This is a genomic window from Mycobacterium sp. 050134, assembly GCF_036409085.1.
Lineage (GTDB): Bacteria > Actinomycetota > Actinomycetes > Mycobacteriales > Mycobacteriaceae > Mycobacterium.
Genome location: NZ_JAZGLV010000005.1, coordinates 55,026 through 168,304 on the forward strand (window position 1 = coordinate 55,026; position 113,279 = coordinate 168,304).

General features: G+C 69.5%; 110 protein-coding genes (2 of these 110 cut by a window edge). 37 read left to right on the forward strand and 73 right to left on the reverse strand.

Annotated features, from left to right (window positions below; genetic code table 11):
• Positions 1-556, forward strand: partial view of an alpha/beta fold hydrolase gene (locus tag SKC42_RS07420; protein ID WP_330963664.1) — the 3' portion only. Its footprint begins 476 nt before the window's first position; 556 of the gene's 1,032 nt are visible here — the last part of the coding sequence; the start codon falls outside the window, past its left edge; the stop codon is at positions 554-556.
• Between the two features lie 33 nt (positions 557-589).
• Here SKC42_RS07420 and SKC42_RS07425 read toward each other — a convergent pair whose 3' ends face one another.
• The 3 genes from SKC42_RS07425 to SKC42_RS07435 all read right to left on the reverse strand — a co-directional run bounded on the left by SKC42_RS07425 (position 590) and on the right by SKC42_RS07435 (position 2,241).
• Positions 590-1,075, reverse strand: a complete 486-nt coding sequence (locus SKC42_RS07425) for a peroxynitrite isomerase (RefSeq protein ID WP_330963665.1) — start codon at positions 1,073-1,075, stop codon at positions 590-592.
• Positions 1,076-1,110: 35 nt separating this feature from the next.
• Positions 1,111-1,575, reverse strand: coding sequence for a transcriptional regulator NrdR (gene nrdR / locus SKC42_RS07430; protein ID WP_330963666.1), 465 nt, complete (start codon positions 1,573-1,575; stop codon positions 1,111-1,113).
• Between the two features lie 171 nt (positions 1,576-1,746).
• Positions 1,747-2,241, reverse strand: a complete 495-nt coding sequence (locus SKC42_RS07435) for a LysM peptidoglycan-binding domain-containing protein (RefSeq protein ID WP_330963667.1) — start codon at positions 2,239-2,241, stop codon at positions 1,747-1,749.
• 293 nt (positions 2,242-2,534) lie between these two features.
• On the opposite strand from SKC42_RS07435, the gene lexA reads away from it, so the two are divergent.
• Positions 2,535-3,230 carry a transcriptional repressor LexA gene (gene lexA / locus SKC42_RS07440; protein ID WP_330963668.1) on the forward strand — a complete coding sequence of 232 codons (696 nt, stop codon included), beginning with the start codon at positions 2,535-2,537 and terminating at the stop codon, positions 3,228-3,230.
• Positions 3,231-3,260: 30 nt separating this feature from the next.
• Here lexA and SKC42_RS07445 read toward each other — a convergent pair whose 3' ends face one another.
• The 7 genes from SKC42_RS07445 to SKC42_RS07475 all read right to left on the reverse strand — a co-directional run bounded on the left by SKC42_RS07445 (position 3,261) and on the right by SKC42_RS07475 (position 12,181).
• Positions 3,261-5,489, reverse strand: a complete 2,229-nt coding sequence (locus SKC42_RS07445) for an LGFP repeat-containing protein (RefSeq protein ID WP_330963669.1) — start codon at positions 5,487-5,489, stop codon at positions 3,261-3,263.
• A gap of 489 nt (positions 5,490-5,978) precedes the next feature.
• On the reverse strand, positions 5,979-7,139 hold the full coding sequence (locus tag SKC42_RS07450) for an acyl-CoA dehydrogenase family protein (RefSeq protein ID WP_330963670.1): 1,161 nt from the start codon (positions 7,137-7,139) through the stop codon (positions 5,979-5,981).
• Positions 7,140-7,222: 83 nt separating this feature from the next.
• Entirely contained in the window at positions 7,223-8,638 is a 1,416-nt protein-coding gene (hflX, locus tag SKC42_RS07455; protein ID WP_330963671.1) for a GTPase HflX, read from the reverse strand.
• Between the two features lie 46 nt (positions 8,639-8,684).
• Positions 8,685-9,569, reverse strand: a complete 885-nt coding sequence (gene dapF / locus SKC42_RS07460) for a diaminopimelate epimerase (RefSeq protein ID WP_330963672.1) — start codon at positions 9,567-9,569, stop codon at positions 8,685-8,687.
• Between the two features lie 4 nt (positions 9,570-9,573).
• The gene (gene miaA / locus SKC42_RS07465) at positions 9,574-10,491 is read right to left on the reverse strand and encodes a tRNA (adenosine(37)-N6)-dimethylallyltransferase MiaA (protein ID WP_330963673.1); all 918 of its coding nucleotides are present in this window, start codon (positions 10,489-10,491) and stop codon (positions 9,574-9,576) included.
• A complete protein-coding gene (locus SKC42_RS07470) occupies positions 10,488-11,171 on the reverse strand; it encodes a hypothetical protein (protein ID WP_330963674.1) in 684 nt (227 codons plus the stop codon). Before SKC42_RS07470 ends, miaA begins: the two co-directional genes overlap by 4 nt.
• A gap of 35 nt (positions 11,172-11,206) precedes the next feature.
• The gene (locus SKC42_RS07475; RefSeq protein ID WP_330963675.1) at positions 11,207-12,181 is read right to left on the reverse strand and encodes a DMT family transporter; all 975 of its coding nucleotides are present in this window, start codon (positions 12,179-12,181) and stop codon (positions 11,207-11,209) included.
• 419 nt (positions 12,182-12,600) lie between these two features.
• On the opposite strand from SKC42_RS07475, the gene SKC42_RS07480 reads away from it, so the two are divergent.
• Positions 12,601-13,965 (forward strand): DUF349 domain-containing protein, encoded by a 1,365-nt coding sequence (locus tag SKC42_RS07480; protein WP_330963676.1) that lies wholly within the window; start codon positions 12,601-12,603, stop codon positions 13,963-13,965.
• Here SKC42_RS07480 and SKC42_RS07485 read toward each other — a convergent pair.
• From SKC42_RS07485 to recA, 4 genes are read right to left on the reverse strand one after another with little or no spacing between them, the layout of a single operon-like run.
• Positions 13,962-14,555, reverse strand: a complete 594-nt coding sequence (locus tag SKC42_RS07485; protein WP_330963677.1) for an Rv2732c family membrane protein — start codon at positions 14,553-14,555, stop codon at positions 13,962-13,964. The two genes, SKC42_RS07480 and SKC42_RS07485, sit on opposite strands and share 4 nt — an antisense overlap.
• On the reverse strand, positions 14,552-16,051 hold the full coding sequence (gene miaB / locus SKC42_RS07490) for a tRNA (N6-isopentenyl adenosine(37)-C2)-methylthiotransferase MiaB (RefSeq protein WP_330963882.1): 1,500 nt from the start codon (positions 16,049-16,051) through the stop codon (positions 14,552-14,554). Before miaB ends, SKC42_RS07485 begins: the two co-directional genes overlap by 4 nt.
• A gap of 60 nt (positions 16,052-16,111) precedes the next feature.
• On the reverse strand, positions 16,112-16,645 hold the full coding sequence (recX, locus tag SKC42_RS07495; protein ID WP_330963678.1) for a recombination regulator RecX: 534 nt from the start codon (positions 16,643-16,645) through the stop codon (positions 16,112-16,114).
• On the reverse strand, positions 16,611-17,651 hold the full coding sequence (gene recA, locus SKC42_RS07500) for a recombinase RecA (RefSeq protein WP_330963679.1): 1,041 nt from the start codon (positions 17,649-17,651) through the stop codon (positions 16,611-16,613). Before recA ends, recX begins: the two co-directional genes overlap by 35 nt.
• 163 nt (positions 17,652-17,814) lie before the next feature.
• On the opposite strand from recA, the gene SKC42_RS07505 reads away from it, so the two are divergent.
• Positions 17,815-18,462, forward strand: coding sequence for a (2Fe-2S)-binding protein (locus SKC42_RS07505; RefSeq protein ID WP_330963680.1), 648 nt, complete (start codon positions 17,815-17,817; stop codon positions 18,460-18,462).
• A 31-nt stretch (positions 18,463-18,493) separates the two neighbouring features.
• Here SKC42_RS07505 and SKC42_RS07510 read toward each other — a convergent pair whose 3' ends face one another.
• Both SKC42_RS07510 and SKC42_RS07515 read right to left on the reverse strand, forming a co-directional pair.
• Entirely contained in the window at positions 18,494-18,688 is a 195-nt protein-coding gene (locus SKC42_RS07510; RefSeq protein ID WP_085257675.1) for a DUF3046 domain-containing protein, read from the reverse strand.
• Between the two features lie 22 nt (positions 18,689-18,710).
• Positions 18,711-19,877, reverse strand: coding sequence for a glycosyltransferase (locus SKC42_RS07515; RefSeq protein ID WP_330963681.1), 1,167 nt, complete (start codon positions 19,875-19,877; stop codon positions 18,711-18,713).
• A gap of 63 nt (positions 19,878-19,940) precedes the next feature.
• On the opposite strand from SKC42_RS07515, the gene SKC42_RS07520 reads away from it, so the two are divergent.
• On the forward strand, positions 19,941-20,372 hold the full coding sequence (locus SKC42_RS07520; protein WP_330963682.1) for a limonene-1,2-epoxide hydrolase family protein: 432 nt from the start codon (positions 19,941-19,943) through the stop codon (positions 20,370-20,372).
• A gap of 13 nt (positions 20,373-20,385) precedes the next feature.
• On the opposite strand, the gene pspM is transcribed toward SKC42_RS07520, so the two are convergent.
• From pspM to pgsA, 4 genes are all read right to left on the reverse strand, one after another.
• Positions 20,386-21,198, reverse strand: a complete 813-nt coding sequence (gene pspM, locus SKC42_RS07525; RefSeq protein WP_330963683.1) for a phage shock envelope stress response protein PspM — start codon at positions 21,196-21,198, stop codon at positions 20,386-20,388.
• A gap of 18 nt (positions 21,199-21,216) precedes the next feature.
• On the reverse strand, positions 21,217-22,035 hold the full coding sequence (gene pspA, locus SKC42_RS07530; RefSeq protein ID WP_330963684.1) for a phage shock protein PspA: 819 nt from the start codon (positions 22,033-22,035) through the stop codon (positions 21,217-21,219).
• Positions 22,036-22,158: 123 nt separating this feature from the next.
• Positions 22,159-22,497, reverse strand: a complete 339-nt coding sequence (clgR, locus tag SKC42_RS07535) for a transcriptional regulator ClgR (protein WP_330963685.1) — start codon at positions 22,495-22,497, stop codon at positions 22,159-22,161.
• Positions 22,498-22,627: 130 nt separating this feature from the next.
• Positions 22,628-23,221, reverse strand: a complete 594-nt coding sequence (gene pgsA, locus SKC42_RS07540; RefSeq protein WP_330963686.1) for a CDP-diacylglycerol--glycerol-3-phosphate 3-phosphatidyltransferase — start codon at positions 23,219-23,221, stop codon at positions 22,628-22,630.
• 56 nt (positions 23,222-23,277) lie between these two features.
• On the opposite strand from pgsA, the gene SKC42_RS07545 reads away from it, so the two are divergent.
• Positions 23,278-23,793 carry an amino-acid N-acetyltransferase gene (locus SKC42_RS07545; protein ID WP_330963687.1) on the forward strand — a complete coding sequence of 172 codons (516 nt, stop codon included), beginning with the start codon at positions 23,278-23,280 and terminating at the stop codon, positions 23,791-23,793.
• Between the two features lie 64 nt (positions 23,794-23,857).
• On the opposite strand, the gene SKC42_RS07550 is transcribed toward SKC42_RS07545, so the two are convergent.
• Entirely contained in the window at positions 23,858-26,383 is a 2,526-nt protein-coding gene (locus tag SKC42_RS07550) for an FtsK/SpoIIIE family DNA translocase (protein WP_330963688.1), read from the reverse strand.
• Between the two features lie 168 nt (positions 26,384-26,551).
• On the opposite strand from SKC42_RS07550, the gene SKC42_RS07555 reads away from it, so the two are divergent.
• Genes SKC42_RS07555 through SKC42_RS07565 form a run of 3 tightly spaced genes read left to right on the forward strand, consistent with a single transcriptional unit; the run spans position 26,552 to position 28,566 of the window.
• Positions 26,552-26,866 (forward strand): putative quinol monooxygenase, encoded by a 315-nt coding sequence (locus SKC42_RS07555; RefSeq protein ID WP_330963689.1) that lies wholly within the window; start codon positions 26,552-26,554, stop codon positions 26,864-26,866.
• Positions 26,866-27,699 (forward strand): mycofactocin-coupled SDR family oxidoreductase, encoded by an 834-nt coding sequence (locus SKC42_RS07560; RefSeq protein ID WP_330963690.1) that lies wholly within the window; start codon positions 26,866-26,868, stop codon positions 27,697-27,699. Before SKC42_RS07555 ends, SKC42_RS07560 begins: the two co-directional genes overlap by 1 nt.
• A gap of 3 nt (positions 27,700-27,702) precedes the next feature.
• Entirely contained in the window at positions 27,703-28,566 is an 864-nt protein-coding gene (locus SKC42_RS07565; protein ID WP_330963691.1) for an SAM-dependent methyltransferase, read from the forward strand.
• 204 nt (positions 28,567-28,770) lie between these two features.
• Here the strand turns inward: SKC42_RS07565 and SKC42_RS07570 are convergent, their stop codons facing one another.
• The 9 genes from SKC42_RS07570 to SKC42_RS07610 all read right to left on the reverse strand — a co-directional run bounded on the left by SKC42_RS07570 (position 28,771) and on the right by SKC42_RS07610 (position 38,110).
• The gene (locus SKC42_RS07570; protein WP_330963692.1) at positions 28,771-30,447 is read right to left on the reverse strand and encodes a ribonuclease J; all 1,677 of its coding nucleotides are present in this window, start codon (positions 30,445-30,447) and stop codon (positions 28,771-28,773) included.
• A gap of 30 nt (positions 30,448-30,477) precedes the next feature.
• On the reverse strand, positions 30,478-31,380 hold the full coding sequence (gene dapA, locus SKC42_RS07575) for a 4-hydroxy-tetrahydrodipicolinate synthase (RefSeq protein ID WP_330963693.1): 903 nt from the start codon (positions 31,378-31,380) through the stop codon (positions 30,478-30,480).
• A 125-nt stretch (positions 31,381-31,505) separates the two neighbouring features.
• Complete coding sequence (gene thyX, locus SKC42_RS07580; protein ID WP_330963694.1) at positions 31,506-32,258, reverse strand: FAD-dependent thymidylate synthase; 753 nt, start codon at positions 32,256-32,258, stop codon at positions 31,506-31,508.
• Positions 32,259-32,268: 10 nt separating this feature from the next.
• Positions 32,269-33,345, reverse strand: a complete 1,077-nt coding sequence (locus SKC42_RS07585; protein ID WP_442932034.1) for a restriction endonuclease subunit S — start codon at positions 33,343-33,345, stop codon at positions 32,269-32,271.
• A complete protein-coding gene (locus tag SKC42_RS07590) occupies positions 33,342-34,745 on the reverse strand; it encodes a class I SAM-dependent DNA methyltransferase (protein WP_330963695.1) in 1,404 nt (467 codons plus the stop codon). Before SKC42_RS07590 ends, SKC42_RS07585 begins: the two co-directional genes overlap by 4 nt.
• The gene (locus tag SKC42_RS07595) at positions 34,745-35,971 is read right to left on the reverse strand and encodes a winged helix-turn-helix domain-containing protein (protein ID WP_330963696.1); all 1,227 of its coding nucleotides are present in this window, start codon (positions 35,969-35,971) and stop codon (positions 34,745-34,747) included. Before SKC42_RS07595 ends, SKC42_RS07590 begins: the two co-directional genes overlap by 1 nt.
• 37 nt (positions 35,972-36,008) lie before the next feature.
• A complete protein-coding gene (locus SKC42_RS07600; RefSeq protein ID WP_330963884.1) occupies positions 36,009-36,755 on the reverse strand; it encodes an ATP synthase F0 subunit B in 747 nt (248 codons plus the stop codon).
• Between the two features lie 99 nt (positions 36,756-36,854).
• Positions 36,855-37,349: a dihydrofolate reductase gene (locus SKC42_RS07605; protein WP_330963697.1), complete on the reverse strand. Its 495-nt coding sequence runs from the start codon at positions 37,347-37,349 to the stop codon at positions 36,855-36,857.
• Positions 37,346-38,110, reverse strand: a complete 765-nt coding sequence (locus SKC42_RS07610; protein WP_330963885.1) for a thymidylate synthase — start codon at positions 38,108-38,110, stop codon at positions 37,346-37,348. The genes SKC42_RS07605 and SKC42_RS07610 overlap by 4 nt, the downstream gene beginning before the upstream one ends.
• A 249-nt stretch (positions 38,111-38,359) precedes the next feature.
• Between SKC42_RS07610 and SKC42_RS07615 the strand changes: the two genes are divergently transcribed.
• Positions 38,360-39,100, forward strand: coding sequence for a dienelactone hydrolase family protein (locus SKC42_RS07615; RefSeq protein ID WP_330963698.1), 741 nt, complete (start codon positions 38,360-38,362; stop codon positions 39,098-39,100).
• On the opposite strand, the gene SKC42_RS07620 is transcribed toward SKC42_RS07615, so the two are convergent.
• From SKC42_RS07620 to SKC42_RS07635, 4 genes are read right to left on the reverse strand one after another with little or no spacing between them, the layout of a single operon-like run.
• Positions 39,089-40,318 (reverse strand): glycosyltransferase, encoded by a 1,230-nt coding sequence (locus SKC42_RS07620; RefSeq protein WP_330963886.1) that lies wholly within the window; start codon positions 40,316-40,318, stop codon positions 39,089-39,091. The two genes, SKC42_RS07615 and SKC42_RS07620, sit on opposite strands and share 12 nt — an antisense overlap.
• Before the next feature lie 15 nt (positions 40,319-40,333).
• Complete coding sequence (locus tag SKC42_RS07625; RefSeq protein ID WP_330963699.1) at positions 40,334-41,428, reverse strand: acyl-CoA dehydrogenase family protein; 1,095 nt, start codon at positions 41,426-41,428, stop codon at positions 40,334-40,336.
• On the reverse strand, positions 41,425-42,606 hold the full coding sequence (locus SKC42_RS07630; protein ID WP_330963700.1) for an acyl-CoA dehydrogenase family protein: 1,182 nt from the start codon (positions 42,604-42,606) through the stop codon (positions 41,425-41,427). Before SKC42_RS07630 ends, SKC42_RS07625 begins: the two co-directional genes overlap by 4 nt.
• Positions 42,603-43,385 (reverse strand): SDR family oxidoreductase, encoded by a 783-nt coding sequence (locus SKC42_RS07635; protein ID WP_330963701.1) that lies wholly within the window; start codon positions 43,383-43,385, stop codon positions 42,603-42,605. The genes SKC42_RS07630 and SKC42_RS07635 overlap by 4 nt, the downstream gene beginning before the upstream one ends.
• 99 nt (positions 43,386-43,484) lie before the next feature.
• On the opposite strand from SKC42_RS07635, the gene SKC42_RS07640 reads away from it, so the two are divergent.
• The gene (locus SKC42_RS07640; protein WP_330963887.1) at positions 43,485-43,811 is read left to right on the forward strand and encodes a PE-PGRS family protein; all 327 of its coding nucleotides are present in this window, start codon (positions 43,485-43,487) and stop codon (positions 43,809-43,811) included.
• On the opposite strand, the gene SKC42_RS07645 is transcribed toward SKC42_RS07640, so the two are convergent.
• The 3 genes from SKC42_RS07645 to SKC42_RS07655 all read right to left on the reverse strand — a co-directional run bounded on the left by SKC42_RS07645 (position 43,812) and on the right by SKC42_RS07655 (position 48,879).
• Entirely contained in the window at positions 43,812-47,051 is a 3,240-nt protein-coding gene (locus SKC42_RS07645) for an acetyl-CoA carboxylase family protein (protein ID WP_330963702.1), read from the reverse strand. It lies immediately after the preceding gene.
• Complete coding sequence (locus tag SKC42_RS07650; RefSeq protein WP_330963888.1) at positions 47,048-48,571, reverse strand: class I adenylate-forming enzyme family protein; 1,524 nt, start codon at positions 48,569-48,571, stop codon at positions 47,048-47,050. The genes SKC42_RS07645 and SKC42_RS07650 overlap by 4 nt, the downstream gene beginning before the upstream one ends.
• Positions 48,572-48,678: 107 nt before the next feature.
• The gene (locus tag SKC42_RS07655; RefSeq protein WP_330963703.1) at positions 48,679-48,879 is read right to left on the reverse strand and encodes a hypothetical protein; all 201 of its coding nucleotides are present in this window, start codon (positions 48,877-48,879) and stop codon (positions 48,679-48,681) included.
• A 183-nt stretch (positions 48,880-49,062) separates the two neighbouring features.
• Between SKC42_RS07655 and SKC42_RS07660 the strand changes: the two genes are divergently transcribed.
• Both SKC42_RS07660 and SKC42_RS07665 read left to right on the forward strand, forming a co-directional pair.
• Positions 49,063-49,707: a response regulator transcription factor gene (locus SKC42_RS07660; RefSeq protein WP_330963889.1), complete on the forward strand. Its 645-nt coding sequence runs from the start codon at positions 49,063-49,065 to the stop codon at positions 49,705-49,707.
• Between the two features lie 3 nt (positions 49,708-49,710).
• Positions 49,711-51,267, forward strand: coding sequence for a sensor histidine kinase (locus SKC42_RS07665; protein WP_330963704.1), 1,557 nt, complete (start codon positions 49,711-49,713; stop codon positions 51,265-51,267).
• An 18-nt stretch (positions 51,268-51,285) separates the two neighbouring features.
• Here SKC42_RS07665 and SKC42_RS07670 read toward each other — a convergent pair whose 3' ends face one another.
• The 3 genes from SKC42_RS07670 to dapB are packed head-to-tail and all read right to left on the reverse strand — an operon-like array spanning position 51,286 to position 52,927.
• A complete protein-coding gene (locus SKC42_RS07670) occupies positions 51,286-51,741 on the reverse strand; it encodes a flavodoxin family protein (protein ID WP_330963705.1) in 456 nt (151 codons plus the stop codon).
• Positions 51,738-52,193 carry a hypothetical protein gene (locus tag SKC42_RS07675; RefSeq protein ID WP_330963706.1) on the reverse strand — a complete coding sequence of 152 codons (456 nt, stop codon included), beginning with the start codon at positions 52,191-52,193 and terminating at the stop codon, positions 51,738-51,740. The genes SKC42_RS07670 and SKC42_RS07675 overlap by 4 nt, the downstream gene beginning before the upstream one ends.
• Positions 52,190-52,927 (reverse strand): 4-hydroxy-tetrahydrodipicolinate reductase, encoded by a 738-nt coding sequence (gene dapB, locus SKC42_RS07680; RefSeq protein ID WP_330963707.1) that lies wholly within the window; start codon positions 52,925-52,927, stop codon positions 52,190-52,192. Before dapB ends, SKC42_RS07675 begins: the two co-directional genes overlap by 4 nt.
• Positions 52,928-53,173: 246 nt before the next feature.
• Between dapB and SKC42_RS07685 the strand changes: the two genes are divergently transcribed.
• From SKC42_RS07685 to SKC42_RS07695, 3 genes are all read left to right on the forward strand, one after another.
• Entirely contained in the window at positions 53,174-53,398 is a 225-nt protein-coding gene (locus SKC42_RS07685) for a DUF732 domain-containing protein (protein WP_442932035.1), read from the forward strand.
• Between the two features lie 136 nt (positions 53,399-53,534).
• Positions 53,535-54,824 carry an EAL domain-containing protein gene (locus SKC42_RS07690; protein ID WP_330963708.1) on the forward strand — a complete coding sequence of 430 codons (1,290 nt, stop codon included), beginning with the start codon at positions 53,535-53,537 and terminating at the stop codon, positions 54,822-54,824.
• Between the two features lie 118 nt (positions 54,825-54,942).
• Positions 54,943-56,304 carry an HNH endonuclease signature motif containing protein gene (locus SKC42_RS07695; RefSeq protein WP_330963709.1) on the forward strand — a complete coding sequence of 454 codons (1,362 nt, stop codon included), beginning with the start codon at positions 54,943-54,945 and terminating at the stop codon, positions 56,302-56,304.
• A 7-nt stretch (positions 56,305-56,311) separates the two neighbouring features.
• Here SKC42_RS07695 and SKC42_RS07700 read toward each other — a convergent pair whose 3' ends face one another.
• Positions 56,312-57,400, reverse strand: coding sequence for an NAD(P)H-dependent amine dehydrogenase family protein (locus tag SKC42_RS07700; RefSeq protein ID WP_330963710.1), 1,089 nt, complete (start codon positions 57,398-57,400; stop codon positions 56,312-56,314).
• Entirely contained in the window at positions 57,397-58,389 is a 993-nt protein-coding gene (locus tag SKC42_RS07705; RefSeq protein WP_330963711.1) for a Rieske 2Fe-2S domain-containing protein, read from the reverse strand. Before SKC42_RS07705 ends, SKC42_RS07700 begins: the two co-directional genes overlap by 4 nt.
• Positions 58,390-58,536: 147 nt before the next feature.
• Here SKC42_RS07705 and SKC42_RS07710 point away from each other — a divergent pair, with 147 nt between their 5' ends.
• Positions 58,537-59,121 carry a TetR/AcrR family transcriptional regulator gene (locus tag SKC42_RS07710; protein WP_330963890.1) on the forward strand — a complete coding sequence of 195 codons (585 nt, stop codon included), beginning with the start codon at positions 58,537-58,539 and terminating at the stop codon, positions 59,119-59,121.
• A 20-nt stretch (positions 59,122-59,141) separates the two neighbouring features.
• Positions 59,142-59,672: a GNAT family N-acetyltransferase gene (locus SKC42_RS07715; RefSeq protein ID WP_442932036.1), complete on the forward strand. Its 531-nt coding sequence runs from the start codon at positions 59,142-59,144 to the stop codon at positions 59,670-59,672.
• Here the strand turns inward: SKC42_RS07715 and SKC42_RS07720 are convergent.
• On the reverse strand, positions 59,667-61,457 hold the full coding sequence (locus tag SKC42_RS07720) for an SDR family oxidoreductase (RefSeq protein WP_330963712.1): 1,791 nt from the start codon (positions 61,455-61,457) through the stop codon (positions 59,667-59,669). The genes SKC42_RS07715 and SKC42_RS07720 overlap by 6 nt on opposite strands.
• Before the next feature lie 45 nt (positions 61,458-61,502).
• Positions 61,503-61,964, reverse strand: coding sequence for an SRPBCC family protein (locus tag SKC42_RS07725; protein ID WP_330963713.1), 462 nt, complete (start codon positions 61,962-61,964; stop codon positions 61,503-61,505).
• A 113-nt stretch (positions 61,965-62,077) separates the two neighbouring features.
• Between SKC42_RS07725 and ald the strand changes: the two genes are divergently transcribed.
• Positions 62,078-63,193 carry an alanine dehydrogenase gene (gene ald / locus SKC42_RS07730; RefSeq protein ID WP_330963714.1) on the forward strand — a complete coding sequence of 372 codons (1,116 nt, stop codon included), beginning with the start codon at positions 62,078-62,080 and terminating at the stop codon, positions 63,191-63,193.
• Between the two features lie 4 nt (positions 63,194-63,197).
• On the opposite strand, the gene bla is transcribed toward ald, so the two are convergent.
• The 6 genes from bla to SKC42_RS07760 form a co-directional block, all read right to left on the reverse strand.
• On the reverse strand, positions 63,198-64,091 hold the full coding sequence (gene bla / locus SKC42_RS07735; protein ID WP_330963715.1) for a class A beta-lactamase: 894 nt from the start codon (positions 64,089-64,091) through the stop codon (positions 63,198-63,200).
• Between the two features lie 6 nt (positions 64,092-64,097).
• Complete coding sequence (locus tag SKC42_RS07740) at positions 64,098-65,120, reverse strand: nitronate monooxygenase (protein WP_330963716.1); 1,023 nt, start codon at positions 65,118-65,120, stop codon at positions 64,098-64,100.
• 4 nt (positions 65,121-65,124) lie between these two features.
• Complete coding sequence (locus tag SKC42_RS07745; protein ID WP_330963717.1) at positions 65,125-66,507, reverse strand: M16 family metallopeptidase; 1,383 nt, start codon at positions 66,505-66,507, stop codon at positions 65,125-65,127.
• Entirely contained in the window at positions 66,485-68,758 is a 2,274-nt protein-coding gene (locus tag SKC42_RS07750; protein WP_330963718.1) for a polyribonucleotide nucleotidyltransferase, read from the reverse strand. Before SKC42_RS07750 ends, SKC42_RS07745 begins: the two co-directional genes overlap by 23 nt.
• 364 nt (positions 68,759-69,122) lie before the next feature.
• Positions 69,123-69,392, reverse strand: a complete 270-nt coding sequence (gene rpsO, locus SKC42_RS07755; protein ID WP_085256423.1) for a 30S ribosomal protein S15 — start codon at positions 69,390-69,392, stop codon at positions 69,123-69,125.
• A gap of 140 nt (positions 69,393-69,532) precedes the next feature.
• On the reverse strand, positions 69,533-70,507 hold the full coding sequence (locus SKC42_RS07760; RefSeq protein WP_330963719.1) for a bifunctional riboflavin kinase/FAD synthetase: 975 nt from the start codon (positions 70,505-70,507) through the stop codon (positions 69,533-69,535).
• A gap of 90 nt (positions 70,508-70,597) precedes the next feature.
• On the opposite strand from SKC42_RS07760, the gene mntR reads away from it, so the two are divergent.
• Positions 70,598-71,302, forward strand: coding sequence for a manganese-binding transcriptional regulator MntR (gene mntR / locus SKC42_RS07765; RefSeq protein WP_330963720.1), 705 nt, complete (start codon positions 70,598-70,600; stop codon positions 71,300-71,302).
• 70 nt (positions 71,303-71,372) lie between these two features.
• On the opposite strand, the gene SKC42_RS07770 is transcribed toward mntR, so the two are convergent.
• Entirely contained in the window at positions 71,373-72,605 is a 1,233-nt protein-coding gene (locus SKC42_RS07770) for an acyl-CoA dehydrogenase family protein (protein ID WP_330963721.1), read from the reverse strand.
• A gap of 7 nt (positions 72,606-72,612) precedes the next feature.
• A complete protein-coding gene (locus SKC42_RS07775; protein WP_330963722.1) occupies positions 72,613-73,803 on the reverse strand; it encodes a lipid-transfer protein in 1,191 nt (396 codons plus the stop codon).
• 202 nt (positions 73,804-74,005) lie between these two features.
• On the opposite strand from SKC42_RS07775, the gene SKC42_RS07780 reads away from it, so the two are divergent.
• On the forward strand, positions 74,006-74,806 hold the full coding sequence (locus SKC42_RS07780) for an SHOCT domain-containing protein (protein WP_330963723.1): 801 nt from the start codon (positions 74,006-74,008) through the stop codon (positions 74,804-74,806).
• A gap of 87 nt (positions 74,807-74,893) precedes the next feature.
• Here SKC42_RS07780 and truB read toward each other — a convergent pair whose 3' ends face one another.
• From truB to SKC42_RS07795, 3 genes are read right to left on the reverse strand one after another with little or no spacing between them, the layout of a single operon-like run.
• On the reverse strand, positions 74,894-75,790 hold the full coding sequence (gene truB, locus SKC42_RS07785) for a tRNA pseudouridine(55) synthase TruB (protein ID WP_330963724.1): 897 nt from the start codon (positions 75,788-75,790) through the stop codon (positions 74,894-74,896).
• Complete coding sequence (gene pptT, locus SKC42_RS07790) at positions 75,787-76,485, reverse strand: 4'-phosphopantetheinyl transferase PptT (protein WP_330963725.1); 699 nt, start codon at positions 76,483-76,485, stop codon at positions 75,787-75,789. Before pptT ends, truB begins: the two co-directional genes overlap by 4 nt.
• Entirely contained in the window at positions 76,482-77,447 is a 966-nt protein-coding gene (locus SKC42_RS07795; protein WP_330963726.1) for a metallophosphoesterase family protein, read from the reverse strand. The genes pptT and SKC42_RS07795 overlap by 4 nt, the downstream gene beginning before the upstream one ends.
• A 172-nt stretch (positions 77,448-77,619) precedes the next feature.
• On the opposite strand from SKC42_RS07795, the gene SKC42_RS07800 reads away from it, so the two are divergent.
• Positions 77,620-78,204: a DUF3558 domain-containing protein gene (locus SKC42_RS07800; RefSeq protein ID WP_330963727.1), complete on the forward strand. Its 585-nt coding sequence runs from the start codon at positions 77,620-77,622 to the stop codon at positions 78,202-78,204.
• 28 nt (positions 78,205-78,232) lie between these two features.
• Positions 78,233-79,936 (forward strand): CocE/NonD family hydrolase, encoded by a 1,704-nt coding sequence (locus SKC42_RS07805; protein WP_330963728.1) that lies wholly within the window; start codon positions 78,233-78,235, stop codon positions 79,934-79,936.
• Here the strand turns inward: SKC42_RS07805 and SKC42_RS07810 are convergent.
• Positions 79,895-80,455: a DUF1802 family protein gene (locus tag SKC42_RS07810; RefSeq protein ID WP_330963729.1), complete on the reverse strand. Its 561-nt coding sequence runs from the start codon at positions 80,453-80,455 to the stop codon at positions 79,895-79,897. The genes SKC42_RS07805 and SKC42_RS07810 overlap by 42 nt on opposite strands.
• Positions 80,452-80,724 (reverse strand): DUF2277 domain-containing protein, encoded by a 273-nt coding sequence (locus SKC42_RS07815; RefSeq protein WP_330963730.1) that lies wholly within the window; start codon positions 80,722-80,724, stop codon positions 80,452-80,454. The genes SKC42_RS07810 and SKC42_RS07815 overlap by 4 nt, the downstream gene beginning before the upstream one ends.
• A 217-nt stretch (positions 80,725-80,941) precedes the next feature.
• Between SKC42_RS07815 and SKC42_RS07820 the strand changes: the two genes are divergently transcribed.
• Together SKC42_RS07820 and SKC42_RS07825 are read left to right on the forward strand one after the other, a co-directional pair.
• Positions 80,942-82,237: a PPE family protein gene (locus SKC42_RS07820; RefSeq protein WP_330963731.1), complete on the forward strand. Its 1,296-nt coding sequence runs from the start codon at positions 80,942-80,944 to the stop codon at positions 82,235-82,237.
• A gap of 251 nt (positions 82,238-82,488) precedes the next feature.
• Entirely contained in the window at positions 82,489-82,851 is a 363-nt protein-coding gene (locus tag SKC42_RS07825) for a hypothetical protein (protein WP_330963732.1), read from the forward strand.
• Positions 82,852-83,004: 153 nt separating this feature from the next.
• On the opposite strand, the gene SKC42_RS07830 is transcribed toward SKC42_RS07825, so the two are convergent.
• The 3 genes from SKC42_RS07830 to SKC42_RS07840 all read right to left on the reverse strand — a co-directional run bounded on the left by SKC42_RS07830 (position 83,005) and on the right by SKC42_RS07840 (position 86,318).
• Positions 83,005-83,934, reverse strand: coding sequence for a histone deacetylase family protein (locus SKC42_RS07830; RefSeq protein WP_330963733.1), 930 nt, complete (start codon positions 83,932-83,934; stop codon positions 83,005-83,007).
• A gap of 80 nt (positions 83,935-84,014) precedes the next feature.
• Positions 84,015-85,250, reverse strand: coding sequence for a pyruvate kinase (gene pyk, locus SKC42_RS07835; protein ID WP_330963734.1), 1,236 nt, complete (start codon positions 85,248-85,250; stop codon positions 84,015-84,017).
• A 42-nt stretch (positions 85,251-85,292) separates the two neighbouring features.
• The gene (locus SKC42_RS07840) at positions 85,293-86,318 is read right to left on the reverse strand and encodes a 2-dehydropantoate 2-reductase (RefSeq protein WP_330963735.1); all 1,026 of its coding nucleotides are present in this window, start codon (positions 86,316-86,318) and stop codon (positions 85,293-85,295) included.
• A 180-nt stretch (positions 86,319-86,498) separates the two neighbouring features.
• Here SKC42_RS07840 and SKC42_RS07845 point away from each other — a divergent pair, with 180 nt between their 5' ends.
• The 5 genes from SKC42_RS07845 (at position 86,499) to SKC42_RS07865 (ending at position 91,522) form a co-directional block, all read left to right on the forward strand.
• Complete coding sequence (locus SKC42_RS07845) at positions 86,499-87,590, forward strand: Re/Si-specific NAD(P)(+) transhydrogenase subunit alpha (protein ID WP_330963736.1); 1,092 nt, start codon at positions 86,499-86,501, stop codon at positions 87,588-87,590.
• The gene (locus SKC42_RS07850; protein ID WP_330963737.1) at positions 87,587-87,904 is read left to right on the forward strand and encodes an NAD(P) transhydrogenase subunit alpha; all 318 of its coding nucleotides are present in this window, start codon (positions 87,587-87,589) and stop codon (positions 87,902-87,904) included. The genes SKC42_RS07845 and SKC42_RS07850 overlap by 4 nt, the downstream gene beginning before the upstream one ends.
• Positions 87,897-89,285 carry an NAD(P)(+) transhydrogenase (Re/Si-specific) subunit beta gene (locus SKC42_RS07855; protein ID WP_330963738.1) on the forward strand — a complete coding sequence of 463 codons (1,389 nt, stop codon included), beginning with the start codon at positions 87,897-87,899 and terminating at the stop codon, positions 89,283-89,285. Before SKC42_RS07850 ends, SKC42_RS07855 begins: the two co-directional genes overlap by 8 nt.
• A gap of 115 nt (positions 89,286-89,400) precedes the next feature.
• Positions 89,401-90,576 (forward strand): NAD-dependent formate dehydrogenase, encoded by a 1,176-nt coding sequence (locus tag SKC42_RS07860; RefSeq protein ID WP_330963739.1) that lies wholly within the window; start codon positions 89,401-89,403, stop codon positions 90,574-90,576.
• 235 nt (positions 90,577-90,811) lie between these two features.
• Complete coding sequence (locus tag SKC42_RS07865; RefSeq protein WP_330963740.1) at positions 90,812-91,522, forward strand: GntR family transcriptional regulator; 711 nt, start codon at positions 90,812-90,814, stop codon at positions 91,520-91,522.
• Here SKC42_RS07865 and SKC42_RS07870 read toward each other — a convergent pair.
• Together SKC42_RS07870 and frc (SKC42_RS07875) are read right to left on the reverse strand one after the other, a co-directional pair.
• Positions 91,486-92,769 (reverse strand): OFA family MFS transporter, encoded by a 1,284-nt coding sequence (locus tag SKC42_RS07870; RefSeq protein ID WP_330963741.1) that lies wholly within the window; start codon positions 92,767-92,769, stop codon positions 91,486-91,488. The genes SKC42_RS07865 and SKC42_RS07870 overlap by 37 nt on opposite strands.
• 409 nt (positions 92,770-93,178) lie before the next feature.
• Positions 93,179-94,408: a formyl-CoA transferase gene (frc, locus tag SKC42_RS07875; RefSeq protein WP_330963742.1), complete on the reverse strand. Its 1,230-nt coding sequence runs from the start codon at positions 94,406-94,408 to the stop codon at positions 93,179-93,181.
• 475 nt (positions 94,409-94,883) lie between these two features.
• Here frc (SKC42_RS07875) and SKC42_RS07880 point away from each other — a divergent pair, with 475 nt between their 5' ends.
• Complete coding sequence (locus tag SKC42_RS07880) at positions 94,884-96,230, forward strand: OFA family MFS transporter (RefSeq protein WP_330963743.1); 1,347 nt, start codon at positions 94,884-94,886, stop codon at positions 96,228-96,230.
• Between the two features lie 218 nt (positions 96,231-96,448).
• Here SKC42_RS07880 and frc (SKC42_RS07885) read toward each other — a convergent pair whose 3' ends face one another.
• From frc (SKC42_RS07885) to SKC42_RS07895, 3 genes are all read right to left on the reverse strand, one after another.
• The gene (gene frc, locus SKC42_RS07885) at positions 96,449-97,705 is read right to left on the reverse strand and encodes a formyl-CoA transferase (RefSeq protein WP_330963744.1); all 1,257 of its coding nucleotides are present in this window, start codon (positions 97,703-97,705) and stop codon (positions 96,449-96,451) included.
• Positions 97,706-97,768: 63 nt separating this feature from the next.
• On the reverse strand, positions 97,769-99,493 hold the full coding sequence (gene oxc, locus SKC42_RS07890) for an oxalyl-CoA decarboxylase (protein ID WP_330963745.1): 1,725 nt from the start codon (positions 99,491-99,493) through the stop codon (positions 97,769-97,771).
• A 168-nt stretch (positions 99,494-99,661) separates the two neighbouring features.
• Positions 99,662-100,642: a LysR family transcriptional regulator gene (locus tag SKC42_RS07895; protein ID WP_330963746.1), complete on the reverse strand. Its 981-nt coding sequence runs from the start codon at positions 100,640-100,642 to the stop codon at positions 99,662-99,664.
• Between the two features lie 161 nt (positions 100,643-100,803).
• Here SKC42_RS07895 and SKC42_RS07900 point away from each other — a divergent pair, with 161 nt between their 5' ends.
• From SKC42_RS07900 to SKC42_RS07915, 4 genes are all read left to right on the forward strand, one after another.
• Positions 100,804-101,316, forward strand: a complete 513-nt coding sequence (locus tag SKC42_RS07900; RefSeq protein ID WP_330963747.1) for a PAS domain-containing protein — start codon at positions 100,804-100,806, stop codon at positions 101,314-101,316.
• A 69-nt stretch (positions 101,317-101,385) separates the two neighbouring features.
• Complete coding sequence (locus SKC42_RS07905) at positions 101,386-102,135, forward strand: enoyl-CoA hydratase (protein ID WP_330963748.1); 750 nt, start codon at positions 101,386-101,388, stop codon at positions 102,133-102,135.
• 15 nt (positions 102,136-102,150) lie between these two features.
• Positions 102,151-102,543, forward strand: coding sequence for a hypothetical protein (locus SKC42_RS07910; protein ID WP_330963749.1), 393 nt, complete (start codon positions 102,151-102,153; stop codon positions 102,541-102,543).
• 82 nt (positions 102,544-102,625) lie between these two features.
• Positions 102,626-103,198, forward strand: coding sequence for a hypothetical protein (locus SKC42_RS07915; protein ID WP_330963750.1), 573 nt, complete (start codon positions 102,626-102,628; stop codon positions 103,196-103,198).
• 33 nt (positions 103,199-103,231) lie between these two features.
• Here the strand turns inward: SKC42_RS07915 and SKC42_RS07920 are convergent, their stop codons facing one another.
• The 6 genes from SKC42_RS07920 to rimP form a co-directional block, all read right to left on the reverse strand.
• Positions 103,232-104,242, reverse strand: a complete 1,011-nt coding sequence (locus SKC42_RS07920; protein ID WP_330963751.1) for a DHH family phosphoesterase — start codon at positions 104,240-104,242, stop codon at positions 103,232-103,234.
• Positions 104,217-104,690, reverse strand: a complete 474-nt coding sequence (gene rbfA / locus SKC42_RS07925) for a 30S ribosome-binding factor RbfA (protein WP_330963752.1) — start codon at positions 104,688-104,690, stop codon at positions 104,217-104,219. The genes SKC42_RS07920 and rbfA overlap by 26 nt, the downstream gene beginning before the upstream one ends.
• A 102-nt stretch (positions 104,691-104,792) precedes the next feature.
• Positions 104,793-107,591, reverse strand: a complete 2,799-nt coding sequence (gene infB / locus SKC42_RS07930; protein WP_330963753.1) for a translation initiation factor IF-2 — start codon at positions 107,589-107,591, stop codon at positions 104,793-104,795.
• Between the two features lie 87 nt (positions 107,592-107,678).
• A complete protein-coding gene (locus tag SKC42_RS07935) occupies positions 107,679-108,050 on the reverse strand; it encodes a YlxR family protein (protein ID WP_330963754.1) in 372 nt (123 codons plus the stop codon).
• Positions 108,051-108,131: 81 nt separating this feature from the next.
• Complete coding sequence (gene nusA, locus SKC42_RS07940; RefSeq protein ID WP_330963755.1) at positions 108,132-109,172, reverse strand: transcription termination factor NusA; 1,041 nt, start codon at positions 109,170-109,172, stop codon at positions 108,132-108,134.
• A gap of 79 nt (positions 109,173-109,251) precedes the next feature.
• Positions 109,252-109,794, reverse strand: a complete 543-nt coding sequence (gene rimP, locus SKC42_RS07945; RefSeq protein WP_330963756.1) for a ribosome maturation factor RimP — start codon at positions 109,792-109,794, stop codon at positions 109,252-109,254.
• Positions 109,795-109,986: 192 nt separating this feature from the next.
• Here rimP and SKC42_RS07950 point away from each other — a divergent pair, with 192 nt between their 5' ends.
• Complete coding sequence (locus tag SKC42_RS07950; protein WP_330963892.1) at positions 109,987-110,532, forward strand: hypothetical protein; 546 nt, start codon at positions 109,987-109,989, stop codon at positions 110,530-110,532.
• Positions 110,529-110,975 carry a ferritin-like domain-containing protein gene (locus tag SKC42_RS07955; protein ID WP_330963757.1) on the forward strand — a complete coding sequence of 149 codons (447 nt, stop codon included), beginning with the start codon at positions 110,529-110,531 and terminating at the stop codon, positions 110,973-110,975. The genes SKC42_RS07950 and SKC42_RS07955 overlap by 4 nt, the downstream gene beginning before the upstream one ends.
• 112 nt (positions 110,976-111,087) lie before the next feature.
• Here SKC42_RS07955 and SKC42_RS07960 read toward each other — a convergent pair whose 3' ends face one another.
• Together SKC42_RS07960 and SKC42_RS07965 are read right to left on the reverse strand one after the other, a co-directional pair.
• Positions 111,088-112,848, reverse strand: coding sequence for a proline--tRNA ligase (locus SKC42_RS07960; RefSeq protein WP_330963758.1), 1,761 nt, complete (start codon positions 112,846-112,848; stop codon positions 111,088-111,090).
• A gap of 117 nt (positions 112,849-112,965) precedes the next feature.
• Positions 112,966-113,279: the 3' end of an MFS transporter gene (locus SKC42_RS07965; RefSeq protein WP_330963759.1), read on the reverse strand. It continues 1,279 nt past the right edge of the window; the window shows 314 of its 1,593 coding nt (coding positions 1,280-1,593); its start codon lies beyond the right edge, outside the window; the stop codon is at positions 112,966-112,968.

A 113,279-nucleotide genomic window follows, 5' to 3' on the forward strand; every position in this document is an offset into this window, starting at 1 on the left:
GGCCCTCGCGCTGTTGCGCCTGCCCCTGGTGCTACCGGCTGTTCAGGCCTTCGGGCGGGTGCTGGGCACCATGTTGGGCAGCTCCGGGCTGGGCCGCGACCTGCCCAACATGCTCCGCATCCTCGACGACCTGCCCGAACCGACGGCCTCGGCGGCCTTCAGCCGGACGTTACGGGCAGTGGTGGACTGGCGCGGGCAAATCGTCACGATGCTGGACCGCTGCTACCTGACCGAGGCCATCCCGGTGCAGATCGTCTGGGGCGCCAAAGACTCGGTGGTCCCGGTCCAGCACGCCTGGATGGCGCACGCCGCGATGCCGGGCTCCCGGCTCGAAATCTTCGAGGGCTCCGGCCATTTCCCGTTCCACGACGATCCCGCCCGATTCATCGACGTCGTGCAGCGTTTCATCGACACCACCCAGCCCGCCGAATACAACCAGGGCGCCCTGCGCGAACTGCTGCGCACCGGGGGCGGCGAGCAGACCGTAACCGGACCGGCCCCCACCCGCGTCGCCGTCCTGAACGCCATGGGGTCCGACGAGCGCAGCGCCACCTGAGGTTCGGCACCGGAGCCGCCAGTCGATCGGCGGTCAGTCCCGTCGGTGCAGCACCGCGGCGAGGTGGTCCTGCAACGGTTTGCCGACGGCTGCCATCCGGACGGTATACGACAGCTCGTCGCCGTCGACGCGGAAGGAACGGCTCAGCGCGGTCACCTCTTTGGCGGTGGGAGTCAGCCCGATCGAGGTGGTCGACAGCTCCATGTCGACGCGGCCGCCGGTGGCGGAACACGTGCCGACCTCGATCTCGGTGATGCCGCTCGGGTGGGCCAGGACCAGTTCGACGTGGCCGGGCCGCGGTACGCGGAGGTACCCGGTCTCGGCGTGCAATGGCTTGCCGTCGCCCGGCGCCCGGGTCTTTTGTCCGTACGCCAGGAACGGCTTCCCGACGTGGGAGAACGCGACTTCCTCGAGATAGTCGAACGGCTGGATCGTCGGATACTTGCCTGTCCCCCGACCGGTCCAGGTGCCCAGCAGGGGCGCCAGCGGCACGAGGTCCGGATGCAAGTCCATGGGCATGCAGAAAACCCTAGCCGTGACGGTGTCGGGCCCGGTCAGCTCGGGGTGGCTACCTTGCGGTGCGCGCGGAGCGCCTCGATCTCGCGCTCGAAGTCTTCGGCGGACGAGAAGGAGCGGTATACCGACGCGAACCGCAGGTACGCCACCTCGTCCAGATCGCGCAGCGGCCCGAGGATCGCCAGGCCGACCTCGTGGCTGGGGATCTCCGGCGACCCGGCGGCACGCACGGTGTCCTCGACCTGCTGGGCCAGCAGGTTCAGGGCGTCGTCGTCGACCTGCCGGCCTTGGCACGCCCGTCGCACGCCTCTGATGACCTTCTCCCTGCTGAAGGGCTCGGTGACTCCGCTGCGCTTGACTACGGCCAGCACGGCGGTCTCAACGGTGGTGAAACGGCGCCCGCACTCGGGGCACGACCGGCGGCGCCGGATGGCCTGGCCCTCATCGGTTTCGCGCGAGTCGATGACCCGGGAATCGGGGTGGCGGCAGAAGGGACAGTGCATCACCGCTCCTTCGCCGCGCTGTCAACCGGATATCGCAGTTCCCGAGCGTACCCGCGCCCGGCCATGGACGGCCATGCATGGCCAACGCAACCGCACACCGGGTGCACCCGCCAGGACGAGGACCGAGGCGCGTTGGCGCGAGCCGGTTTTCACCGCGCGGGCGCGATGCCGTCAACCGACCGGCGCGATCAGGGTCTGGCCCGCGACCAGCGTCGGCGAGCCCAAATCATTGAGTTCCCGGATGCGCTGCACCACCTGGCGTGCCGGCGCGTCCGGCGCCACCCGGTGAGCGAGGTCCTCGAGCGACTCCCCGCCCTCGACCCGCACGACGGCGAGCCGGTCGGGTACGGGGGCCGCCGCGGCCGGGGAGCTGCCGTTCAGGGCCTCCCCCACGTTGGCGACCAAACCCAGCCACAGCGTGATCAGCCCGGCCACCACCGCCAGCCCGACGGTGGTCGCCAGCGTGACGGGCCGCCTGCGGTGCGGCGCGGCCGATACCCGAACACCCGTGCCGTAGTAGCGCGGCGCCGCGGCGGCGGGCCTCGATGGGCCGGGCCGGCGGGAGTGAGCCAACCCCTCCCGGCCGTAACGCGCGCCCTCCACCGGCCCGTTGACCGGGCGCCGCATGCTGCTGGTGCGCGGCGAGAGTGTGTGGGTGATGGTCATCTCAGGTCCTCCGGTCAACTAATTCTCGCTCGTGTGTTCGACACTATATCGCTCGTGTGTTCGATAGCCGAACATGTGAGCGAAGTGTGTCGGACGAGCAGAACGCTAGATCACTCCACCGACAAGTTCGTCGGTCACTATCACTGGCATGGAGTTGAAGTACCCGGTATGCCGAAGAGTTACACCGTTGTGATTCCGGTGCGTGCGGGTCGTTTTTTGCGGAGGGATCGGCCACGACACGCCAGTCGAACACATGTTTGATTCTTCGTGGCCGGGCGGTTAACCTCAGTCCCATGAGCGACAGCAACGACACCTCGTCCGCGGCGGGCGGCCGTGCGCCGTCTCACGATTCCTCGCTGACCGAACGTCAGCGCACCATTCTGAATGTCATTCGCGCGTCGGTGACCAGCCGCGGCTACCCGCCGAGCATCCGGGAGATCGGCGACGCGGTCGGCCTCACTTCCACCTCGTCGGTGGCCCACCAGCTGCGGACGCTGGAGCGGAAGGGCTATTTACGCCGCGACCCGAACCGGCCGCGGGCCGTCGACGTCCGCGGCGCCGACGACGAGGTGGCGGCGCCGGCCACCGAGGTCGCCGGTTCGGACGCACTGCCGGAACCGACGTTCGTCCCCGTCCTCGGGCGCATCGCGGCGGGTGGCCCGATTCTCGCCGAGGAGGCCGTCGAAGACGTCTTCCCGCTGCCGCGTGAGTTGGTTGGCGAGGGCACGCTGTTCCTACTCAGGGTGGTCGGCGACTCGATGGTGGAGGCCGCGATCTGCGACGGCGACTGGGTGGTCGTGCGACAGCAGAACGTCGCCGACAACGGCGATATCGTCGCGGCCATGCTCGACGGCGAGGCCACCGTGAAGACGTTCAGGCGCGCGGGCGGCCAGGTGTGGCTGATGCCGCACAATCCGGCGTTCGATCCGATTCCGGGCAACGACGCGACCGTGCTCGGCAAGGTCGTGACGGTCATTCGCAAGATCTGACGCCGGGGCCGCTGCCCAGCGCACCATCCGTCAGTCGGCCTTAATGAACCCGTTGGCCCGCGCGACGTCCTCGTTGGCCAACCAAATCTCGGCGAGGGTGTCGTGGTAGAGGGCGCTACCGGGCGTGTAGTACAGCCCGACGCTGGCGTTGGCCTTGATCGGATACCCGTCCGGCGGCTGGTAGGGGTCGTCCAACGGCAGATGGATCGCCGGCCGACCGGCTGGGGCCAGATTGGCGCCGACGGGCCAGGCGGCCACGCCGTCGGCGTCGTCGGGCTCGATGGCGGCGTGCCGTCCGGTGGTCGGCTCGCCGCCCGCCCCGGCGGAAAGGTTTATTGCGTCTTCCGGGGTGACGTCACCGAACATCCCGGCGACGGACGCGGCCGCCTCGGGCGCGGCCGCCTCGGGCGTCACTACCTCGGCGTCGGCGTGTATGCCGGCGGCGTCCGGGTACACCCAGTCGCCCGCCTCGTCCACCCCAGCCGCGTGATCGTCCGGCGCGGTCTCCAGGGCGACGCCGGCGTATACGGCGGGCGGGTAGCCGCCCTCGGCGGTGTCGGCCTCGACGTGGTCCCGGTCGTCGACCTGGAGGTAGCCGGCCTCGGGGTAGGCCTGGGCCAGGTCGGCGTCCGAGACGATCGGGATGGAGTCGGTGTCGGGTTCCTCGGCGCCCGCGCCGAATCCGTCCCCGAAGCGGTCATATCCCGCCGCGTCCGGGACGGCACCCGCGACCGCGACGGCACCGCCGCGGCGCCAGCTGACTCGTGACGCGGGCCCCGCCGGTTCGTGCATTTCCGCCGGGTGAACGTCGACGGGCGGGTAGTGCTCGCCGGAGACGTCGGCGTCCTCGTACCCCCAGTGCTGGTCGGGGGCGGTGTCATAGCCCACGTCCTCGGGCCGCTGCTCGTAGGGCGCGACGCCCTGGGCGGCGCGGCGACGGCGCCACCCGAACGCGACGAGCCCCGACAACACGATCAGCACCAGCACCGGGACCGCCGCCAGCAGCCACCACCAATGCCAGGTGAACTTCTTGGCGTGGGCCGGCGGGGCGGCCGCCCCACTCGGCTGGTTCTGCCCGGGCACCTGCAGACCGGTCAGCAGCGGCGCCAGGTTGGCCGGATCGGTGCTGAAGGTGTTTTTCGACCGGTTCCACGAGATCTTGCCGCCGGCGAACTGCTGCGAGATCACGTCGCCGTCGAGCGACTGGTCGCCGACCGGCGCGCCCAGTTTGCCGGCCGCGCCGCGCAGCTTGTCCCACGCGACCTTCATCGCCCCGCGGACGACGAACGCACCGTGGTCGGAGGTCCAGAAGATCACCGGCTTGTCAGCCGCCGAAAACGTGCAGACGCGACTGGCGGGTCCGATGCCGCCGTCGGACTCGTTGCCCACCGGGAAACCCAGGTCGCTGCCTACCGGCCCGCCCAGGGACTCGTACTTGGCCAGGATGTCGCTCTCGACGGCGTTGGCGCCGGTCGCTGGACTGAAGAACACCTTGCCGCCGGCGAAGTTCTGAGCGATTCCGTCGCCCCCGATGGGGTAATGCCCGCCCTGCTTCGCGCCCAGCGGACCGGTGGTTCCGCCCGCCGCGCGCCAAGCCATGTTGATGGCCGCCGTCGGATCGATCGGGACCTGCAGGCCTTTGAGCTGGTCACCCAGGCTCGCCGGCTCTGTGGTGAACTGCTTGGTCTGCCGGTTCCACGAGACCTGCCCGCCGCTGAACTTCTGCGAGGTGACCTCGCCGCCATAGGTCTCGTCGCCGACCGGAGCGCCGAGCACCCCACCGGAGCTGCCGAGCTTGTCCCAGGCGGCGTTCATCGCGCCGCGCACAACGAAGGCGCCGTGGTCGGAGGTCCAGAAGATCACCGGCTTGTCGCTCGCCGAAAAGGTCGCGACCCGGCTGTCCGGGCCCGCGAGGCCAGGCACTTCGTTGATGGTCGGGAACCCCAGATCGCTGCCGGCCGGGCCGCCGAGCGACTCGTACTTGTCCAGGATCGGCCCGAAGACGAACTTCGCGCCGGTGTCTGTGGTGTAGAACATCTTGCCGCCGTCGAAGTCCAGCGCGAAGCCGTCTGCGACCGGGTAGACGTCGCCCTTCCGCGCGCCGAGCGGTGAGGTGTCGCCGCCGGCCTTCTCCCAGGCGGCCATGATGGCGGCCTCGGCGTCACCGATCGGCGATGCCAGAGCCACGGGCGCCAGCAATCCGGCGGCGAGCGCCGTGGTCACCAAACCGACCAGCGCGCTCCCGACCAGCCTGCGCATGTGCCCTCTATGCCCTTTCACCAAGCCTCCCAGCCGACGGATGCGGCCTTCCGATGCGGCCGTGCCCGTTCCGTGCAGACCCGGCGAGCGGGTCGTCTCCCCCAACGGAAATCGATCCCTACACGACCCGCATCGCCGCCGGGCTCGCATAACTTTGCCTTTGACGACGAGAAATGCGAAGTCAAATGACAAATAGTACAAAAACGGATACCGCGCCGATGTCGAAATGATGCACGGTCGCGCCCGAATCGCGGCCGACCGTGTGCGCGCCGATTCGATTCGGTTATCGCGCCGGCAGCCGACAACGGCGGTTTCCGCCTCACCGCCGGGCCGCCGGCAGACCAGTGGGCGGTGCGAATGTTCGCGCGACAATGCTCGAGCACGCGATCGGCGTGCGCAAACCACATGCGCAGACGGTACGTGAATACTCTTACCGGGCAGGCGACAACCCGGCCCAAGGGTGTTGAATGCGGCGCAAAGCTCGCCGGATCAGACGCCCAGACTGCGGCCGATGATCTCCTTCATGATCTCGGTCGTGCCGCCATAGATGGTCTGCACACGCGCATCCAGATACGCCCTAGCAACAGGGTATTCGCGCATGTAGCCGTATCCGCCGTGCAGCTGCAGACACCGGTCGATCAGGTACACCTGCTTTTCGGTGCTGTACCACTTGGCCATCGCGGCCTGCTCGGCCGTCAGCTTCTCGTCCAAGTGCAACCGGATGAATTCGTCGACCATCATGCGGACCACGGTGGCCTCGGTCGCCAACTCGGCGAGCACGAAGCGACTGTTCTGAAAACTCCCGATCGGCTTGCGAAACGCCTTGCGTTCCTTGGCGTATTGCAAGGTCGCCTCGAGCACGTGCTCCATGGCCGCGGCCGCCATGATGGCGATCGAGATGCGCTCCTGCGGCAGGTTCTGCATGAGGTAGATGAACCCCATGCCCTCCTGGCCGAGCAGGTTCTCGGCCGGAACCTTGACATCGGTGAACGAGAGTTCGGCCGTGTCCTGGGCATCGAGGCCGATCTTGTCCAGATGGCGCCCGCGTTCAAAGCCTTCCATGCCGCGCTCGACCGCGAGCAGCGAAAACCCTTGCGCCCCTTTGTCCGGATCGGTCTGCGCGACGACGATCACGAGGTCGGCGTTGATCCCATTGGTAATGAACGTCTTTGCTCCGTTGAGCACGTAATGGTCACCCTGCTTGACCGCGCGCGTCTTGATGCCCTGCAGGTCGCTACCGGTTCCAGGCTCGGTCATGGCAATCGCGGTGATCAGCTCGCCGGTGCAGAACTTGGGCAGCCAGCGCTGCTTCTGCTCCTCGGTGGCCAGGGCCAGCAGGTAGGGCGCCACGATGTCATTGTGCAAGCTGAAACCGATTCCGCTGTAACGCCCGGCGGTGGTTTCCTCGGTGATGATCGCGTTGTACCGGAAGTCGGGGTTGCCCCCGCCGCCGTATTCATCCGGCACCGCCATGCCGAGGAAGCCCTGCTTACCGGCCTCGAGCCACACGCCGCGGTCGACAATCTTCGCCTTCTCCCATTCGTCGTGGTACGGCGCGACGTGGCGATCGAGGAACGCCCGGTACGACTCACGGAAGAGTTCGTGCTCGGGCTCGAAAAGAGTGCGCTGGTACTTGACGGCACTGCTCATGGCTGACCTCCGGCGGAAGTGGACTCTGCGGCCCAACATATACCAACCGGGCGGTTGGTCGGCGGGCAGCGGGCCCGCGCGCGTCAGTGTGCGGAGAACTGCTGCAAGTTCACGGCCAGCGCCACCGGAACCAGCGCCTTGATCCGCGTGCCGGCGGCGCTGTGCTCCTCCTGCTGCACGCGCCCGTCGGCGTGCAGGCGTGCCACCAAGTCCCCCCGGTCGTACGGAATCATGACGTCCACGGCGGCGTCGCCGGGGACCACGAGCTCGGACATCCGCCGGCGCAGCATCTCGATCCCGTCGCCGGTGCGCGCGGAGACGAACACCGCGTCCGGCAGCGCGTGCCGAAGCTTGGCCAGCGCCAGATCACTCGCGGCATCGACCTTGTTGACCACGAGCAGTTCGGGCGGCGGGTCCCCCTTGTGGTCCGCGATGACGTCGGAGATCACCTGGCGCACCGCGTTGATCTGGGCCAGCGGGTTCGTGTCCGACCCGTCGACCACGTGCACCAGCAGATCGGCGTCGACGACCTCCTCCAGCGTGGAGCGGAACGCCTCGACCAGCTGAGTCGGCAGGTGGCGGACGAAACCGACGGTGTCGGTGAGCACGCAGGGCCGGCCGTCACAGAATTCCGCGCGCCGGGTCGTGGGTTCCAGGGTGGCGAACAGGGCATCCTGGACCAGCACCCCGGCGCCCGTCAGCGCGTTGAGCAGGCTGGACTTGCCGGCGTTGGTGTAACCGACGATCGCGACCGACGGCGCGTCGCTGTTCAGCCGACGGCTGCGCTGGGTGTCGCGGACCTGCTTCATATCCCTGATGTCGCGGCGCAGCTTGGACATCCGCTCGCGGATGCGGCGGCGGTCCGTCTCGATCTTCGTCTCACCGGGACCGCGCAGGCCCACTCCCCCGCCGCTGCCACCGGCGCGACCGCCGGCCTGCCGTGACATGGACTCACCCCAACCGCGCAGCCGCGGCAGCATGTACTCCATCTGCGCCAGCGATACCTGCGCCTTGCCCTCGCGGCTGGTGGCGTGCTGGGCGAAGATGTCGAGGATCAGCGCGGTGCGGTCGATGACCTTGACCTTGACCGCCTTTTCCAGCGCGGTGAGCTGCGCCGGCGAGAGCTCACCGTCGCAGATCACGGTGTCGGCGCCGGTGGCCAGCACCACTTCGCGCAGCTCCTGGGCTTTGCCGGAACCGATGTAGGTCGAAGGGTCCGGCTTGTCGCGGCGCTGGATCAACGCGTCGAGCACCTGGGACCCGGCGGTCTCGGCCAGGGCCGCCAGCTCGGCCATGCTGGCCTCGCTGTCGGAGGCGGTGCCGTCGGTCCACACGCCCACCAGGACGACGCGCTCCAGCCGCAGCTGGCGGTACTCGACCTCGGATACGTCGGTGAGCTCGGTCGACAGGCCGGCGACACGGCGCAGGGCCGACCGATCCTCGAGGGCGAGTTCGCCGGTGCTCGGCTCGGGTTGATTAGAGAATTCAGGATTTGTCATAGGCAATACACGATGATGCACGCCAACTCGGTGACGTGCACCTGAATTAACGTTGTTGGGCCCGCCACCATTCCCCGCTGAGCTCCCCGTGCGCCACCAGTACCGACGGTCCCCGCAGGTAGCTGGTCGCCTCGGTAACCGTGACGACGACGTCGCCGCCGGGCACCCGCACGGCCAGCGTCCCGGTGTCCGCGCCGGCGGCGGCCAGCGCCGCCACCGCCGCCGCGACCGTCCCGGTGCCGCAGGACCGGGTTTCCCCGACGCCGCGCTCGTGGACCCGCATCCGGACCACCCCGTCGGTCGGAGCCGTGACCACCTCGACGTTGACGCCATCCGGGAACTGAGCGCGGTCGAAGCGCACGGGCGCCGCCACATCCAGAGCCGCCAACTCGTCGGCGGTCAGGCCGGGGTCGACGCAGGCCAGGTGCGGATTACCGACGTCCACGCCGAAACCGGCGAACCGGCGGCCGCCCACGATCGCGTCGAATGCCGGCCCCCCGCTGCCCAGCATGTTGGCCTTGCCCATGTCGACGGTGACGTCGGCGTTCGTCGCATCGGCCCGGTGCACGGTGACGGGCCGGGGTCCGGCCAGGGAACCGACCACGAACTCGTCCCGGCCCTCCAGGCCGCTGGCGCGTAGGTAGTGCGCGAACACCCGAACGCCGTTGCCACACATCTGGGCCGTCGACCCGTCGGCGTTGCGGTAATCCATGTACCAGTCACCCGCGCCCAGCCCCTCGGGCAGGCGGTCCAGCACGCCGGCGGCCCGGGCGGCCCCGGCGGTGGTGACCCGCAGTACCCCGTCGGCCCCCAGGCCGCGGCGCCGGTCGCACAGCGCGGCCACCCGGCCGGCGTCGAGCGTCAGCGCAGCGTCGATGTCGGGCAGCAGGACGAAGTCGTTCTCCGTACCGTGGCCCTTGGCGAACAACACCTGCTCAGAATACGTGCCGCCAGACCCGGACCGCGTCGTCGGCGAGGCCCGCGGGATCGGCCGCGTCCAGCCAGTGCACGCGATGGTCACGGCGAAACCACGAGCGCTGCCGCCGCACGTAGCGTCGCGTGCCCACGTAGGTCAGTTCCCGGGCCTCGCGCATCTGCTCGGTCGTACCCCCGGCGTCGAGCGCCGCGATGACCTGGGCATAGCCCAGGGCGCGCGAGGCGGTGACACCGCCGCGCAGGCCCCCGCGGAGCAGCGCGGCCACCTCGTCGACCAGGCCCTGGTCGAACATGGCGTCGGTGCGGCGGGCTAGCCGTTCGTCCAGAACCGTTGTCTCGGTGTCCAGTCCGACGATGACCGTGTCCCAGCGCGGGGCGCCGATGCGCGGCGCCGACGCCGCGAACGGCCGCCCGGTGAGCTCGACGACCTCGAGCGCCCGTACGGTGCGCCGGGCGTCGGTGGGCAGGATCGCCGCGGCCGCCGCGGGATCGCGGCGGGCGAGCTCGGCGTGCAACTGACCGACACCCACCTCGGCGAGCCGTTCCTCCCAGCGCGCCCGCACGGCGGGGTCGGTGGCGGGAAACGCCCAGTCGTCGAGCAACGATTGGACGTAGAGCATCGAACCGCCGACCACCACCGGGACCGCGCCCCGGGCGGCGATCGCCTCGACGTCCGCGGCCGCGGCCTGCTGATACCGGGCGACGGTGGCGGTCTCGGTGACGGTCAGGACGTCGAGCTGGTGATGCGGGATGCCGCGCCGCTGTCCGACCGGCAGCTTCGCGGTGCCGATGTCCATGCCGCGGTAGAGCTGCATCGCGTCGGCGTTGACGACCTCGCCGCCGAGGCGCTCGGCGACGTCGAGGGCGAGCTGCGACTTGCCGGTGCCCGTGGGGCCGATGATCGCCAGCGGCCTCATGGCAGCCAGGCGCCGGCGAAGTAGCCCACGCCGTAGGGCGCCCCCCGGTAGAACTCCTTGGCCGAGCGCGGCCCCGGCTCGGCCAGCCCGGCCAGCACCTGGAACGCGACCCGGCCGCAGATCTCGCGCGGTAAACGGGCCAGGGCCGCGACGTCGCCGGCGGCCAGCGCGTCGTCCAAGGCGAGCTGCGCGGCGGCGTCGCCGGGCCGGTGTCCGCCGGGCGCGGACGGTGTGAGGGTGTTCGCGCCGTCGGCCACGACCAGCACGCCGACCGGATCGGACGTCTCGCCGAGTTCGGCGCGCAACCGCCTGCCGCGGGCCAGGGCGGTGTCGACGTCGTGGTCGCCGCGGTAGACGCGGACCTGCGCGGTGGCGTCCGGGCGGGTTTGGCCGCGCGTCCACGCGGCGAGCAGTGCGCACACCGGGAAGGCGGCCGGGCGATCGGCGCTCGGGGACAGCCGAACCGCCACGTCGACGCCAAATCCAGCGAAGGTGCCGACGGACTCGGGATCCAGCACGGCGTCGGCCTCGCCCGTGCCGATGGCCACCCAGCGGGACGGCAGGAAGGCGGCCGAGCCCGCCACCGCGGCGGTCAGATCGGCCAGCTCTTCGGCGGCCACCCCCGCCAGCTCGGGGACGAGAACCGGCGCCGAGGGAATGATCGCAATGGCGCTCAGCACGCCACCAAACTAATGCCTCCCGGCCGACGCCGGCCCTAGCTGGTCCGGGCGCCCTTCGTCGCGGCCGGGGCGTCAGCCGCGAAGCCGTCGGCCGGGTCGTCGCCGGGCAGACTCTCGTGCGAGCCGGTGAGCGCCGGCTCGTGGGCCTCGGCCGCCATCGAGGCGGCCTCGCCGTGCGCCAGGGCGACGGTCGCAACGATGACCACCCCGACCGCGACGAGTCCGACGATCGCCGCGGGGCCCCGGGCCCCAAGCGTCTCGCCGAGGACGGTTACCCCCAGCACGCCGGCCACCACGGGCTTGGCGACGGTCATCGTGGGTAGCGACGCGGTGAGCGCGCCCGCCCGGAACGCCGACTGCTGGAAGATCATCCCGCAGAGCGCGATGAACAGCCACGGGTAGAACTCGGGGGCCCGCAGGACGGCCGCCGGGCCTTCCTCGGCCACCTCAACAACGCCCTTGGTCACCACGGCGAACAGCGCCAGGGAGGAACCCGCGACCAGGGCGAGTAGGATCGCCGCGACCGGGCGGCCGCGCCAGACGCGCGCCCCGAGCACGCACAGCACCAGCGTCGGGCCCATGACCACGGCCACGACGAGCCAGGTGGACAGCGGCGCCCGCTGGTGGCCGGATGCCGGGTCGCCGACGATGATGACCACCGCCAGCGCGCCAGCGAGCACTAGCGCCCAGAGCCACTCCCAGCGGGTCACGCGGTGTTTGCTCAGCCGCGCGTAGATGGGCAGGGCGAACAGCAGCGCCGCGACCTGCAGCGCCGTCACCAGCACCACAGACCCCCACGCCAGGGCCGCGGCCTGCAGGCTGTAGTTCACCACCGCCGCCATTCCGCCCAGCCACCACCGCTTGTCGTGCAGCGACATGCGGAACAGCTCGAGGTGGCCCACTTCCTGGTCGGTGATCTCCTGGGCGGAGCGCTGCCGGATCACGTCGCCCACCGCGGAGGCCAGCGCCGCGAACAACGCGATCAGCGCCGCGACGTCGACTTTCGTCATGGGAACCCCCTCATCAGCGTTCGGACCAGCGTTCCCGGCAAAGATCGTGCGTACACGTGATGTTCGCTACCAGTTCACGAACACTGTAGTGCTGCGGAGCGACGGTCTCGACCCGGCGGAATTGGCGCCGGATCTTTCATCGTGACTCCCGGAGCTATGCCGCGGCTGTGTGCGCCTTTGTACAGTCTGCCGCCCTGCCGCGCCAGTCACGCTCGCGGCGACCACACGGTCCGGTTTCGATTCCGTCACGATCGCGTCGCCGGGCCCACGACGGAGGTGGCGGCGCGCCGCCGCGTGGGCTGCTTCAATATTTGGGGATACGGTTACGGGGCGACGGTGGCGGCGCCACCGGCCGCACGGGTGCCGCTTTGCGCGGCAGGTGCGCGGGCATTGACCGCGCGAAAGGTGGTGACGTTTCCATGACGGCTGAGGAGCCGCGCAGCGACGAGCCGACGGGCACCGTTGGCGGCCCCCCGGTACCACGCCCGGGGCCACGTCCCGGACCGCGTCCGGCGAGCCCGGGCCCGCGACCGAATGTCCACGCCGCGGTCCAGCCGGTGGTGATGGCCCCGCGCAGCGACCCGCACAAGTTCGGGCGGGTCGACGACGACGGCACGGTCTGGCTGATCACCGCCGCCGGTGAGCGTGTGGTCGGTTCGTGGCAGGCCGGCAACCCGGAGGCGGCGTTCGCCCACTTCGGCAGGCGGTTTGACGACCTGGCCACCGAGGTCACCCTCCTCGAGGAGCGCCTGGCGTCCGGAAGCGGCGACGCCCGCAAGATCAAGACCAACGCCAAGGCGCTGGCCGAGACCGTTCCGGCGGCGTCGGTCCTGGGCGATGTCGACGCGCTCGCCGCCCGGCTGACCGCACTGATCGAGCACGCCGAGGCGACCGTCGCAGCGGAGCGGTCGCGGCGCGACGAGCATCGGGCCGCCCAGACCGCCCACAAGGAGGCGCTGGCCGCCGAGGCCGAGGACCTGGCCGCCAACTCGACTCAGTGGAAGATCGCCGGCGATCGGATGCGCGCCATCCTCGACGAGTGGAAGGGCATCAGCGGGCTGGACAGGAAGGTCGACGACGCGCTCTGGAAGCGGTACTCCGCGGCGCGCGACGCCTTCAATCGGCGCCGGGGGTCGCACTTCGCCGAGCTCGACCGGGAACGGTCCGGCATCCGGCAGGCCAAGGAGCGGCTCTGCGAGCGGGCCGAAGAGTTGTCCGGTTCGACCGATTGGGCCGCCACCAGCGCCGAGTTCCGCAAGTTGCTGACCGATTGGAAAGCGGCGGGGCGTGCGAGCCGGGAGCTCGACGACGCGCTGTGGCGCCGCTTCAAGGCGGCCCAGGACGTCTTCTTCGCGGCGCGCAACGCGGTGACCGCTGAGAAGGACGCGGAGCTGCAGGCCAACGCCACCGCGAAAGAAGCGCTGCTGGCGGAGGCGGAGCGGCTGGACACCAGTAACCACGACGCCGCCCGGGCGGCCCTGCGTTCGATCGCGGACAAATGGGACGCGATCGGCAAGGTGCCGCGGGACCGCTCCGCCGAGCTGGAGCGGCGGCTGCGCGCGGTGGAGAAGAAGGTCCGCGACGCCGGTGACGCCGGCTGGGCCGACCCGCAGGCGCAGGCCAGGGCCGAGCAGTTCCGCGTCCGCGCCGAGCAGTACGAACAGCAGGCGCAGAAGGCTGCGGCGGCGGGACGCACCAAGGAGGCCGAGCAGGCCAAGGCGAATGCCGAACAGTGGCGGCAGTGGGCCGACGCGGCCGCCGAGGCGCTGACCCGCCGGAGCTAGGTTTCGGGCGGCGCGTCGGGCTTGGCCGGGTCGCCGAGCGTGTCCAGCAGCGTCTTCGACTGGTGCTCCGCGGCGAGGCGGCGCCGCTGCTCCTCGGCCGCCAGCTGCACGATGGTGCGCGACCACACCACCCGGGCCCATTGAAACGTCAGGGTGAGCACGGTGATCCACGCGACGATCAGCCCGATGCCGGGGCCCGGATGCCCGGCCGCCACGGTCTGGCGCGACCAGACGGCCAGGAGGCCGGCCGCCCCGGCGACCGCCGAACCCGCCAGCGCGATCCAGGCCAGCGCCCAGCGCCGCGTCGTCAGCGCCAGCATCGAGAAGCCGACGCCGAACACCAGCGCCAGCCAGGCGAACACGCGATGCGGCAGGGCCACCCCGGCGGCGCCGGCGCCGTGGCTGCTGAACAGCACGTCCCAGCCACGTACGTCGCCGGTGTGCGGCAGGATGAAGGATCCCAGCAACGCGAACACCAGGATCGCTACCACGAAACCCCTTGGCCCGGGGTCGATCTCGCTGGCCACCCGCCGTTCGGCCGCCTCGATCTCGGTCCGCAGGGCGTCTAAGTCGGCGTGTTCTTTCGTCATCGCGCACATCCCAGGGGTTCGATGGGTTCGGTGGGTGCCGCGGGGCCGACGGACGGCATGCCCAGGCCGACGGCCTTCGGGCGCAGGCCCGCGGCAAACGCGTCGCCGGCCCGCGTGCCGCGGTGGGTGAGGACGCCGGCGTCCGCGATGAGGTGGTGGGGCGCGGCGTCGGTGATCGCGACCGTGACGACGTCGCCCGGCCGCACCGGCCGGTCGCCGGATTGATCCGAGGCGAAGTGCACCAGCCGCCCGTCGCGCGCGCGCCCGGTCATGCGGGCGGTGCGGCTGTCCTTGCGTCCCTCACCGGCGGCGACCAGCAACTCGACGGTCTGACCGACCAACGCCCGGTTGCCCTCCAGCGAGATCTGCTCCTGCAGCTCGATGAGCCGCTCATAGCGCTCCTGCACAACGGCTTTGGGAAGCTGCCCGTCGAGTTCGGCGGCGGGCGTGCCCGGCCGCTTGGAGTACTGGAAGGTGAACGCCGCGGCGAACCGCGCCCGCCGCACGACATCCAGCGTGGCCGCGAAGTCCTCCTCGGTCTCGCCCGGGAAGCCGACGATCAGGTCGGTCGTGATCGCCGCGTGCGGCATGGCCGAGCGGACCCGGTCGATGATGCCGAGGTAGCGGTCGGCGCGGTAAGACCGGCGCATGGCCCGCAGCACGCGGTCGGACCCGGATTGCAGCGGCATGTGCAGGGCGGGGCAGACGTTGGGTGTCTCGGCCATCGCCTCGATGACGTCGTCGGTGAACTCGGCGGGATGCGGCGACGTGAACCGCACCCGTTCGAGCCCGTCGATGCACCCGCAGGCCCGCAGCAGCTTGGCGAACGCGCCGCGGTCCCGGGGTTGCGCGGGGTCGGCGAACGACACCCCGTAGGCGTTCACGTTCTGGCCCAGCAGGGTGACCTCGAGCACGCCGTCGTCGACCAGCGACCGCACCTCGGCGAGGACGTCCGCCGGGTTGCGATCGACCTCCTTGCCCCGCAGCGACGGGACGATGCAGAAAGTGCAGGTGTTGTTACACCCGACCGAGATGGAAACCCATGCCGCGTAAGCGGATTCACGCGCGCTAGGCAGCGCCGACGGAAACTCCTGCAACGCCTCGGCGATCTCGACCTGGGCGACCCTGTTGTGCCGGGCCCGGTCCAGCAGCGCCGGCAGCGACCCGAGGTTGTGGGTACCGAACACGACGTCCACCCACGGCGCCTTGCGCAGCAAAGCCTCCCGGTCCTTCTGGGCCAGGCAACCGCCGACCGCGATCTGCATGTCGGGATTGCCGCGTTTGCGTGGGGCGAGGTGGCTGAGGTTGCCGTACAGCTTGTTGTCGGCGTTCTCCCGCACCGCGCAGGTGTTGAAGACCACCACGTCCGCGTCGGCACCGTCGGCGGCCCGCCGGTAGCCGGCCGCCTCCAGCAGCCCCGCCAACCGCTCCGAATCGTGGACATTCATCTGGCAGCCGTACGTGCGGACCTGATACGTCCGCGCCGAAACCACCATCGAAGTCACGGAGCCATGGTACGGCGACCCGACGGCACGCGAGAAAGCGCACGTCACCAGCTAGACGCGCCGACGCTCCCGTTCGGCGGCCAGCTCGGCGAGGACGACCTCGCACGCGAGGTTCTGGCTGTACCCGCGCCGCGACAGCATCGCCACCAGCCGGCGGGTCACCCGCGCCTCTTCTTTACCGTCTTCTTTGCCGTCGCCATCCAGCGTCTCCCGCCGCAGCTTGGACCGCACCAGCTGCTCGGCGCGATCGCGTTCGGCCCCGGCGTCGAGCCCGGCCAACGCGGCGGTGATGACCTCTTTGTCGACACCCTTGGTGTGCAATTCGGCGGCCAGCGCCCGCCTGCTCTTGGCCCGGCGGGTCTGCACCCACTGCTCGGCGAAGTCGCTGTCGTCGATCAGGCCGACGGCGGCGAGCCGGTCGAGCACGGAAGCGCTGACGTCGTCGGGGTAGCCGCGTTTGGCCAACTGACCGGACAACTCGGCACGGGTGCGCGCTCTCGCGGTGAGCAGGCGCAGGCACAGCGCCCGAGCCTGCTCCTCGCGGGAGAGCTCAGAAGTCGACGGGGGCGGGCAGGATGTCGTCATCGGTCACGACCGCGCCAATGCCGAGCTTTTCCTTGATCTTCTTCTCGATCTCGTTGGCCACGTCGGCGTTCTCCATCAGGAAAGTGCGGGCGTTCTCCTTGCCCTGGCCGAGCTGCTCGCCCTCGTAGGTGAACCAGGAACCCGACTTGCGGATGAAGCCCTGGTCCACCCCCATGTCGATCAGCGAACCCTCCCTGCTGATCCCCCTGCCGTAGAGGATGTCGAACTCGGCCTGCTTGAAGGGCGGGGACACCTTGTTCTTGACGACCTTGACCCGGGTGCGGTTGCCGACCGCGTTGGTGCCGTCCTTGAGCGTCTCGATCCGGCGCACGTCCATGCGCACCGACGCGTAGAACTTCAAGGCCTTTCCACCCGTGGTGGTCTCGGGGCTGCCGAACATCACCCCGATCTTCTCCCGGAGCTGGTTGATGAAGATCGCCGTGGTGCCCGAATTGTTCAGCGCGCCAGTCATCTTCCGCAGCGCCTGACTCATCAGCCGGGCCTGCAGCCCGACGTGGCTGTCCCCCATCTCGCCTTCCAGTTCGGCACGCGGCACCAGGGCCGCCACCGAGTCGATGACCAGGATGTCCAGCGCGCCGGAACGGATCAGCATGTCGGCGATCTCCAGGGCCTGCTCACCCGTGTCGGGCTGGCTGACCAGCAGGGAATCGGTGTCCACCCCGAGTTTCTTGGCGTAGTCCGGGTCCAGGGCGTGCTCGGCGTCGATGAACGCCGCCACGCCGCCGGCGGCCTGGGCGTTGGCCACCGCGTGCAGCGCGACGGTGGTCTTACCCGAGGACTCCGGACCGTAGATCTCCACGACCCGCCCGCGGGGCAGGCCGCCGATGCCCAAGGCCACATCCAATGCGATGGATCCGGTCGGGATGACCGAGATCGGCTGACGCATCTCGTCGCCGAGACGCATCACCGAACCTTTGCCGTAGCTCTTCTCGATCTGGGCCATCGCCAGCTCGAGGGCCTTCTCGCGGTCGGGGGCTTGCGCCATGGTGCCTCTCCTATAGTCGGTGTGTTCTCATGACCGGTATCGGTCGGTTGGCCGTGACACTAGAGAAGGCCACCGACAAGTCGACTTCTCGAACACCCACCACAGTAGCCGAACACCTGTTCGATTCAAGCCTGACACGCCGGCTACCGAACGAAAAACGACCATGAACATCTCCGCGGAACTGGCCGAGATCTCCTCCTATGGAGGGTTTTTCGCGCTGGTCGTGGGCGGCGACGACGCCGGATGGCGCCCGGTGACCCGGTGCTATGCCGACGGTTTCACGGATCTGGTGCAGACCACCGCCGACCGTTACGGCACCGCGGAGCCGCGGGTCGCGGCCTCGCTGGTCCAGCTGGGCCACGCCGCGCGGCTGTGGTCACCGGTGCTGGCGTGCGCGGTCTGCCACGGCGTCCTGCCCGACCTGACACGGCTGCAGCGGGCCGCCGACGGCACGGGGCTGCGGCTGCCCGAGCCCGTCGGCCGGCCCGCCGCGCCGTCGGCGCAATTGTTGTACCGCGTCGTCGTCCGCGACCACCTGGAACCGCTCGCGGCCGGGCTCCGGGTCCGGCTCGCGCCCGGCCTGCTGTACGGCAACATCGCATCCGCGCTGGTGGGGACGTCGCGGCTGCTCCTCGCGGCCCGGCCCGACCTGCGCGGGCCGATCACCGAGATCACCGGCGCCCTGCTGCGCATCGGCAAGCTGGCCGGAACGGGGACGATCACGGGTCCGAACCTGGCCTTCCGGCGTACCAGCTGCTGCCTGTTCTACCGCGTGCCAGGTGGCTCGACGTGCGGGGACTGCCCTCTGTAGCCCGCCCGCGCGGCCTGGGTCCGCGCGCAGCTCACCACTGATCGCGGGGCACGTCGAAGTCGACGCACAGGGCCCGCCAGACGTCGCGGGGCTCGACGCCGTCCTCGATCGCCTGGGCGGCGGTCCGGCCGTCGAGGCCGGTCAGCACGTGATCCACCAGCACCGATGCGCCGTAGGCGGCGCCGAATCGCAGGACGACCCGCTCGTTGAACTCCGTCAGCCGCACGTCAGCCAAGATACCCAGCGGATCACTGCGCCAAAGCAAGCGCTTCGCGGCACACCCGGACCGGATCGGCGACGCCCGCGACGCTGGCGCCGGCGGCGCGCGCCGCCTCCCGGTACCCGGGCGTCGAGAGCACCTCACCCACCGCGGCCACCAGCGCGTCGGCGGTCAGCGGCCGGATCAGGCGCGCGCTGCCCTGCCGCACCACCCGGTTGGCCATCTCCCACTGGTCACCGCCACCGGGCACCACCACCAGCGGAACCCCCGCCAGCAGCGTCTTGGCCACCATCCCGTGGCCACCGCCGCAGATCACCAGGTCGGCGTGGGTCAACAGGTCGGCCTGGCGTCCCAGCCCCACGACCGCCCACGGGGGCACGGCGAGGTCCGGCCCGCCGAGGCGCGACACCACCAGGCGCGCACCCGCCGGCAGCGTCTCCCCCGGGATCAGGCACCCAAGCGCGACCTCTGCCAGCCCCTCGGTACCGGTGGTTGCGGTCGAGGGCGCGACGACCACCACCGGTCCGGGACCCGCCGGGACCTCGAGCACGCGGTCCGTGGGCTCGAAATGCAACGGCCCCACCACCACGGCCTCAGCGGGCCAGTCCGGTCGCGGGACCTCCAGAGCCGGCAGGGTCGCGATGAGCCGCCGCAGCGGCCCGGGGTCGTCGGCGGGCAGCCCGATCTCGGTCCGGACCACCGCACGCTGGCGCAGGCCGGCCCGCCAGGACCGCGCGGTGAGCGCCCGCATGACAGAGTCGCGCAGCCGGCCGCGCAGGCCGGTACCGGGCGCCAGACCGCTGCCTATCGGCGGCAACCCCTTCGACGGCAGGTACAGCGGGTGCGGATCGAGCTCGATCCACGGGATCCCGAGCAGCTCGGCCGCCATTCCGCCGCCGGCGGTGATGACGTCGGACACCACCAGGTCGGGCTCCAGGTCGCGCAGCGCCGGGACGTTCAGCACGGCCATCCGCGCCGCGCGCCGGTGGATGCGCGCGCCGGCGTCGAGGTCGTCGTCGGTGGCGGCGAGGCCGTCGAGCTCCACGGCGTCGATGCCCGCGGCGCGCGCGGTCTCAAGCCACTCCGCACCGGTGAACAGCGTGGGCTCGTCGCCCGCCGCGGCGAACCGTTGGCACAGCGCGATCGCGGGGAACGAGTGGCCGGGATCCGGCCCGGCGACCACTGCGACGCGCATCGGCCCTACACTGCCACAGCCCTGCCTACCGGGCCTCCCAGCGCGCTGCCTACGCTGGCAGCCATGACCGAGGTGACTGGGACGGCGGTGACGAACACGCGCGTCGTCGAAGGCTTTCTGAACGCCCTGCAGGACGCGGATTACGACGCCGCCGACGCCGCACTGGACGACAACCTCGTCTACGAGAACGTCGGCCTGCCGACGATCCACGGGCGCGCCAGAGCCATGAAGCTGTTCCGACAGATGGACGGGCGCGCCGCCTTCGAGGTGAAGATCCACCGGGCCGCCGCCGACGGCGCCGCGGTGCTCACCGAACGGACGGACGCGCTGATCTTCGGACCGCTGCGGATTCAGTTCTGGGTGTGCGGCGTGTTCGAGGTGCACGACGGGCGAATCACGCTGTGGCGCGATTACTTCGACTTCTTCGACATGCTGAAGGCGACCGCGCGGGGCTTCGCCGGTCTGGTGGTGCCGTCGCTCAGGGCGTCGTTCTAGGCGCCGGCGCTCTTCAGGCGCCCTGCGGCAACCCGCCGAGTTCGTCGAACGCCTGCGCCCACCCGAGCAGCCGATCCGTCGCACCCGCCAGCTCGGCGCGGTAGTGCTGCTGCGGCGCGGCCGGGCCGCCGCCGTTGGCCGAGGACACCAGATGCGCTGCCGCGGTGACCATCTCGTTGTATTGACGCACCCCGGAGCTCAATTGGGCGGTGAACGCGTTGATGGTGGGCACCAGGTAGGCGCGCGCCGAGTCGGAGTCCTGCACCGCCCGTTCCATCGACACCACCTCGGCGGCGGTGGCCGCCATCGCCGCCGACGTCCGGGTGGCCGCCGCGCTCAGGTCGCGGATCTCATCCGCCGGCAGCATCGAGCCCCGCTCCAGCACGCCCAGCAGCGAGACAAAGCCCCGCTCGGACGCGCCCAGCGCGTACATCGCGGGCCGCGCCGCCGACCCGGGCGGAGGCAGCCGGCGGGTGGTTGTGGCCCGCGGGACCGGCAGGGGCTCGGAGCGCAGCCAGCGGTAGCGGATCAGCAGCAGCGTCGCCGGGACGGCCATCACGACGGCGACGGCGCCGGTGATCTCCAGCAGCAGCGCGAACCAGCCCCAAGCAGCCAGCAGGATCGTCACCGCCGCCCAGAACACGCACCCGACGGCGAAGACCAGCCCCCACCGCAGCGCCCGGCGGCGACGGCGGAGCAGCCGCGCCCGCGGGTCGGTCGCCGCGTTCAGCTTCTGGGCGGCCAGGGTGAAAACGTCGGCCGCGCTGTCCAAGCTCCAGCGCACTAGGGAGCGCCAGGGCCCACGCTGCGCCGAGTTGACCGCCATGAGAAACAGTCTGCCGTACTACTGCCCAAACGGCTTCTCGTTGACCGCTCCGCCGGCGGGCTCGGCGGGCGCCGGGGCGGGCGGCGCGGCGGCCGAGCCGCCGGCCGGCAGCGCCTCACCGCGCATCGAGGCGCGGATCTGCTCGAGACGGGAATGGCCGGCCATCTGGACGCTGGCCTGCTGCACCTCCAGCATGCGGCCCTGCACCGACCCCTGGGCCAGCTCCGCCGCGCCCACGGCGTTGGCGTAGCGCCGCTCGATCTTGTCGCGGACCTCGTCGAGGCTCGGGGTGTTCCCCGGAGCGGCGATCTCGCTCATCGACCGCAGCGACGCGCTGACCTGCTCCTGCATCTTCGCCTGCTCGAGCTGGCTGAGCAGCTTGGTCCGCTCGGCGATCTTCTGCTGCAGCACCATCGCGTTCTGCTCGACCGCCCGCTTGGCCTGGGCGGCGGCCTGCAACGCCTGGTCGTGCAGCGTCTTGAGGTCTTCCACGCCCTGCTCCGCCGTCACCAGCTGGGCGGCGAACGCTTCGGCGGCGTTGTTGTACTCGGTGGCCTTGGCGGCGTCCCCGGCGGAGGTGGCCTGGTCGGCGAGCGTCAGCGCCTGCCGCACGTTGACCTGCAGCTTCTCGATGTCGGCCAGCTGGCGGTTGAGACGCATCTCGAGTTGCCGCTGGTTGCCGATCACCTGCGCCGCCTGCTGGGTGAGGGCCTGGTGGGTGCGCTGGGCCTCCTCGATGGCCTGCTGGATCTGGACCTTGGGGTCGGCGTACTCGTCAATCCTGGAATTGAACAGCGCCATCAGGTACTTCCACGCCTTGACGAACGGATTGGCCATGGGTCAGGTCCACCTTCGCTTGTCTGTAGGGCCGGTACGCCCGGGTGTTGCGCCGGTTCTGTCGCTCAATTTATCGGGTCGGCGACCATCGCCCCACCCCTTGCCCGGGATCGTGTCGCGCGCTCAGGCCACCGCGAGCGGCGCGACCGGCGGGATGACCACCTTGGTGCTGACGTCGATGCTCGCACCGCGGGCGCCGCCGGACTGCGCGCTGAACGCGGCGCGTTCCTCGTCGGCCATCCGCTCGCCCGCGTGGGTGAGGACCGACGACAGCGGGACCTCCAGCGCATCGCAGATCGCGTTGAGCAACTCGCTCGAGGGCTCCTTGCGACCGCGCTCCACCTCCGACAGATAGCCGAGACTCACCCGCGCCGAATCGGACACCTCACGCAGCGTTCGGCCTTGCGACATCCGCGCCCGGCGCAGCACGTCACCGATCACCTCGCGCACCAATGGCGGCATCCTGCTCTCCTTCGTCCTATCAGCCCTGCTCAGCACGGGGAATCAGCAGGCGCTAATACGTTGAACGCCGACGGCCGTGGGGTTGGTTCCCGTTCCGCGCCGGCACTTAGTTCGAAATTTGCCGGACGGCTCAGCCGCCCGTCGGCGGCCGGACCTGCCGGACACTCCTGAACGTCTGGGCCACGTAGTCGATGCCGGTGACGACCGTCAGGAGGATCGCGGCCGCCATCACCACCGACGCCACCACCCGAACCGGCCCGGACAGCGGCAGGATGAACAAGCCGATCGCAAGGGACTGCACCACCGTCTTGAGCTTGCCGCCCCAGCTGGCGGGAATCACCCCGCGGCGGATGACGGCAAGACGCAGCAGCGTCACCCCGACCTCGCGGCTCATGATCAGCACCGTGATCCACCAGGGCAGTTCACCGAGCATCGAGAGCCCGACCAGGGCCGACCCGATCAGGGTCTTGTCCGCGATGGGATCGACGAAGGCGCCGAATTCGGTGGCCATGCCGTAGTTGCGGGCCAGCAACCCGTCCAGCCGGTCGGTGATGGCGGCCACCGCGAAGATCAGGAACGCCAGGATGCGGAAGGCGATCTGGTGGCCGTCCGCGGCGAACAGCGCGAGCAGGAAGATCGGAACGAGCACCAGGCGCAACAGAGTCAGGACGTTGGCAAGGTTGGCGATGCGGGCGTGGCCTGGTGTTTCCGGCTGCCCCGACACCGCAACAGAATAACGGGTGACCAGCGTGACCGTCCCCGATGCCGATACTGTTATCCGTGACCGAAAGCCCTGGGGATCATCGGCCGGTCGTCCGGCGCGCGAGAGCGTCCGACGTGCCGGCGATCAAGCACCTCGTCGACACGTACGCGGGGAAGATCCTGCTGGAGAAGAACCTCGTGACGCTGTACGAGGCCGTGCAGGAATTCTGGGTGGCCGAGAGTGACGGCAAGGTGGTCGGCTGCGGGGCGCTGCACGTGTTGTGGTCCGACCTCGGCGAGATTCGCACGGTGGCCGTCGACCCGGCGATGACGGGCCGAGGTGTCGGCCACGCGATCGTCAGCCGGCTCCTCGAGGTCGCCCGCGAGCTGCAGCTGGAGCGGTTGTTCGTGCTGACCTTCGAGACCGAGTTCTTCGGCAAACACGGGTTCACCGAGATCGAGGGCACCCCCGTCACCGCCGAGGTGTTCGAGGAGATGTGCCGGTCCTACGACATCGGCGTCGCCGAGTTCCTCGACCTCAGCTACGTCAAGCCGAACATCCTCGGCAACTCCCGGATGCTGCTGGTGCTCTAAGCGCGAGCAGACGCAAAAGCCGGCGACACGCCGGGCAAATATGGAGTTTTGCGTCTGCTCGGCGCTACTCGGAGTCGCTCCCGACGGCGTCGCTGCCGCCGCGGATCAGCGCCAGCGTGCCCGCCAGCTCGTCGGGCTTGACCAGCACCTCGCGCGCCTTCGAGCCCTCGCTGGGCCCGACGATGCCGCGGGTCTCCATGAGGTCCATCAGCCGGCCGGCCTTGGCGAAGCCGACGCGCAGCTTGCGCTGCAGCATCGAGGTGGAGCCGAACTGGCTCGACACCACCAGCTCGACGGCCTGCAGGAAGACGTCCATGTCGTCGCCGATGTCGGGGTCGACGTCGGCGCGTTCGCCGGTGGGCTTGGCGGTGGTGACGCCATCGGTGTACTCGGGCTCGGCCTGGTCCTTGCACGCGGCGACGACGGCCTGGATCTCCTCGTCGGTGATGTAGGCGCCCTGCAGCCGGATCGGCTTGCCCGCGCCCATCGGGAGGAACAGGCCGTCGCCCATCCCGATCAGCTTCTCCGCGCCCGCCTGATCGAGGATCACGCGGCTGTCGGTGAGCGACGACGTCGCGAACGCCAGCCGGGACGGCACGTTGGTCTTGATCAGCCCGGTGACGACGTCCACCGAGGGCCGCTGGGTGGCCAGCACCAGGTGGATGCCGGCCGCGCGGGCCTTCTGGGTGATCCGCACGATGGCGTCCTCGACGTCGCGCGGGGCGGTCATCATGAGGTCGGCCAGCTCGTCGACGATCGCCACGACGTAGGGGTACGGCCGGTATTCGCGCTGGCTGCCCAGCGGCGCGGTGATGGCACCCGAACGCACCTTCTCGTTGAAGTCGTCGATGTGGCGCACCCGCGACGCCTGCATGTCCTGGTAGCGCTGCTCCATCTCCTCGACCAGCCACGCCAGCGCGGCCGCCGCCTTCTTCGGCTGGGTGATGATGGGCGTGATCAGGTGCGGAATGCCTTCGTAGGGTGTGAGTTCCACCATCTTCGGGTCGATCAGGATCATCCTGACCTCCTCCGGGGTGGCCCGGGTCAGCAGCGACACCAGCATGGAGTTGACGAAGCTGGACTTGCCGGATCCGGTGGAGCCGGCAACCAGCAGGTGCGGCATCTTGGCCAGATTCGCCGAGATGAAGTCCCCTTCAATGTTTTTACCCAGCCCGATCACCAGCGGGTGGTGGTCGCGGCGGGTCGACGGGGCGGTGAGCACGTCGGCCAGCCGCACCGTTTCCCGATCGGTGTTGGGTACCTCGATGCCGACGGCGGACTTGCCGGGGATCGGGGCCAGCATCCGGACGCTCTCGGTGGCCACCGCGTAGGCGATGTTCTTCTGCAGGGCGGTGATCTTCTCGACCTTGACGCCGGGGCCCAGCTCGACCTCGTACCGGGTGACGGTGGGGCCGCGGGTGCAGCCGGTGACGGCGGCGTCGACCTTGAACTGGGTGAGCACCTCGCTGATGGCGTCGGACATGACGGTGTTGGCGGCGCTGCGCTTCTTGGGCGGGTCGCCGGCGACCAGGAGGTTCAGCGACGGCAGGGTGTACGGGCCCTCGACGACGCGGTCGAGCGGCGGTGTCTCCTTGGCCTCCTCCTTCCGCGACGCGCGACGGCGCTTGGCAGGAGGCTCGGGGACGGTGGGGAGGTCGTCGACCAGCGCCTCGTCGAGCGGGTCGGGCCCGGCCGACGGCCAGGCCGCCGGCGGGTCGTCGACGGGCGCGTCGTAGTACCCGTCGGAAAAGTCCTGCCCCGCCTCGGAGGCCACGACCTCCTCGGTGTCCGCCTCGTCGCCCTCGAAGTAGTCGTCGTAGCCGTCTTCGTCGTCCCTGCGGAACGGCCGGGTTTCGAACATGGCGCGCACCGCGTCGGGCACCTCGCGGATCGTGGTCCCGGTGAGGAGCAGCAGCCCGAACATGAAGCCGATGAACAGTAGGGGCGCGGCGATCCAGGGTGTCAGCCCGTCGGACAGCGGACCGCCGATGGCGAAGCCGATGAACCCGGCGGCGCGGCGCCGGGCCTCCGGGTCCTCCGGCGATCCGGACCACAGGTGACGCAGCCCCAGGGCCGAGCACGCGATCAGGCTGGCGCCCAGGATCAGCCGCGGCCGCGCCTCGGGATTGGGTTCGGTCCGCATCAGTGCGACCGCGACGGCGGCGGTGGCCAGCGGGAGCACCAGCACGCCCGCGCCGATGAATGTCCGCAGCACGGTGTCGACCCAGGCGCCGATCGGCCGGGCGGCCTGGAACCACGAGCTTGCGGCGACGATCACCGACACCCCGAGCAGCGCCAGCGCGATCCCGTCCCGGCGATGTCCGGGCTCGATGTCGTGGGCCCGCCCGATCGACCGGGCGGCGCCGCCCGTGCCCTTGGCCGCCATCAGCCAGGTGGCGCGCAGGGCGCGCCCGCAGGTCACTCCGGTGGCGACCAGAAGCGACCGGTTGCGGCGCTTGGCGGGTCGGCCCGGCTTCCTGCGGGGCGGCGCCGGCCGCGCGCCGCGGGACCCGCCGCGCGGGGCGGCCTTGGAAGTGGCCTTTGACCTGCTCGTTCGGGTCGCGGAGCGGGCGGCGGTCTTGTTAGCCATGTCGGCAAGGGTAGTCGCATCGACATCATCAGCACCACACGCCACACTGGTAACCGTTGCCTCAACGTGACCCACGTCACCGGGCGGTCGAAACGCCGTGAGTAGGGTGGCACCCGGTGCGAGAAGTGCTGCCGTCACCCACCCCCGGAGCCACCAGGAGGCCCTAGCATGCCCGTCGTCGTCGTCGCCACCCTGACCGTCAAGCCCGAATCGGTCGACACCGTCCGCGACATCCTCACCCGCGCGGTGGAAGAGGTGCACGACGAGCCCGGGTGCCAGCTGTATTCGCTGCACCAGACGGGCGACACCTTTGTGTTCGTGGAACAGTGGGCCGACCCCGAAGCGCTCAAGACGCACAGTGGCGCGCCCGCGGTCACCAAGATGTTCACCGCGGCCGGCGAGCACCTCGCAGGGGCGCCCGACATCAAGATGCTGGAGCCCATCCCGGCGGGCGACCCGGACAAGGGACAGCTGCGGCGCTGATGGGTCGGCCGGCGGAAGGCCCGCTCAGCGGCCGGGTCGCCTTCATCACTGGGGCGGCGCGCGGCCAGGGCCGCGCACACGCCGTGCGGTTGGCCGCCGACGGGGCCGACATCATCGCGATCGACCTCTGCGACCGGATCGCCAGCGTGCCCTACCCGCCGGCCACGCCCGAGGACCTGGCGGCCACGGTCAAGCTGGTCGAGGACACCGGCGCGCGGATCGTCGCCGCGCGCGCCGACGTCCGCGATGCCGCCTCGCTGGCGTCCGCGCTGCGGGCGGGCCTCGACCAGTTCGGCCGCCTGGACATCGTCGTCGCCAACGCCGGCATTGCCCCCATGCAGTCGGGATCCGAGGGCTGGCGCGACGTCATCGACGTGAACCTCAGCGGCGTCCATTACACCGTGGAGGCCGCCATCCCGACCCTGGTCTCGCAGGGCACTGGCGGGTCGATCGTGCTCACCAGTTCGGCGGCGGGGCTGTCCGGCATCGGCAGCGCCGATGCCGGCTCCATCGGCTACGTCGCCGCGAAGCACGGCGTGGTCGGGCTGATGCGGGTCTACGCCAATCTGCTTGCCCAGCACAATATTCGGGTCAATTCGATACATCCGTCGGGTGTCGACACGCCGATGATCAACAACGAGTTCACCCGCCAGTGGCTCGCCGGGCTGATCGCCGAGTCCGAGTCGCCGCCGGACATGGGCAACGCGTTGCCGGTGCAGGTGCTTACACCCGAAGACATCGCGAACGCGGTCGCGTGGCTGGTGTCCGACCAGGCCCGCTACATCACCGGCGTCGCCTTGCCGGTGGACGCGGGCTTCCTGAACAAGAAGTAGCCCATGGCGCGAAATTCAGTGGCGCAGAAGGCTTTCGGTCCGATGGTGCTGACGGCCGTCGAACAGAACGAGCCGCCGGACCGGCGGCTGCTCGATGACGACCTCGCCGAGTTGTTCCTGCCCGCCCCGCTGCGATGGCTGGTCACGGCGACCCGCTCGACGCCCCTACGCCGGCTGATGATTCGCGGATCGGAGTGGTCCGGTCGCGGGCTGTGGGCGAACATGGCCTGCCGCAAGCGATTCATTGGCGACAAGCTGGCCGGGGCGCTCGAGGACATCGACGCGGTGGTGATCCTCGGCGCCGGCCTGGACACCCGCCCCTACCTGCTGACGCGCCAGGTCCGTATGCCGGTCTTCGAGGTGGACCTGCCGGTCAACATCGCCAGGAAGGTGCAGACCGTCCGACGGGTGCTGGGGGGCCCGCCCCTGTCGGTGCGGCTGGTGGCGCTCGATCTCGAGCGCGACGACGTGCTGACCTCGCTGGCCGAGCACGGTTATCACACCGACTACCGCGCCTTCTTCATCTGTGAGGGCGTCACCCAGTACCTGACCGAGGCGACCGTCCGCCGGACCCTGGAGGGGCTGCGCGCGACCGCTCCGGGCAGCCAGCTGGTATTCACCTACGTGCGCCGGGATTTCATCGACGGGACCAACCTGTACGGCACCCGCACGCTGTATCGGAGCGTTCGCCAGCTGTGGCGTTTCGGGTTGCAGCCCGACGAGGTCGCCGACTTCATCGCCCCCTACGGCTGGCGGTTGGTCGAGCAGGCCGGGCCCGACGACCTCGTTCGGCGCTATGTCGCCCCGACCGGCCGCGAGCTCAAGGCCTCCCAACTGGAATGGTCGGCATACGCCGAGAAAGTCTAGCCAGCGTCACGCGTGGCCCAGCCACCACGACCACGACCACGACCACGACCACGACCACGACACATAAAGTATTGCGACGACACGCCGAAAAGCGACGCAGCCGCTTATGTTTCGCGGGCCCTTAATACTCCGCCGCGCTCACGATCGCCTCAGACCTCAATGCGGCGACCCGCTTCGCCCAGCTCCGCCGCGCTCACGATCGCCTCAGACCTCAATGACGGTCGGCACGATCATCGGCTGGCGGCGATAGGTTTCGCCCACCCACTTGCCGACCGTGCGGCGCACCGCCTGCGCGATGCGCGTCGGCTCGGTGACCTGTTCCGCGGCAAGCACTTCCAGCTCAGCCTCGACCTTGCGCATGGCGGGCTCGAGTGCCTTGGGGTCCTCGGAGAACCCGCGGGAATGCAGCTGCGGCGCCGCGACCGGGCGTCCGGTGCCGCGAGCGACCACCACGGTGACCGCCACGAAGCCCGACGACAGGATGAGCCGCTCCCCCAGCGTGATGTCGCCGACGTCACCGGTGATCAGTCCGTCGACGAACATCTTGCCGACCGGCACCGCGCCCGCGATCGAGACGCGGCCGGCGAGCAGATCGACGCTGACGCCGTTCTCGGCCAGCACGATCGACTCCTCGGGCACGCCGGCGCGCGCCGCCAGCTGGGCGTTGGCCCGCAGCATCCGCCAGGTGCCGTGCACCGGCATCACGTTCCGCGGCCGCACCCCGTTGTAGAGGAACAGCAGCTCGCCGGCGTAGGCGTGCCCCGAAACGTGCACCCGCACCTGCTGATTGGTGACCACACGGGCGCCGATCTTGGCCAGCGAGTCGATGACCCCGTACACGGCCTCCTCGTTGCCGGGGATCAGGGAGGACGACAGGATGATGAGATCGTTCGACGTCAGGGTGATGCTGCGATGCTCGCCGCGCGACATCCGCGACAACGCCGACATAGGCTCACCCTGGGTGCCCGTCGTGATCAGGACGACCCGCTCGGGTGCCATCATCTCGGCCGCCCCGATGTCGATCAGGTCCGCGTCGTCCACGCGCAGAAAACCCAGGTCCCGGGCGATGGCCATGTTGCGCACCATCGATCGCCCGACGAATGACACCCGCCGGCCCAGCGCGACCGCGGCGTCGATGATCTGCTGTACCCGGTCGACATTGGAGGCGAAGCACGCGACGATGACGCGGCCGTCGGCGCCCCGGATCAGCCGATGCAGGCTGGGGCCGACTTCGCTCTCCGAGGGCCCGACACCGGGGACCTCGGCGTTGGTGGAGTCGCACAGGAACAGGTCCACGCCGGCATCGCCGAGCCGCGACATGCCGGGCAGGTCCGTGGGGCGACCGTCGAGCGGCAGCTGGTCGAGCTTGATGTCGCCGGTATGCAGGACGGTTCCCGCGCCGGTGTGGACCGCGATGGCCAGCGCGTCGGGGATCGAATGGTTGACGGCGAAGTATTGGCACTGAAAGACGCCGTGGGTGGTCCGCTGCCCCTCCGCGACCTCGACGAAGGCCGGCTTGATGCGGTACTCGCGGCACTTGGCCGCCACCAGCGCCAGGGTGAACTTCGAGCCGACGACGGGGATGTCCGGCCGCAGCCGCAGGAGGAACGGGATGGCCCCGATGTGGTCTTCGTGGGCGTGGGTCAGCACCAGCGCCTCGACATCGTCGAGCCGGTCCTCGACGTGGCGCAGGTCCGGCAGGATCAGGTCGACGCCGGGCTCGTCGTGGGTGGGGAACATGACCCCACAGTCGATGATCAACAGCCGGCCGAGATGCTCGAAAACCGTCATGTTGCGGCCGATCTCGCTGATGCCGCCCAGGGCGGTGACACGCAGTCCGCCGGGAGCCAGCGGGCCCGGTGGAGCGAGGTCTACGTCCATCGGTCGACCACGCTGTGCCTCACGCCCTGCTCACCTCAGAGCCGAGGCCGCGCGCATATCGGCAGCAAGCTCGTCGATCTGCGCCGGGGTGGCGGGCATTTGGGGCAGCCTGGGGTCACCCACGTCGACGCCTTGCAGCCGCAGGCCGGCCTTCGACATGGTCACCCCGCCCAGGCGGCCCATCGCGTTGCACAGCGGCGCGAGGTTGACGTTGATCTTGCGCGCGGTGGCGATGTCACCGGAGCCGAACGCCGACAACAGGTCCCGGAGCTGACCGACCGCCACATGCGAGATGACGCTGATGAATCCGGTGGCGCCCATCACCAGCCAGGGCAGGTTCAGTGCGTCATCGCCGGAGTAGTAGGCCAGTCCCGTCTCCGCCATCAGCTGCCCGCCGGCGTGCAGGTCGCCCTTCGCGTCCTTGATTCCCACGATGTTCGGGTGGTCGGCCAGGGCGCGGATGGTCTCGGGGAGGATCGGCACCACAGACCGCGGCGGAATGTCGTAGAGCAGCACCGGCAGCTCGGTCGCGTCCGCGACGGCGCTGAAGTGCGCGAACAGCCCGGACTGCGGCGGCCGCGAGTAGTACGGCGTGACCACCAGGAGTCCGTGGGCGCCCTCGGCGGCGGCGGCCCTGGCCAGCCGGATGCTGTGAGCGGTGTCGTAGGTGCCGGCGCCGGCGATGATGCGGGCCCGATCGCCCACGGCCTCGAGCACGACGCGCAGCAGCTCGCGCTTCTCGTCGTCGGTGGTGGTCGGTGACTCCCCGGTGGTCCCGGATAGCACCAGGCCGTCGCAGCCGGCGTCGACCAGGTGGGTCGCCAGCCGCGCCGCGGCGGCGGTGTCCAGGGAGCCATCGGCGCTGAACGGTGTCACCATCGCGGTCAGCAGGGTGCCCAACCGTGCGGGGACATCGAATCCGACCGTGCTCACACTGTTCAGGTTACCTGGCCCCGGCAACCGGTTTGGCATCCGCACGAGCGCGCGTCATGCCGGCGCGCGTGGCGGCCGTAGCACCGGCGAGGGGCGAGCCGCCGCGCGACGCCCGGGCGCCCCGATCAGGCCTCGGTGGCCAGCGGGCTCGTGGCGACCTCGGTGCCGTCGGCCAGGGTGACGATTTCGAAGTCCGCGAACACCGCGGGCGCCACCGCCGCGAGCTGGCGCAGGCATTCGATGGCGAGACGGCGGATCTCGACGTCCGCGTGCTCGCTGGCACGCATCGCGATGAAGTGCCGCCAGGCGCGATAGTTGCCGGTCACGACGATGCGGGTTTCGGTGGCGTTGGGCAGGACGGCGCGGGCGGCCTGACGCGCCTGCTTGCGCCGCAGCACGGCGTTGGGTTGGTCGGCGAACTTCGCCTCCAGCCTGGCCAGCAGCTCGGCGTAGGTGGCGCGGCTGGCGTCGGCGGCGTCGGCGAGGATCCGCCGCAGCTCCGCGTCGTCGTCCATGCCCGGCGGCACGACGATCTGCGAACTCCCCTCCGGCACGTAGCGCTGCGAGAGCTGTGAGTAGGAGAAATGCCGATGCCGGATGAGCTCGTGGGTGCAGGACCGCGAGATGCCGGTGATGTAGAACGAGGCGCTCGCGTGTTCGAGTACCGAAAAGTGCCCGACGTCGATGATGTGCTTGATGTAGCTGGCGTTAGTCGCGGTGCGGGGATTGGGCTTCGACCAGCTCTGGTAGCAGGCGCGGCCGGCGAACTCGACCAACGCCGAGCCCCCGTCGGCGTCGGTGGTCCAGGGCACCTCGGGCGGCGCCAGGAACTCGGTCTTGGCGATCAGTTGCACGCGTAGCGGCGCGGTCTCGGCCACGGCGCTCACCCTAAAGCGTGCCGGAGGCCTCCGCGTCGGTGACCCGAACTTCACCGGAGAACAGCAGCGGGACCAGGGTGTCGCGGAGCGTGGCCAGCCGCACGCATTCTTCGCGGTGAGCGTGGCACAGCGCGCCGAGCGCACCGATGCTCCGCGACGCCTCGCCCGACAGCCGGCGCACGTCGCGCACCGGGGTCGCCATCAGGTCGGCCAGCCGGACGCGCTGGTGGCTGCCCGACGTCCCGGCGACCCGCCGCCGCAGCCCCGCGGAGACCTCGGGCTGCCGCACCGCCGACCACAACGCCGACGTGTCCACCCCGGTGGGGGTCAGCACCACGAACTCCGTGCTGGCCAGCGCCATCCCGGTGGGCAGCCGCACCACGTTCCAGATCCGCGGAATTCGCGGATTCAGCTTCGCAACCAGGACGCACGGCCCGGTCAGCAGGAACTTGCCGCTGCGCACCGTGGCGCCGGCCACCACCCGCGGCGTCGCGCCGTCGTCGAACGCCGGCAGGCTGAAGTGCGCGACGACCTCGCCGAACCCGCCGGGTTCCACTAAAGCCGTGGACGTACTCGCCAGGGCGGACAGCGGCACGCACTCCGGCACCGTTTCTGCGGTCGCGACCATCAACGCCTCGGCGGCGGCGATCACACGTTCGTCGGCGGCGATCTTGTCGTCGAGGGCGCCGAGCAGTTCGGCGATCCGGCGCCGTTCGCGCGCCGGGACGCCGGGTGCCGCGACGCCGCGCAGGGTGGCCTGGTTGAGCAGCGGCTGCCCCGAGCCCGATCGCACCTCGCCCAAGCGGCACGCACGCAGCGCGTAATACCAATACCGCGTCTCGCGCGGGTCGGTCGCCCGGCACACCAGCGCGTTGTCGGTGACCCACACGTCGGATTCGCAGTAGTGCACGCTGCCGCAATAGGTTCCGACGCGGCCGAGCACGATGAGCGGCCCGCTCGCGTTGCGCTGCGCGGCATACCCGATCGGCCCGTTGGCCCCGTAGACGCGAAAGGGCCCGGTCGACTCCTTGCGCGGCAGGGCTCTCCCGCTGCTGAAGTGGAGGTGGTCGCCGAGCGTGGTCGTCACCGCAGACCCTCCAGGTGGTCGCGCACCACCTTCTCCAGCCGCGCCGATTCGTCGAGCGCCGCCAGCAGGTCACCGGTGAGCCGCGCGATCCTGGCCCCGGCCGGCTCACCGTGGGCCTCGATCGTGGGCGCGCCTACGTACCAGCCCGGCGTCAGCAGATAGCCGGACGCCCTGATCTCGTCCACCGACACCGACCGGCAAAAACCCGGGACATCCTCGTAGCCAATCCCTTTGGCGGCGGCAGACGCCGATCCGCGCCACGCGTGGTAAGTGTCGCCGACTCGGGCGACGTCGTCGCCGCCCAGCGCGCGCTCGGCGCGGTCGACGAGGTGGCCGAGCTCGCGCCCGTCGACGAAGAGCACCTGCCCCGATCGGTCGCCCTTGGCCATGGCGAAGAACCACAGACACACCGGGATGGAGGTGCTGCGGAACAGCTGCCCGGGCAGCGCCACCATGCACGACACCAGGTCCGCTTCGACGATGCGCGCCCGAATGTCGCCCTCCCCGGCCCAGTTCGACGACATCGACCCGTTGGCCATCACCACGCCGGCCTCACCGCCCGGGGCCAATTTCGACAGGATGTGCTGAATCCACGCGTAATTGGCGTTGCGGGCGGGCGGAACACCGAAGCGCCAGCGCGGGTCTCGTTCGTCGCGGGCCCAGTCCCTGATGTTGAACGGCGGATTGGCCATGACGTAGTCCATCTGCGTGCCGGCGTGCTGGTCGTCGGCGAAGGTGTCGGCCCAGCGGTCCCCCAACCCGGCGTTGTCGATGCCGTGCACGGCGAGGTTCATCTTGGCCATCCGCCACGTCTGCTCGACGCTCTCCTGCCCGTACAGCCCGACGGCCGACCGTGCGCCACGCTGCTGGCTGATGAAGTTCTCGGTCTGGACGAACATCCCGCCCGATCCGCAGCACGGGTCGTACACCCGGCCGCGCGCCGGCTCGAGGACTTCGACGATCATCCGCACGACCCCCAGCGGGGTGAAGAATTCACCCCCCCGCCTGCCTTCGGCGCGCGCGAAGTTGCCCAGGAAGTATTCGTAAACCTCGCCCATCAGGTCCCCCGCCGCGCGGGCGCCCCGCCCGCCCAGTCGCGCGTCGTCGAGCAGCCGCACTAGCTCCCCGAGCCGCCCCGGATCGAGACCCGCATAGGACCGCGGCATCATGTCCGACAGCGATGGGTTCGAGGCCATCAGCGCGTCCATCGCCTCGTCGGCGAACCTCCCGACGTCGCGCGAACCGGCCCTGTCCGCCAACGACTTCCAGTGCACGTCGGAGGCGTACTTGAGGAACACCAGCCCGAGGATGACGTCCTTGTACTGGCCGGCCGGCAACGACCCCCGCAGCTTGTTGGCCGCCTTCCACAGCGTGTCCTCGAGTTCGTTGCCGGCGGACATCAGCCGGCCCGCCGCGCGGCCGCGCGGAGCTCCCCGGCCAGGTCACCGCGGTCGGAGACATCGAAGCCGCCGAGGCCCAGCCACGCCGCCATGGACTCGAGTTCGCCGGCCAGCGCCGCGGCGACCCGCCCCGGCGGGGCGTCGGGTTCGCCGAAGGCGCCCACCACCTGCAGGACGTTGGCGGCCCGGTCGGCCTTGAGGTCGACTCGCGCCACCAGGTGGCCGTCGAGCAGCAGCGGCCACACGTAGTACCCGTAGCGGCGCTGGTGCGCCGGGGTGTAGATCTCGATGCGGTAGTGGAAGCCGAACAGCCGCTCGACCCGGGGACGGAAGAAGATCAGCGGATCGAACGGGCACAGCAGCGCGGTGCCACGGTCGGCGCGCGGCACCGTCCGCCCCGCCCGCAGGTACGCCGGCGCGGACCAGCCGTCGACGTCGACCCGCTCGATCGCGCCGGCGGCCAGCAGATCGGCGATGGCCGGCTTGGTCTGTTGCGCCGACAGCCGGAAGTAGTCGCGGATGTCGGCCTCGGTGCCCACGCCCAGCGCGGTGGCGGCACGCAGCGTGAGGGCGCGCACGGCCTCGTCGTTGTCGACCTGCCGGGCCAGCACCTCGGCCGGCAGCACCCGTTCCACCAGGTCGTAGTGGCGCGCGAAGCCCACCCGGGTGGCCGTGGTCAGCACCCCCGCGGCGAACAGCGCCTCGGCGACCCACTTGGTGTCGCTCCGGTTCCACCACGCGCCCTTCTTCCGCCGCGGCTCGGCCGCCAGGTGCGCCTCGATCTGGCCCGCGGTGCTGGGCCCGAGTTCGGCGACGGCGGCGACGACGTCGTCGACCAGCCGCGGGTTGGCCTTGACGATGTGGGTGCCCCACCGGCCGTGCCGGTACTGGCGCATGCGCCACCGCAACAGCGGCCAGTCGTCGACGGCGACCAGGGCGGCCTCGTGGGCCCAGTATTCGGCCAGCAGCCGCGCCGAGCGCGGGCCCCACGCGGCGCGGTCGACCACGTCGCGGTCGTACGGGCCGAGCCGGCTGAACACCGGCGCGTAGTGGGCGCGGACCGCTACCGAAACCGAATCCAGTTGCAGCACCTGAATTCTCGAGATCAGCCGGCGCAGGTGCGCGCGGGTGATCGCGCCACCGGGCCGCGGTTCGGTAAAACCTTGCGCCGCAACGGCTATCCGCCGGGCCTGCGCGGCGGTCAGCCTGAGATTACGGGCCGGCACGGACCGACAATACCGGTCGCCGGTCGGGAGCGACCGCTCACCCCGCGCTGACTTTGCGCTCCAGCGGCACGACACCGTTCGCTTCGCGGCCCGCATCGGGCGCGTTCTTTCGTTGTTGGTATGCCGATTCCAGGGCGGCCGGAACCGGTTCCAGGTCGCGGTAGACGCCCATCAGTTGCTCGAGCACCTTGATTCGTTGCTGGGCTGCCTCATCGACCGCACGCCGGGCCTCGTCCCGGTAGTGATCGGCTTCTTGCCTGGCGTCGGCGAGGAGCTGATCGCGCTCCCGCTGGGCTTCCTGCCGCGCCTCCTTGATCGAGGACTGGGTTTCGGCGCGCAGACCGGCCAGCTCGTCGTCCTGGTTCTTCTTGGTTTCCTCGTACTCGGCCTTCAGCGCCTTCAGTTGCTCGGCCATGTCGGCCAGCAGCTCCCTGGACTTTCGTTGCTCGGCCTCGGCGTCGACCTCGGCCGCCGCGACCAGCGCATCCGCCTCGGCCCGAGCCTCGGCCTGCATCTCGGCCACCTCGTCGACCGCGCGGCGAAGCATCTTGGCCATCCGTTGCTGCATCGCGTGGGGCGTGGGCGAGGTATCGGTGAGGACGGCGACCTCCTTGCGCAGCGCCGCCACCTCGTCGCCGGAGTCCTTGAGCCGGGCGCGCAGGCTCTCGACGTCGTCGAGCAGCAGCTTCTGTTTGGTGGTCAGCACCTCGATGTGCGACTCCACCGCGGCCGGGTCGTAGCCCAAGAACTTGCGCGAGAACGTCTTTGCGGGTTCGGTGATCACTGCCATATGCCCCCCTCCTAGAAATTCGCTATACAACCGACGAGACCGACCCCCGGGTCCGAGTATGTCAGCACCCGCCGTCGGCCCGCAGGGCAGCGCTCAGCGCCGACGATAGCTGTGAAAGCGGTAGCGCAGCCCCGTGCGGCTGACCTGCCACTCCCCCGTCTCACCCGCCCACGCCTCGTCGAGCACCGGGGCCAGCGCATCGTCGTCGTCGCGCGTCAGCTCGATGTCGATCTCGGTCACCTCGCAGCGGCTGGCGTGCGGAAGCGCCAGCAGGTAGATCTGTTGACCGCCGATCACCCACGCCTCCGGGTCGGTCAGCGCACGCTCAAGTGAGGGCAGCACCTCGGCCCCGTCGGCGCTGAAGTCGGCCTGCCGGGACAGCACCAAGTTCCTGCGGCCCGGCAGCGGGCGGACGTTGGCCGGCAACGACTCCCACGTGCGCCGGCCCATGACCACCGTGTGACCCATGGTGACCTGCTTGAAGCGGGCCAAGTCCTCGGGCACGTGCCACGGGATGTCCCCCCCGCGGCCGATGACACCGGACGTCGACTGAGCCCAAACCAGGCCCACGTCCGTCGCCCGCGTCATACAGCGACGGGGGCTTTGATCGCCGGGTGCGGGTCGTAGTTCTTGACGACGACGTCGTCATAAGTGTAGTCGAAGATCGAATCGCGTTGGGCCAGAACGAGTTCGGGATACGGCCTGGGCTCGCGGGTGAGTTGCAGCCGCACCTGTTCGACGTGGTTGTCGTAGATGTGACAGTCGCCGCCGGTCCAGACGAACTCGCCGACATCGAGGCCGGCCTGCGCGGCCATCATGTGGGTGAGCAGCGCGTAGCTGGCGATGTTGAAGGGGACGCCGAGGAACAGGTCGGCGCTGCGCTGGTAGAGCTGGCAGCTCAGCCGGCCGCCGGCCACGTAGAACTGGAAGAACGCGTGGCACGGCGGGAGCGCCATCCGCGGAATGTCACCGACGTTCCATGCCGACACGATGATGCGCCGCGAGTCGGGGTCGGTGCGCAACAAGTGCAGCGCGGCGCTGATCTGGTCGATGTGCTCGCCCGACGGCGTGGGCCAGGAGCGCCATTGCACGCCGTAGACGGGTCCGAGATCTCCTGCGGGGCTTGCCCATTCGTCCCAGATGGTGACGCCGTGTTCCCGCAGCCAGCCGACGTTGGAATCCCCGCGCAGGAACCACAGCAGTTCGTACACGACGGACTTGAAGTGCACCTTCTTGCTGGTGATCAGCGGGAAGCCGGCCGACAGGTCGTAGCGCAATTGCTGGCCGAACAGGCTGCGGGTTCCCGTGCCGGTGCGGTCGGATTTCGCCGTGCCTCGCTCGAGCACCATGCGCAGCAGGTCCTCGTAGGGCGCGGGAACCGGCGGGGTGATCGGCACCCGGCCAGCTTAGCCCGCGTCGATCGCAAGCGCGGCGAAGCCGGGCGCGGCGGGTCGACGCCACCGGCTCCCGTCGATCGCAAGCGCGGCGAAGCCGGGCGCGGCGGGTCGACGCCACCGGCTCCCGTCGATCGCAAGCGCGGCGAAGCCGGGCCCGGCGGGTCGACGCGGCGCGCCAATGTTACGAGTAGAACGGAGTCCATGCCGAAGATCACCGACACGATCACCACCGCCGACGGCCGCTGTCCCGTCCGGCTGTTCACCCCCGACGGCACCGGCCCCTGGCCGGGAGTCGTCATGTACTGCGACGCCGGCGGCGTCCGTGACACTTTCGACGAGATGGCCGCCAAGCTGGCGAGTTTCGGTTACGCCGTGCTGCTTCCCGACGTGTACTACCGCAGCGGCGACTGGGCCCCCTTCGACATGGCGACCGTCTTCGGCGACGCGCCGGAGCGCAAGCGGCTGTTCGGGATGGTCGGCGACGTCACGCCGGACAGGATGGCCACCGACGCCGGCGCCTTCTTCGACTACCTGGCCGGGCGTCCCGAGGTTTCGGGACACCGATTCGGCGTCTGCGGCTATTGCATGGGCGGCCGGACGTCGCTGGTGGTGGCGGGGCGTTTGCCGGACCAGGTGGCCGCGGCGGCGTCCTTCCACGGCGGTGGCCTGGTGAGCGACACCGAAGACAGCCCGCACCTGCTGGCCGACCGGATCAGCGCGACGGTGTACGTGGGCGGCGCCCAGAACGACGCGTCGTTCACCGCCGACCACGCCGAGCGGCTGGACAAGGCGCTGACGGCGGCCGGGGTGACGCACACCATCGAGTGGTATTCGGCGGGCCACGGGTTTGCCGTCCCAGACAACGGCCCCTACGACGCCGACGCGGCGGAGCGGCATTGGCAGGCGATGACGGAGGTCTTCGCGGCGGCGCTACCGCGCTGACGGCGGCGGCTGCTGGCCGCCGGCCTCGTCCAGCAGCAGCCGGGCCGCCACGGCCGCCCCGTCGGTGCTGATCGCGCCCGCAAGGGCCGCCGCCCGCGCCCGCGTGCCGGAATGCAGCGCCACCTCGAGTGCGGCCGACAGCGTCTGGACGGTCGCGGTGCGCCCGTCGTACCAGGTGCCGATGCCGAGCTCGGTCACCCGGCCGGCCCAGTACAGCTGGTCCGCCCCCTGCGGGATCACCACCTGGGGCGCGCCCGCCAGCGCCGCCGTCGTCGTGGTGCCCGCCCCGCCGTGATGCACGACGGCGGCTACCCTGGCGAACAGCGCCTGCTGGTTGACCTCGCCGACGGCGAAGCAGTCGCCGCGGTCGTCGATCGGGCCCAGGCCGGCCCACCCGTGTGCGACGAGGACGCGCCGCCCCCGCGCGCGGACCGCCTCGACGGCCAGCCTGCCGATGTCCCCGGCGCCGCGCAGCGTCATGCTGCCGAAGCCGACGTAGACCGGCGGTGTCCCGGCGTCCAGGAACGCGAGCAGATCGTCCGGGAGCAGTCGTTCGTCCGGGGCGAGCCACGCGCCGGTCTGGACGACGTCGAGCTCCGACGGCCGGTGCCACGGGGCCAGGGTCGGGTCGGCCGCGAGCCAGGGTCGATCGGTGAACGCGTAGTCACGGACGTTGTTCACCGGCGGCAGGTGCGACGCCGCGCGGTGGCGGTTGAGCGTCGCGGCGAACAGCGCATTCACGTTGCGCGCGTCGGACTCCCACAGCGTGCGATTGTCGGCGAACGGCCAACCCGGATGCGTGGGCGGCGGGTGGTGGGGTGATGGCAGGAAGGTCGGATGGTAGCTGGCGTACGCGTAGCGGACGCCCAGCTGCTGGGCCACCGACCGCACCCCGGCCGCGACCCACACCAGGCCGGTCGCCACGAGGGCGTCACATCCGCGCGCCGCGGCGGCGACGGTCTCGAATTGCGCGGCCACCACATCGTCCACGTGCCCGCGCAGCTCGGCCTCCGTCGGCGGCGGCCCGGACACCACCGAGCGCACCGGCTCCCCGGTGGGCACCAGCGGCACGCCCACACCGGCCAGCCTGTCCGCGAACTCCTCGTCGGGAGGCGCGCACACGCAGGCCTCGGCGCCGAGGTCGCGCAGTGCCAGCGCGAGCCCGAGCAAAGGTTCCACGCCGCCGCGCGAGTCGTACGTCGACAACACCACGCGCATGCCCGACACGCCCGGCTAGTCGGCCGGAAGTTCGACCAGCTCAGCCAGCCTGGCGCGGTGCCGGTAGGCGGTACCGAGGGCGAGCTGGTCGCTCTTGGCCCGCTTGAGGTACAGGTGCGCCGGATATTCCCACGTCATGCCGATGCCGCCGTGCAGCTGCACGCATTCCTCGGCGGCGTGCACGGCGACGCCGCTGCAGTAGGCCTGGGCGACGGCCGCGGCGACGGCCGCGTCGTCCCCGCGTGCGCACGCGTCCGCCGCGTACCGGGCGGCCGCGGTGGCCGCGCCCACCTCGAACCACAGGTCGGCCAGCCGGTGCTTGATCGCCTGGTACGAGCCGATCAGGCGGCCGAACTGCTTGCGCTGCTTGACGTACGACAACGTCGTATCGAGGCACCATCGCGCCACGCCGAGCTGCTCCGACGCAAGCAGGGCCGCACCCGTCTCCAGCGCGGCGGCGATCGGCCCCTCGGCCGGTCCCACCCGCGTTGACGTCACTCCCGAAAACCGCACGTCCGCAAGGGGTCTCGTCATGTCCAGGGCGACCACCGGCATCACCTGCACACCAACCGCGGCGCGGGCGACGGTGTGCAATTCGAGACCGTCGGGCCCGGTGACGGGCACGACCAGCACGTCGGCTTCGAGCGCGCCGGCGACGCTGGTGACCGATCCGGTCAGGCCGTCCGCACCGGCGCTCACCGCCGGCACGGGGGCGTCGGGAGCGGTGGACAGCGGCACCGCCAGCGCGGCGGTCAGCTCCCCGCGCGCCAGCGCGGGCACGGTCTCGGTGTCACCCGCGTGCAGCAGCGCCACCGTGGCCAGGACCGCGCTGGACAGGTAGGGCACGGGCGCGACGGCCCTGCCGATCTCCTCCATCACGACCGCAGCCTCGCGCGCGCCGGCACCGGCGCCGCCGAGCTCCTCGGGAACCAACAGCCCCGCCACGCCGAGCTCCGCGGCGAGCGTTCGCCAGACGGCCGAAAAGTCCTGCGGCTCCGGGTCGTAGGCGCGCAGCACCGACTCCGGCGGGCAGCGGTCGGCGAACAGCTGAGAAACGCTGTCCCGCAGCGCTTCCTCGGTGTCGGAGTACAGCAGGTCGCCAACGGTCATCGGTTCAGGTCCTTCCAGGCGACGTCCTTGTCGACGCGGTGTTCGCCCGGCAGGCCGAGGATCCGCTCGGAGATGGTGTTGCGCAGGATCTCCGAGGTTCCGCCCTCGATCGAGTTGCCGCGCGCCCGCAGATACCGGTAGCCGGGCTCGCGCCCGATCAGGTCGACGACCTCGGTCCTGCGCATCGTCCAGTCGTCGTAGCGCAGCCCGGACTCGGCGTGCAGCTCGATGTCGAAGCCCGAAACCGCCTGCGCCAGCCGGGCGAACGCGACCTTCATGCCGGCGCCCTCGGGGCCCGGCTGCCCGACGCTGGCCTGCTGCGCCAGCCGCTCACCGGCCAGCCGGAGCACCTCTGCGTCCACCCACAGGCGCATCAACTCGTCATGCATGGCGGGATCGCGGAGTTGCGGGTCGTCCCGCCACGCTTCGGCGACCTTGCCGATTATGCCGCCTTCGCGCGGGGCGCCCGTCCGGGCGCCGATCGCGACGCGCTCGTTGTTGAGCGTGGTGGTCGCGACGCGCCAGCCGCCGCCCTCGGGCCCCAGCCGGTTCGCGTCGGGCACGCGGACGTCGGTGAGGAACACCTCGTTGAACTCCGCCTCGCCGGTGATCTGGCGCAGCGGCCGGACGTCGACACCGGGCTGCGTCATGTCGCAGAGGAAGTACGTCAGGCCGGCGTGTTTGGGCACCGCCGGGTCGGTCCGGGCGACCAGGATGGCCATCTGCGCGTGCTGCGCCATCGACGTCCATACCTTCTGGCCGTTGACGATCCACTCGTCACCGTCGCGGACCGCCCGGGTGGCCACCCCGGCGAGGTCGGACCCCGCACCCGGCTCGCTGAACAACTGACAGTAAACGTGTTCGCCGGTGAACAGCGGGCGCAGAAACCTTCGCTTCTGCTCGTCGGTGCCGAAGGCGGCGATGGTCGGCGCCGCCATGCCCATCCCGATGAAGTTCTTCACGGTGCCGCCCACCGGCGCGCCCGCGGCGGCCAGTTGCGCGTCGACGCCCTCCTGGGCGGCACGCGGCAGGCCGAGCCCGCCGAAGCCGGCAGGTAGGTGCACCCAGGCGAGTCCCGCATCGTATTGCGCGCCCAGGAAATCCCGCGGATCGGTGGTCGCGGGGTCGTGCTCGTCGAGCAGCGCCTTGACCCGGGCGTCCAGGTCGGCCGTGTTCACTGCGCGCCGTCCGCCCGAGCCTGGAAACCCTGCGCCGGGCCCAGCAGGAGACCGCCGTCGATGACCATCGTCTCGCCGGTGATCCAGCTCGCCGCGTCGGAAACCAGGAAGGCGACCGCGTTGGCCACGTCGATGGGCTCGCCGATGCGGCCGAGGGCGATCGTCGAGGCCAGCGGATCCTCGTGGTCCTTCCACAGCGCCTCGGCCAGCTTGGTGCGCACGACGCCGGGGGCGATCGCGTTGACCCGGACCTTCGGCGAAAGTTCCAGCGCCAGTTGCTTGGTCACGTGGATCAGTGCGGCCTTGGTGGCGTTGTACATCCCCATGGCCGGCGACTGGTGCATGCCACCGATCGAAGCGGTGTTGACCACCGACCCGCCGTGCTGGCCCATCCAGGACTTGACGACGAGCGACGTCCACAGGAGCGGGGCCCACAGGTTGACGTCGAAGATCTTGGTGAAGCGGGCGTGGTCCTGGTCGATCAGCGGGCCGTAGGCCGGGTTGGTGCCCGCATTGTTGACCAGGATGTCGACGCGGCCAAACCGCTCGAGGGTGAGGTCCACGCAGCGCCGGGCGGCGTCCTCGTCGACCGCGTGCGCGCCGACTCCCACCGCCTTCTCGCCCACCTGCGCCGCCGCTTCGTCGGCCGCCTCCTGCTTGCGTGCGGTGAGCACCACGTCGGCGCCGCTGGCGGCCAGCTGCTGGGCGATCGCCAGCCCGATTCCGCGGGAGGCGCCGGTGATGATCGCGGTGCGGCCGGTGAGGTCCAGAGGGTTCATCGTCGTGCGCCTTCCGTTGCTTTCGGTGGCCGCGATGCGGAGATGTTTACTCGTGCGTACACGTGGTATGCGACCGTCATGTCAGTGAAATTAACCCTCATCAAAAGGCTGGTGGTGGGCGGGGCGGCCGCGGCGGCGCTAACGCTCGCGCCGATGGCCGTGACCGGTTCCGTCGCCTTCACCGGCGCCCCGACCGCGGCGCCGACGCACGTGGTCTTCAAGGACGATCCCGGCGGCGGGGGCTGCGACCCCAACGGCAACTGCGGCTCGGGAGGCCAGAACCAGGGGCCCGGCGGCGGTCCCGGCGGCCAGGGCTGCATCCCGGGCGTCGGCTGCGGCTCCGGCGGGCAGAACGCCGGCCCCGGCGGCATTCCCGGCGGCCAGGGCTGCCTGCCCGGCGTCGGCTGCGGCTCCGGCCACGCCTGACTAGTTCGGCCCGCCGACTCCGGGCAGCCTGGCGATCCACGTCCGGGAGTCGGCCGGGTCGATCACGTCGTCGAGTTCGAACGTGGTGGCCGAGCGCAGCGCCTTGCCGTGGTCGTAGGCCGCCGCGACGAGTTTGTCGAACAGGTCCTGCCGTTCGGACGGGTCGGCCACGGCGGCCAGCTCCTTGCTGAATCCAAGCCGCACGGCGCCTTCCAGGCCCATGCCGCCGATCTCTCCCGTCGGCCAGGCGACCGTGAACTGCGGCGCGCGGAAGGACCCGCCGGCCATCGCCATCGCCCCGAGGCCGTAGCCCTTGCGCAGGATGATCATGCCCAGCGGGACGGTCAGCTGGGCGCCCAGGACGAACAGCCGGCCGAACCGCCGAACCGCCGCGTCCTTTTCCGCGTCCGGCCCGACCATGAACCCTGGGGTATCGCACAGCGAGATCACGGGCAGCCGAAACGACTCGCACAGGGCGAGGAAGTCGCCGGCCTTGTCGGCGGCCTCGGCGTCGATCGCGCCGCCCAGGTGGTGGGTGCTGTTGGCAATCAGCCCGTACGCGCGGCCCTCCACGCGCACCAGCGCCGTGACGATGCCGACGCCGTAATCGGGCCGCAGTTCCAGGGCCGACCCCACGTCGACGATCGACTCGATCGCCCGGTGCACGTCGTACGCGCGTAACCTGTTCTGCGGCACCACGTGTCGGGCAATTCGCGGGTCGGGCGCCGCCCAGTGGTCGAGCGCGCCCTGGAAATACGAGAGATAGCGCTTGGCCAGCGAGACGGCGTGCGCCTCGTCGCGGGCAACCAGGCTCACCACGCCGTTGCGGCGCTGGACGTCGATGGGCCCGATGGCCTCCGGCGGGTATTTCCCGAGGCCGCCGCCCTCGATCATCGCCGGTCCACCCATGCCGATGTTGGCGTCCGGCGTCGCGATGATGACGTCGCACACCCCGGCCAGCGCGGCGTTGCCGGCGAAACACCGGCCCGAGACCACCGCCACGAGGGGGACCTCGCCGCGCAGGCCGGCCAGCATGCGGAAGGTCGGCACGTCGAGCCCGGCCGCCCCGCCGACGTCGGTGTCCCCGGGCCGGCCGCCCCCACCCTCGGCGAACAGCACCACCGGCACGCGCTTTCGGGCCGCCAGATCGAAGACCCGGTCGGTCTTGGCATGGTTGCGCATGCCCTGGGTTCCGGCCAGCACGGTGTAGTCGTAGGACACCACGACCGTCTCGGCGGCGGCACGCCCGAACCGCTCGGCGCCGATGGTGGCCAGGCCCGCGACCAGGCCGTCGGCCGGAGTGTTGGCGATCAGGTCGTCTTCGGAGCGGCGGCTGCGTTGCGCGGCGATGGCCAGCGCGCCGTACTCGACGAGGCTGCCAGCGTCGATCAGGTCGGCGATGTTCTCCCGGGCGGTGCGCCGGCCCTGCCCGTGCCGCTTCGTCACGGCGGCGCCACGGCCCTCGTCGAGGGTGCGCAGGTGGCGCTCCCGCACTTCGTCGAGGTCGGCGCGGGGCCGGTCGAGATCCGTCGCGGCGGAGTGCGGTCCGCCGTCGGCGTCGGCGCCGGTGCGGGCGAAGACCAGCAGCGGGTCGCCCGTGCCGACGACCTGGCCCACCGCAACCAGGCGGCGGACCGTCCGCAGCGCGTCCGGCGCCGCCAGCACGTGCTGCATCTTCATCGCCTCGAGGACCACGAGTGGGGCGCCGGCGCCGAACTCGGTTCCCTCGGCCGCCACCTCGACCACGGTGCCGGCCAGGTGCGCGCGCAGCGCTTCCTCGCCCGGATACAGCTCGACCGCCGCCACATGCGTCTCCCGCTGGTGGGACAACGCCGTCCCGGCCAGCTCGGCGATCTGCCCGTCCAGGAAGTCGGTCGTGACCCAGCCCGACTCGACCTCGCCGGCGCTCAGCAACTCTCGCAGGAACGCGATGTTGGTGCCGACCCCTTCGATGCCGAACTCACGCAGGGCGGTCCGCGCCTTGCGCAGCGCCGCAGGGAACGACCCGCCGCGCACATGGGTGATCACCTTGGCCAGCAGCGAGTCGTACAGCGGGTTGGGGGCCAGGCCCGTTCGGCCGTAGGTGTCCACCCGCACGCCGGGGCCGGTCGGCGGCGAGAACACCGTCAGGGTGCCCGCGGCGGGCGCGACGGTCCCGTCGGCGCCGAGGGTCTCGGCGTTGACCCGGGCCTGAATCGCGATGCCCCGGTGCGCCGCCGGCTCGCCGATGACCTCGGTTCCGTCGGACGCGGTTCCCGCTGGCAGGCCGAGCTGGTAGTAGGACGCGCCCCGGGCGATGGCCAGTTGAACGGCCACCAGGTCTGTGCCGGTGGTCTCCTCGGTGACGGTGTGCTCGACCTGGATCCGCGGATTGACCTCGAGGAAGACGAATTTCTCTCCGGACACCAGGAATTCGACGGTGGCCAGACCGCGCAGGCCGACGCGGGCGCACAGCCGTGCGGCGGCCTGGTGCAGCTCTCGGCGCAATTTGTCCGAAAGCCCTTGCGCGGGAGCGATCTCGACGAGCTTCTGGTATCGCCGCTGGATGCTGCAGTCGCGGTCGCCCAGGGCCAGCGCGTGCGTCTGGTGTCCCGCCGGGGCGGCGACCACCTGCACTTCGATGTGCCGCGCGGCGTCGAGGACAGCCTCGGCGAACAGCGCCGGGTCGCCGAAGCCGAGCTGGGCCTCTGCGGCGCACTGCCGGTATGCCGTGTCGATCTGCTCCGCGCTCACCACCTTCCGCATGCCGCGGCCACCGCCGCCGGCGAGCGCCTTGATCATGATGGGCCCGCTCTGGGCGGCGAGGAACGCCTCGACGTCGGCGGCCGAGCTCGGGCCTTCGGTCGCGGGCAGCACCGGGAGGCCGGCGGCGACCGCCGCGGCGCGGGCCGCGGACTTGTTGCCGAGCATGTCGAGCACGTCGGCGTTCGGCCCCACGAAGGTGCGACCGGCGGCGAAGCACGCGCGGGCGAACGCGGCGTCCTCGCTGAGGAATCCGTAGCCGGGGTGGATGAGTTCAGCGCCGGACTTTTCGGCCGCCGCCAACAGCGCCGCCGGGTCGAGGTAGGCCCTGGGGCCGGCGGCGGGCAGACCGATGGCCTCGTCGGCCACGTGCACGTGGGGGCTATCGGCGTCGTCCTCGGCGTAGACGGCGACGGTCGGCAAGCCCAATTCTGTTGCGGTGCGGATGATTCGGAGCGCGATCTCGCCGCGGTTGGCGATCAGCAGGGTCGAGCTCATGGGAGCGGGTCGCCCCACTGCACCTGGTCGCGGAGCCTGCCCTTGAGCAGCTTGCCGCCAGCGTTGCGGGGCAGCGCGGCGTCGACCACCGTGACGTACTGCGGAACCTTAAAGTCGGCGAGCCGCTCGCGGCAGTGGTCGAGCACGGCGGTCACGTCGACTTCGTCGGCGCCGCCAAACAATACGGCACCGACCTTCTCACCCATGACCTCGTCCGGAACCGCCAGCACGCAGGCGTCGGCGACGTGGGGCGCCGCGAGCAGCACGGCTTCCACCTCGACGCTCGAGACATTTTCACCGCCCCGGTTGATGATGTCCTTGAGCCGATCGATGATGTGGACCCGGCCGGCGCCGTCCACCCGCACTACATCGCCGGTGTGCAGCCAGCCGTCCACGATGGTGGCTGCGGTCGCCTCGGGGCGGTTCCAGTAACCGGCGGTGACGTTCGCGCCGCGCACCACGAGTTCCCCCTCGGTGCGGTCGTCGCCGAACGGGATCAGTCCGAGGTCCACCGATGGGACGGCGAATCCGACCGAGTCGGCGTGTCCGAGCGCATCGCGGTCGGGCAGCACCGTCATCAGCGAGGCGGTCTCGGTCATGCCGTAGCCGTTGAAGACGGTGGCATGCGGGAAAGCCTCCTTGACCGAGCGCACCAGCGACGGGGCGATCGGCGCCCCGCCGTAGCCGACCCAGCGCACCCCGGACACGTCGGCGTCCCGGAAGCCCTTGTGCCGCAGCAGTAGCGAATAGACCGCGGGAACGGTCACCACGTTGGAGACCCGTTCCTGCGGGATGGCGGCGATCAGCTCGTCGAGGTTGAGCTGGGGCATGATCACCGACGCTCCCCCGACGCGGGCCGCCACCAAAAGCTGTGTATTGCAGCCCGTGACGTGGAACAGCGGCACCGAGATCAGGGTGCGCATTCCCTCGCCCAGGTCGCGGGGCACTCCCAGGCAGCGCACCGAATTCTCGGTGTTGGTGACGAACGCCTCGTGGGTCGTCGGCACCCCCTTCGGGTGGCCGGTGGTGCCCGACGTGTAGAACAGCGCGGCCACGTCGGCGCGGCCGAGGCCCTCGGCGACGTACGGCGCTCCGTCGGGCAGCGGCGTGCCGGCGGCCAGGTCCACGTGCGCACCGGAGTCGTCGAGCACGAACTCGACCTCGGGCCGCGCGGACCGCGTGTTCACCGCCACCGCGACGCTTCCGGCCATCACGATGCCCCAGAAGGCCAGCACCCAGTCGATCCCCGCCGGGTACCGCACCGCGACCCGGTCCCCCGGTTTGACACCGCCGGCGCGCAGCCCGCCGGCGACCCGGGCGGCGCGGTCCCACAGCTGGCGGTAGCTCAATCGGCCGGTGCCCAACTCGACCACCGCCTCGGCCTCCGGCCGCCGCGCGACCTGCTCGGCGAGCATGTCCAGCAACGTGTCCGGCAGTGTGTCGTAGCGCGGAACACCGGCGGCGTTACGCGAGACGCCCGTCGTGGCAAAGGGGTTGTCGCCGCGCGGGATTTCGATCACGGGAGGCACGCCCGGTCCTCCTGTCCTAGGCGGTCGAGGATTCCGCCATCATGCCCGAGGGGGGCTTCGCCGTCGACGGCGACTCCTCGAGTGGCTCGCGGCCGCTCTCAGTGCGGCCGTGTGGCGACCGCGGCGAGGCCGTCGGCGATTCCCCGGTCGACGCCCTGCCGTGCCGGGGTGCCGCCCGCGGCGGCGGTCCGGCAGTTGCAGCCGAGTGTGCCGAACGCGCTCGGGTCGGCAGCGGCCGGAGCGGCTCCGCCGATGAGCAGGCTTACGGCGATGGCCGCGCCAAGGGCTATCTTGGTCATCGGTTTGTCGTCTCCATGGATCCAGGCTCGCGCCGGAGACATGCCGCGTCGTCGACGCTGACATCCGTCTTGCAGCCCCGCCACCCTCACCGCGGGGATACCGGCTAGCTGCAATTACTCTGGTCACTGCCGGTAGGTCGCGCGAAAGGAATCCTCGTCGAGGTGCAGCCAGGGCACGCGGACATGCGCGTCGTCGTCGCCGACGACGACGTCCTCCTGCGCGAGGGGCTGGCCAGCCTCCTGAACCGTTCGGGTTACCGGGTGGTGGGCCAGGCCGGTGACGCCGCCGCCCTCCTCGAGGTGGTCCGCACCGAGAGGCCCACGCTGGCGATCGTCGATATCCGGATGCCGCCGACGCACACCACCGACGGGCTCGACGCGGCGATGACCATCCGCGACGAGATGCCGGAGGTCGGGCTGGTCATCTTGTCGGCGCACGTCGACGTCGAGCACGCGATGCAACTGTTGGCCAACGACCGCGGCGTCGGCTACCTGCTGAAGACGCGGGTCACTGACGTCGACGAATTCCTCGAGACACTTGGCCGCATCGCCGACGGCGGCTACGTGCTTGACCCGGCCCTGGTGCAGGAGTTGGTGGGCGCGCGCACGCGCAGCGACCCGCTCGCGTTGCTCAGCGCTCGGGAGAAGGAAGTGCTCGCCCTGATGGCGGAGGGCCGCTCGAACGCGGGGATCGCCCGGCGCCTATGGGTGACGGAGGGCACCGTCGAGAAACACGTCCGCAGCATCATGACGAAGTTCGACCTGCGCGAAACCCCCGATGATCACCGCCGCGTGCGCGCGGTGATCACCTTTCTCGAGGCTCGCTGACGGGTGACCGCAGCCAAGCAGTGGACGATCTCTCGCCTGGGACCGAGGTTGCTGCCGCCGGTGCCATCGCCCATACCGCTGGGGCTTGCCGTGGCCGCCGGCTGCATCGCGGCAGAAACCGTTGTGATGCTGGCGCTCAAGACCTTTGCCCCGGGCAACGCGTTCGGCGTCATCTATCTGATCGGGGTCCTGATCGTCGCCACCGGTTGGGGTGCCGGGCTCGGGGCCGCCACCGCGGTGGTCAGCGCCCTGGCCTACGACTACTTCCGCGGCTGGCCCGATTCCCCCGGCTCATTCACCGAACTGCAGGACTGGGTGGTCATTGCCGTGTTCCTGGTGGTGGCCCTGGTCGCACACGCCTTGGCGCGCCTGGCGCGAACGCGCGCCGCCGACGCGGAAGCGCGCACGCGGGAGGCCGAGGCGAGCCGCGAGGAGCTCACCGTCCTGGCCGAACAGCAAGCCGCGCTACGCCGGGTCGCGACCCTCGTCGCGCGCGGGGTTCCGGCGTCTGACGTCTTCCCAGCGGTCGCACACGAGCTGGCGACGTGTCTCGGCGTGGCCAACGCGTCGCTCTGGCGCTACGAGGCCGACGAAACGGCGACGCTCGTCGCCGCCGTGGACGATCCCAGGCAGTCGGCTCGCATGCCTGTCGGGAGCCGGTGGCCGTTGGACGGTGACAACATTGTCGCCATGGTGGCCGCCACCGGTCGACCGGTCCGGTTGGACACCCATGACGCCGCGGCCGGGACCGCGGCGTCGCTGATCCGGCGCCTCGGGCTGACCGCCGGCGCCGGCGCCCCGATCGTCGTCGAGGGCCGGCTGTGGGGCGTCGCGGTCGCAGGGTCGGGTCCGAGCCGGCCGCTGCCGCCCGACGCCGAGCAGCGGGTCGGTGAATTCACCGAGCTTGTCGCCACCGCCATCGCCAACGCCGAAGCCCACGCCGCGCTCACCGCGTCGCGCGCGCGCATCGTCGCGGCCGCCGACGACGCCCGGCGCCGACTGGAGCGCGACCTGCATGACGGCGCACAACAGCGCCTCATCGCACTTGCGCTGCAGCTGCGTTCCGTCGAGGCCGGGGTGCCGGCGGAACTCCGGTCGCTGCGAGAACAGATCTCGGACGCGGTGGCCGGTCTGACGTCGGCGTCCGGCGATCTCCAAGAGCTCGCCCGCGGCATTCATCCGGCGATCCTGTCCAAAGGCGGCCTGGGGCCCGCGCTCAACGCGCTCGCCCGGCGCTGCACCATTCCGGTTACGCTTCGCCTGCAGCTGGATGGGCCGATCCCGGAGCCGGTCGGCGTTGCCGCCTATTACGTTGTCGCCGAGGCGATGACGAACGCGACACGGCACGCCCGCGCCTCGGGTCTGGACATCGACGCGGTCGTGGGCCCGGACCTGCTGCTGTCGATTCGCGACGACGGCGTCGGCGGGGCGGACATCGGGAACGGATCCGGCCTCATCGGCCTGATCGACCGTGTCGAAGCGCTCGGCGGACGCATGCGGATCGCCAGCCCGCCGGGCGGCGGCACCACGCTCGAGGTCGAGATTCCGGTCTCCGCCTGAATCGTCGTTGCGTGAGCGTCACTGCATGAGCGTCGCTGCCAGCGTTCCGCCCAGCTCGTAGGCCCGTTCACGCGCCTCCGCGTCGACGGCGCCGGTGATCTCCAGCGCGTCGGCGGCCTGGCTCAGCGAGAGCCCGCTCGCAAGCCTGCCGACCGCGGCCGCCGCGCCGACCGTGTCGTTGTTGCCATGCACCCACACGCCGTAGGGGCGGCCCGACACATGGTCGAGGCTCGGGTAGTAGACGGTGTCGAAGAAGTGCTTGAGCGCCCCGGACATGTAGCCGAAGTTCGCCGTGGTGCCGAACAGATAGCCGTCGGCGTCGAGCATGTCCGGCAGCGTCGCGGCCAGCGCCGGACGCGAAATCACCTCCACGCCATCGATTTCCGGATCGTTGGCCCCGGCGAGCACCGCCTCGAGGAGCTCGCGGGTCGACGGTGACGGCGTGTGGTGGACAACCAGCAGTGTCTTGCTCACTTGCCGGCCTGGATCTGAACGGCCGTCTTCATGGCCTCCCGCGCGCGGCGCCGGTCCCCCGCGTAGTCGTAGGCGCGGGCCAGCCGGTACCAGCGTCGCCAGTCGTCGGGTTGGGTCTCCACCTCCACGCGCACCGAAGCGAACAGCGCGTCGGCCGCGTCGCGCTCGATGCGGCCCGACGCGCGCCTCGGCAGTGCACTGGTGTCGAGCTCCAGGCCGTCCTCGGCGATGAGCTGGGCCAGCCTTTGATGCGCGAATCCCGCTCGCAGGGTGGCGACCATCGCCCACGCCCCGATGACGGGCATGATCAGCACGGCCCCACCGAGCCCCACGGCGGCGGGCCGGCCGGAACCGATCATTCCAAAAGCCATGCGCCCCAACAGCACGAAGTAGACCACCATCGCCACGCACAGGAAGCCGATCAGCAGCTGGGTGCGCAGGGCTCGGTTCATTGCAGGTCGAGCAGCGGCTCGAGGCCCACCGTGAGGCCAGGGCGTTCCTTGATGCGCCGCACGGCCAGCAACACGCCCGGCACGAACGAGGTGCGGTCCAGGCTGTCGTGGCGGATGGTCAGCGTCTCCCCCTCGGTGCCGAACAGGATCTCCTGGTGGGCGACCAGTCCGGCCAGGCGCACCGAATGCACCGGAACGCCGTCGACGTCGGCCCCACGCGCGCCGGGAAGGCCGGTGCTGGTGGCGTCGGGGTTGGGCGGCATGCCCTTTCGGGCCTCGGCGATGAGTTTCGCGGTGCGGGCGGCGGTGCCCGACGGCGCGTCGGCCTTGTGCGGGTGGTGCAACTCGATCACCTCGACCGATTCGAAGAAGCGCGCCGCCTGCTTGGCGAACTGCATCGAGAGCACCGCGCCGATCGCGAAGTTCGGCGCGATCAGGACGGCGGTGCCCGGTGAGTCCGTCAGCCACGATTCCACGCGTTGGAGGCGCTCCGCGGTGAAGCCGGTCGTGCCGACCACGGCGTGAATCCCGTTGCTGATCAGAAACTCCAGGTTGTCCATCACCACGTCGGGATGGGTGAAGTCGATGACCGCCTCGGTGTTGCCGTCGGTCAGCAGGCTCAGCGGGTCCCCCGCGTCCACCTCCGCGGACAACTCCAGGTCCCCGGCATCCCGCACCGCGGCGACCATCGTCGCGCCCACTTTCCCCTTGGCTCCCAGCACGCCTACTCGCATGACGCCCACCCTAGACCGGGGGCTTTCGGGCCGGTCACCTCCGGTGCGCACCGTCGTCGGACGGCGGTCGGCACCAGTCACCTCCAACGAGTTTTGAAGCTGTTTCCCAGTCGGACACGTTAACGTAACCCCAATTGGGGCCCGGCTGAACCTTTGCTGCGGCATTCATCCGGTCGCCGAACTTCCCTGTCGGGCGTTTGGGCACAGGAGAATGCGCCGTGGGACGCTACGGACGAGCCATCACCCTTGGCGCGGTCGGCGCCCAACTCTTGCTGGCGGGGCGATGCCGCTCTGTTGCGGGTCGGCCAGAAGCTTTGCCAGCAGGTGTCTTACTACGGCGCCACTCCCGACCAGCTCGAGTCGCTGGCGCTCCAACGGTCGGACACCCGCTTGGGTGCGCGCGGGCTCACTGCCCAGCAGGCCGACGACCTCGTCGGCTACGCCATCGCCGATCTGTGTCCGAGCCAATAGGTAATCTGCGACACCGCTCACCATCGCCACCGACTCGCCCGTCGCGCCCACCGCGAGATCGCCACTACACTGAGGCCGGTTGACGACCGCGGAGACCGACCGTGATGGGGCCTATCGAGGGGGACGACGGCGATGGATGCCTGATTCGGTGGTTCCCGGAGCGAAGCAGGTACCGTCGGAAGGCGACGACCGCGCGATCGCCGACGCGCTCGGCCTAGCGCCGACGCCGTATTACCAACCGATCGTCTCGTTACCCGACGGGGCGCTCGTCGGGTTCGAGGCCTTGACCCGATGGCCGACCCTCGGCAACCCCGACCCGGACCTGGTGTTCGACGCCGCGACCAAGGCGCCCGCAACCCTCGAGGAACTCGACGAGCGGTGCATCGCCGCCACGCTCGATACCTTCTTGCAGTCGAACTTCGGCTCGGGGGCAATGTTGTTCGTCAACACCCATCCGTCCTGTGACCTCCCGGGCGAGGCCGTCGACGCACGGTCCGAAGAGCTCAGGGCTCGCCGCATATTCTTGGTCTTCGAGCTGACCGAGCGCCAGCTGCTCAGCCGTCCGCGCACCCTGATCAGGAAGGTCAATGCCATCCGCCGGCGCGGCTGGGTGGTCGCCTTCGACGACGTCGGCGTGAACTCGGCCTCCCTGCCGCTACTAGACGTGCTGCGACCGGAGATCGTCAAGCTCGACATGAACCTCGTCCGGTCCACCTCGCGGACGCACGCGTCCCAGGTGATGTCGGCGGTGCTGACCTACCGGGAACGTTCGAATGCCGTCATTCTCGCCGAGGGCGTCGAGACGAGCGACCAGGGCAAGCGGGCACTGGCCTGGGGCGCGACGCTTGGCCAGGGGCACCGCTTCGGCCATCCCGGGCCGCTGACGACGAAGCGGGCGATCAGATGGAGCGACTTCAAATTAACCGCTCCGCAACGGTTTTCGATTCCGACCGAGAGGTCTCCGTTCGACACGCTGGTCTCCGCGGGAGCCGAACCCCGCGAGGCGCTGGTGTCCACCATCCAGGCCCTCACCCGGCATATCTCGGTGGTCGCCACGCGACCCGAGAACCCGTCCATCGTCCTCGTAGTGCTGCCCGACGACGAACGGTTGCGGTTGAGTGACACCGGGCTTCGACGCGTCGCGAGGGCGGCGCCCGGGGTGCCCTTTTACGCCATCTTCGGCCACCAGCTTCCCGAAGCGCTCGCCGACTCGGGGGTTCGCGGGGTTGCGGTGGCGCCGTCGGACCCGCTGGCCAAGGAGATGCTGATCCTGGCGCTCGGCCCGCACGCCGCCGCTGCCGTCGTCGTCCACGGGTTCGAGCGCGATCGGGTGGTCGATGCCGAGTCCGGACTCCGGTACGCGGTCACCTACGACCGCCAGTACGTGACCGTCATCGCCTCCCACCTGTTGGCCCGCATCACGTGAAAGGCTAACGTTCCCAGCGCATCTGAGAGCGTTCGATGCGTTGTCCACAGTCTGACTTCTATCCACAGGCGACGATTTTCCCGTCGCCGGCGTCGCGTGGGCGCCATATGATTCGCATATGCGTTCGATTCAGGTGCCGCCGGAGGTGGCCGCGGCATTCGACGCGCTGGACGCCGCCGAGGCGCTGATCCGCGGGCTGAACGTCGGCGCGCTGGACCCGGTGGTTCGCCTGCACGCGCTGGAACGCGGGGAAGCCTCGCGCCGTCGGCAACTGGCCTGGAGCTACGACGTGATCGCCGGGCTCGCCACCGAGGATCCCTCAGCCGTCGGCGGCCCGGTTCACAAGGTCGTCGCCGACTGGCTGCGGATCAGTAATGCCGAGGCCGCACGCCGGCTGCGGGACGTCAGGCAGCTGTCGACGCGGTTGACCCTGACCGGCGAGGAACTGCCGCCGGAGTTGCCGGCGACCGCGCAGGCCTGGCGCGACGGCCTGCTCGACGGGCAACACCTCCGGGTCATCCAGACGTTCGTCCGCGACCTCCCGAACGACCTGCCGGCCGCCACGGTGGCGCGCGCCGAGCGATTCCTGGCACGGCAGGCGACCAAGCTGCGTCCCGATCAGCTGGAAAAGGCGGCACACCGGTGCGCCTTGGAGCTCAACCCGGACGGCAAGTTCTCCGACGCCGACCGCGCGCGTCAGCGCGGCTTCACCTGGTGCGGTCAGCGAGCCGATGGCATGAGCATCGGGAAACTGGTGGCCTCACCGGAGCTGCGGGCCAACATCGATGCCTGGCTTGCCCGGTTCGCGGCCCCCGGGATGTGCAACCCTGAGGACGAAACCCCCTGCACCCAGGGAGTACCCAGCGACGAACACGCCAGCAGAGACACTCGAAGCCACGCCCAGCGCCAGCACGATGCGCTCAACGCCCTCGTTCGCGGTCAACTGGGCGATCCAAAGCTCGGCCAGCACAACGGTTTACCCGTTACCGTCATCGTCTCGACCACGCTGCAGGAGTTGACATCGGGCGCGGGGCGGGCCGTGACGGGCGGCGGAACCGTGCTGCCGATGCGCGATCTGATCCGGATGGCCAGTCACGCCTACCATTATTTGGTCGTGTTCGACGAGCACTCGGATCGCCCGCTGTATCTCGGCCGGACGAGACGCGTCGCCTCACCCGACCAGCGCGTCGTCCTCTATGCGAAGGACCGCGGCTGCACCCACCCGGGCTGTGACGTGCCAGGCTACTGGTGCGAAGTCCACCATGTAGCCGGGTGGGCCGCCGGCGGATCGACCGACGCCGACAACCTCACGTTCACGTGCGCGCCGCTTCACAAACTCGTCGAAGAGGGCTGGCGGACAAGGAAATTGCCCAACGGCCACACCGAGTGGATTCCGCCGCCGCACTTGGACCTCGGCGCACGCACCAATGACTATCACCATCCGGAACGCCTCTTCGTCGAGGACGACGAAGCGCCCTGACGCGGGCTCAGATCTTGAACCGCCCCGCGAACCCGCGTAGCGGCAGGTCGGCGCTGGTGATGAGTCCCGGACGCGCGGCCACCACCGACTTGATGGACGCGAGCGCGGGCATGCCGGTCACGGTCATGCCGATCGAGGCGAAGTTGTCCGGGTTGGAAAGGTCCACGCCGGGCTTCGGGAAGATCATGTGCTTGTTGTACACGCAGGGGTCGCCCTTGATTTGAGTGATGTAGCAGCCCTTGATGTTCCAGCTCGGGTCGGTGTGCGGGGTCATCTGCCACTCCAGATGCGTCTCGACACGAGGCACCCCGTCGACCATGCCCTGGTACTTGATGTAGTTGCCACCCAACGACCCCTTCGGCAGCACGTACCAGCCAAGGTCGACGTCCTTGGTGCAGGCGCCAAGCTCGTAGCCGAACTTCACCTCGTCCAGCGGCAGGTCGAAGCAGTCGGCCATCATCAGCACGCTGTCGGCGAAAACGCGGGTGTACTTCTCCAGCTTGGACGGGATCTCGGGATCGTCGACCGGCTGGCCGTAGCCCACCTCAATCCAGGTGTCCTTGGAGTGGTGGCAGGACACGTCGACGGACTCGATCGTGATGACGTTCTCGATTTCGGCGACGTCGGCCGAGCAGACCACGCCGAGGATCTGGTTCACGCCCGGGTTCATCCCGGTGCCGTAGAACGTCGCGCCGCCCTTTTCGCAGGCCTCCCGCAGCAGCTGGCTCACGGGCTTGCCCGACGGGTGCGGATGGTTGGTGTCGCGGTGCCACCCGGTGATCCAGTCGGCGGTGGTCACGACATTGATCCCGGCCTCGAGCACCCTGACGTACAGGTCCTCGTCGGGGAACACGCCGTGGAAGGTCAGCACATCGGGCTTGGCCGCGATGATCTCGTCGATGCTGCCCGTGGCGCGGACGCCGTTCGGTTCGATGCCCGCGAGTTCACCGGCATCGCGCCCCACCTTGTCCGGCGAATAGCAGTGCACGCCGACAAGTTCGAGGTCGGGCCGGTCGGCGATTCGCTTGATCATCTCCTTGCCGACGTTGCCGGTGGCGACCTGGAACACGCGGATCGGTCGAGCGGGTGCAGTCAATTCCGGTCAGCCTCTCTGGGATAGAACTGGTTGGCCCACTTGCGAATTGCCGTGAAGCCCTCGTACTCGTCGGCGGCCAGCGCGGGCGGGTCCGAGTAGCGCTGGTGTCGCCAGATCTCGATGTCCTGCTCGAACTGCCGGATCACCTCGCGGCCGAACTCGTCGGCCTTGCGCTCGGCGCGCGCCGCGTCCTTGCCGGCCACCCGCCCGATGTACACCATGAACCGGACGTCGGAGGTGGAATCGTCCACCGGCGTGACCGCCGAGATCGTCCGGTTGTCGACCATGCCCCAGCTCCTGGTGACCGCGATCCCCAAGCCGCCGTTGATCGCCTGCACACCGCTGTTGACGTCCTCGATCTTCTGCCCGTCGTCGCCCTCGAATGTGATGGTGAAGTCGACGAAGGACACCGGCTCGGCGAAGTCGTGCCGGGTGAAGACGGGCACGATGGGCGTCTTGTGCACAAACTTGAAATGCGCGAAGTCGACGCCGTTTTCGAGCACGTACTGCGGGTGCAACTCTAAACCCGAGCGGTACAACCGCTGCTGCGGGTAGTAGCCGTCCGCGACGCTACCGTCGGCGAAGGCGGCGAAGACGTCCGGCGCGTCGAAGTACGGCTCGCGGCGCTCGACGTCATGCCAGATGTAGACCGACGCGTTGCGCTCCGCCACCGGGTAGGTGCGGATCCGCCTGCCGCGATTGGGGCGGTCCTGGTAGGGGATGCAGACGTTGCGGCCCTCGCGGCTCCACTGCCAACCGTGGAAGGGGCACTGCAGCACGTCGCCGACCACCGTGCCGCCGTAGCCCAGGTGCGCGCCGAGGTGCTCGCAGTACGCGTTCATCACCGTGAGCTCGCCCGATTGGGCCCGCCAGGCGACCATCTGCTCGCCGAAGTACTTCATCCGATGCACGTCGCCGACGCCGATCTCGTCGGACCAGGCCACCTGGAACCAGCCCGTCGGCTTCATCGACAGCGGCGGCTTAGCCATGCGAGCGGTCCTCCACGCCTAGGAATCATAGGTCCCGCCGGCGTGAAATCAAAGTACCCTCAATGAAACTGCTACGCTCACACGGTGACCGATACCGGGGTCGCCGGTCGACGCCCCAACCGGCGGGGGCACGCGACGCGCGAAAGCATGCTCGAGGCCGCGCTCAGGTCGCTGGCCTCCGGCGAGCAGGGCTCGGTATCGGCCAATCGCATCGCCAAGGACATCGGCGCGACCTGGGGGGCGGTGCAGTACCAGTTCGGCGACACCGACGGCTTCTGGGCCGCGGTGCTGCACCGCACCGCCGAGCGGCGCGCCCAGACCATCGAGGCGCTCGCGGCGCCGGTACCGCAGGACGCGCCGCTGCGAGAGCGTGTCGGCGCCATCGTCGAAACGCTCTACCGCGGCCTCGCGGCGCCGGACTCGCGCGCCATCGAAAACCTGCGGGCGGCACTCCCCCGCGACCCGGTCGAACTGGAACGCCTCTACCCGCGCACCGCCGCCGAACTGGTGTCGTGGGGCAAGAGCTGGCTGGAGACCTGCCAGCACGCCTTCGCCGGGCTGGACGTCGATCCGGACCGGGTGCGCGAGGTCGCCGCCCTCATCCCCGGTGCGATGCGGGGCCTGGTTTCGGAACGCCAGCTCGGCTCCTACGCGGATCTGGACATGGCTCGGCACGGCCTGACCAACGCCCTGGCCGCCTATCTGGAGCAGTCGCGGGTCAAAGGCGGCTAGCAATCCTTAGCCTGGGACCCGTGAACTCCAGCGACGACATCCGCATCCGGCGGGCCGAGCCGGCCGATCTCGGCGCCGTGGCCGAAATGCACTACGCGGTGTGGCGCCGCTCGTGGACCGGCATCCTGACCTCGCCCCTGCTGAACTTGCTCGGGCCGCCCAAGCGGTGGGTCGCCGACGTCTACCCGCAAACGCTGAATCGCCCCGGCTGGGGCATGTGGATCGCCGAAGCGGGCGGCCGCGCGGTCGGTGTGACGATCTTCGGGCCCGACGACGACGAGCCGGGCAGCACCCAGATCGACGCGCTGTACATCGCCGACGACCGCCAACGGCACGGGATCGGCGGCCTGCTGCTCGAAACGGTCCTGCGGCGGAGCCCGTCGACCGATGTGATCTTGTGGTGCGCCGAGCAGAACGCGAAGGCGCGCAGCTTCTACGAGAAGAACCACTTCCGCGCCGACGGGCGCACCCTGACCTGGGAACCCCTGCCGGGAATCCGGGTACCGCACGTCGGCTACCGGCTCACGCGCCCCGCGGTGCTGTCGTTATGACTGCCGGATGTCCAGGCGCGCCAACAAGCGAATCGTCGACGGGCTGATCCGCCGCATCGCGTACCCGAGCCGGGATTCGGCGGCGACCGGCACCACGGCCGGGCCCGTCCGGACCGCCTTCACGATCGCCTTGGCGACGGCCTCCGGCGTGAAGTTGCGCCGCCGGTATGCCGCGTCGGCCTTCTCGCGTGCGCGCTCCTGCTGTTCGGCGGTCATCCCGGCGTAGACAGTGCTCTTCGCGATGTTGGTGTTGACGAATCCGGGGCACACGGCCGTGACGGCGATGCCCTCGTCGGCGAAGTCGGCGCGCAGGGCCTCGCTGAACGCCAGCACCGCCGCCTTGGTGGTGCCGTAGGCCACCATCGACTTCGACGGGATGAAGGCCGCGGCGGAGGCGACGTTGATGATCGTTCCGCCCTGCCCACGCTCGACCATCTGCGCGCCGAACGCCCTGCTGCCGGCGATGACACCGCGGACGTTGATTCCGATGATGGCGTCCCAGTTCTCCGGGCTGGTCTCCAGGAACCGGCCCGCCATCCCGATGCCGGCGTTGTTGACCAGGATGTCGACCACGCCGTGTTCGGCCAGCACATGTGCCGCAAGGTCATTCATCGTATTTTCGTCGCTGACGTCGGCATGGTAGACCACGGCCTCGGCGCAGGCGGCGCGGACCGCGTCGGCGGTTTCCTGGGCGGCGCCCAGGTCCCGGTCGACGATCAGCACCTTGCGCGCGCCGCGCCGGGCCAGTTCCACCGCGGTGGCCCGGCCAATCCCCGCGCCACCGCCGGTGACGAGCGCCAGCGCGCCCCGCACGTCACGTGGACCGCCCCGCACCTCGCGCGGTCCGCGTGTGACCGCACCCGGAGCCGTTGCACCGCCGGCATTTTCGTCCACCCACTCCGCGGTCAACCGCGCTATGACGTCCGGGCGCGACGTGACCACCCAGTGCCCGCCTTCGATGGACACCACCCTGCCGCGGGACGGGATCGCGCCGGTGAAGCGCTGCAGCGCCGGCGACACGAAAATGTCCCTGCGCGGCGCCAGGACCTGGACCGGGACGGTGGTTTCGGGCAGGCGGGACCCTGGCGAGATCATCGGCGCGGGCATGTTCTCCCGGTAGAGGTTGAGCCCGTTGAGATAGTCGCCGATGGAACGCGGCGTCCGATCGCGCCGGCTCAGAGTGCTCGACCGGCCGATGCGCTCCGCGGCCTCAACCACCTTCACCCCGACCCGGGAGCGGAATGACAATTCCGGGACGCCCGGGCACAGGAAAAACCCGATATAGCCCGACGACACCAGCTGTCGCGCGACCTGAGCCACCGCGCGCGGAGTGCCCGCCGATCGCAGGAACACGCCGGCGTACTGCAGGTGCGGTCCCGAAATCGAGGTGAACGAATCGACATTCCCCATCACGGAGTCGTCGGTGACCGCGGCCCAGGCCGCAATCGAGCCCCAGTCGTGGGCAAGCAGGTGCACCCGCTCGACGCCGAGGCTGTCGATCACCGCCCCCAGGTCCGCCACCAGTTGCGCGAACGCGTACCCGGATCGCGTTGCGGGGCGGCCCGATTCGCCGGCGCCGCGCACGTCGTAGGCCACCAGGTTGTAGCGGTCGCCCAGGTGCGCGGCCACGCCGTCCCAGACGTGGTGGTTGTCGGGAAAACCGTGAATCGCCACGATGGTCGGGCGCTTAGGGTCGAAATCGGTGTAGCGGTGAACGGCCAGGCTCACGCCGTCGGACGCCGTGACGGTGGCCGTGCCTGCCGCCCACTCGCCGACGGTCAACATCGTGGCCCCTCCCCCATCGAGTGCCGCAAGTATAGGACCCGGCGGCTATCGGGCCTCGGCGCGCTGCTTGAGCCGCTGCAGGGTGAGCCGGATGTGTTCGGCGTTGACGGCGGCGCGATCGGAAACGCCGGTGGACTTGCCGGCTAACGTCCGGAACCAGCCCGGCCGCCGGTCCCAGGTGCTTTCGGTGACCCGGCAGCCGCCGTCGGCGTCTTCGATGTCGTATTGCCAGCGCGCGACCGGGATGGCGGCGTAGCGCACGTCGAACCCGAAACTCCGGCCCGGTTCGGCGACCGTCACGGTGCATCGGGTTTTCCAGCTCCGTGCGCCGTTCTTGTTGTGACCGGTGAAGACGGCGCCCGGGCACGCCGCATCTCCCTTGCACCACTGCATCGACACCGCTTCCTCGGCCAGCGAGGCCAGCGTCGGCAGGTCGGTGACGAGCCCGTACACCACGTCGGGCCGGGCGTCGATGTGGACGGTGGCCGCCACACAGGGATCGGTCATCCGCCGATCATAGCCAGCAAACACCCGCGGAAGGTCGGTCCGCGTCGTTCGATTGCGGCCGATCCGAGGTTTCTTCACACTTGAGCGGATACCTCAACTGCCAAGGGGCGACTATGCGCGTCGGCGTTCCGACCGAGACCAAGAACAACGAGTTCCGGGTGGCCATCACTCCGGCCGGCGTCGCCGAACTGACCCACCGCGGACACCAGGTGCTGGTGCAGGCCGGCGCCGGTGAACGGTCGGCCATCCCCAACGAGGAGTTCAAGGCGGCGGGCGCCGAACTGGCGGCCACCGCTGAACAGGTGTGGGCCAGCGCCGACCTGCTACTCAAGGTCAAGGAGCCGGTACCTTTCGAGTACGGCCTGCTGCGCAGTGGCCAGATCCTGTTCACCTATCTGCACCTGGCCGCGTCCCGCGCGTGCACGGGTGTGCTACTGACCTCGGGTACGACGTCAATCGCCTATGAGACCGTCGAGGGCGCCGACGGCAGCCTGCCGCTGCTGGCCCCGATGAGTGAGGTCGCCGGCCGACTCGCCGCCCAGGTCGGGGCTTACCACCTGATGAAGACCCAGGGCGGCCGCGGGGTGCTGATGGGCGGGGCTCCGGGTGTCAAGGGCGCGGACGTTGTGGTCATCGGTGCCGGCACGGCCGGCTACAACGCGGCCCGCGTGGCCGCCGGCATGGGGGCGACCGTCATGGTGTTCGACCTCAACATCGCCAGGCTCCGGCAGCTCGACGCCGAGTTCGGGGGCCGCATCGGCACGCGCTACTCGTCGGCGTACGAGTTGTCGGGCGCGGTCACCCGCGCCGACCTGGTGATCGGCGCCGTCCTGGTACCCGGCGGCAAGGCGCCCACGCTGATCTCGAATTCGCTTGTCGCGCAGATGAAGACCGGTGCGGTGCTGGTGGATATCTCGATCGACCAGGGCGGCTGCTTCGAGGACTCCCGCCCCACCACCCACGACCACCCGACGTTCGCGGTGCACGACACGCTGTTCTACTGCGTGGCCAACATGCCCAGCGCCGTGCCCAAGACGTCCACGGTGGCACTGACCAACGCCACCATGCCGTACGTGCTGAAGATCGCCGACCACGGGTGGCGGGCGGCGTGCCAGTCGGATCCGGCTCTGGCCAAGGGGCTTTCGACGCACGCCGGGGCGTTGCTCTGCGAACGCGTGGCCACCGACCTCGACCTGCCGTTCACGGACCGGGCGAGCGTGCTGGCCTGACGGCTCAGCCGGTCAGCCACGGCAGCACCGAGCGGGTGACCTCGGCGATCAGCGCCTGCAGCGCGTCGGCGTCCGGGTTTGCCGCCCGCGAACGCGTCATCAGCGATAACAGCACGCGCCGGCCGTCGGGTCCGTAGGCGATGCCGACATCGTTGGTGCTGCCGTAGGCGCCGGTGCCGGTCTTGTCGGCGGTGGTCCACCCGGGCGGAAGGCCCGCGCGCATCGTCGAGGTCACGTTGCCGCGCATCCAGTCCTCGAGCTGACGCCGCTGCGGCTCGGCCAGAACCGTTCCCGTGAGCAGGCTTTGGATACCCACGCCCAGTGCCCGCGGCGTGCTGGTGTCGCGCGGATCGCCCGGTATCGCGGAGTTGAGGTCGGTTTCCCAGCGGTCCAGCCGGGTGCGGTCGTCGCCGATGGAGCGCGCGAATTCGGTGACGGCAGGGGGCCCGCCGATGGCCCGCAACAGCAGGTTGGCGGCGGCGTTGTCGCTGCGCTGCACGGCGGCCGCGCACAGTTGTGCCAGCGGCATGGTGCCGCCGGCGTGCGGCGCGGTCACCGGCGAGTTGGGCAACAGCGCCGCGGGATCGATGAAATAGCCTTGCTGCAAGTCCAATTCGCCGCGTTGCGTCATCTGCAGCACGCGCGCGGCCACGTAGGCCTTGAAGGTCGAGCACATCGCGAAGGGGTCGTTGTCGCGGTGGGCAACGCTGCGTCCCGTGGCGGCGTCGCTGGCCAGATCGATCGCGAACAGGCCCACGTAGGCGTCGTACTGGCGCTCCAGTTCCCCGAGCCGGTCGGACGGGCCCGGGTCCGGCTGTGCCAGTGCACGCCCGCACGCCGCGAGCGCGGGGACGGCTGCGGTGAGCGACAGCATCCGCCGTCGCGTCAGATTCGGCACGCGGCGCTATCCGGCGAGACCGGCGACGATGTCGCCGGCCGGGCCGGACTCGGCCTTCTGGAACGACGTCCCCGCCCACAGGGGCATCCCGTTCGGGTCCTCCCACTGGGCCGCCGCCTCCCGTATCGGCAGCGTCATCTGGTGCACCTCCGGATAGCCGAGCGGCGCAACGTCGTTGAGCAGACGGGTGAAGGTGTTTTCCAGGCCGCGCGCGTACCGTCCCGAGAACGCGCGCGAGACGATGGTCTTGCCGTGCAGGGGATTCTTCATCGCGGTGCGCTGGGCGCGATGGGTGTTGGCCTCGTCGCTGAGCAGCAGCGCGGTGCCGACCTGTGCCGCGACCGCGCCCCGGCGCAGCACGCCGGCGACGTCCTCGGCGGTGCCCAGCCCGCCGGCGGCGATGAGCGGGACGTCGCGATGTGTGCGATGGATGCGGTCGATCAGGTCGTGCAGCGACTCCGTTCCGGGCTCCATGTCCGGCGCGAACGTGCCGCGGTGGCCCCCGGCGTTGGGCCCCTGCACCACCAGGCTGTCGGCGCCGGCGGCGATGGCGATCCCGGCCTCGTAGGCCGACGTCACCGTCACCATCACCAGCAGGCCCTGCGCGCCGAGCCGCGCGATCACATCGGGCGACGGCACGCCGAAGGTGAACGACACCAGCTCCGGGCGCATGTCGGCGACCACCTCGAGCTTGCGTTTCCAGTCGTCGTCGTCCCCGAACTCGGGCCGGCCCACCTCGACCTGGTAGTGCTCGGCGACCCCTTCGAGCTCTTCGGCGTAGAAGTCCAGCGCCGCCCAGTCCGCCACACTGGGCTGGGGTACCAGCAGGTTCACCCCCAGGGGGCCGGTGGTGAGGGCCCGCGCGGCGGTGACGTCTTCGGCGAACTGTTCGGCGCTGATATATCCGGCGGGGATGAAGCCCAGCCCGCCCGCATTCGATACCGCCGCGGCCAGCGCCGGGGTGCCCGCGCCGCCGGCCATCGGAGCGCCGACGATGGGGACCATGATGTCCCAGAAGCCGAGTACCATCGGGCTAATTTACCATCGCCCGAAGTTGTTGGGGCAGTGACCGTTTCGAGGTATAGGGGCCCACGACGGCGGCGCCGTAGCGCTGGCCCAGCAACCGGCGGGCCACCGCGTTCACCTCCTCGACGGTCACCTCGTCTATCCGCCGCAAGGTCTCTTCGATGGTGCGCTGCGCGCCGTAGTTGAGCTCGTTGCGGCCCAGGCGGCTCATGCGGGAACTGGAATCCTCCAGCCCGAGGACGAGCCCGCCGCGCAACGACCCCTTGGCGATCCGGCATTCCGCCTCGGTGATGCCGTCGCGGCCCACCGATTCGAGCACGTCACTGGTCACCCGCATGACGTCGGCGAATCGCTCCGGCAGGCACGCCGCGTACACCGACAGCGCGCCGCTGTCCGCGAAAACGTCGGTCGCGGAGTAGATCGAGTAGGCCAGCCCGCGCGATTCGCGCACCTCCTGGAACAGTCGGGAACTCAGCCCGCCGCCCAGCGCGGTGTGCAGCACCGACAGCGCCCAGCGGTGCTTCCAGGTGCGCCCGGGCGTGCGGATGCCCAGCGAGACGTGGGCCTGTTCGGAGTCCCGGTTTGCCAGCGCCAGACCGGGGCGGCCCGGCACCCGTCCGGCACCCTTGCGCGGGGGGACCGCCTGCCGCCCCCGCACCAGGTGCGGCCCGAAGTGGGCGCGCACCAGCTTGACCACCTGGTCGTGGTCGACGTTGCCGGCGACCGCGACGACCATGCGTTCCGGCGTGTAGCGCCGCACGTGGAACGAGTGCAGCTGGGCCCGCGTCATCGCCGAAACCGATTCCGCGGTGCCGATCACCGGCCGGCCCACCGGGTGGTCGCCGAACAGCGCGCCCAGGAACATGTCGCCCAACGCGTCCTCGGGGTCGTCGTCGCGCATGGCGATCTCTTCGAGGACGACGTCGCGCTCGACCTCGACGTCCTCGGCCGCGCAGCGGCCGTTGAGCACCACGTCGGCGACGAGGTCGACGGCGAGCGCGAGGTCGCTGTCGAGCACGTGCGCGTAATAGCAGGTGTGTTCCTTGGCGGTGAACGCGTTAAGCTCCCCGCCGACGGCGTCCATCGCCTGCGCGATGTCCACGGCCGTGCGGGTCGGGGTCGACTTGAACAGCAGGTGTTCGAGGAAGTGCGCCGCCCCGGCCACCGTCGCACCCTCGTCGCGCGACCCGACCCCCACCCACACGCCGACCGACGCCGAATGCACGGCCGGCAGGTGTTCGGTCACGACGCGCAGGCCGCCCGGCAGGGTGGTGCGGCGCAGCGCGGCGCGGTGTTCCGGTTCGGCCTCGAGGGCGCGCTCGCCCCGCCGCAGGGCGCCCGCCGCACCCGGGCGCCCTCCGGTCTCGTCAGCTGCTGGCTGTCGCGGCATCGGCCGGCGCTGCGGGCGCGGGTGCGGTGCTGTCCGAGTTGGCGTCTTCGTCGACCAGGACCAGGGAGATCTTGCCCCGCTTGTCGATGTCGGCGATCTCGACCCGCAGCTTGTCGCCGACGTTGACGACATCCTCGACCTTCGCGATCCGCTTGCCCCGGCCGAGCTTGGAGATGTGCACCAAGCCGTCCCGACCCGGCAGCAGCGACACGAACGCGCCGAAATCCGTTGTCTTGACCACGGTTCCGAGGAACCGCTCGCCGACGGTCGGCAGCTGCGGGTTGGCGATGGCGTTGATCTTGTCGATCGCGGCCTGTGCCGAGGGCCCGTCGGTGGCGCCGACGAACACGGTGCCGTCGTCCTCGATGGAGATCTGCGCGCCGGTCTCCTCGGTGATGGCGTTGATGACCTTGCCCTTGGGGCCGATGACCTCACCGATCTTGTCGACCGGGACCTTGATGGTGGTCACCCGCGGGGCGTACGGGCTCATCTCGTCGGGCGCGTCGATGGCCTCGGCCATGACCTCGAGGATCGTCAGCCGCGCATCTTTGGCCTGGGACAGCGCACCCGCGAGCACCTGCGACGGAATCCCGTCGAGCTTGGTGTCCAGCTGCAGGGCGGTCACGAAGTCCTTGGTGCCCGCGCACTTGAAGTCCATGTCGCCGAACGCGTCCTCGGCACCGAGGATGTCGGTCAGGGTCACGAAGCGCCGCTCGGTCTTGCCGTCGACCTCGACGTCGTCGGAGACCAACCCCATCGCGATGCCGGCGACCGGCGCCTTGAGCGGCACGCCGGCGTTGAGCAGCGCCAGCGTGGAGGCACACACCGAGCCCATCGACGTCGAGCCGTTGGAGCCCAGCGCCTCGGAGACCTGGCGGATGGCGTACGGGAATTCCTCGACGCCCGGCAGGACGGGGATCAGCGCCCGCTCGGCGAGCGCGCCGTGCCCGATCTCGCGCCGCTTGGGCGAACCGACGCGGCCGGTCTCGCCGGTGGAGAACGGCGGGAAGTTGTAGTGGTGCATGTACCGCTTGGACGTTTCGGGTCCCAGCGAGTCGATCTGCTGGGCCATCTTGACCATGTCCAGCGTGGTGACACCCAGGATCTGCGTCTCGCCCCGCTCGAACAGCGCGCTGCCGTGCGCCCGCGGGACGACGGCCACCTCGGCCGACAGCGCGCGGATGTCGGTGATGCCACGGCCATCGATGCGGAAGTGGTCGGTGAGAATGCGCTGGCGGACCAGCTTCTTGGTCAGCGAGCGGAACGCGGCGCTGACCTCTTTCTCGCGGCCCGAGTACGTCTCGGCGAGCCGCTGCAGGACCTCGGCCTTGAGCTCGTCGGTGCGCGCGTCGCGCTCGGCCTTGCCGCCGATGGTCAGGGCCTTGGCCAGCTCGTCGGTGGCCACCGAGGCCACCGAGTAGTAGACGTCTTCCTGGTAGTCCGGGAACGTCGGGTACTCAGCGACGGGCTTGGCGGCCTTGTCGGCCAGCTCCTGCTGGGCCTTGCACAGGGTGGCGATGAACGGCTTCGCCGCCTCCAGCCCCTCGGCCACAACGCTTTCCGTCGGCGCCTGCGCGCCACCCTCGACCAGCTCGATGACGTTCTCGGTGGCCTCGGCCTCGACCATCATGATCGCGACGTCCGCTTGGCCGTCGTGCTCGCCGACGACGCGGCCGGCGACCACCATGTCGAACACGGCGCGCTCGAGCTGCTCGACGGTGGGGAACGCCACCCAGGTGCCGTCGATCAGCGCCACCCGCACGCCCCCGATGGGGCCGGAGAACGGCAACCCGCTGATCTGGGTGGAGGCGGACGCGGCGTTGATCGCCAGCACGTCGTACAGATCGTTGGGGTTCAGGCTGAGGATCGTGACCACGACCTGGATCTCGTTGCGAAGCCCCGAGATGAACGACGGGCGCAGCGGACGGTCGATGAGCCGGCAGGTCAGGATGGCGTCGGTGGACGGCCGGCCCTCACGGCGGAAGAACGAGCCGGGGATGCGGCCCGCGGCGTACATCCGCTCCTCGACGTCCACGGTCAGCGGGAAGAAGTCGAAATGTTCCTTGGGGCTCTTGCTGGCGGTCGTCGCCGACAGGAGCATGTTCTCGTCGTCGAGGTAGGCGACGACGGCGCCGGCGGCCTGTTGCGCCAGGCGGCCGGTCTCGAAACGGATGGTGCGGGTGCCGAAGCTCCCGTTGTCGATAGTGGCGGTCGACTCGAACACGCCTTCATCAATTTCAGCTACAGACATAACGTTGTCCGTACAGCCTCTCTGGTATTCAGCTTTTTCGCGTCGTCACGCGCAACCAGAGGGCTTCACACCGACTCACCGGGCCCGACGGGCCTGAGAGCTTCGCGGACAGCGAGCCTGCGTACGGCTACGGCCATCGATCGAAGCGGCCGACCTGCCCCACATCGGGGGGAGCCCGGCAGCCACTACCGAGGACCGCCCGATGCAGACTGGCTGCTCCCTCGGACCTGCATAGTGACACGCTGGAACGGCACGCGCGGATCTGCGCGAACCGCACCGTTTGCTCGGACCGATACGGCCCAGAACGCTCCCACTGTACACGGGCGGAGTTGGCCCGCCAGCGGGGCGCACAGCTTTGCCCGGGTCAGCGGCGCAGACCCAGCCGCTCGACCAGCGAGCGGTAGCGCGCGACGTCGACCTGCGACACGTACTTGAGCAGCCGACGCCGGCGACCGACGAGCAGCAGCAGGCCCCGCCGCGAGTGGTGGTCGTGCTTGTGCACCTTGAGGTGCTCAGTCAGGTCGGCGATCCGCTTGGTCAGCAGGGCAACCTGCGCCTCGGGCGACCCGGTGTCGGTGTCGTGCAGGCCGTAGGTGCCCAGGATTTCTTTTTTTTGCTCGGCAGTCAGCGCCACGAAAACATCTCCATCAATCGGTCCGCGATCAGTGATTACAGGCGCGGCCACCGCGAACCGCAGCACGCGCCGATTTCGTCGGGCAGTTTAGCAGCGGGGCGGCCACCGGGCATAAACGCGGCCCGAACGCCGACCGCGGGTCAGCCCGCGGACAGCAGCGCCCGGGCACGCCCGATGTCCTTTTCCATCGCGCTCACGAGTTCCTTCACCGAGTCGAACCGGTGCTGACCGCGGATGCGCCCGACGAAGTCAAGGGCGACGTGCTGGCCGTACAGGTCGGCCGTCTTGTCCAGGACGAAGGCCTCGACCGTGCGGGTCCGTCCGGAGAAGGTCGGGTTGGTGCCGACGGACACCGCGGACTGGTAGCGCTCCCCCGGGATGACCGTGCCCGTCACGGGACCGTGCCCAAGCACGGTGAACCACGCGGCGTACACGCCGTCGGCCGGGATGGCCGAATACATGGGCGGGGCCACGTTCGCGGTCGGAAAGCCCAGCTCGGCGCCCCGGCCGTAACCGCGGACCACCACGCCCTCGACGCGGTGGGGGCGGCCGAGCGCCTCGGTCGCCGCGACGACGTCGCCGGCGTCCACGCAGGACCGGATGTAGGTGGAGGAGAACGTCACCGTCTCGTTGCTGTGGTGCTCGGACAGCAGGGACATCGACTCCACCGCGAACCCGAATCGCTCGCCGGCGCGCCGCAGCGTCTCGACGTTGCCGGCGGCCTTCTTGCCGAAGGTGAAGTTCTCCCCCACCACGACCTCGACGACGTGCAGGTTTTCGACCAGCAGCTCGTGGACGTAGCGGTCCGGCGTGAGCTTCATGAAGTCGCTGGTGAACGGCATGACCAGGAACACGTCGATGCCCATCTCCTCGACGAGCTCGGCGCGGCGGGTCAGCGTCGTGAGCTGCGCGGGGTGGCTGCCGGGATAGACCACTTCCATGGGGTGCGGGTCGAACGTCATCAGCACGCTCGGCACGTCGCGGGCGCGCCCGGCCTTGACCGCGTGCGCGATCAATTCGGCGTGGCCGCGATGCACACCATCGAACACCCCAATCGTGAGCACGCACCGGCCCCAGTCCGTGGGAATCTCGTCTTGGCCGCGCCACCGCTGCACGACCGCAAGCCTACGGTGCCGGCCCGTCCTTAGGGTGCCCGATCTGCGTTGCGCCCTGATTCAGGCTTGCGTTGCCTAAACTCTCTGGTTGTGAGGGCTGACGACGAGGCTGGCGGTCTCACCGCGGTCGGCCAGGACTATCTCAAGGTCATTTGGAACGCCCAGGAGTGGTCGCCGGACGGCACCCCGCAACGCGTCAGCACCAAAATGTTGGCCGAAAAGATCGGGGTGTCGGCCAGCACGGCCTCGGAGTCGATCCGCAAGCTCGCCGAGCAGGGCCTCGTCGACCACGAGAAGTACGGCGCGGTGACGTTGACCGAGGCGGGCCGACGCGCCGCGCTGAGGGTGGTCCGCCGGCACCGGCTGCTGGAGACCTTCCTGGTCAACGAGCTCGGCTACGCGTGGGACGAGGTGCACGACGAGGCCGAGGTGCTCGAGCATGCGGTGTCGGACCGGCTGGTGGCCCGCATCGACGCCAAGCTGGGGTTCCCGCGGCGTGACCCGCACGGTGACCCGATCCCGGCCTCGGACGGGCAGGTGCCGGCGCCTCCGGCGCGCCAGCTATGGGCGTGCGGCGACGGCGACAGCGCGACGGTGGCGCGGATCTCCGACGCCGACCCCGAGATGCTGCGCTACCTCGCCGAGGTCGGCATCAACCTCGACGCCCGGCTGCGGGTGCTGACCCGCCGCGAGTTCGCCGGAATGATGTCGGTGGCGATTCAATCGACCGGCGGGCCGGAGGCGACCGTCGACCTGGGCAGTCCTGCCGCGCGGGCGATCTGGGTGGTCGGCTAGCGGGCTTGCGCCCAACGTGTACTCAGTGCGAGATTTTGGCCGGGTTTTCGCACTGGATGCACGCTCGGCGCTAGCTCAACAGCCCCTTGGCGATGTGGGTCACCTGGACCTCGTTGCTGCCGGCATAGATCATCAGCGACTTCGCGTCGCGGGCCAGCTGCTCGACGCGGTATTCGGTCATGTAGCCGTTGCCGCCGAAGAGCTGCACCGCGTCCATGGCGACGTCGGTCGCGGCCTCGGACGAATAGAGCTTGATCGCCGACGCCTCGGCCAGCGTGAGCGGTTTACCGGCACGTTGCCGCTCGATCGTCTGAAAGACCATGTTCTGCACGTTCATTCGGGCGATCTCCATCTTGGCCAACTTGAGCTGGATCAGCTGAAATTGCCCGATGTTCCTGCCCCACAGGGTGCGCGTCTTGGCGTAATCCACGCACAGCCGGTGGCATTCGTCGATGATGCCCAGCGCCATCATCGCGATGCCGATCCGTTCGGCGGCGAAGTTGTCCCTGGCGCTCTCCCGGCCGTCACCGCTGGCGTGGCGCTTGTTTTCGCCCAGCAGCCGGTCGGGGGTCAGCCGCACATTATCGAAGAACAATTCGCCTGTGGGCGAGGACATCATGCCCATCTTTTTGAACGGCTTGCCCTGCGTCAGGCCGGGCATGCCGGAGTCGAGCACGAAGATCACCACCGGCCGACTGCGCCGGTCCACCGAGGCGTCACCGTCATCGAGCTTGGCGTACACCACCAGCACGTCGGCGCAGGGCCCGTTGGTGATGAACGTCTTCTGGCCGTTGAGGACGTAGTCCGCGCCGTCGCGGCGGACGGTGGTCTGCATACCGCCGAAGGCGTCCGACCCCGAGTCGGGCTCGGTAATGGCCCAGGCCGCAATCTTCTTCAGGGTCATCAGGTCGGGCAGCCAGCGTTCCTTCTGCGCCAGCGTGCCGCGGCTCATGATGGTCGCCGCGCCCAAACCCAAGCTGACCGACGCGGTGCTCAGCAACCCGATACTGACGCGGGCGATCTCCGAGACCAGGACGGCCATCATCGACGCCTGGCCACCGCCGCCGAAACCCCCCGCGTCGTCGTCCGTTTGACGGTCACCCGAACGCTCCCGGTCCAGCGTCTTCTTGACCGCCTCGGCGGCCATCGCGTCGAGGCCGAACTGGCTGAACAGCTTCCGGGCGATTGGGTAGGGCGACAGCGCGCCGGTTTCCAGCTCGTCGAGGTGCGGGCGGATCTCCTTGTCAACGAACTGACGAACCGAGTCACGCACCATCAGGTCGGTGTCTGACCATTCGAACATCGTGGCGTCAGCGTTCGGCGCGCCGGTAGGCGGTGACGACCGCGGCGCCGCCGAGGCCGATGTTGTGCTGCAACGCGGCGGTCACGCCCTCCACCTGGCGCTTGTCGGCCGTGCCGCGCAGCTGCCAGGTGAGCTCGGCGCACTGCGCCAGCCCGGTCGCCCCCAGCGGGTGCCCCTTCGAGATGAGGCCGCCCGACGGGTTGACCACCCAGCGCCCGCCGTAGGTGGTGTCGCCGTTGTCGATCAGCTTGGGCGCCTCGCCCGGTGCGCAGAGGCCCAAGGCCTCGTACAGCAAGAGCTCGTTGGCCGAGAAGCAGTCGTGCAGCTCGATCACCTGAAAGTCCTCCGGGCCGAGCCCAGACTGGTCGTAAACCCGTTGCGCCGCTTGCACATTCATGTCGTAGCCGATGAGGTTCTTGGCGGTGCCGTCGAAGGTCGAGGCGAAGTCGGTCGTCATCGCCTGGCCGACGATCTCCACCGCCTGGGCGGCCAGCCCTCGGCTTTCGACGAAGCTTTCCGAGGCGAGGATCGCCGCGCCGGAACCGTCCGATGTGGGCGAACACTGCAACTTGGTGAGCGGGTCGGAGATCATCCGCGACGCCAGGATGTCGTCCAGGCTGTAGGAGTCCTGGAACTGCGCGTACGGGTTGTTGACCGAGTGTTTGTGGTTCTTGTAGCCGATCTTGGCGAAATGCTCGGCGGTGGTGCCGTATTGCCTCATGTGCTCGCGGCCGGCGGCGCCGAACATCCACGGCGCGACGGGCATCGCGAATTCGTCGATCTCCGCCATCGCCTTGACGTGCCGGCCCATCGGCGACTCGCGGTCCTGGGCGCCGCCGCCCAGCGAGCCCGGCTGCATCTTCTCGAAGCCGAGCGCGATGGCGCAGTCGACGATCCCGCCGCGGATGGCCTGGGCGGCCAGGAAGAGCGCCGTGGAACCCGTCGAGCAGTTGTTGTTGACGTTGACGATCGGGATGCCGGTCATCCCCAGCTCGTAGAGCGCCCGCTGGCCCGATGTCGAGTCGCCGGCGACGTAGCCGACGTAGCCCTGCTCGACGTCTCGGTAGTCGATCCCGGCGTCCCGCAGGGCGTTGGTGCCCGACTCCCGCGCCATGTCCGGGTAGTCCCACCCCTCGCGGCGGCCCGGCTTCTCGAACTTCGTCATCCCGACACCGACGACGTACACCTTGCTGGACATAGCGCGCCTCTCGAATGGTTTCTCGACACCTGTCTAGACGGCAGCTTAGCCCCGCCGACCCGACGGCTGAACCCCTCTCCGCGACGGCCAGAGCGTCGCATGCCCACGCCGCCCGGCATGCGTAGGCTCGACACCAACCCCGACGACGAAAGATGGACCCCGACGACGAAAGATGCACCCCGACGACGAAAGATGCACCACCATGCAGGCAACGGTCACCCCCGAAGCCGCCAACGCAGTCGCCGACATCGCCCAGCGCCACGGGCTCTCCCGCGACGCGGTGCTGGCCATGCTGTTCGCCCTCCGGGCCGGCGGCGGTACGATGGCGCAGTTCTCCATCCCCGAGCTCGGCGGGTCCGGGCAATGGATGCGGGGCGGGATGACGATGGTCGGCGACATGTTCGACAACGCGCTCAAGGCTCGCGTCGATGCGCTGTGCAACGAGCTGGTCCAGCTGCTGGCGACCACCACGGTGTTTCCCCCGTCCGACGCGCAGTCCCAGGCCGGTTTCGCCCAGGCCGCCTGGTGGCCGGCAGACCTCGGCGTCCCCAGCGCGACCGGCGCCCAGAACGACGTGCGGTACGCGTTCTTCCCGGCCACTCGTCGCCTGGCGATCCAGATCGGTGACGTGACAAAGGTTTTCGATACCGGCGAACATCAGATCGGCGGGGTGCAGCAACAACAGGGTGGTGGATACGGCTCGGTGATGTTCACCAGCCAGCTCGGCACCTTCGGCGTGGCGGGTCTGCGTGAGCTCGGTGCACACCAGGTCGCCGACACGCCCGCGGCGGCACCCACCCCGCAACACCAGTTCCAGCACCAAGCGGGCGCGACGCCGCAACCCGCACCGCAGACGCCCGTGACGCGGCCCGCATCCGGCGCTTCGGGCGACCCCACGGCCGTCGTCGCGGCGATCGAGGCGCTGGCCGGGTTGCACGAACGCGGCATCCTCTCCGACGAGGAGTTCGCCGCGAAGAAGGCCGAGCTGCTCGGCCGGTTATGACGGGCTAGAGCTGGGCTAGAGCGTCGCCGGGCGGGGCCGGATTACCCGCCTCGCCCCCTCGCGCGAGGCGCTGGGGGGACCCCCACCTCAGAACGTCCCGTTCCGCATCGTCGCCGGGCGGATCACCACCACCGACTTGGTCCCCGCCCCCTCATCGCGCAGCAGCGCGATCACCCGGCCGTCCGCGTCGGCGGCGGCATAGGTGCCGTCGATCCCCGCCGGCTTCAGCGGCCGGCCGTGCCCGACCGCCTCGGCTTCGGCGGCGCCCAGGTCGCGGCGCGGAAACATCAGCAGGCACGCCTCGTCCAGCGTGTGGGTCAGCCGAGGCCGCTCCGCCAGCTCCTCCAGGGAGCAGGCCTCGTCCAGCGAGAACCGCCCGACCCGGGTCCGCCGCAAGGCCGTCAGGTGCCCGCCCACGCCGAGGGCGGCGCCGACGTCGCGGGCCAGCGCGCGAATGTACGTTCCCGACGAGCAGTCCACCTCGACGTCGACGTCGACCAACTCGCCGTGGGGCCGGACGTCGAGCACGTCGAACCGGTCGATGCGCACCGGACGTGCCTTCAGCTCGACATCCTGGCCCTCGCGGGCCAGCCGGTAGGCGCGCTTTCCGCCGATCTTGATCGCGCTCACCGCCGACGGCACCTGCTCGATGTCCCCGCGCAGCCCGGCCACCGCGGCCTCGATCCCCTCGGCCGTCAGGCGCTGGGCCGAAACGGTCTGCAGTACTTCGCCTTCCGCATCCTCGGTGGATGTGGTCTGGCCGAGCCGGATGGTGGCGGCATACGACTTGGCGGACGCCGTCAGCAAACCGAGGATCTTGGTGGCCCGCTCGACGCCGACCACCAACACGCCGGTGGCCATCGGATCGAGCGTGCCGGCGTGGCCCACCTTGCGCGTGCCGAAGATGCGACGGCACCGCGCGACCACGTCGTGGCTGGTCATGCCGGCCGGCTTGTCGACGACAACAAGCCCCGCTGCGCTCATAGGACGATGGCGGTGAGCACCAGCCCGCGCTCGACCGACCAGCGGCCGCGCAGCGCGGTCAGCGGCGGACCCGCCACCGCCTCCGGGTCGATCAGGATCTTCGAGACGAAGGCCCCGGTGGTGCCGCGCCCGCCCGGATCGACGTCGAACACGATGTGCGCGTCCTCGAATCCCAGCCAACGCCTCGTCAGCGGGAACCAGGCCTTGTACGTTGCCTCCTTGGCGCAGAACAGGATCCGGTCCCAATGCAGCCCGCCGGGCAGCGCGGCGATCTCGTGGCGTTCCTCGTCGATGGTGATCGCGTCGAGCACGCCGTTCGGCAGCACGTCATGCGGCTCGGCGTCGATGCCCACCGACCGCACCGACACCGCCCGGCCGACCACCGCTCCGCGGTAACCCGTGCAGTGCGTGAGGCTGCCGACCACGCCGTCCGGCCAGCACGGTTCGCCCTTGTCGCCCTTGAGGATCGGGGCGGGCGGCAGTCCGAGCTCCCCCAGCGCCACCCGGGCGCAGTGCCGCACGGTGACGAATTCGTTGCGGCGCTTGGCGACCGACTTGGCGATCAGCGGCTCCTCTTCGGGCAGCGGCGTCAGGCCGGGCGGGTCGGAATACAGCTCCGAATAGGCCAGGTCGTCGGGCGCCGAACTGAGCAGGGTCTCGGGCAGCACCGCCGACACGAGCGGGCGGGCCGTCATCGTTCCTGCCGCTGTCGCAGCCGTTCCCGGAACTGCGTGGCCTGCACCCGCATCTCCGCGGTGATCTCGAAGTGTCCGCCGAAGTCGTTGAGGTAACCAGCCGGGTATTGCGGGTCCGGAAGCACCTGCCGCAGCCAGCTGTACGGCTTGCGGCGCCGCCACTCGCGCGGGTAGCCCACCGACACCTCCTCGAAGCGCACGTCGTCGTACCAGGTGGTGCGCGGGATGTGCAGGTGGCCGTAGACCGAACACACGGCGTTGTAGCGGGTGTGCCAGTCCGCCGTCCTGGTGGTCCCGCACCACAGCGAAAACTCCGGGTAGAACAGGGCCTCACAGGGTTCGCGCACCAGCGGGAAGTGGTTCACCAGGACTGTCGGGGTCATCCAGTCGAGCTGTTCGAGGCGCTGCCGGGTGCTGGCCAGCCGCTCCCGGCACCACGCCTCGCGAGTCGGATACGGCTCGGAGGAGAGCAGGAACTCGTCGGTCGCCACGACGTTGCGCTCCCGCGCGATGGTCAGGCCCTCGGCTTTGCTGGCCGCCCCCTTGGGCAAGAAGCTGTAGTCGTACAGCAGGAACATCGGCACGATCGTTGCCGGGCCGCCGCGCTCCGTCCACACCGGGAACGGATGCTCGGGCGTGACGATGCCCATCTCGTCGCACATGTTGACCAGGTAGTCGTAGCGCGCCTTGCCGAAGATCTGCATCGGGTCGCGGGTGGTGGTCCACAGCTCGTGGTTGCCCGGCACCCAGATCACCTTGGCGAACCGCCGCCGCAGCAGGTCGAGCGCCCACCGGATCTCGTCGGTGCGCTCGGCGACGTCACCGGCGACGATTAGCCAGTCCTCCGGCGACGACGGATACAGCGACTCGGTGATCGGTTTGTTGCCGAGGTGACCGGTGTGCAGGTCCGAGACGGCCCACAGCGTCGGCTGCGCACCGTTGGTGGATTCCTGCCCTGTCACGGATAACCACACTATCGACCCGCGTGGGACGGTGGGTTTCGGCGTCCACTGGGGTCCCGGCAGGGCGGCCCGTTGGAACAAGTTCAGGTTTCCCTGTGACGGCGCGCACGTGACTTGTACACTCCCGGCAAGGGACGACCAAGGCGTGACCGGGTGGGGTAGGGAGATGTCGATGTCCGCCAGAGTTCGACTGATCGGGGCGCTGGGTGCGCTGGTCACCACTGTCGTCGGGGGGGCCGTCGGATGGCAGAGCGCGGCGCCCGCACCGGGTGGGCCCGGGCCCGTCGAATTGCGGTCGACCTCAGAGCCGATCGAAACCACCATGAAGAGCCCCATCGTGGCCACCACCGACCCGCGCCCGTTCGACGCGTGCGAGGACATCTCGTTCGACACGCTGCAGCGGCTCGGGCTGGCGTTCACCCCGCCCGAGCACGAGGACGGGCTGCGCTGCCACCTGGACGCGGGTAACTACCAGATGGCCGTCGAGCCCATCATCTGGCGGACCTATGACGCGAGCCTGCCCGCGGACGCCGTCGAGACGACGATCCAGGGCCATCGGGCCGCCCAGTACTGGGTGATGAAGCCCACCTACCACAACAGCTACTGGTTCTACTCCTGCATGGTCGCCTTCAAGACCAGTTACGGGGTGCTTCAGCAGGCGCTGTATTTCTCGACCGTGTACTCCAACCCCGAGGTCGAGTGCATGTCCACCAACCTGCAACGCGCCAACGACCTCGCGCCCTATTACAAGTTCTAAGGGGCGGCGCCGTCCTAACCTGGGCTGCGTGAGTACGACGTCAGCCCGGCCCGCGCGGCCGGAGATGAGCCCGGTGAAGCAGTTCGGCGGCAAGACGCTCGGCCGGCTGCTGGGGTTGCGGCCGGCCACCTGCAACTACACCGTCCACCGCGTACACGTCCCGATGCGCGACGGGATTCACCTGGTCGCCGACCACTACGCGCCGCTCACCCCCGACCCGACCGGGACGGTGCTGGTGCGGGGCCCCTACGGTCGCGCGTTCCCGTTCTCGTTGGTGTTCGCCCGGCTGTACGCGGCCCGCGGCTACCACGTCGTCCTGCAGAGCGTGCGGGGCACCTTCGGGTCCGGCGGGACCTTCGAGCCCATGGTCAACGAGGCCACCGACGCCGCCGACACCGTGGTCTGGCTCCGCGAACAAACCTGGTTCACCGGGCGGTTCGCCACGATCGGAGTGTCATACCTCGGCTTCACGCAGTGGGCGTTGCTCAGCGACCCGCCGCCGGAGCTCGCCGCGGCGGTTATCACCGCCGGCCCGCACGACTTCAGCGCCTCCACCTGGGGCACCGGCGCGTTCACCGTCAATGACTTCCTGGGTTGGAGCGACATGATGGCCCACCAGGAGGACCCGGTGCGGATCCGCGTCGCGCTGCGCCAGCTGCAGTCGCGCCGCGCGGTCCAGCGGGTCGCCCGGGAACTGCCGCTGGGCGACGCGGCGCGGGCGTTACTCGGTCAGGGGGCGCCATGGTTCGAGTCGTGGCTCGAGCACCCCGACACCGCCGACCCGTTCTGGGATGCGTTGCGGTTCAACGAGGCCCTGGACCGCGTGCGGGTGCCCGTCCTGCTGGTGGGCGGCTGGCAGGACCTCTTCCTGGGGCAGACCCTGCAGCAGTACGCGCACCTGCGCCGCCGGGGCGTCGACGCCGCGCTCACGGTTGGCCCCTGGACGCACACCCAGTTGCTCACCAAGGCGCTGGGCACCAGCGCCCGCGAATCCCTGGATTGGCTGGACGCGCACCTGGGCGAGGCGGCACTGCACCGGCGCGGCCGGGTCCGCGTATACGTCACCGCCCAGGGGTGGCGCACCGTGCCCGACTGGCCTCCCGTCACCACCGAGCACGCGCTGTACCTCCGACCCGGCCGCTACCTCGACGAGATCCCGCCGACGGCGTTGAAAGCGCTGGCGCCGGCCACCTTCCGTTACGACCCGGCCGACCCGACACCCACCATCGGCGGCCCGTTGCTGTCCCCGAACGGCGGTTATCACGACGATAGCCGGCTCGCCTCGCGCGGCGACGTGCTGGCCTTCACCAGCGCGACCCTGACCCGGGACCTGTGCGTCTACGGCAGCCCGGTCGTCGAATTAGCCCACAGCTCCGACAATCCCCATGTCGACCTGTTCGTACGGGTCAGCGAGGTCGACGCCAAGGGCCGATCACGCAATGTCAGCGAAGGCTACCGGCGGCTCGGTGACCCGACCGGGATCGTGCGGCTGGAACTCGACGGCATAGCCCACCGCTTCCGCGCCGGGGCGCGCATCCGCCTGCTGATCGCCGGCGGCTGGTTCCCCCGTTACGCCCGAAATCTCGGCACCGGAGAGCCGGTCCTCACGGGCCGGCAGGCCCAACCGGCCACCCACTCGGTGAGCTACGGCCGATCGCGGCTGCTGCTGCCGGTGGGCCCGGCCGACCTGTCAGCCGACCGCGCGGCGGACCCGGGCGGCGAGTCCGGCTAACACCGCCTCGTCGTGCACCGGCGCCCCCAGCGCTGGCCGCAGCGGCAGTTCGACCCAACTCTTGCAGCCCCCGTACTCCGGCGCGCGGGTCACGCGCACCGGCTCCAGGAGCGGCGTCGCCGACACCACCAGGACGGCCAGCTTATGCTTGGGCCGGAAGTCCAGCCGGTCCTCCCGCACCGACTCGGCCGTCCAGATGTGCAGGTCCGCGATCGCCTCCAGCGCCTCTGGCCGGTTAACGGGAATGGCCGCAACGACTTTCGCGCTGGCCCGCACCACCAGGTGATCGTCGGTGCAGTCGGCCGCCGCCGGGACAAGCAACTCACGGTGCTCGGGGCGGACGCGTTCCGCGTGGCTGTGGGCGACGGTCGGAAACAGCAGGAACTCGTTCGCGGCCACTTCGAACCGCTTCTCGCCGATGCCGCCCTTGCGCAGCAGCACCCGCTGCCGGCCATCGAGCAGCGCCCGCACGGCGGCGCTCCATTCCTTGAGCGCGGGGACTGTTGCGGTGAGCGTCATTTGGCGCCCCGGGAGAGCCGGGCAACCACCTCGGTGCGGCGCAACGGTGGGACCGTCTTCGGCGGCTGACGGCGCGGGGCCAGGGCCGCCAGCAAGCGGGTGGTCGTCGCGGTGACCTCGGCAACGGCGTCCTCGAACGCCTCGGCGTTCGCCGCTGACGGGTGCGTGATCCCACTGACTTTACGGACGTACTGGCGCGCCGCCGCCGCGATCTCGTCGGGCGTCGCGGGCGGCTGGAGACCGCGCAGCTCGGTGATGTTCCGGCACATGCCCCCAACGATAGGCGTGCCGCGACCACCGGAGGGCTTGAACTCCCGGCGCACCCCAACGGTTGGGAAGAAATATGAGTTTCATATGTGTCCGGACGGAGCACTTGGGCGCGTTTGCCGATCCTGAATACTGTATACAGTAGCCGAGACCCGCATCGGTTCCCTCGGCGCTCTCCCATCAGCGACGCTCGGCACGACGACGTGAGACGAGGAACAAATGGATTTTGGGGCGCTGCCACCCGAGGTGAATTCCGGTCGGATGTACTCGGGCCCGGGGTCGGCGACCATGTTGGCCGCGTCCGCGTGGTGGGAGCAATTGGGCGCCGAGATGAACGCCGCGGCCGGCGGATGCGAAGCGGCGGTCGCCGAATTGGTCGGCGAATCGTGGCGGGGGCCTTCGGCGGCCGCGATGACGGCGGCCGTCCAGCCATACGTCAGATGGATTCGGGCCACCGCCGCGCAATGTGAGGAGATGGCCGCCAAAGCCACCGCCGCGGCCGGCGCCTACGAGGCGGCCCACGCGATGACGGTGCCGCCACCGGTGATCGTCGCCAATCGCGTTCGGCTCGCGGCGTTGGTCGCGACCAACCTGGTCGGGCAGAACACGCCGGCAATCATGGCCGCCGAAGCCGAATACGGCGAGATGTGGGCGCAGGATGCGACCGCCATGTATGGGTATGCTGCCAATTCGGCTCGCGCATCGGATATTTCATCCTTTGCTCCACCACCCGGCGCTCCCCACCCGGGGGCCGTCGCGGCCAACGGCCCGACGCAGGGCGGGTCAGCGGGTGGGTTGGCGAAGGCGCTGGGCTCGGCAGCGGCAACGCTGCAGGGACTCGCCGGCCCCGGTGCCGGCGGCGGCGCGTCGACGGCGATCGGGACCGGAGCTCCACTGCTGTCGACCGGGATTTCCTCCTCCACCACGTCGCTGTCCCGACTGGCCGACATCTCCGGACAATCGGTCAAGACCAGCGCACACGCGGGGATGCAGGTCGCCTCGCGGCTGGCATCGGCCGCGGCGGCCGGCGTGCTGGACGTCGCGGACACCACGGCGCCCGAAGTCGGCAGCAGTGCACTGGGATTCGGCACCGATGGCTTTGGGTTGAGCTCCGACATCAGCGGGTTCGCCCTCGACCTTGCCGGTTCGGGCCTGGAGTTGGTCGGCGGCGATTCGCTGCTCGACGTCGAGGAGGCGGTCCCCGCCGACCTCGGTGCCCTAGGCTCGCTGGACGGCTTAACCGGGTTGGACGGACTGGCCGACCCGTGGTCGATGGGATGGGACGGCCAGACCTCGGCCGGCCTCGGTCAGGCGTCCGCGCTGGGAACACTGTCGGTACCGCCGGGGTGGGCCCATGCGCTCTCCTCGAATTCAAGCGATGCGGGCAATCACGGCGCGGCGGCCCACCCAGCCCACCCGCCGATGGGCGGCATGGTGGGGCACGAATCCAAGGGCACGGCCCACCGGGTCGGCGCGCGGACCTCGCTCATCCCGCGGTCACCGCTGGGAGGTTGACACCCCGCCACCGCACGTGCGCCACGGGTACGTCAACAGTTGCGCCATCCAAATGAGTTATGAGCTGGTTCATGATTCGTCATACAACGGCGGCGCACAAGGGCAATGTGACAGGTAGGTTGGGGACTCACTAGCCGAGGAATCGTGTTCCGGGGAGCACCCCATCCGGATCGGTGACCGGAGGAGATGTGTTGATCAGACCATCATTCGCTGACGCAGTTCGCGAATTGCTTTTCGTCAAACACCGCCCGGTGAGCGACGTGATGCACGACTTCTTCGCCGAGGACTACGAGCATCGAGACAATGGCAAAACCTATTCTCGAGGCGAGTTCACCGGCCTCGCCGGGATGGCACGCTCGACCGTGGCGCGCGGGGACGTGTTCACCCTGGAAGAATTCCGGTTCTGGAACCGCTACGCCACCCGACTTGTCCTCGCGCTCGAGCCAATTGACGGTCCGGACGAGCACATCGAGGTCTACGCCATCGGTCAGTACGCGGTCGACGGCCGGTTTCTGCGGCTGAGCCAGGCCCGCCATCCTGTTCCCGGCGTCGGATGCGTCATCGGACATGAACTCAGGGCGCCCACCCCCGCCAGCCCACCGCTAGTGCCATGAGTCATTGGTTCGGGTGCAGCCTTCGCTCCTGTTTCCGAGCGTGGGCCCTATGGAGGAAAAGTGTTGGCAATGTGTACTTTTCCCCCACGTTCGACGTGTTCACAGCGGGATGCACCGCCGAAGATGCTGGTGCACTATTAACGACTCACGACGCTAGCCCTTGAGCAGCTCGCCGACGTGGGCGACGACGGAATCCGCCAGCCCACGAAGGTCGTAACCACCCTCCAGAACAGCAACCAGCCTTCCACCGCAATGCTTTTCGGCCGCTTCCAGTAAGGCACGGGTGACCCAGCCAAAGTCGTGCGCGGTCATCATCAACGAGCCGAGCGGGTCGCGCTCGTGCGCATCGAACCCGGCGGAAACGAGGATCAGCTCCGGCGAGAACGCATCGAGCGCCGGAAGGATGCGTTGCTCGAAGGCTTCGCGCAGCTCGTCCCCGGCGTCGCCCGCCCTGAGCGGCGCGTTGAAGACGTTGCCGACCCCCGTCTCCCCCACGGCGCCCGTGCCGGGAAAGAGCGGCCGCTGGTGGGTAGACGCATAAAGCACGTCCCGGTCCGAGTAGAAGATTTCCTGGGTGCCGTTTCCGTGGTGCACGTCGAAATCGACGATCGCGACTCGGGTGATCCCGTGCTCCTGCTGCGCGTGACGCGCGCCGATGGCGATGTTGTTGAACAGGCAGAAACCCATGGCTCGCTCGGTCTCGGCGTGGTGCCCTGGCGGCCGGCACGCCACGAAAGCGTTCTGTACCTGCCCGGTCACGACCCGGTCGATCGCCTGCAGGGTGCCGCCGACCCCACGCAGGACTACCTCCCACGTCGACGGTTCCATCATGGTGTCGCCGCCATCCAAGTACACGTACCCGTCCGCCGGACGCGCCGCTTCGAGCTCGTCGACGTAACGGTTCGAATGCACGTAGCGGGTCGTAACGAGCTGGGCGAGCTCAGCTCGTTCGCGCGCGAGTGTGTCGAACGGCGGCTGGGCGAGCGCGGCATCCACCACGCGATACCGATCGGGCCGCTCCGGGTGGCCCGGCGCGGTCCGGTGTTCGGCAAAAATCGGATGGTGCACCAGCAGGGTGGCCACGGCGACACGCCTCTTTCACATCGGGAAGGCGGTCGCGCACGGGGGAGACGGCGGGACCGGTCCTATGAATACTGTATGCATCAGATCGTACGCCCCGCGCCGCGCAGTGCGCGGGCCGCTCGGCGGCGACGCCGTGGCCCGCGCTGGACCGACATACCCACCGCTGCAGCGCCGCCCGCGATGGCGTACCGCACCGCAACCGCCCGCAGCCGCCGCCGCACCAGCCGGGCGGTGGCCAGCACGGCGCCGGTGAGAAAGTCGCGGTGAGCGGCCTGCGCCCCGGTCCAGTACGGCGGCTCCCCCCGGTGAATTGCGGCCTCCGCTTCCTCGACGATGCGCGCCATGGTGGTCACGGCATGCGCCGGATAGGCCCCCACGCTGGTCTCAGCCGACAGCATCACCGCATCGGCACCGTCGAGCACGGCGTTGGCCACGTCGGAGACCTCGGCTCGCGTCGGACGCCGATCGGTCACCATGGAATCGAGCATGTGGGTCGCGACGATGACCGGCTTGCCGGCATCACGGCACAGCCTGATGACTCGCTTCTGGACGAGCGGAATCTGTTCCAGTGGCATCTCGACACCGAGGTCGCCACGAGCCACCATCAGTCCGTCGAAAGCCGAGACGATTTCGGGCAGACGCGAAACCGCCTCCGGCTTCTCCAGTTTGGCGATCACGGGCACGCGCCTGCCGACCTCCGCCATGATGGTGTGGGCAAGGCCCGCCTCTTCCGGTGCGCGCACGAACGACATCGCGACCATGTCCACCCCGAGGTGCAGAGCAAACTTCAGATCCTCGACGTCCTTGTCGGACAGTGTCGGCGCGCTGACGGCGACTCCGGGTAGCGAAATGCCCTTGTTGTCGCTGACGGGTCCGCCGTGGACCACCTCGCAGCCGATGTCGGCACCGCGGATTTCCACCACCGCCAGGTCGATCCGACCGTCGTCGACCAGTAGGCGGTCTCCGGTTTTCACATCCGATGCCAGGCCGCCATAGGTCGTCGACACCCGATCGTGGTCACCCGGGCAGGCGTCGGTGGTGATCGCGACCTTCTCGCCGGCGCTCCAGACCACCGGCCCGTTGGCGAACCGTCCCAACCGGATCTTCGGCCCCTGCAGGTCCGCGAGGACTTGGACGGGCCGTCCGCGCCGAGCGGCGATCTGGCGGACCAAGTCGTAGAAGGCCAGGTGTTCGGCGTGCGTCCCGTGACTGAAGTTCAGGCGTGCGATGTCCATTCCGGCGTCGATCAGCTCGGCCAGGCGCGGAGCCGTCGCGGTGGCGGGTCCCAGCGTGCAGACGATCTTCGTGGTGCGCATCCCAGGTGTCCTTTCCCTTACTCCCTTTACGTCCCTACTCCCTCAGCCCAAGGCGGCTTGAGGTTCTGGTAGCGAAATCGCGCTATGGCGCGACGGGGCCACTCCACTGGTGTCGGCGAGGAGGGCCGTGGCGGCGTGGACCGTGCGAAGGGTCGAGGCGACGGCCCCCGTCAGGTCGGCGAGCTCCACCACTGCGGAGACGATCGCGTCGAGCTCGAGCTCCTTGCCGGCTTCGAGATCCTGGAGCATCGAGGTCTTGTGATGACCGACGTTTTCGGCGCCACGCAAACGCTTCTCGATCGAGATGTCCGGTGTGCAGCCCAGCCTGGCGGCGACATCGAGCGTCTCCTCCATCAGCTGTATCACCACGCGCCGCGTGTTCGGGTCCTGGCACATCTGCACCATGGTCGCCCTGGTCAATGCGCTGAGCGGGTTGAACGCCACGTTGCCCATGAGCTTGATCCAGATGTCGTTGCGCAGATCGGTTTCCACCGGGCACTTCAGTCCGCCGGCGATCATTGCCTCGCTCAACGCCCGACACCGCCAGGACGGCTCCCCCGAGGGCTCGCCGATGGAGAAGCGGGTGCCCTCGAGGTGGCGGACCACACCGGGAGCCTCGAGAACCGTCGCGGGATACACCACGCAACCGATCGCGCGCTCGGGAGGCAGGACGGCGCTGGTGATGCCGCCGGGATCCACGGCCTCGATCCGGTGACCTTCGTACGGCCCCGACAGCCTGTGGAAGTACCACCAGGGAATCCCGTTCTGCGCGGCCACAATCGCGGTGTGGGGGCCCAGCAGGGGGTCGATCAGCGGACCGCACGTCGGATAGCTGTGCGCCTTGAGTCCGAGGAAGATGTAGTCGACCGGCCCGATCTCGGCCGGGGAGTCCGTCGCGTTGGGATGCGCAACGAAGTCGCCGCGGGGGCTGAGCACCCGCACGCCGCTCTCCCTCATCGCCCGCAGATTGTCGTTCCGCGCGATCAGGTGGACCTCGGCGCCCCCGCGGTGCAGCGCCGCTCCCCAGTAGGCGCCGATGGCCCCTGCACCAACGACTGCAATCTTCATCTAGCCTTCCTCTCGCGTCACGTATGCACTCACTCGCCCGGTGAAGGGGCCGCGGCGTCAGTATTGCATACAGTATGCGATGTGTATATCGTAACCAGCGCGCCTTGCGCCTCGCCGAGGCTGTCACCAAGCCGGACCACGTCAGTAGTTGCTTCCGGCGCCAATTCAGGGATGAGGGATATGTCTGAGATCGGAGTGCCTCGCGAAATCGCCGGCGGCGAAAGTCGAGTCGCCCTGGTACCCGGCGTGGTCGAACGCTTACGCGCCGCAGGCCACCATCTCACCGTCGAGGCAGGCGCCGGGCAGGGAGCTTTGATCCGCGACGAGGACTATCAGAGCGCCGGAGCCGTGATCGGCGATCCCTGGGCGGCCGATGTCGTAGTCAAGGTCAACCCGCCGACCGACGCGGAGATCAGCCGGATGAAGCGGGGTGCGCGCCTGATCGGTTTTCTCGCCCCACGCACCCAGCCCGAGGTCGGTGAGCGGCTCCGCGAAGCCGGCGTCACCGGCTTCGCGATGGAGGCGGTGCCCCGGATATCCCGGGCCCAGACGATGGACGCGCTTTCCTCCCAGGCCAACGTCGCCGGCTACAAGGCGGTGCTGTGCGCCGCGGAGTGCTCCACCCGATTCTTTCCGATGATGACCACGGCCGCCGGGACCGTGAAGCCCGCGTCGGTACTGGTGCTCGGCGTCGGCGTTGCCGGGCTTCAGGCGCTGGCCACCGCAAAGCGGCTCGGGGCGCGCACCACGGGATTCGACGTCCGGCCCGAGGTTGCCGAGCAAGTCCGGTCGTTGGGCGCCAAGTGGCTCGAACTCGGTATCGCTGCGGCAGGTGAGGGCGGGTACGCCCGCGCCTTGACGCCGGCGGAACAGGTTGAGCAGCAGCACCGGTTGACCGAGGCGATCCCGGGTTTCGACGTCGTCATCACGACCGCCCTGGTGCCGGGGCGCCCCGCCCCCACTCTGGTCACCGCCGAGGCCGTCAGCCGGATGCGCCGCGGCAGCGTCGTCGTCGACCTCGCCGGCGAGGCGGGCGGCAACTGCGAACTCACGGTGCCCGGCGAGACCGTGCGGCGACATGACGTGACGATCACCGCACCGCTGAACCTGCCGGCAAGCATGCCCGAACACGCCAGCGAGCTCTACGCGCGCAACGTCCAGGCCCTGCTGGAGCACATGCTCGACGGTGCGGCGGCGCCAGATTTGTCCGACGAGATTCTGGGCGCTTGCTGCGTCACCAAATCCGACAACCAACTGACGGAGATCCGATGACCCTCATCGCGAACCTCGCGATCATCACCCTGGCCGGCTTCGTCGGCTTCTCGGTGATCTCGAAGGTGCCCAACACGCTGCATACCCCACTCATGTCCGGTACCAACGCAATTCACGGCATCGTCCTGCTTGCCGGCCTGGTGCTCCTGGGCCAGTCGGCGACGGACACGTTCGACCGGGTATTGCTGGTGATCGCTATCGCCTTCGGCGCGATCAACGTCGTCGGTGGCTTCCTGGTGACCGACCGCATGCTCAGCATGTTCAAGAAGAAGCCCAACGCTGCGGCCGGAAAGGTGGTGTCGGCACGTGATTGACATCATCGCGGTTCTCTACATCGTCGCTTTCGCACTGTTCATCCTCGGCCTGACGGGTTTGACCGGACCCCGTACCGCCGCCCGCGGCAATCTCATCGCCGGCGTCGGAATGGTGATCGCGATCGTCGCCACCCTCATGACTCCGGGCACGAGCAATTGGCTGTTGATCGCGCTGGGGCTGCTCCTCGGGGCGGTGGTCGGCGTGCCCGCGGCGCGCCGGGTCAAGATGACCGCGATGCCCCAGATGGTTGCGCTGTTCAACGGCGTCGGCGGTGGCGCGGTGGCCTTGGTCTCGTGGGTCGAATTCCGCGACAGTCACGGTTACGCCCAGGCCCCGGTCTATGTGACGACCGCTTCGTTGTTCGCGGCCATCGTCGGCTCGGTGTCGTTCTGGGGATCGCTGGTCGCATTCGGAAAGCTCCAGGAGGTGTTGCCCGGCAGCCCGATTGGGCTCGGGCGGGCTCAGCAGCCACTCAACCTGGCGCTGCTGCTCGCCACCGCCGGATGCGCCGTCGCCGTCGGGATGGGGCAACGAGAACCCCTGCTGTTCGTCGGCTTGCTGGTGTTCGCCGCCGCGCTGGGCGTCATGGCGGTCCTCCCCATCGGCGGGGCCGACATGCCGGTGGTGATCTCGCTGCTCAACGCGCTGACCGGATTGTCCGCGGCAGCAACCGGACTGGGCCTGGACAACACCGCGATGATCGTCGCCGGAATGATCGTCGGGGCGTCGGGAACCATCCTGACAAACCTGATGGCGAAGGCGATGAACCGCTCGATCCCCGCGATCGTCGCAGGCGGATTCGGCGGCACCGGCGCGGCCGCCGCGGCGGCCGGCGCGGCCACCGACCAGACGGTGCGCCAGACCAGCGCGGCCGACGCGGCGCTGCAGATGGGCTATGCCAGCCAGGTGATCATCGTGCCGGGATATGGCATGGCCGTGGCGCAAGCCCAGCACGCGGTGCGCGAGATGGCGGGCCTGCTGGAGGAACGCGGGGTCGAGGTGCGCCACGCCATCCATCCGGTCGCAGGCCGCATGCCCGGGCACATGAACGTCCTGCTCGCCGAGGCGGATGTGCCTTATGAGCACCTCAAAGAGATGGACGAAATCAACGGCGAGTTCGGCCGCACCGACGTCGCCCTGGTCATCGGCGCCAACGACGTGACAAACCCGGCGGCGCGGTCGAACCCGGCCTCGCCGATCTACGGCATGCCCATCCTCGATGTCGACCAGGCCAAGTCGGTCATCGTGCTCAAACGGTCGATGAATCCGGGGTTCGCCGGCATCGAGAACGAGCTCTATTTCAACGAGAAGACCTCGATGCTGTTCGGCGACGCGAAGGCGTCCGTCGCCGAGATCACCGAGGAACTGAAGGTTCTGTGAACCGGGGCCAATGACCGGGGTCCGTGAAAGGCCGCCGATCACACGCACTTGACCGTCGCACCAGCGCGGCGGCAGGGAAAGAGCCGACATCGGCGCAAGAAAGGAATCGAGATCTATGGCAAAAGTGGTGTGCGTCCTCTACGACGACCCGGTAACCGGATACCCCTCCGACTTCCCGCGCGACGGCCTGCCCCTCCTGGAACGCTACCCGGACGGACAAACCCTGCCGACGCCTTCGGCGATCGATTTCACCCCGGGTGCGCTGCTCGGCAGCGTCTCCGGTGAACTCGGCCTTCGCAAGTACCTCGAGGGCCTCGGCCACGAGTTGGTGGTGACCTCCGACAAGGAAGGCGCGAATTCGGAGTTCGACCGGCATCTGGCGGACGCGGAAGTGGTTATTTCCCAGCCATTTTGGCCGGCCTACCTGACCGCCGAGCGGATCGCACGGGCCCCCAGGCTCAAGTTGGCGCTGACTGCGGGCATCGGCTCGGACCACGTCGACCTGGACGCGGCGATCGACCACGGCATCACGGTCGCCGAGGTCACGTTCTGCAACAGCATCAGTGTCGCCGAGCACGTGGTCATGATGATCTTGTCGCAGGTCCGCAATTACCTGCCGTCCTACCGTTGGGTCGTCGACGGCGGTTGGAACGTCGCCGACTGCGTGCAGCGCTCCTACGACCTCGAAGGAATGCACGTCGGCACCGTCGCCGCCGGCCGGATCGGGCTTGCGGTGCTGCGCCGCCTGGCGCCCTTCGACGTGCACCTGCACTACACCGACAAACACCGGCTGCCCGCCGAGGTCGAACGCGAGCTGAACCTGACCTACCACCCCAGCGTGCAGGACATGGTGCCGCACCTCGACGTGGTGACGATCAACGCTCCCCTGCACCCGGAGACCCGTGGGCTGTTCGACGATGAGCTGCTGGCCACGATGAAACGCGGTGCGTACCTGATCAATACGGCCCGGGCGCTGATTTGCGACGAGGGTGCCATCGTGCGCGCGTTGGAGACCGGTCAGTTGGCTGGTTATGCCGGGGACGTGTGGTACCCGCAGCCGGCACCGGCCGACCACCCGTGGCGCACCATGCCCCACCACGGGATGACCCCGCACATCTCCGGTTCCACACTGTCGGCACAGGCCAGGTACGCGGCCGGCACGCGGGAGATTCTCGAGTGCTACTTCGGCGGAAAGCCGATCCGCGACGAGTACCTCATCGTCGACGGCGGCGCGCTAGCCGGTGTGGGGGCGCGGTCGTACACCGCCAAGGCGACCTCCGGGGCGGCCTAGGCGGCATTTCGCCGGGCGGCCGGCTCTTTGGGTTGGCGAGCAGATCTTTCCGGTCTGCTCGCCAACCTTTTTTCTTTGCCCCACCGCCGGGACCGTTAGGGTGGAATGCATCCTCGGCAAATTCCACCGAACTCACAGCGCCGCAGCGCCGAATTGCATGTTGTGGACTGTATGCTAAGTACGCCGCTTGACTGCGTTAGCTGAACGAACCGCGACGGGAGCGAGGAAGAACTTCATGGTCACCACCGGCGTACCGGGACAGGCTGGGTCGCGGATGAGGCTGGAGCGTCCGGCACCGCTGCGGGAGGCCGCCTACGAGGCGCTGATGGAGCTGATCATCACTCGTGAGCTGCGGCCGGGCCAACACTTGGTGGAGAACGACTTGGCGACTCAACTGGGCGTGAGTCGCCAGCCCATTCGGGAGGCGTTGCAACGCCTGCAAAGCGAGGGGTGGGTCGACCTTCGCCCCGCACTGGGCGCGTTCGTGCACGTACCCACTGATGCCGAAGCCGACGAGCTACTGGCCGTGCGCACCCTGCTGGAGGCCGAGTCGGCCAGGTTGGCCGCCCGCGCGGCCAAGCCGCCCCAGGTGCAACAGCTTTGGGAGCTGCACCGGGCCGGGGAGAAGGCGCTCGTTGGCGGCGACAAGGAGGGCCTTGTCGCCGCCAACGATGCCTTTCACTCCGCCATCGTCGCCATGTCGGCCAACAGCGTGCTGGCGGGCCTCATCGCCCAGGTCGGCCGCCGCGTTCGGTGGTATTACCAGCCCATCGCGCTGACCCGCGGCAAGGACGCCTGGGACGAGCACTCCGAGCTCATCGAGGCCATTTCCGGGCGCAGCGGAAAACGTGCCGGCGACTTGATGCGCCGGCACACCGAGCGCACCCGCGAGATCTACCACAAGCGGCGTCAGGAAGCCGCCGACGGCGCCGAAGGCGTTGCGTGATCGACGGATTCGGTGGCTGGGACCTTCCCGTCCCGACCCGGCTGGCGTAGCAAGGCCGCCGTGATCGCGGATAGCAGCGCGCTGGCCGCGGCCAGCCAATACGCGCCCGTGTAGCCCCACGCATCAATCACGCTGGCGCCCACGCCGATTCCCAGGATCGAGCCAACCAGCTTGGAGCTGTAGACGATGCCGTAGTTGCTGGCGTTGTTGTTCTCGCCGAAATAGTCCGTGGTCAACGTCGCGAACAGCGGGTAGAACGCGCCCCCGCCGAACCCTACCAGCACGGCGAAGAAGAGAAAGCCTATCTGGTTCTTGGCCAGTCCGGTGTAAAGCAGACCGATCAGCGCGACTACCGACACCAGCAGGACCATCAGCAGCGTCTGCTTGCGGCCGATCCGGTCAGAGACGAACCCGGTTACGGCGCGGCCGACGCCGTTGATGACCGACAGGCCACCCGCCGACGACGCCACGATCAGGGCACCGAAACCCAGATGCTTGGCGAACGGGACCATGTAGCTGATGCCGAACAGCGATACGCCGGTTGTGATCCCCAACGACAGCCACATCAACGGCAACATGCCCGTCTTGATCGCCTCGACCGGACCGTACTGGCGGACCGCCGGGGGATTCTTCTGCAGACTTCTCGCACTGGCCCCGGCGGCTCCGTGCTGCAAAGGGTCGACGTCGGCCGGCCACCAGTTCTTCGGAGGGTCCTGGAAACTGGCGCCGCAGATGACGAGCACCACGAGCATGAAGGCACCCACCAGGTCGAGCAGCCATACATAGGTGTTGGGGTGCAGCGCATAACTGAAGATGAAGATGAAGGGCACCGCGCCGTAGGCGAACCCGCCACAGACGAATCCGGTCTTTGCCCCTCGCCGCTCGGGATACCACTTGCCGACGATGGTGATCCCGGTCGAGTACACCAGGCCGACGCCACATCCGCCGCATACCGTGAATCCCAGGAAGGCCACCAAGAGATTGCTGCTGTGCGCCACCGTGACGAAACCCAGCGCCGACAACACCGCGGCGGCCAGCATCGTCGACCGCGCCGATGTGATCCCCTTTTCCCGCAGCCGGCCCGCGGGATAGGCGACGGCGGCCTGGAAGACCGCCCACGCGGACAGCAACCAGAACGTCTGGGACAGGGTCCAGCCGTGAGCGTGCCGCAGGGTATCGGCGGCCGCGCCGAAGCCGTACTCGAAGACGCTCACCGCCATCATGGCGATCCATGGCAGCCACACCATAGACGCTCGGGACCTGCCGAGCAGCTGGCGGTCGGTTTCACCGATGCGATAAACGCGACCGTTGGCATCGATAACCTCGCGATAGGTTGCGCGAGCTGAAGACATCGTTGACTCACTTTCGGAGATGGGCAAGGAGGGGGCTGCCCGCGTCGAACCACGCGGCGCCGTCGAGCTGCGGTGTGCTTCGCGGAGCGCAATGTCGCTGCCCCGCAAGCCCTATGGCGGTGCGCGGCCGGTGACTTCGCCCGCTCCACGACCCCGGTTGGCCGTGCGCAGCCACGGCCGTCCAGCCCGGAACCGTCTCGGTGCTGCCCCGCGCCGCGCGTGGCCTTCGGCGACAACCGCATCCATGTCGGCCGAACCAGTCGGTCTCTTAGCCGCGTCCCACGCCCATCTCAGCGCCGCGCGCTCAGATCGCCCCGGCGCTTCTGAAGTGCTGCAACTGTTCTGGCGAATAGCCCAGCTCCAGGCAAATGTCCTCCGTGTGCTCGCCCAGGAGGGGAGGACGCACGATCTCGACGGGTGAGTCCGAAAGCCGAAGCGGACTGCCCACGGTCTTGAATGCCCCCCGCTCGGGGTGCTCGACGGTGACGATCGCGCCCAGATCGGCCAGTGTCTGATCCTCGATCAATTCCTTGGTGCTCAGCACCGGGCCGCACGGCACGTTGAGTGCGTTGAGCTGCTCCATGGCCTCCCATTTGGTGTGCCGCTGGCTCCAGTCCTCGATCAGCGCGAAAACCTTGTCCAGCTTGGGTAACCGATCTTCCGGCCGGGCCCAGTCCGGATGCTCGGCGAGGTCGGGCCGCCCGATCAGACGGGCGAGCGGCGCCCATCCGGCCGGCTGGACGATGACGTAGATGTAGTCGTTGGGACCGCCGCCTTTGGTGCGCACGGCCCAGCCCGGCTGGCCTCCGCCCGACGCGTTGCCGGCTCTCGGCACCTCGTCACCGAAGCGCTCGTTGGGATATTCGCGCAGCGGGCCATGAGCAAGCCGTTGCTGATCGCGCAACTTCACCCGACACAGGTTGAGGACCGCCGCCTGCATCGCGACCTCGACCCGTTGCCCGACCCCGGTGTTGTTACGCTGCAGCAGCGCCGCCAATATTGCGGCAACCAGGTGAATGCCCGTCCCCGAGTCTCCGATCTGCGCGCCCGTGGCCGTGGGCGGCCCGTCTTCGAAACCCGTCGTGGCCATCGCCCCGCCCATCGCTTGGGCGATGATCTCGTAGGCCTTGAAATTGAAGTACTTGCCCGGCCCGAAGCCTTTGATGGACGCGTAGATCAACCGCGGATTGATCTCGTGCAGCCGCTCCCAGCTGAAGCCGAACCGGTCCACGACGCCAGGACCGAAGTTCTCCACCAGGACATCGGCCCCGTGCACCAGACGGGTGAAGATGTCCTTGCCGTGTTCGCTTTTCATGTTCACGGTGACGCTGCGTTTGTTGCAGTTCAGCATCGTGAAATACAGACTGTCCGCGTCGGGCAGATCGCGCAGCTGGCCCCGGGTGATGTCTCCACCGTTAGGGGTTTCCAGCTTGACGACATCGGCGCCCAGCCACGCGAGCATTTGAGTAGCCGACGGGCCCGACTGGACATGGGTCATATCGAGCACGCGCACGCCGTCTAAAGCCTTACCCATGAGTTCCCCCTTCGAGGAGTTGTCGCCGTGGACGGGATACTCGCGTCCAGCGTCGTGATTGGTGTACTGCCCGTTGGCATTCGGTGACTGATGACCTGTGCGCCCACCAATAACCCGGGTCCCTGGACCTGCCCCGGACCTGACGTTTCGCAGCAAAAGGTTCCGAAGCAGTGAATCGGGCTGGACCGGTTGGACCAGAAGTTGCGTACTGCAGACTGTATACCGTATACGGCCAGTGTCACCAAAAGTTCTCCAATTGTCCAGAGCAATACCATTTCTATCGACCGCCACGGATGCGTTACGCCCGGCCCAGCGCCGTCGGCAAAGTCCCGACGGCGCGTCCGCTCCCCCAATCGCGTTGCGGTAAGGGCGCACACCCCCAACGTCCCATTCTCGGCGAGCCACCTTAAAGAACGCTGGACACATGCCACCAACAGGGGTAGAACCATTGCATACTGTATGCAGAGGAGTCGCCATGCTGCCCCCCAGGGATGAAAGTCCAGTTCTACGGATCCGTGCGTACGGGCGTATCTATCGGGTCGGCGAACGGCCGCACGACATCATGGCGCGCTCGCGGAGTTGGATGCTCTGGCTGCCGTGGACGGCGATGGCGGCCATCAGTGTTCTCCAATATGGCTACGGGATCGCGGTCGTCGCGGTTCGGCCCCCGCACCAAGCGGCTAGCGCCGGTGCCTTCTGGGTGCTGGCCCTGTGGGTGCTCTTTCAGGCGGCTGCCACCGCAGGCACACCCGCGCTGCGCCGGTGGTCACGGACCGGCCCGTCGACCGCAATGATGTCCGGCGCCGTTCTGTCCGCCGTCGGCCCGATCGTTCTGTCCTGCAACAGCAATTTCGATGTCGCGGTTCTGGGCTATTCGGTGGTATCGGGTGTCGGCGCCGGAATCGTCTACGCGACCTGCCTGTCCACGGTCGCGCGGTGGTATCCGGAGCAACGCGGTGAGAAGGTCTCGCTGGTGTCGGGCGCGTTCAGCTGCGGCGCGATCCCGTTTGTCGCCGCCTTCGCCTCCGTCCTGCACCCCGCCGACCTGGTGCCCGTGCTCAGGACGGTAGGTCTTGTTCTGCTCGTCGTCGTGACGGCGTGTGGGGCCTTCTTTCGCGACCCACCGTCGGACTGGTGGCCGGCCGAGGTCGACCCGCGACTGTGGGTCGTCGACAAGCGCCTGAACCCCAGCCTGCGGGGCAACGCCCCGGCCATCCGGCACTACTGGCCGGGTGAAGCGGCGCGGACGCCGGCCTTCTTCCTGACCTATCTCGTGGTGGTGGTGGCGTCCGCCGCGGCACTGCTGGCCACGGTCTACATCCCGAGCATTGCCGTCGGCCACGGCTTGCCCCTGGCGGTCGGCGCCATCGCCGTCGGGACGCTGGCTCTGGTCAACGGGGGCGGACGCGGGATCGCCAGCCGCTTCTCGGACCGCTTCGGCAGGCGTCAAACGCTAAGCTGGGCGTTGGCAATCGAAGGTCTGGCCCTGTTGGGCCTCGCATGCTCGGCTTTGGCGGGCTCCGCGCTCGGATTGATCGCTTTTGCCGCGCTCAGCGGATTGACGGGTGGCGCGTTCTACTCCTTGTTCATCAACCTGGTCGCCGACTATTTCGGAGAGCGCTGCGCCATCGGCAATTTCGGCTTGGTGTACAGCGCCAAGATCTTCGGCGGCCTGATCGGCGTGGGCCTGCCGGCGACGTTGATTCCTGCCGGGCGCGTGGACCTCGCCTTCGTGGCCATGGGCTTGATCTGCCTGTGCGCCACGATCGTTCCGCGCCTGCTGCAGCGGCCGGGATATCCCGCCCGCCGTCTGCCGGACTGACCCGGCGCCCGGCTCGCTCGCCCGCATCCACGCTGTTACCCGGTCGCACAGCGCGACCGGGTAACAGCTTCTTGGTGTCGGTAACCGCGGAGTCCGGCGCCCCACCGAGCTCGCGGGGACCGGTCGATAGCGACGAAATGGCCCCAGGGACAGCGTCCCTGAGGCCATTCCCGCCGCGACCCGGCGATTCGGGGCGCCCGAGCGCCCAGCACGACCGGTCAGACGACGATGGCGTTCTCGCGCCACTTCGCGATGGTGTCCTGGTCATAGCCCAGTTCGGCCAAGACCTCGTCGGTGTGCTCGCCGAGCAGGGGCGCACCCTTGATCTCGGGCTTGAAGGCGGAGAACTTGATCGGGCTTCCGACGGTCAGGAAGGTGCCACGCCCCTTCTGCTCCACCTCGACCACGGTGCCACTCTTGCGGAGGTCCGGATCCGCGGCGAGTTCCTTCATGGAGAAGACCGGCGCACACGGGACCTCCCACTTACGCAGGATGTCGACGGCCTCGTACTTCGTCTTGTCCGCCAGCCACTTCTCGATCTCGGCGAAGATGTCGAAGATTTTGTCCTGGCGGGCGAGCGCGGTGCTGTAGCCCGGGTCCTCGGCCCACTCGGGTCGTCCGATCGCCTCCGCCGTCCGCGCCCAGTTCTGCTCCTGGATCGTGAAATAGATGTAGGCGTTCGGGTCGGACTCCCAGCCCTTGCACTTGAGCACCCAGCCCGGCTGGCCGCCGCCGCCGGCATTGCCGCCCCGCGGCACCGCGTCGCCGAAAGTGCCGTTGGGGTACTGCGGATACTCCTCGAGGTAGCCGACACGTTCGAGGCGTTGTTGGTCGCGCAGCTTGACCCGGCACAGGTTCAGCACGGAGTCCTGCATCGAGGCGGACACCTTTTGGCCCTTACCGGTCTTCTCCCGCGCGATCAGTGCGGTCAGGATGCCGATCAACAGGTGCATGCCGGTGTTGGAGTCACCGAGGGCGGCGCCGCTGACGGTGGGCGGGCCGTCCCAGAACCCCGTGGTCGACGCGTTGCCCCCGGCGCACTGCGCGACGTTCTCGTAGACCTTGAGGTCGTTCCACGACGAGTCGTCATTGAAGCCCTTGACCGAACCGAAGATCAATCGCGGGTTCCACGACTGCAACTTGTCCCAGGACAGGCCCATCCGGTCCATCGCGCCCGGCGCGAAGTTTTCGACCAGCACGTCGGCCTGGCGGATCAGCTTCTCCATGACCTCGATGCCCTGGGGAGACTTCGTGTTGATCGCCAGCGAACGCTTGTTGCTGTTGAGCATCGTGAAGTACAGCGCGTCGACGTCCGGTATGTCGCGGAGCTGGTTTCGCGTCACGTCCCCACCGGTCGTGCGCTCGACCTTGAGGACGTCCGCCCCAAACCACGCGAGCATCTGGGTGCAGGCTGGACCCGCCTGGACACCGGTGAAGTCGATGACCTTGATTCCGGACAACGGCAGTTCGGCCATAACAGATTTCCTTTCTTTGCCGTGCTTTTCAGTTATCTCTTTGAACTCTCGGCTGCTGACGGATCAGCCCTTGTTGGTTATGCCCTTCGGGTTGAGGTGGGCGATGTTGCCGCTCTCCGTTCCGTCGGACGGGTCGATCAGGCAATCGATCAGCGCCGGCCGGCCGGACGCCAGGGCCTCCCGCAGCGCGTCGGCAACCTCGTCGGGCGTCTCGGCGCGGTACCCCGAACCGCCGAAGGCCTTGATCATGAACTCGTGATGCGCCGCCAAGGCGGTCGGCGCCGGGTCCTCCGAGCCCGAGGCTTCGTCGCCGCGGTACACGCCGCCATTGTTGAGGATGACGGTGACGATGGGTAGCTTGTAGCGGCAGATCGTCTCCAATTCCATTCCGCTGAAACCGAAAGCGCTGTCACCTTCGATTGCGACGACGGGCTCGCCGGTCTCCACGGCGGCCGCGATGGCGAATCCCAGCCCGATGCCCATCACTCCCCACGTGCCGCTGTCCAGCCGCCGGCGCGGCCGATGCATGCCGATCGTGTTGCGGGTCAGGTCAAGAGCGTTTGCTCCCTCGTTCACCAGGCACACCCGCGGATTGTCCTGCAGCACATCCCGGATGGCCTGCAGCGCGCCGAGGAACTTCATCGGGTGCGCGACGCGCGCCGCCGCCAGGCGGTCCGCCATCTTGGCGACGTTTTGCGCGCCCCTGAGCACGATCTCTTCGCGCCACTGCGCCGGCGTGCTGATCTGTCCCAGCTTGGACCGCTCGACCAACGCCTGCATCACGGAGCCGATGTCGCCGACCAGGGGGACCGCGATCGGTTGATTGCTGTCCATTTCGCTGGGCTCGATGTCGATCTGAATGAACTTGGCTTCGGGGTTCCACTGGGGTGAATCACCGTGTCCGAGAAGCCAGTTCAGTCGCGCACCCACCAGCAGCACGACATCCGCACGGCGCAGGGCCAGTGACCGGGACGTGGCCGCCGACTGCGGATGGTCGTCGGGCAGCAGGCCCTTCGCCATCGACATCGGCAGGTACGGCATACCGGTGCTCTCCACGAACTCTTTGATCTGCTCATCGGCTTGCGCGTAGGCGGCACCCTTGCCCAAGACGATCAGCGGCCGCTCCGCGGCGGCGAGCAATTCGATCGCCTTGTCCACCGACTCGACGTCGGCCAGCTGCTTGGGAGCCGGGTCGACCACGCGCCACAGTGTCTTCGCGGCCGATCGGGAGTCGACGACTTCACCCAGCACCGCCGCCGGAATGTCGAGGTAAACCCCACCGGGACGCCCGGACACCGCGGTCCGGATCGCGCGCGCCACGCCACGACCGATGTCCTCGGCCCGAGACACCCGGTACGCCGCCTTGACGAAAGGCTTGGCCGCCGCGAGCTGATCCATTTCCTCGTAGTCGCCGCGCTGCAGATCCACGAGGTGACGTTCGCTCGAGCCCGAGATCTGAACCATCGGAAAGCAGTTGGTGGTCGCGTTGGCCAGCGCCACGAGGCCGTTGAGGAATCCGGGCGCCGATACCGTCAGGCAGATTCCGGGCCTTTGCGTCAGGAACCCGGCCGCGGCCGCGGCGTGCCCCGCGGAGCTCTCATGACGGAAACCGATGTAGCGGATGCCCGCCGCCTGCGCGGTGCGCGCCAGATCGGTGATGGGTATGCCGACCAGTCCGTAGATGGTGTCCACATCATTGAGCCGAAGCGCGTCAACCACCAAGTGGATGCCATCAGTCAGAGCCCCGGCGTCTTCGGCCTCGGTACCTTCGACGGTAGCGGCGGTCATCACGACTTCCTTTTCCGGCAGTAACTGCCTGATCGAATTTCTCTCTTGCTCTTCACTTTTCTCCCGAACAAGGACCGCGTCCAAGACTTGTTGACACTCACGAGATAAACGTGAGTTATCAAGGTCCTTGGCGGTCCGGCCTCAACAGGCACCGCGATTGCGAGCCATTCAAGCCACGAAGGATTCCCTCGCCGCCGTCGCCGCCGTCTCCAGATCGACGGCAACGTCCGGATCGGCACCCGCCAGCTTGTCGTGTTCGCGGCCGAGTGGCGCCCCGACCGCCACATTCAGGAACGCCCTCGCCGCCGCCGACCCAGGGGCCGAGCCATTGACGGCGATTGCTATCGGCGCACGTTGGTCGGGCTCGACCAGACGCAATCCCCGCATTGCGCCGGTCATCCGCATGGCACGAAACCAGTTGTGCGGCACCACACTCGCCCACTCCCCCGTCTCAACGTGTGCGTATAGCGAAGCCATCGAGTCGGTCTCGATCTGCGGCACGACCTCGGCGCCCGCCGTCGCGAAAGCTTGGTCGATGAACTTGCGGAACTCGACTTCCGGGCCGAGCAGGACGAGGGGCAATTCGGCCGCCTCCGACCACGTGATGGTTCCCGCCGAATCCACGAGCTGTTTCCCCGAGACCAGCAGCACACATTGCTCCTCGTAGAGCGGCACCAGCTCCAAGCCGGCGTGATCACTCGCATCGAAGTGGGCGATGGCGGCGTCGAGCTCGAAGCGGTGTAGCTGGCGGGCTAATTCTGTTGCCGGAACGTGGGATAACACCTTGACCCGCGCGAGCGGGTGTAAGGAACAGAAGGCAGCGATCGGCAGGGCCAGCGTCGTCGACACCGTCGGCCCGGCTCCCAGCCGGAGCACTCCCGAGATGCCGGACCGTAGGGCTGCGGCTTCCGCCACCAGCCCGTCGTGCACCGCGAGAACTCGCTTGGCCCACAGGACAAGCCTTTCGCCCTCCATGGTCAGGCCTTCGAAGTTGCGCCCGCGGTTGATCAAGGTCACGTTGAGTTCCCGCTCCAGCTTGGCGATGGACGCCGAAAGGGCGGGCTGTGAGACGTAGCAGGCTTCGGCCGCACGCGCGAAGTGTCGTTCCCTGGATACCGCGACGAAGTACTCGAGTTGTCGTAACAGCACGCACGTTCCTCCTTGCCCGCCGGACGCCGGACCCCCAGCGCTCATGTGCTTTGCACACGGTATGCAGTATGCATTATGCGGTAGTCTACGTGTCGGGAGGGGCGCCCGCCGCCCTAGGGGCCCGCCCGTGGTCGGGACCGTCACGACGAGGAGGCACGACAATGAACAGCGCAGCGACCGGCCCGGCGGCACCGCACGCCGAACGGGGTACTGCCGATGCCGACATGAGCCACGAAATGCTGGCCCAGGCAGTGGTGAGCGCGACGCCCGAGGCAGTGGTGGTCTGCGACTCCCAAGGGGTGATCACGTTGTGGAACCACGGGGCGCAGCGCATGTTCGGCTACTCGTCGGCGGAGGCGATCGGGCAAGACCTGGACATCATCATCCCGGAGAAGCTGCGCAAACGGCACTGGGATGGTTACCACCAGACGATGGCCACCGGCCACACCCGCTACGGCGACAAGCTGTTGAGCGTGCCCGCGACACATCAGGATGGGCACCGGCTGTCGATCGAATTCAGCGTCGCGCTGCTGCGTCAGGATGACGGCCGGGTGGTCGGGATCTCGGCGATAATGCGGGAGGTGAGCGAGCGCCGAAACGAGGAGACAGCGCTGCGCACCCGGCTCGCGGAACTCGAATCGCGGCTCGCGGCGCTCGAGAGCACGGTCGGCTGAGTTGCCGGCTGAGCCCCGAAGGGCCAGCCGATCCGAGTCGGGTCCGCGGCGACCCTTTACGGTTGCCGTATGACCGACGACATCCTGCTGATCGACACCGACGAGCGGGTACGCACGCTGACCCTCAACCGGCCGCAGTCCCGCAACGCGCTGTCCTCCGCACTGCGCGATCAGTTCTTCGGGGCCCTGACCGACGCCGAGACCGACGCCGACGTCGACGTCGTCATCGTCACCGGGTCCGACCCGGTGTTCTGCGCGGGGCTCGATCTCAAGGAGCTGGGCGGGCAGTCGGCGCTGCCGGACATCTCGCCGCGGTGGCCGCCGATGATCAAGCCGGTGATCGGCGCGATCAACGGTGCGGCCGTGACCGGCGGGCTGGAGCTCGCGCTGTACTGCGACATCCTCATCGCCTCGGAACAGGCGCGGTTCGCCGACACCCACGCCCGGGTGGGCCTGCTGCCCACCTGGGGGCTGAGCGTGCGGCTCCCGCAGAAGGTCGGCCTCGGCCTGGCCCGGCGGATGAGCCTAACCGGCGACTACCTGTCGGCCCCCGACGCCCTGCGCGCCGGGCTGGTGACCGAGGTGGTGCCGCACGACCAGCTGCTGGCCGCGGCCCGCACAGTCGCGGCGTCGATTGTCGGCAACAACCAGAACGCCGTGCGCGCCCTGCTGGCGTCCTACCACCGGATCGACGACGCGCAGACCAGCGGAGGGCTCTGGCTGGAGGCGACGGCGGCCAGGCAATTCCGCACGACGGGCGACGACATCGCAGCCAACCGCGAGGCCGTGCTGCAACGCGGGCGCGCCCAGGTGCGGTAGCGGCGTCGGCCGGCCATGTCGATCCAACCCGGGGTCGCGCCGCCGCCGCGGAAGCGGTCAACCGGCGACATCGTCGCGACCACGCTGCTGTTCGTGGGGCAGCTGACGGCCAGCGCGCTGGCATTCGTCCCGGCGCTGGTGGGGTCGGCATGGATGATGGCGCCGATTTGCAGCGACAACTGCGACAGCGCCCAGGTCTCCCACTTCGTGCGCAACACGTGGACGGGGGCGCTCGTCATCGTGGCCGGAGTCGGGGTCGCGCTGCTGTTGGCGGCCGGTGGAACGCTCGTCTCGGGGCTGCGCGGGACACTGATGTGGAAGTGGCCGGCGCTCGGGCTGGCGATGGTGGTCGTCTGCTTTGTGATCGCACTGGGCCTGTGGATGGAGGCCACACCGGGGACGGGCTAACGACCGGTGACGGTGGGCCAATACGATCCGACGATCACCACGTCGGGATTCCGACGTCACCGCGGGAGCGGAGGAGGGACTGATGGGTGCGGTCGTCCTGACCACGCGGCTGCTCGCCGGGCTCATGCTCGCGGCCGGGCTCATGCCCGTGCCGCGCGCCGCTGCGCAACCGCCGCCGGGCTTTCCCAGCCTCGACGGATTCACCGCCGTACCGGCGGACGGCTACGTCACGACGCCGCCCCAGGGCGGGTCGCCGCGGGTGAGCTTCTCGGCCTCACCCAGCCTGGTGTGTGACTTCTACGGCGGCTCGGCGCCCGCGCCGCAGCCGTCACAGGACATCCGGTGCACGGGTGACATGCCCGGCATGGACGACGTGCCGATCTCCGGCGGCGCCCGGGCCAGACCCGGCGACTGCATGGTGGGCGCGGTCAACTTTAAGGGGCCCGGCTACCAGTTGAGCCGGATGTCGTTCGGCGGCTGCGACGGCAACCCCGCGACGCTGCCGTCGGGCGGCAAACCGCTGGTCACCGGCCAGAAGGTGTCGTATCTGAACGTGACCTGCGCCGTGGGGGCTGACGGCCTAGTCGCCTGCCTGGACGCCACCAGCGGCGAGCACGGGTTCGTGCTGCAGCGCGCGGGAAGCTGGGCGTTCTAGTCGGCCGGGGCGACGCCGAAGCCAGGCCGGAGGTCAGTCGAGCGCCGCGCGCAGCGACGCGACCACGTCGCCGATCGAACCGGCGGTCGAGTACCCGGCGGCCAGCCGATGGCCACCACCGCCGAACGTGGAGGCGACCGAGGCCAGATCCACCTCGGCCTTGGCCCGCATCGACACCGACCACTGCCCGGGGCTGATCTCCTTGAAGACCGCCGCGACCTCGGCCTGCTGCGTCGTGCGGACGATGTCGACGATGCTTTCGACCTCCTCGGGCCGCGAGGCGACCCAGTCCCGGTTGTCGACGACCGCGTATACGAGCCCGCGACCGGCGGCCGCGTCCGGCAGCAGGCGCGCGCTGCCCAGCACGCGCGACAGCAACGGCAGCCACCCGAACGGATGGGTGTCCATCAGCGTGCGGCTGATGGCGGCGTTGTCCACCCCGAGGTCGACCAGCCGGGCCGCTAGCCGCAGCGCGTCGGCGCTGGCCCAGCGGAACGATCCGGTGTCGGTCGTCAGACCCGCGTAGATGCAGTGTGCGACATCGGGTTCGATCCGCTTGCCCCACGTGTCGAGCAATTCGGCGACCATCATCGTGGTGGAATCCGCCGACACATCGATGAAGTTCGCGGTGCCGAACATGTCGTTGCTGGCGTGGTGGTCGATGACCAGCAGCGGCCGCCCGGAAGAGGCCAGGTCGGCCAGCTCCCCCAGCCTCTTCACGCTCGGAACGTCCACGGTCACCACGAGATCGACGTCCCGGCGCATCGCGCCGGGGTCGACCAGCAGGTGACCGCCCGGCAAGGACGCCAGGGACTCCGGAAGGGTTTCCGGCGCCGCGAAGCTGACCTCGACGCGCTTGCCGCAGCCGTCGAGCACCAGCGCCAGCGCCAGGCCGGCGCCGATGGTGTCGGCATCGGGATGGACGTGTGCGACCACCGCGACCGTCGCCGCGGCGGAGAGGAGCTCGACGGCACCGAACGCATCGACCCGCGCCCCCGTGGCGGGCGCGCTCGCCAGGTCAGTCTTCGGGTTGGTCGTCGTCACCGGCGGTCCCGTCCTCTGCCCCGCTGACACGGTATGGATCGGCCTCGCCGGCGGGCTTGGCGCCCGAGCGGACCCGCGCGAGGTCGGCGTCCGCCGCGCGCGCCCGGGCCAGCAACTCGTCCATCCGCTGAACGTTGTCGGCCGTCGTATCGCGGGTGAACGTCAGCGTCGGGGTGAACCGCACCCCGGTGCCCGCCCCGACCATGGTGCGCAACGCACCCCTGGCGCGGTCCAGCGCCGCCGCCGCGCCGGCATAGTCCGGCTCGTCGTCGAGCGTGCGGCCCATCACCGTGTAGAACACCGTCGCGTCGTGCAGGTCGGCGGTCACCTTCGTGTCCACGATGGTGATCCCGTCCAGTCCCGGATCCTTGATCTCGAACTCGATCGCCGAGGCGACGATCGAGTTGATCCGTTTGGCCAGCCGCCGCGCCCGGGCCGGGTCAGGCATCTCGACTCACCGCCTCTCCCCCGCAAGCGGGTGGGGTCCACGCGAAGCTGGGGAGTACCCGCACCTCATCACACAATCCCTTTTCCGCATCGTCGGCGATGGTCAGGCGCGTTCCTTCTGCACTAACTCGTACGACTCGATGATGTCGCCTTCCTTGATGTCGTTGTATCCCAACGTCATACCGCACTCGAAGCCCTCGCGAACCTCGGTGACGTCGTCCTTCTCGCGGCGCAGCGACGTGATCGTGAGGTTGTCGGTGACCACGATGTTGTCCCGCAGCAGGCGGGCCTTCGCGTTGCGGCGCACCACACCCGAGCTGATCATGCAGCCGGCGATGATGCCGACCTTCGAGGACCGGAAGATCGCCCGGATCTCGGCGCGACCCAGCTGGTTCTCCTCGTAGATCGGCTTGAGCATGCCGCGCAGGGCCTTCTCGATCTCGTCGATCGCCTGGTAGATCACCGAGTAGTAGCGGATCTCGACGCCCTCGCGGTTGGCCAGCTCGGTCGCCTTGCCCTCTGCGCGCACATTGAACCCGATGATGATCGCGTCCGACGCCGACGCCAGGTTGACGTTGGTCTCGGTGATGCCACCGACGCCGCGGTCGATGACGCGCAGCGCCACCTCGTCGTCGACCTCGATGCCCATCAGGGCCTCCTCCAGCGCCTCGACCGTACCGGCGTTGTCGCCCTTGAGGATCAGGTTCAGCTGGCTGGTTTCCTTCAGCGCGGCATCCAGATCGTCCAGGCTGATCCGCTTGCGGGTCCGCGCCGCCAGGGCATTGCGCTTGCGGGCGCTGCGCCGGTCGGCGATCTGGCGGGCGATGCGGTCCTCGTCGACGACCAACAGGTTGTCACCTGCGCCGGGCACCGACGTGAAGCCGATGACCTGCACCGGCCGCGACGGCAACGCCTCGTGGACGTCCTCGCCGTGCTCGTCGACCATGCGGCGCACGCGACCGTAGGCGTCGCCTGCGACGATCGAGTCGCCGACGCGCAGCGTGCCGCGCTGAATCAACACGGTGGCAACCGGCCCGCGACCGCGGTCCAGGTGCGCCTCGATCGCCACACCCTGGGCCTCCATGTCGGGGTTGGCCCGCAGGTCCAGGGCGGCGTCGGCGGTCAGCAGCACCGCCTCCTCCAGCGCCTCGATGTTGGTGCCCTGCTTGGCGGAGATGTCCACGAACATGGTGTCGCCGCCGAAGTCCTCCGCCACCAGACCGAACTCGGTGAGCTGCCCGCGGATCTTGGCCGGGTCGGCGCCCTCTTTGTCGATCTTGTTGACCGCCACCACGATGGGCACGTCGGCGGCCTGCGCGTGGTTGATCGCCTCCACCGTCTGCGGCATCACGCCGTCGTCGGCGGCCACCACCAGGATCGCGATGTCGGTGGCCTTCGCGCCGCGGGCACGCATGGCGGTGAACGCCTCGTGACCCGGGGTGTCGATGAAGGTGATCAGCCGCTCGCTGCCCTCGAAGTTCACGGCCACCTGGTAGGCGCCGATGTGCTGGGTGATGCCGCCGGCCTCGCCCTCGCGGACGCTGGCGTTCCGGATGGTGTCCAGCAGTCGCGTCTTACCGTGGTCGACGTGACCCATGACCGTCACCACCGGCGGGCGGGTCTGCAGGTCTTCCTCGCCGCCCTCGTCCTCGCCGTAGGTGAGGTCGAAGGACTCGAGCAGCTCACGGTCCTCGTCCTCGGGGCTGACGACCTGCACGACGTAGTTCATCTCGCTGCCGAGCAGCTCGAGGGTCTCGTCACCGACCGATTGGGTCGCCGTCACCATCTCGCCGAGGTTGAACAGCGCCTGCACCAGCGCCGCCGGGTTGGCGTCGATCTTCTCGGCGAAGTCCGAGAGGGACGCGCCGCGCGCCAGCCGGATGGTTTCGCCGTTGCCGTGCGGCAGCCGCACGCCCCCGACGACCGGCGCCTGCATGTTCTCGTACTCGGCGCGTTTGGCCCGCTTGGACTTGCGGCCGCGCCGGGGCGCGCCGCCGGGACGGCCGAACGCGCCCGCCGCGCCGCCGCGCTGACCGGGGCGGCCACCGCCGCCACCCGGCCCGCCACCGCCCCCGGGACGACCGCGGAAACCGCCGCCACCACCGGGCGGGGCACCGACACCGCCGCCACCGCCGCCGCGGTAGTTGCCGCCGCCCCCGTCGGGGCGGCCGCCGGGACCGCCGGGCCGGCCACCCCCGGGCCGCGGAGCGCCGGGACGTGCCGGACGGCCCTGGCCGCCGGCGCCGCCGGGACGCGGCGGCATGTTGCCGGGCGACGCGCCACCCGGGCGCGGGGCTCCTGGCCTGGGAGCACCGGGCCGGGGCGCCATGGGACGCGGGATGGGCCGGTCGACGGGTTGCGCCGACGAGAACGGGTTGTTGCCGACGCGCGGGGTGCGGGCGGCGGGCCGGGGTATCGGCCCCGGCCGCGGGCCGGGCGTCGCACCCGTCTGCGGGCCGGGCTGGCCGGGCTGCGCGGACGGCCCGGGAGCACCGGGCGCGGGGGGCGGCGCCGACGGGCGGCCGGGCACCGGTCCCGGACGGGCGGGCGTCGGTGCGGGTGCGGGCGGGGACGCGGCGGTGGCCACCGCGCCGGTGTCGGCCGGCCTCGGGGGCCCGCCGGCGGCCTCACCGTTACCGGTGGCCTTGCCGATCGCCTGATCGAGGGCCTTGTCGAGCGACTTGGCGGGCGCCTTGGCAGGCTTCGCGGTGACCTGTCCACCGGCCTTCGGGGCCGGCTTGCCACCGCCGAAGGACTCGCGGAGCCGGCGCGCAACCGGCGCCTCTACGGTCGACGACGCGGATTTGACGAATTCGCCCTGTTCATTAAGCCGGGCGAGCACTTCCTTGCTGGTGACACCGAGTTCCTTAGCCAACTCGTGTACGCGGGCCTTACCTGCCACTACATCTCCTGTCTATGAGGCGACAGTCGTGGGCGGCCGCGCCTCGGGGGCTAGCTGTAACGCATAGGGGTGGGAGTCATCGGGACTTCACGGTGTGCTCATGTTCTTCGTTACCTGTTCTGTTGCCGGGTGCTCGGGCGCACCTAAAAACTCTAGGTGCTCGACCACCGCGGATGTGTCCGGTGAACCGGCGATGCGCAGCGCTCGGGTGAAAGCACGCCGCCGGACTGCCTGGTCCACGCACCCCGGCGCGGGATGCAACCAAGCACCTCGCCCCGGCTCGTGACGCTCCATGTCAACGATCACGGCGGATTCGCCGTTCCCGGTTGGCACTGCCACCACTCGAAGCAATTCGACGGCCAACTCTCGCTTCCGACACCCCACGCACGTCCGCACGGGTCCACCCGGGTGTCTGTGCGCCCGGCTGGTTCGGGGGGCCGAAGGCTCGCGCTGGATCACGGCTCAGTCTAGCGTCACCGAACCGATGGTCTGAACCACCCAACGGACGGCCGGTCGCGCGGGAATCGTTCCGTGAGTCGGTCAGCGGTCGTGCGCCATGCCGTGCGGCGCGCCATGTTCGGGCTGGCTGTCGGACTGGGGCGAATCCCCATGGATGTCGATGCGCCATCCGGTCAGGCGGGCGGCCAACCGCGCGTTCTGCCCCTCCTTGCCGATGGCCAGCGACAGCTGGAAGTCGGGCACGACCACGCGGGCGGCGCGGCCGGCCTGGTCGATGATCGACACCGACATCACTTTGGCCGGCGACAGCGCGTTCGCGACGAACCGGGCCGGATCCTCGTCGTAGTCGATGATGTCGATCTTCTCCCCCGACAGCTCGCTCATCACGTTGCGCACCCGCTGCCCCATCGGCCCGATGCACGCGCCCTTGGCGTTCAGGCCGGGAACGTTCGACCGCACCGCGATCTTCGACCGATGGCCGGCCTCGCGCGCGACTGCCACGATCTCGACCGACCCGTCGGCGATCTCGGGCACCTCCAGTGCGAACAGCTTGCGCACCAGGTTGGGGTGAGTGCGCGATAGCGTAATCAGCGGCTCGCGCGCCCCGCGGGTCACGCCGATCACATAACAGCGCACCCGGTTGCCGTGCTCGTAGCTCTCGCCGGGCACCTGCTCCGCGGCGGGGATCACGCCCTCGGAGGCCTTGGTCTCGGTGCCCATTCGGACGACGACCAACCCGCGCGCGTTGGCCCGGTTATCGCGCTGGATCACGCCGGCGACGATCTCGCCCTCGCGGGTGGAGAACTCGCCGTAGGTGCGCTCGTTCTCCGCGTCGCGGAAACGCTGCAGCATCACCTGCCGCGCGGTCGTGGCTGCGATGCGGCCGAACCCCTCGGGGGTGTCGTCCCACTCGCTGATGACGTTGCCGTCCTCGTCCGTCTCGCGGGCGATGACCTGGACGACACCGGTCTTGCGGTCGATCTCGATCCGCGCGTCGGTCTGGTGGCCTTCGGTGTGCCGGTAGGCGGTCAGCAGCGCCGACTTGATGGTCTCGAGGAGCTCGTTGACCGAGATGCCCCGATCCACCTCGATCGCGTGCAGCGCCGCCATGTCGATGTTCATCAGCGTCGCTCCTCCTCGCTAGCTCCCCCTGGCCATTTCGCGGCCGGGCCCACCCCCACTGTGTCGTCGCCGGCGCGGTTCATGTTCCGGCCTCCGTCCCCGCGGCCCGCCCCGCCCCACCCGACTCGGCCAGGTCCAGCTCCGCCTTTGCCGGTGGCGAAAACTCAACCTGCACAACAGCCGTGACGATATCGGCGATGGGGATGTCCCGCACCGTCCAACCGCGGCCGGCGCGGACGACGAGGGCGACGGCGTCGTCGCTCGTCTCGCCGACGCGTCCCGCCAGCTCCGACCCGTCCGAGAGCGCCACTTCGACCTTGCGACCACGGGCGCGGCGGAAGTGCTTGGCGGCGGTCAGCGGTCGCTCCACACCGGGCGAGCTGACCTCGAGCACGTAGCGGTCGTCGATGCCGTCCACGCCATCCAGCAAATCCGACGCCGAACGGGAGAGCGTGGCGATGGTATCCAGGTCGAGAGCGTTGTCCCCGTCGGCGATCACGGTGATCCGCGGTGGTCGCGTCCGAGCGTCGATGACCACGTCCTCGATCTCGTAGCCGGCGCGCGCGAACTCGCCGCCGAGTAGCTCGATCACCTGCGTCTGCGAAGGTAGCCCGGTGGTCACGGCGAGCTCCTCATCTTGAGTTGTCGGTCATGTCGTACTCGTGGCCGCCCCGCGGCTGGCGAGCGACTCCGTTGTCCCTCGGGGCGCGAAGGGCAGGCGGCCCACGAGAGCTAGCTATCTACGATACGCCAGGAATCGCGCATGTCCGCCCGCATCGTGCCCACCTTCGTGGCGGCGACCCCCGATGGCAGGATGTTGCTTGTGCCTAGCGCAATACCCGTCACCAACAGGCGGGGTGTGCTCGCCGGTGGCGTGGCTCTGGCCGCGCTGGGGGTGGTCGGATCCGCCTGTAGCGAGTCCCCGCCCAAACCGCCACCCGTCGAAGACCTGCTGGGCCCGTTAGACCAGGCCAGGCACGACAGCGCGTTGGCGACCGCCGCCGCGGCCGCGATCGGAACGGCGCCCCAGGTCGCCGCCGCGCTCACCGTCGTGGCCTCCCAGCGGGCGGCACACGCGCGCGCCCTGTCCACGGAGATCTCGCGGGCCGCCGGCAAGATCACCTCGTCGTCGACCGAAACGACGTCGCCCAGCCCCTCCGGTCCGCCCGCGCCTCCAGGGCCGCCCCCGCCGCCGCCCCCGGTGTCCGACGTCATCGACGCGCTGCGCGCCTCGGCCGACAGCGCCAGCCGGCTGGTGTCCACGTCGCCGGGGTACCGAGCGGGCCTACTCGCGTCGATCGCCGCGTCCTGCACGGCGTCGTACCTGGTCGCGCTGGTGCCCGGGGGCCCGTCCATATGAGCAACGGCAAAGACGCCGACAACGCGGCGCTGTGTGACGCGCTGACTGTCGAACACTCCACGATCTACGGCTATGGCATCGTCTCGGCGCTCACGCCGCCCAGCGTCAACAACATGGTGATCGAGGCCCTCGACCAGCACCGGCAGCGTCGCGACGACGTGATCGCGATGCTCAACGCCCGCAAGGTGACCCCGCCTGTCCCCGCCCCCGGCTACCAGCTGCCCCTGGTGGTGGGCAGCGCGGCCGACGCCGCGCGGCTGGCGGCGCGGATGGAGAACGACGGCGCCACGGCGTGGCGCGCCGTCGTCGAGCACGCCGAGACGGCCGAGGACAGGGCGTTCGGCGCGACGGCCCTCACCCAGAGCGCGGTGATGGCCGCCCGGTGGAGCCGGGTGCTCGGCGCCTGGCCCATCACCACCGCCTTCCCCGGCGGCAACGAGTAAGCCCCGGGCTGCCTACTTCCCGCGCTGACTTTCTCCGCGCGCAGACGCAAGATCAGGCTCGAGTGCCCCATTTCAGTGCGATTTTGCGTCTGCTCGCGCCGGTGGAGTGAGGCTATGCGCCGCCGATCGCCGCCGCGACGTCGGCGGCCAGCGACTCGCCCGCGGCGAGCTCGCGCGCCTGGCCGCCGAAGCGGTCCCGCAGCTCGACCACACCGTCAGCCCAGCCCCGGCCCACCACGACGATCCACGGCACGCCCAGCAGCTCGGCGTCCTTGAACTTCACGCCCGGCGACGCCGGGCGGTCGTCGAGCAGCACCTCGACGCCGAGCCGGTCGAGGTCGGCGGCCAGCGCGGTGGCGCCGTCGCGGGCCTGCGGGTCCTTGTTGGCGATCACCACGTGGACGTCGAAGGGCGCGACGGCCGACGGCCAGCGCAGGCCGAGCTCGTCGTGGTGCTGCTCAGCGATGACGGCCACCATCCGCGACACGCCCAGGCCGTAGGAGCCCATCGTCAGCCGCACCGGCTTGCCGTCCTCGCCGAGCACGTCGGCGGCGAAGGCGTCGGTGTATTTGCGGCCGAGCTGGAAGATGTGGGCGATCTCGATGCCCCGCGCCGACACCAGGGGGCCGGCGCCGTCGGGAGACGGGTCGCCGTCGCGTACCTCGGCGGCCTCGATGGTGCCGTCGGCGGTGAAGTCGCGGCCGGCGACCAGCCCGACGACGTGCCGACCCGGCTCGTCCGCCCCCGTGATCCAGCTGGTGCCGTCGACTACCCGGGGGTCGACGAGGTAGCGCACGCCGTTGTCGCGCAAGGCCTTCGGGCCGATGTAGCCCTTGACCAGGAACGGATATTTGGCGAAGTCCGCGTCGTCGAGCAGGGCGTAGTCGGCCGGCTCCAGCGCCGCAGCCAGCCTCTTCTCGTCAACCTCCCGGTCACCGGGCAGCCCGACGGCCAGCAGCTCCCACTCCCCGCCGGACTGGCGCACCTTGAGCAGGACGTTCTTCAGCGTGTCGGCAGCGGTGACGCTGCGGCCGAGGCCGGCCTGGTTGGCCCAGTCCACCAGGGTGGCGATGGTCGGGGTGTCACCGGTGTCGTGGACCTTGGCTTCCGGCAATCCGGCCACGACGTCAGCGGACGGCGGCTCCGGCCGGGCGGTGACGACCGCCTCGACGTTGGCCGCATAACCCGACTCCAGGCAGCGCACGAAGGTGTCCTCGCCGACCGGGCTCTCGGCCAGGAACTCCTCGGACGCGCTGCCGCCCATCGCGCCGGACACCGCGGAGACGATGACGTAGCGGACCTGGAGCCGGTCGAAGATGCGCTGGTAGGCGTCGCGGTGCGCGTGGTAGGCCGCTTTGAGGCCGGCGTCATCGATGTCGAACGAGTACGAGTCCTTCATCAGGAATTCGCGCACGCGCAGGATGCCGGCCCGCGGCCGGGCCTCGTCGCGGTATTTGTTCTGGATCTGGAAGAGCAGCAGCGGGAAGTCCTTGTAGGAGCTGTATTCGCCCTTGACGGTCAGGGTGAACAGCTCCTCGTGCGTCGGGCCGAGCAGGTAGTCGTTGCCGCGCCGATCCTGCAGCCGGAACACCCCGTCGCCGTATTCGGTCCAGCGGTTCGTCGTCTCGTACGGCGCGCGCGGCAGCAGGGCCGGGAAGAGGATCTCCTGGCCGCCGATCGCCCGCATCTCGTCGCGGACGATGCGTTCGATCCGGCGCAGCACCCGCAGCCCGAGCGGCAGCCAGCTGTACAGGCCCGGCGCGATCGGCCGGATGTAGCCGGCGCGGATCAGCAGTTTGTGGCTCGGCACTTCGGCGTCGGCGGGGTCGTCGCGCAACGTGCGCAGGAACAGCTGGGACATTCGGGTGATCACAGCGGGCCAGCCTAGCGGCGAGTGCAAGCGCGGCGGAGCCGGGCGCGGCAGCTCGCCGCCATCGACCTAGCGGCGAGTGCAAGCGCGGCGGAGCCGGGCGCGCCTAGAGACGGGGGCCTACAGCTCCCCGGCGTCGATGGCTTCCTTGACCTCTTGCGCGTGCGCGACCTGTTCGGGCGTGTAGCCGATCAGCAGCGCAGCCCCGCCGACGATGACGGCCACCCCGGCCACCCACAGCAGGCCGTACGTATAGCCGTTGTCGAGGGCGTGCAACTGCATCTCGTTCATGGACTTCACCGGTCCGGTGGTGCCACCCATGTACAGCGTGCGCGAGGTGATCACCGCCTGGATGACGGCCAGCACCAGCGGGCCGCCCAGGCTCTGCAGCATCAGTGCGATCGCCGACACCGGGCCGATCTGGTCGAAACCGA

Bases quoted from the DNA above. Each gene is read 5' to 3' on its own strand.
- SKC42_RS07425 (WP_330963665.1), bottom strand. From the start codon at position 1,075: ATGCCCATGGACTTGCATCCGGACCTCGTGCCGCTGGCGCCCCTGCTG.
- nrdR (WP_330963666.1), bottom strand. From the start codon at position 1,575: ATGCACTGTCCCTTCTGCCGCCACCCCGATTCCCGGGTCATCGACTCG.
- SKC42_RS07435 (WP_330963667.1), bottom strand. From the start codon at position 2,241: ATGACCATCACCCACACACTCTCGCCGCGCACCAGCAGCATGCGGCGC.
- lexA (WP_330963668.1), top strand. From the start codon at position 2,535: ATGAGCGACAGCAACGACACCTCGTCCGCGGCGGGCGGCCGTGCGCCG.
- SKC42_RS07445 (WP_330963669.1), bottom strand. From the start codon at position 5,489: ATGCGCAGGCTGGTCGGGAGCGCGCTGGTCGGTTTGGTGACCACGGCG.
- SKC42_RS07450 (WP_330963670.1), bottom strand. From the start codon at position 7,139: ATGAGCAGTGCCGTCAAGTACCAGCGCACTCTTTTCGAGCCCGAGCAC.
- hflX (WP_330963671.1), bottom strand. From the start codon at position 8,638: ATGACAAATCCTGAATTCTCTAATCAACCCGAGCCGAGCACCGGCGAA.
- miaA (WP_330963673.1), bottom strand. From the start codon at position 10,491: ATGAGGCCGCTGGCGATCATCGGCCCCACGGGCACCGGCAAGTCGCAG.
- SKC42_RS07475 (WP_330963675.1), bottom strand. From the start codon at position 12,181: ATGACGAAAGTCGACGTCGCGGCGCTGATCGCGTTGTTCGCGGCGCTG.
- SKC42_RS07480 (WP_330963676.1), top strand. From the start codon at position 12,601: ATGACGGCTGAGGAGCCGCGCAGCGACGAGCCGACGGGCACCGTTGGC.
- SKC42_RS07485 (WP_330963677.1), bottom strand. From the start codon at position 14,555: ATGACGAAAGAACACGCCGACTTAGACGCCCTGCGGACCGAGATCGAG.
- miaB (WP_330963882.1), bottom strand. From the start codon at position 16,051: ATGGTGGTTTCGGCGCGGACGTATCAGGTCCGCACGTACGGCTGCCAG.
- recX (WP_330963678.1), bottom strand. From the start codon at position 16,645: ATGACGACATCCTGCCCGCCCCCGTCGACTTCTGAGCTCTCCCGCGAG.
- recA (WP_330963679.1), bottom strand. From the start codon at position 17,651: ATGGCGCAAGCCCCCGACCGCGAGAAGGCCCTCGAGCTGGCGATGGCC.
- SKC42_RS07505 (WP_330963680.1), top strand. From the start codon at position 17,815: ATGAACATCTCCGCGGAACTGGCCGAGATCTCCTCCTATGGAGGGTTT.
- SKC42_RS07515 (WP_330963681.1), bottom strand. From the start codon at position 19,877: ATGCGCGTCGCAGTGGTCGCCGGGCCGGATCCCGGCCACTCGTTCCCC.
- SKC42_RS07520 (WP_330963682.1), top strand. From the start codon at position 19,941: ATGACCGAGGTGACTGGGACGGCGGTGACGAACACGCGCGTCGTCGAA.
- pspM (WP_330963683.1), bottom strand. From the start codon at position 21,198: ATGGCGGTCAACTCGGCGCAGCGTGGGCCCTGGCGCTCCCTAGTGCGC.
- pspA (WP_330963684.1), bottom strand. From the start codon at position 22,035: ATGGCCAATCCGTTCGTCAAGGCGTGGAAGTACCTGATGGCGCTGTTC.
- clgR (WP_330963685.1), bottom strand. From the start codon at position 22,497: ATGCCGCCATTGGTGCGCGAGGTGATCGGTGACGTGCTGCGCCGGGCG.
- SKC42_RS07550 (WP_330963688.1), bottom strand. From the start codon at position 26,383: ATGGCTAACAAGACCGCCGCCCGCTCCGCGACCCGAACGAGCAGGTCA.
- SKC42_RS07555 (WP_330963689.1), top strand. From the start codon at position 26,552: ATGCCCGTCGTCGTCGTCGCCACCCTGACCGTCAAGCCCGAATCGGTC.
- SKC42_RS07560 (WP_330963690.1), top strand. From the start codon at position 26,866: ATGGGTCGGCCGGCGGAAGGCCCGCTCAGCGGCCGGGTCGCCTTCATC.
- SKC42_RS07565 (WP_330963691.1), top strand. From the start codon at position 27,703: ATGGCGCGAAATTCAGTGGCGCAGAAGGCTTTCGGTCCGATGGTGCTG.
- SKC42_RS07570 (WP_330963692.1), bottom strand. From the start codon at position 30,447: ATGGACGTAGACCTCGCTCCACCGGGCCCGCTGGCTCCCGGCGGACTG.
- SKC42_RS07590 (WP_330963695.1), bottom strand. From the start codon at position 34,745: ATGTCCGCCGGCAACGAACTCGAGGACACGCTGTGGAAGGCGGCCAAC.
- SKC42_RS07605 (WP_330963697.1), bottom strand. From the start codon at position 37,349: ATGACGCGGGCGACGGACGTGGGCCTGGTTTGGGCTCAGTCGACGTCC.
- SKC42_RS07610 (WP_330963885.1), bottom strand. From the start codon at position 38,110: ATGGTGCTCGAGCGAGGCACGGCGAAATCCGACCGCACCGGCACGGGA.
- SKC42_RS07615 (WP_330963698.1), top strand. From the start codon at position 38,360: ATGCCGAAGATCACCGACACGATCACCACCGCCGACGGCCGCTGTCCC.
- SKC42_RS07620 (WP_330963886.1), bottom strand. From the start codon at position 40,318: ATGCGCGTGGTGTTGTCGACGTACGACTCGCGCGGCGGCGTGGAACCT.
- SKC42_RS07625 (WP_330963699.1), bottom strand. From the start codon at position 41,428: ATGACCGTTGGCGACCTGCTGTACTCCGACACCGAGGAAGCGCTGCGG.
- SKC42_RS07635 (WP_330963701.1), bottom strand. From the start codon at position 43,385: ATGAACCCTCTGGACCTCACCGGCCGCACCGCGATCATCACCGGCGCC.
- SKC42_RS07645 (WP_330963702.1), bottom strand. From the start codon at position 47,051: ATGAGCTCGACCCTGCTGATCGCCAACCGCGGCGAGATCGCGCTCCGA.
- SKC42_RS07655 (WP_330963703.1), bottom strand. From the start codon at position 48,879: ATGACCAAGATAGCCCTTGGCGCGGCCATCGCCGTAAGCCTGCTCATC.
- SKC42_RS07660 (WP_330963889.1), top strand. From the start codon at position 49,063: ATGCGCGTCGTCGTCGCCGACGACGACGTCCTCCTGCGCGAGGGGCTG.
- SKC42_RS07675 (WP_330963706.1), bottom strand. From the start codon at position 52,193: ATGAACCGAGCCCTGCGCACCCAGCTGCTGATCGGCTTCCTGTGCGTG.
- dapB (WP_330963707.1), bottom strand. From the start codon at position 52,927: ATGCGAGTAGGCGTGCTGGGAGCCAAGGGGAAAGTGGGCGCGACGATG.
- SKC42_RS07690 (WP_330963708.1), top strand. From the start codon at position 53,535: ATGCCTGATTCGGTGGTTCCCGGAGCGAAGCAGGTACCGTCGGAAGGC.
- SKC42_RS07695 (WP_330963709.1), top strand. From the start codon at position 54,943: ATGCGTTCGATTCAGGTGCCGCCGGAGGTGGCCGCGGCATTCGACGCG.
- SKC42_RS07705 (WP_330963711.1), bottom strand. From the start codon at position 58,389: ATGGCTAAGCCGCCGCTGTCGATGAAGCCGACGGGCTGGTTCCAGGTG.
- SKC42_RS07710 (WP_330963890.1), top strand. From the start codon at position 58,537: ATGCTCGAGGCCGCGCTCAGGTCGCTGGCCTCCGGCGAGCAGGGCTCG.
- SKC42_RS07720 (WP_330963712.1), bottom strand. From the start codon at position 61,457: ATGTTGACCGTCGGCGAGTGGGCGGCAGGCACGGCCACCGTCACGGCG.
- SKC42_RS07725 (WP_330963713.1), bottom strand. From the start codon at position 61,964: ATGACCGATCCCTGTGTGGCGGCCACCGTCCACATCGACGCCCGGCCC.
- ald (WP_330963714.1), top strand. From the start codon at position 62,078: ATGCGCGTCGGCGTTCCGACCGAGACCAAGAACAACGAGTTCCGGGTG.
- SKC42_RS07740 (WP_330963716.1), bottom strand. From the start codon at position 65,120: ATGGTACTCGGCTTCTGGGACATCATGGTCCCCATCGTCGGCGCTCCG.
- SKC42_RS07745 (WP_330963717.1), bottom strand. From the start codon at position 66,507: ATGCCGCGACAGCCAGCAGCTGACGAGACCGGAGGGCGCCCGGGTGCG.
- SKC42_RS07750 (WP_330963718.1), bottom strand. From the start codon at position 68,758: ATGTCTGTAGCTGAAATTGATGAAGGCGTGTTCGAGTCGACCGCCACT.
- SKC42_RS07770 (WP_330963721.1), bottom strand. From the start codon at position 72,605: ATGTTCGAATGGTCAGACACCGACCTGATGGTGCGTGACTCGGTTCGT.
- SKC42_RS07775 (WP_330963722.1), bottom strand. From the start codon at position 73,803: ATGTCCAGCAAGGTGTACGTCGTCGGTGTCGGGATGACGAAGTTCGAG.
- SKC42_RS07780 (WP_330963723.1), top strand. From the start codon at position 74,006: ATGCAGGCAACGGTCACCCCCGAAGCCGCCAACGCAGTCGCCGACATC.
- truB (WP_330963724.1), bottom strand. From the start codon at position 75,790: ATGAGCGCAGCGGGGCTTGTTGTCGTCGACAAGCCGGCCGGCATGACC.
- pptT (WP_330963725.1), bottom strand. From the start codon at position 76,485: ATGACGGCCCGCCCGCTCGTGTCGGCGGTGCTGCCCGAGACCCTGCTC.
- SKC42_RS07800 (WP_330963727.1), top strand. From the start codon at position 77,620: ATGTCCGCCAGAGTTCGACTGATCGGGGCGCTGGGTGCGCTGGTCACC.
- SKC42_RS07810 (WP_330963729.1), bottom strand. From the start codon at position 80,455: ATGACGCTCACCGCAACAGTCCCCGCGCTCAAGGAATGGAGCGCCGCC.
- SKC42_RS07815 (WP_330963730.1), bottom strand. From the start codon at position 80,724: ATGTGCCGGAACATCACCGAGCTGCGCGGTCTCCAGCCGCCCGCGACG.
- SKC42_RS07820 (WP_330963731.1), top strand. From the start codon at position 80,942: ATGGATTTTGGGGCGCTGCCACCCGAGGTGAATTCCGGTCGGATGTAC.
- pyk (WP_330963734.1), bottom strand. From the start codon at position 85,250: ATGCGCACCACGAAGATCGTCTGCACGCTGGGACCCGCCACCGCGACG.
- SKC42_RS07840 (WP_330963735.1), bottom strand. From the start codon at position 86,318: ATGAAGATTGCAGTCGTTGGTGCAGGGGCCATCGGCGCCTACTGGGGA.
- SKC42_RS07845 (WP_330963736.1), top strand. From the start codon at position 86,499: ATGTCTGAGATCGGAGTGCCTCGCGAAATCGCCGGCGGCGAAAGTCGA.
- SKC42_RS07850 (WP_330963737.1), top strand. From the start codon at position 87,587: ATGACCCTCATCGCGAACCTCGCGATCATCACCCTGGCCGGCTTCGTC.
- SKC42_RS07860 (WP_330963739.1), top strand. From the start codon at position 89,401: ATGGCAAAAGTGGTGTGCGTCCTCTACGACGACCCGGTAACCGGATAC.
- SKC42_RS07865 (WP_330963740.1), top strand. From the start codon at position 90,812: ATGGTCACCACCGGCGTACCGGGACAGGCTGGGTCGCGGATGAGGCTG.
- SKC42_RS07870 (WP_330963741.1), bottom strand. From the start codon at position 92,769: ATGGTGTGGCTGCCATGGATCGCCATGATGGCGGTGAGCGTCTTCGAG.
- frc (WP_330963742.1), bottom strand. From the start codon at position 94,408: ATGGGTAAGGCTTTAGACGGCGTGCGCGTGCTCGATATGACCCATGTC.
- SKC42_RS07880 (WP_330963743.1), top strand. From the start codon at position 94,884: ATGCTGCCCCCCAGGGATGAAAGTCCAGTTCTACGGATCCGTGCGTAC.
- frc (WP_330963744.1), bottom strand. From the start codon at position 97,705: ATGGCCGAACTGCCGTTGTCCGGAATCAAGGTCATCGACTTCACCGGT.
- oxc (WP_330963745.1), bottom strand. From the start codon at position 99,493: ATGACCGCCGCTACCGTCGAAGGTACCGAGGCCGAAGACGCCGGGGCT.
- SKC42_RS07900 (WP_330963747.1), top strand. From the start codon at position 100,804: ATGAACAGCGCAGCGACCGGCCCGGCGGCACCGCACGCCGAACGGGGT.
- SKC42_RS07905 (WP_330963748.1), top strand. From the start codon at position 101,386: ATGACCGACGACATCCTGCTGATCGACACCGACGAGCGGGTACGCACG.
- SKC42_RS07910 (WP_330963749.1), top strand. From the start codon at position 102,151: ATGTCGATCCAACCCGGGGTCGCGCCGCCGCCGCGGAAGCGGTCAACC.
- SKC42_RS07915 (WP_330963750.1), top strand. From the start codon at position 102,626: ATGGGTGCGGTCGTCCTGACCACGCGGCTGCTCGCCGGGCTCATGCTC.
- rbfA (WP_330963752.1), bottom strand. From the start codon at position 104,690: ATGCCTGACCCGGCCCGGGCGCGGCGGCTGGCCAAACGGATCAACTCG.
- nusA (WP_330963755.1), bottom strand. From the start codon at position 109,172: ATGAACATCGACATGGCGGCGCTGCACGCGATCGAGGTGGATCGGGGC.
- SKC42_RS07950 (WP_330963892.1), top strand. From the start codon at position 109,987: ATGTTGCTTGTGCCTAGCGCAATACCCGTCACCAACAGGCGGGGTGTG.
- SKC42_RS07955 (WP_330963757.1), top strand. From the start codon at position 110,529: ATGAGCAACGGCAAAGACGCCGACAACGCGGCGCTGTGTGACGCGCTG.